Raw genomic sequence first — 115,343 nt, forward strand, 5'->3', positions numbered from 1 at the left:
CGTGGAAGAGTGCCCGATGATGATCGAGCACGTGGACGCCATCGTCGACATGCGCCGCCACCTCACTCTGGAAAAAGGCGCCACACCGAACAAGGGCGCCGAAGTCCTGGAGAACCTGATCGCCACCGACAACCCGGGCGGCTTTGCCCCGGGCGGGCGCCTGAACTGGGCGGCAGACTTGAACTTGCCGCTGTTCAGTGAAAAAGGCAGCGCCGATGTGCTGTTCTGGGTCGGCGACGGTGCCTTCGACATGCGCAACCAACGGACCTTGCGCGCCTTCGTCAAAGTGCTGAAAGCGGCCAAGGTCGACTTCGCCGTGCTTGGCCTCGAGGAGCGCGACAGTGGCGATGTGGCCCGTCGCCTGGGCGATGAAGCGACCTTCCAGCTGTTGGCCACACGCAATATCCAGACCTTGGCCAAGTACAGCTTCAAGCGCATCGTCACGTGCGACCCGCACAGTTTCCACGTGCTGAAAAACGAATACGGCGCCTTCAACGGTGACTATGTGGTGCAGCATCACAGCACTTACATGGCCGAACTGATCGGCGACGGCGCATTAAGTCTGGGCCAGCACAAGGGCAACAGCGTGACCTATCACGACCCTTGTTACCTCGGCCGCTACAACGGCGAATACGAAGCACCGCGCCAAGTGCTACGGGCGCTGGGGATCGAGGTCAAGGAAATGCAACGCTCGGGCTTCCGTTCACGCTGCTGCGGTGGCGGCGGCGGTGCGCCGATTACGGACATTCCCGGCAAGCAACGTATCCCGGATATGCGCATGGACGACATCCGTGAAACCGGCGCCGAGCTGGTGGCCGTGGGGTGCCCACAGTGCACCGCGATGCTCGAAGGCGTGGTCGAACCGCGCCCACTGATCAAGGACATCGCCGAGTTGGTGGCTGACGCCTTGCTCGAAGATGCCACGCCGGCCAAGGCTCCCATCCCGCGTGAACCTGCGGAGGTGCACTGATGAGCGACATTATCCGCCGCGACCCACGGGCCGAATGGATTGCCCGTAACCGTCTGCACCCGCTGCATGCGGCGATGCAGCCGCTGCAACACAGCTGGATGGGGCCCAACGGCGTCATTCGCAAGAACGTGCACGGTGTCGGTTTTATCGGCCCCAACGGCATCAAGCGCATCGACCGCAGCGGCGCCCAGCAGGGTGGTGCGACCAAGCGTACAGCCGCGGTAGAAGTGCAGTTGCCGTTGCACCAGGTGCCCAGCCCGGCGTTCTACATCAACGTCGTGCCGGACATGGTCGGCGGCCGCCTGAGCAGCCATGACCGAGACCTGCTCGGCCTGGCCCGGCAACTGGCCGGCAGCGACGGCGCGGTACTGGCGGTGGTGTTTGGCGAGCATAAGGAAAGCGCGTTTGCCACGGCCGGTGTCGATCGTCTGCTGGTGCTGGAAGGCCACGAGTTCGACGGTTACTCACCGGAGCAGCGCGTCCAGGGCCTGCGGGCCGTGGATCAGCAGTTCAACCCGCGCCACTGGTTGCTGCCCGACAGCCGCAGTGGTGGCGGCGAACTGGGTCGGCGTTTCGCCGCCAGCCTCAAGGAGCGCCCGGCCACGCGGGTGTGGCAGATCAAGGGGGAGGAATGCATCGGCCGCGCCGGTGCCGGCCAGCAAGACTTGGCTCGACCGCTGCCGCGCCTGATCCTGGCCGCCGCCGAGTGTGCCGACCCGGTCAGCGATACCCGTCACGAAGTGCTGCCGGTAGCGTTGTCCACAGCCCTGGCGCGCAGCCTGGCGCGTATCGAGGACCTCGGCGCAGTGGCGGTGGACCCGGCGGCGATTCCCATGGCCGAGGCCGAATTCATCTTCTCCGGCGGCAACGGGGTCAAGGACTGGGCACTCTTCCACCAGACCGCCGCCGCACTGGGCGCGACCGAAGGCGCCTCACGGGTAGCGGTGGATGACGGTTTCATGGCCCGCGACCGCCAGGTGGGCGCCAGCGGCACCTGGGTCACCGCACGGGTCTACGTGGCCGTGGGGATCTCCGGGGCGATCCAGCACCTGCAAGGTATCGGCGCCTGCGACAAAGTGGTGGCGATCAACCTCGACCCAGGCTGCGACATGATCAAGCGCGCCGACCTGTCGGTGATCGGCGAAAGCGCCGCGATACTGCAAGCCTTGATCGACGCGGTCCAGACATACCGCAGCGGCGCCAAGCGCGATGCGGCTTAAGGAAATGGCCATGACGACGAATGTAATCAGCCTGGTGTCCATCGGCGCCCACCCGACCTCCGGCCGGCCGCGCCGCGCCGAACAGGATGCACGCGCTGTGGAACTGGGTTTGCAACTGGCAGGGGATACGTTGCAGGTACTGCATGCCGGCAACATCGCCGAACCCACGTTGCGCAGCTACCTGGGCATGGGGTTGCCGCAACTGCAGGTCCTTGAGCAACCGCTGGGGGCCGACGTGTTGCCGGCGCTCAGCGACTACCTGCGCGACGCGGGGGCACACATCGTGCTGACCGGCAGCCAGGCGGAAACCGGCGAGGGTTCGGGCATGTTGCCGTTCCTGCTCGCCGAGCACCTGGGCTGGCCGTTGATTGTGGGGCTGGCGCAGGTGGAGTCCATCGATGCAGGCGTGGCCCATGTACTGCAAGCCTTGCCCCGTGGCCAACGCCGCCGCTTGAAAGTGCGCCTGCCGTTCCTGGCGACGGTGGATAACGCTGCGCCCAAACCTCGGCAAAGTGCCTACGGCCCTGCGCAACGCGGTGAGCTGGCGGCCCATGAGGTTGAGGTTCAAGAGGATGAGTTATTCGGCAGTGCGCTGCTGCAACCGGCCAAACCTCGGCCCAAGCGGCTCAAGGTGATCAAGGCCAAGAGCGGCGCCGACCGCATGAAGGCCGCCACGGCCAAGGCCAGCGGCGGCGGTGGGCAGGTGCTCAAGGGCGTAAGCGCCGAGGAAGGCGCCCAAGCCATTCTCAAGTTGCTGATCGAAGAAGGCGTGGTGCGTTAACGCATAAACACTGCAAAACAAATGTGGGAGGGGCTTGCCTCCCCTTTTATCTCAAACGACCGCACTTTTGTGGTGAGCGGGCTTGTTGTGGCAAGCCCCAATACCCGTCAGTTAAGCGCCTATCGCCTTCTGTAGGAGCGAGCTTGCTCGCGAAAAACGTCAACGATAACGCGTGTTTCCTGAATGAACACGGCGCCTGTGAGTTTTTCGCGAGCAAGCTCGCTCCTACAAAAAGCCTTAACTGACTGGCATTGGGGCAAGCCCGCTCGCCACAGGGGTTCCAGTTTGCTGCGCGACAGCGCTAAGTCGGGTATTCAGCGGGACCTCATCTCCATCAGACCATGAAATCAAGGCGATGCCTGTGCGGGTGCCGGCGCGGGTTTGGGCACTAGGTCTGGCAAGGCTGACGGCAATGGCGGCGGCGGCAATGCCTGCCAGGTGCCATCCGACGGCTGCATTGGCGCGGGCAACGCCGGGGTAGGGTCGCCCCCAGTGGGCTTGAGGATCATTTTCTCGGTGGTATCGCGCAGGATCATGCCCTCGGTCGAACTGCGTGCCTCCGTGCCGCTGTGGAAGGTGCTGATCTGGGAAATCGGCAGGTCCAGGTTGCGTTCGATCCTCGGCGTCAGCAGCAGGATGATCTCGGTTTTCTGCTGGGTGTTCTGGTTGCTGCCGAACAGTTTCTTGCCAATCCACGGGATCTGGCTCAACCACGGCAGCCCTGAGCCTTCGTCGATATCCGCCGTGCGGATCAGCCCCGAGACGATCTGGGTTTCATTGTTGCGCGCGGTCAACAAGGTCTTGGTCGCGCGGGAGCCCAGCTCGAAGGTGGCCGGCACATTGTCCGAGCCGGGAATGCGCTTGGTGATATGGCTCATTTCCACGTTCAATTCCAGGTTCACCTCGTCGCTCACGCTGATATTGGGCTTGACGTTGATCTGCAGCCCCACGTCCTGGTACGTCACCGACGACGTGGTGACCTGGTTGGCGGTGGTGGTGGTCACCACCGGGATCTTGTCGCCAATATTCACCTGGGCTTCTTCACGGTTGCGCACGCGGACCCTGGGGTTGGCCAGGGTCACCGTATTGCCGCTGCGTTGCAGCATGTTGATGCGCGCCGAGGTGCTGCCCGCGTCGAGCAGGATGTTGTCGCCGTTCACGCCGCGCAGTGCGCTGATCGGTGTGCCCGCCAGCCCACCGGGCAGGTTGCTGAAGTTGCCCAGCGACAGGCCGATACTTTCGGGGTAGACGATGCCCAGGTTCCGTTCGTCATTCAGGCTGACCTCCAGCACCTGGATATCGATGGTCACTTCCGACTGTGCGATATCAATGGCCTCCACCAGTTTTTCCACGGCGCTGAGGGTGTCGAGGCCATCGCGCACGATCACCGCGTTGAGGCGTTCGTCCACCAGTACTTCCTTGGGCTTGAGGACCTGCTTGATTTCGGCGCCGACGACCTTGGGGTCGCCATGGCTGAGGTAGAACGTGCGCACTGCCAGCTCACGGTATTCACGCTCTTTGTCCGCCCGCCGGGGATAGATGAGGATGGTGTTGGCGTTGAGGATTTTCTTGTCCAGGCCCTGGGTGGTCAGCAGCAGGTTAAGCGCGTCTTCGGCGGTAGTTCTGCTGGCGCTCATGCTTGCCGAGGCGCTGGGATTGACGTCCTTGTCGATGACGAAATTGACCCCGGACAGCCGCGCAATCGTTTCGAAAATCGTGCTCAGGCTCTGCGAGCTGAAGTCCAGGCTGAGCGGTTTGCGCATTGCGTCACTGAGGTCGGGGCTGAGGTAGTCGGCGCTGACCAGTTGGCGGGTGAGGGCACTGCGCAAATCGAGGGCGGCGCGGTAATTGGGTTTTTGCGCGATGACCTGGCGCACCAGATTCAATGCCTCCACGGGGCTCGATTGTTGCAGGGCATAGGCCCGCTCCAGCTGTGGCCGCAGTTGCTTCATCGCCTGGATGCTCTGGATTTCCTGGCGTGCGCCGAGGTTGCTGGGGTCGTACTTGAGGATGGTTTCCAGCGCGCGGATGGCGGCTGCATCATCGCCGCGCAGCAAGGCGGCACTTGCTTCCCGGCTGTATTGGGCGACCAGCAACTCCAATTTGCCGAATTGTGCCGTGCGCAACCGCACATCGTCAGGCGCCTCCTTGGCTTCGGCTTGCAGCACCTCGACCGAGCGCACGATGTCGCCCTGTTGGCGCAACGCGTCGCTCTGCTCGATGGCGCGCTGGGTTTCACAGGCCCCCAGCAGCGTCAGCGCCAGGCTCAGGGGAAATAACGTATGTCTCGCCATGATCCTGTCCTTCCCCGGTCAGTGTTTGTCCAGGCGCAAGGTGCTGGCATGCTTGAGCGGCATGAAGGTCAGCACCACGGCGGTGTCGGTGAGCTTATCCAGCCGGTACTGGGCATCGAGCATCTTGCCCGGCTCAATGTGCCCGGGCACCGCGCAGCGGTGGCACAGGGTGTACTGGCGGCCATTGCCGCGCAGCACCACGATCTTCGGCTGGTTTTCGTAGCGCCACTGCGCGCTCACGCTGAACGGCAACGGCGGTGGTTGGGGCGGCGAAGTGTCGACCGGTGTTGGCGGCGGTGGTGGCGTCCAGGTCTGGGCGGGAAACAGGTCGACCCCTTCAACCTCGTCCGGGGGGCCGGGGGCGACGGGGGCCGAGGGCGCTTCGACGGCCCGCGCGATCGCCGGCGTCGAGGCTGTCTCGGGGCTGTCTGCAGTGTCCTCCCAGAACAGCCAGGCGCAGCCGACCAGGGTCAGCAGCAACAGCACGCGCAAGTACAGCGGCAGTTTCATTCCACCACCCCCAGCACACTCAGCTTGAGGCTGATGTCCAGCAGGCCGTTGCTGATTGCCTTGCGCTCCAGGGTCACGCTTTCAATGCGCACGCCTGGCTCTTTAGCGATGTCGACCAAGGTACTGCGCAGCAGCAGGTAGGGGCCGGAGAGGGGGATCTCCAGGTCCAGGCGCTGCAACCCGGTGTCGCCGGGGGCGGAGTAGGCCAGGGTGGTCTGTTCGATGATGAAGCCGCGTTGAGTGACCAGGCCCAGCAGTTTTTCCAGGCGCGGGGCGAAGTCCTCAGCGCTGGGCAAGCGCTCAACCACGGCCGGCTCGGTGACCTGGACCTGCTCGGGGTGTGCGGCGATGCCAGCCTCCAAGGCCTGGCGACGCAGGCTGTCGGCCACGCCGGCCGGGTGAATCAGCGTGACCTCGATCACCAGCGTCGCGGCCATCACCCCCAGCGCCAACAGGCCCCAAAAGCCCAGGCGCTGTTGCGCTTGCATCAAGTGCCAACGCAGGCGCGGCCAGTGGCGGGTGAGCGCGTCCATGGCGGGCTACCTCGCGCCAACGCTGAGTTTGACCTGCACGGGGTGCTGTGGGTCAGTGGTTTTGCGCGCGCTTTGTTGCAGGTTCACCTGGACACCGGGTTGGGCCTTGAGCCGCTCGACAAAGCGAAACGCGTCACCCAGCCCTTTGGCTTCCAGGTCCAGGTGCAGCAACTGGGCCTGGGTGTTGACCTCTACGCGCGTCAAGGCGACCTCGCCGGACCAGGCCCGCGCCACGGCGTTCATCAGCGCAAAGGGTGTGCTGGACTGTTGGGTAAAGGCCGCCACCTGTTGTTTCTGCCGGGGCGACAGGCGAATAGCCGCCTGGATCAATTGCTCCTGGCGGCGGGTCAACTGGGTAAAGCGCTGCTCCAGGGCATCGGTCTGTTGCTGCTGTTGCGCCATGGCGTCCCATTGCTGCCATGCCTGGATGATCAGCAGGGTCGCCACCAGCCACAATGCCGCCACCAGCGGTCGATGGGTGGCGCTGGCCCGTTGGAAGTCGACGTGGGGGGCGTAGCCCTGTTGCCGGGCGCGAGCGAGGCGGGCAGTCAGCCGGGTAATCATGGTAACGGCGCTCCCAGCCACGGGTGCAGGGGGCCCAGCCAATGCTCGGTGGGGCTGTTGGCGACGACCCGGGTAGCGGGCGCCTGTCGCTGGGCCAGCAGGTCGGCGGTGAACAGGTTGTCGCTCAAGGTGCTGCCGGGCTGTGTCGATATCACGCACACTTGATCGGCACGACCCTGGTGCCGATAAAGGCAACTGAGGCTCTCGGCTTCCGGCACGGCCAGTACGCAATCAGCCGGCAATTGCCGCCAGTACTGCTGCGCCACCGCCGTCAGCAGCGGTGCGCAGGTCACCAGGGGCAACCGCTGCAGCTTGAACAGCTCGCGCAGGTCGTGCAGCAGGTCCCGTGGGGCGGCCACGGCCAGGCGCTCATCGCCGAACGCACCAGCGGCGACCTGCACCTGCCAGCGCTCAGGGTCGATGCCGGCCTGTTGGTTGAAGGTGGCCTCGGCGAAACCTTGCCAGTCGCCTGCGCTGTACAGGCCGGTTTGCCACGGCAGCATCAGGTAGTGCACGTGGGGAAACCCCAGCAGCACCTTGGCCCGATCAAGCAAGCGCACGCGGCCGCGAGGGGCCTGTGCCAACAGTTCGGCGCAGGCGCCCAGGGGGGCGCCGGCCTGCTGGGCACCCCACACCTTCGCATTGCGCCCGCGGGCGCGCGCGGCCCAGGCGACACCGGTACTGTGCAGCCACACCACGTGCTCAATAAAGGGAAATGACACGGTGCAGCTCCTTGAGCGTGGTGTCGCCCTGGGCCGCGTGGGCCAGGGCGATATCGCGGATGAACACGTGGCCGGCTTCGCGCGCCAGTTCGCGCAGGGTTGACGCCGAGCTGCGATGGAGCAGGCCCTCCTTGATGCTGTCGGTGACGCTCAGCACCTCCGCCAGGGCGAGCCGGCCGCGATAACCGGTATGGCGACAGGCCTCGCAGCCTTTGCCTTCGCGGTAATGGCCTTGCCTGAGCTGGGTTTCGGGCAGCTGGGCCAGGCGCGCGAGGTCCGCGTCGGGCTCCGCGTCCACGCCGCAGTCCGGGCAAATGCGCCGCACCAGGCGTTGGGCAACCACGCCATTGAGGGCTTCGACGAAACTGGCCGGGTCCACGTCCATATAGGTAAAACGCTCCAGCACGCTGAAGGCGCTGTTGGCATGCACCGACGACAGCACCAGGTGCCCGGTCAACGCCGCCTGCACGGCAATGCCCGCTGTTTCACCGTCGCGGATTTCCCCCACCAGGATGGTGTCCGGGTCATGGCGCAGGATCGAGCGCAGGCCACGGGCGAACGTCAGCCCCTTCTTGTCGTTCACCGGGATTTGCAGTACGCCGGGCAGTTCGTATTCCACCGGGTCTTCGATGGTGATGATTTTTTTCTCGCCGGTATTGGTCTCCGACAAGGCGGCGTAGAGCGTGGTGGATTTGCCGCTGCCGGTGGGCCCGGTCACCAGCAGCATCCCATAAGGCTCGCTGGCCAACACACGGATGCGCGTTATGGTATCGGCGTTCAAACCCAGGGTTTCCAGGCTCAGGGACTCGCCGCGCTGGGATTTGTCGAGGATCCGCAGCACCGCATCTTCACCGTGGATGCTGGGCATGATCGACACGCGAAAATCCACTTCGCGCCCCTGGATTTTCATCTTGAAACGCCCGTCCTGGGGCACCCGCCGCTCGCCGATATCCAGCTCCGACAACACCTTGATCCGCGACAGCGCCTGTTCTGCCATGTCCATCCCGCTGGCCTGGCCCATCTGCTGCAACACGCCGTCGATGCGGTACTTGATCACCAGGCCCTGGGGCGTGCTTTCCACATGGATATCGCTGGCGCGGCTTTGCAGTGCATCGAACAGCATGGAGTTGACCAGGCGCACCACCGGGTTGTCGTCGCGGGCGATGCTGCTCAGGGAAATTTCCTGGGCGGCTTGGCTGACCCGGACGTTTTCGTCGTCCTCGCCAAAGGGTTGCATGACCCGCTGGCTCGCTTCGGCCAGGCTCAATTGGGCCTTGACCGCATCGGGCAGGCTCATGGCCAGGGGCAAGGCACGCAGGCTTTGGGTGGATTGAATCCAGTGGCGATCACGCAGGGTGAAAGGCTCTCCGAGTACCAGGCAGGGCCGGCCCTGATAGTCCACGGGCAGCACGTTGTGGATCAGTGCCTGGGGCAGCGCCAGCAGGTCGAAGCGCCAGTGCTCGGCGAGGTGTGCGGGCTCGATGGGGATCAGGCCCAGGGTGGTGGCGATCATGGGCAACTGGTCGGGCACGGTGTGCAGCACTTCGCGCAGGTAATCGGCCAGGGACAGGCCCCGTTGCGCCGCGAGTGCTTGCCATTGCCGTGTCTGTTCGCTCATCGCGCTACCCCTGGATGGAACCCGCCAACTCGAAAATCGGCATGTACAACATGAACACGATCAAGCCGATCAGCCCGCCCACCACCAGCATCAGCAGGGGCTCGAAGACTTTGCTGAACAGCTCGATGGCGCGTTCCAGCGCTTCATCGTGGAACTGCGCGATACGCTCGCACATGGCCGCCAGCTCGCCGCTCTGCTCACCCACGCGCAACAGGCGCTCGGCGACGGCGGTGGTCAGTTGGTGGCGGGCCAGCGAAGTGGACAGGGGCTGGCCGGCCTGGATATCGGTCAGGGCCTGGTGCAGGTCGGCTTGACGCTCGACGGGCAGCAGCGCGCCGGACAATTGCACGGCCGTGACCACTGGCATCCCACCCATCAGCAGCATGCCGGCGGTGCGATAAAACCGCGCGAGCACGAACAACGTGCGCTGGGCGCCCAGGCTGGGGATTTTCCAGAACAGGCTGGCGGCGCGACGTTTGAAACCGGCACTGCGAAACAGCAACGCCAGCCCGGCAATCGCCAGCACCACGCCAAGCAGCAGCTCCATGCCGCGCGCCTCCACCAACGCGCCCCACCACACCATGAAGCGTGCCGTCGCTGGCAGGTCGGCGACCGCGTCGAACACCGAGGCAAAACGCGGGATCACGAAGAACAGCAGGAACAGCAGGATCAACGCGCCCACGCTGAGCACCACCAAGGGGTACATCAGGGCGCCGCTGACGCGTTTTTTCACGGTTTCCAGGTGCGCCTCGAAATGGTGGTAGCGGCGCAGGGCGACGGCCAACTGGCCGCTGTGTTCCGAGGACGCCACGGTGGCGATCAACAGCGAAGGAAAGGTCTGTGGCTTGAGCTGCATCGCCTTGGACAGCGAGTTGCCTTCGTACATGGACGTGAGCAGATCGCTCATGACCTGCCGGTTGATGCCCTGGGGGGCTTTGTCGCGCAGGGTTTCCACGGCTTCCACCAGCACCAGGCCGGCATCGAGCAGCACCACCAGTTCCTGGATAAACAGGCCCAGGGCGAACCGGGTGCGGCGGCTGGGCAGCTTGAGTGGGCGGCGGGCTTTCAATGAAATGACCTGGGCGCCGTCGGCCTGCAGTTGCTGGCGTGCCTGGGCGATATCGAGGGCTTGCAGGCGCAGGGACTGCAAATGGCCGTTGCGGATGATGCGCGCGTCGATGTCGATCATGGTGATTGCCTGGCCAGTTGCTGGCGTTGCTGCAACAACTCGGAGTAGTAGCGCCATACCGCCAGGGCATAGCGTGAACGCTGCGCTTGTCGATCCGCCTTGGCCCCCGCGTTATAGGCGCCGATTGCCTGCCAGCCGTAACCCTGCTAGCGGATAAAACCGGCAAGGATCCATGCGCCGACCATCACACTGGTGCAGGGCTGGGTGAGCAGGTGCTGTTCGGAGATGCCGAATCGAGCCAGTGCGGGCAAGTGGCGGCTGTTGATTTGCATCAGGCCGATGTCCTGGCTGCCGTCGCTGTTGATATTGCGCGCGCTGGGGTTGAGGCCGGATTCGACCTTGGCGATGGCGTACAGCAAGAGGGGGTCGACGTGGTAGCGGCTGGCTGCCAGCTGCCAGCAGTCGGCCTCGGCGACGCCGGAAAGGCACAGCAACGTCAGGGCGATTCGTAGTGTGTGCATGGTGGGTCACAAGCCGTACACGATGTCGGCGTAGGTGTTCACGCCACCGGCCTTGCCGTCGCGCCCCAAGGAGATGATTTCTGCATCGTTGGGTGGTGTACCGGGATTCTTGTAGAGATAAGGGTTGCCCCAGGGGTCTGGCGGCAACACTTTCAAATAGGGGCCTTGCCAATTGTTCGCGTTGGCGGGGCGTGTAGTGAGCGCATTCAAGCCGAGTGTTTCGTCCGGGTAATTGCCGTTGTCCAGGCGGTACTGGTTCAGGGCATCGGCGAGGGACTTCATTTGGCCTTGGGCGGTCTGGACCTTGGCCAGTTCCAGGCGATCAAACATCTTCGGGCCGACGTAGCCGGCAAGCAGGGCGATGATCAGCAGGACGACCAGCAACTCCAGCAACGTGAAGCCGCGAGCGGGGCTGTGGATAAAGGTGCGAGTGCGCATGGAGAGATACCCTGTTGGGAGTGCCAAGGTACGGCGGTTGTGTGTAACTCTCCCGGCCCGCTGTTTGGCGGGCACCGCCGGTAGGACTTCATATGTTCTATAACGCTGGGTCTTGTGACACTTAGTCTCTTCGCGGTTTTTGCATGGGTTCAATTATAGCGTTGATAAATATAGGGGGACGGGGATTTGGCTATAACCTTTGGCTCTTATATTGGGCCGGTGAATGAATAACGCCTATAAAAACGCCGCATAAGGTATGCGGCGCTGAATGTATCAAGCAGGCGGCTTAATGGTTATAGCTTGTCCCAAGCGTTTACCCAATTGCCATTTGCGTGCCCCGGTTCATACGCTGGAAGTGAGCACCAACCGGTTGCCGGCCAAGGTTTGCATTCATAGTTGCTGCCATTATGGGACACCTTGTCTCCGGCCTTGTAATTGGTCCCCGGCACATACGCAGGGTATTCCCCTCCACCGCTGCCGGGGTTGACCGTAACCGTAGTCGTTGCTCGGTCATTTTTATAGTTGCTGCCGTCATATACCGTCAGGCTGATATTGACGGTGGTGGTTTTATCTACCGTTGGCGCAGTGAACGTGGCTGTCGATTCATGAAAGTTACCGCCGAGGAAGTCGTTGTCCCACTGCCACCGGATTGGACCGTTGTTGTAAAACTTGGAGTTTCTGCCGTTCATGGTGAACGTGTCACCTGATTTAACGGGCGCGTGGGAGTCGATCACGGCTTCAGGTGCGCGTGGATCGATCGGCTTTTCGCCGCCTGGGATAATGGCCATCGCCTTGGAGTAACCCTTGGCCGTTGTGAACACAGAGTTGACGCTCGGATCCGTTGGGTTGAACACGATGTTACTACCCTGTTTTTCCCCAACTTTGGCGATGCTTGGATTGATTTGGTCCGCCAACTGCCGGCCCCATATTTTGGGGTCCAGGTTGCTTGGGGTAATGGGGAGGGTGATGTCTACGACTTCTTTGGCTTGCGGTGTGTTGTCCAGGATACGGAAGTGCACGGAATCACCGGCTTTGAGCTCGTTCATGACAGCATCGATGAATTGACCCAGATCCACCCATGGTGCCGGGACTCCACCCCCTGCAATGTTGATATCGCTGCAGTTATAGAAACCCTCGCCTGCCGGATCGATACGCTGCCACTGAACGAACAGGGTCGCTTTGCCTATTTGCCCCGAGGGGATAGGTACCGGGAACTTGAAATACCCGGAGGAAGGTAGCGCAGGAGGATTGCTGCCCCAGTTGGTTTGGGCCGTGGGCAGTTGTTCGGTGTGAATAAGGACCAAGTCATTCCAGGTCAACGGTGATCGGGTCGGGTCAAAACCAGGTCTTGTCAGGAACACTTTCGCAAAGCTGGGAACGTGCGGCGCTGTACCGATGATGCGAACGTCGATCATGCCATTGGAGGGAACGACGTCGGTCCGATACCAATCATCTGACACAATGTTCAGGCCGTCTTTTTTTATATCTGCCGCCGCGCAAAGCGTGCCGTCTGGCACTTCTCTTTTAACCGTTTCCGGATCGTTATAACCGGGCTCCTTGATCAAATGCGCCACTTCGTTCCACTGCTGGCCTGGATACTGACCACTTTTCTTGGCTAAGGCAGCGCAACCGGCATCGCTGGGGTTGCCCGACCAGAAATCCGGGAGCGTTCTGCAGTAGACCTGGCGTGATATGGGCTGATCCACCGCGCCATGTGCCCAACTCAAGGCCGGCGCCAGACACAGCGCCGCCAATGTCCATGTGCAAAGTCTTTTCGCGTAGTTATTCATGTTCGAATCCACCTTCAATTCAGATAAACAAGTTCCGAACTGCTGGAACGATCAGTTGTGTGAGTGCATTGGCATCATCGGGTCGTCTGATCTCCCATGGGAGTGGTGCGGGTTGCGGGTTTACTCTGTCCAGGACCGTACAGAAACACCCACCCTTGATAACTACCTTGCCCTGTAAAACTCTGATCCTTGACTGAAAAATTACCTTGTTTGAACGGCGTGCCGTTGGCCTTGCTGAACACCCCCATGATGGTTTCGCCCGGCCCCGCCACCACGCCCCATTCGGTGCTGCCGCTCAGCGGGTCGGCATAGACCCGGCGCAGGTAGCGCTTGACGGTCGGTTGGCGGCGGTCGAGCACCAGGTCATCGAGGGATTTCGGAAAGGTGTGGCCGGCGCTGTAATACAGGCCGATCGCGCGGCGGATTTCATTCCCCCGCGCCAGCAGCTCCAGCTCGCGCTCACGCTGCAACACGCTGGCCGTGAGCGTGCCCACTTCCATCAGCATCACGGCCACCACCGCTACCGTCACCAACATGCCCATGAACACCGAACCGTGTTGACGCTGTTTACCAATCCGCATAGGCGCTCCCGTCATTTGCATTGCCGGGGGCGCCACTGCGCACATCGCCCAGGCCTTGTTCGTCGGAAGGTTGCAATTGCCAGGTATCGCGCTTGCCGGTCAGCGGGTCGAGGGGGATTTCGCGCAGGTAGCGGCGGTCCACCAGGGCTTGCAGGGACTCGGGATTGGCACCGTGGTCTTCGCGGTATTGGTCGAGCGCCTGGCGGATGGAAGACAGGTTATGGCGCAGCACGGTTTCCTGGGCCTTGGCGTGCTGGCGAAAGTACTGGGGGGTCACCAGGGTCATAAGGGTGGCGATAATGGCCATGACCACCAGCAGTTCAATCAGGGTAAAACCCCGATTACCACTGGCTGTATAACGTTCCATTCAAACTCTCCCGTGTGCTGCGGGATGAAACGTCAAAGACATCTTTCCCCTCTTGTGGGTTATCGGCGCTGCTCTGGTAGCTGCGCAGTTGCCAGGTTTGGGCAGGCGACAGTTCGGGACACTCGCAGACGGGGTCGCGGGGAATGCGGCGCAGGAAGAAGAGTTTCTTGCCTTTGAGGTCGGTCTGGTCGGTGACCCCCTCGACCAAGGCTTGCAAGGTGGGTGGATAGCCGCTGTCGCCGATACTTTTTTGAATACGGCCGTCGTCGGCGGCCTCTTTGTAGGAATCAATCGCGCGGCGTATTTCCCGCAACGACCGTTGCAAGTCCAGTTCTCGATCGCGTTTACCCATCAACGCCGTCAGCGGATAAGCCACTGTCGACAGCGTGGCCAGCAAGGCCAGCGTCAGTAGCAATTCAATCAGCGTAAAACCTTTAGCGCAGTGATGGCTGGGAGGCCCCTGCCACATCACTGTTCAACCTCCCTCTAACCCGCCAAGGACTTCAGCACTAACCCAGGCCAATGGACGTAACTGCAAGGGTGAGTGTAGATGAAGTTTTAAACAGAGTGTTTTTTGTACAACTGGCGGATAAACGGTGGTTACCCACAATGGCTGTGCACGTGGCTGTGGATAAGGTGTTCGCGGTTGTCCACAGGCCACGTAAAGTCACGCCTGTAGCGCGCTGTATGAAAAGTGATCACCCTAAGTGACGGTTTTTACGGGGATTTTAGTGTGGATAAGGCCGCTGCCTGCGGTCGACTTGCCCCCAAAGTCTGTTGGCGGTTCTGTGGATAAGATGTTCGCTATCGGCTACGGGCCAGGTAATACGTGGCTTTGCCAGTCTTGGTTAAATATTGATCGATTGTGTGTTTTTGCGCCTGTAAAAGGCTGTAAGCCCCTATTTATCGCGTCTTGCAGCAGTTTTCCACAGAAGGCGTGAAGTTGCCCCCAAAGTCTGTTGGCGGTTCTGTGGATAAGGTGTTTGCGTTCAGCTACAGGCCATAGGCGACGGGCCTTTCAGGGTGTTGGTCGAAAAGTGATCAATGGGCGGCGAAACCCGGTGATCTGAATAAGTCACGGATTTTCTTCGGTTTATTTTGCGGGGTGAGCGCAGTTGCCCACAATTGCTGTGGGTGGCTTTGTGGATAAGTTGTTGGGCAAAGGCTGGAGGGCAGGCTGGCAGTGGTCTGCGAGAGATTTGATCAAATATTAAGCAGTGTGAGGTTCAAGTGTGGGAGGGGGGCAATCCCCCTTCCACATTTTTGAGCGGTGGGTATCGGTTATTCGTGTGCAGCCACGCCCTTGAGGTAAGGCGCTGGCGCCGCGCCCAGGTTGCTCAACATGCGCTCGCTGTACCAATCCACAAAGTTCACCACGCCGAACTCATAGGTCTTGGAGTACGGGCCCGGCTGGTAGGCGCTGGAGTTGATGCCGCGCTGGTTCTCCTCGGCCAGGCGACGGTCCTGGTCGTTGGTGGCGTCCCACACCTGGCGCATGCGTTCCACGTCGTAGTCCACGCCTTCCACGGCGTCCTTGTGCACCAGCCACTTGGTGGTGACCATGGTTTCCTGGGCGCTGATCGGCCACACGGTGAACACGATGATGTGATCGCCCATGCAGTGGTTCCACGAGTGCGGCAGGTGCAGGATGCGCATCGAGCCCAGGTCCGGGTTCTTGATGCGGCCCATCAGCTTGGCGCAGCCCTGCTTGCCGTCCATGGTCATGGACACGGTGCCCTTGAGCAGCGGCATGCGCACGATACGGTTGCGCAGGCCGAAGCTGGCGTGGGCGTAAGGGATCTTCTCGGCGTCCCAGGCAGCGGCGGAGGCGGCCACGTGGTCCTTGAAGGCCTGGTCGGCGCGCGGGTCGGTGACGTCGTCCCACTCCAGCAGGGTTTTCAGCAGTTCCGGGTGCGACGCGTTGCAGTGGTAGCATTCGCGGTTGTTTTCCAGCACCAGTTTCCAGTTGGCCTTTTCCATCAAGGTGGTTTGCACCGCCACCTTGGTGTTCTCCATGTCGTAGGGTTCCATGTAGTGGTTCAGGGTCGACAGGAAATCATCGATGGCCGGCGGGTTCTCGGCCAGGCTGATAAAGATATAACCGCCGGCGGTCTTCACGTTCACCGGCTTCAAGCCGTACTGCTTCATGTCGAAGTCGGCGCCCATCTCGGTGCCGGCGAACAGCAGCCGCCCGTCCAGTTCGTAGGTCCATTGGTGGTAGTGGCAGACCAGCTTGGCCACCTTGCCCTTGTCGCTGGTGCACAGGCGCGAACCGCGGTGGCGGCAGACGTTGTGGAACGCGTGCACCACGCCTTCGGCGCCACGGATCACGATGATCGGGTTCTTGCCCACTTGCAGGGTCAGGTAGTTGCCCTTGGTGGGGATCTCGCAGGTCATGCCGGCGATCAACCACTCTTTCTGGAAGATCTCCTGCATGTCGATATCAAACAGCCGGTCATCAGAGTAGAACGGCTGTGGCAGCGAAAACGTGCGCTCGCGCTCTTGCAGCATCTGCGCGGTGGCCTTGCGTGCGGGTTCCAGCGGATCGCCCAAGCTTAAGGTTGCGGTGACGTCCATCGTGTGTGTCCTCATGGCCATTCTGTGTGGCCGGCGAATAGTGGCTGATCAGGTGTGCAGCAAGGCGTAAAGAAAGCGTCGTTGTTGGGAGCGAGTGTGGGGCTGCTGATGCGGCGAACCTTATCCATGAGCGACATGGCCCACTCTGATCCCGACGCGCAAGCCCCGTGGTATGGGGGCTGGTCGCGATAAGTATGTGAATGTCGCAGATAGGTAAGTGGGCGGTTCTCGCGTTACGCAGAATCGCCACCATAAGGCCGACCTCGGCGGTGGAGAACAACATGTCCAATAATTTCCTGAATCCGGTAACCACCCAGACCTGGGCCAATGGTCGGCACATTGTCCGTTGCGTCAAAGTCATCCAGGAAACCTGGGACGTGCGCACCTTCTGCTTCATGGCCGACCAGCCGATCCTGTTCTTTTTCAAGCCGGGGCAGTTCGTCACCCTGGAGTTGGAAATCGACGGCCAGCCGATCATGCGCTCCTACACCATTTCCAGTTCGCCGTCGGTGCCCTACAGCTTCTCGGTGACCATCAAGCGCGTGCCGGGCGGCAAGGTCTCCAATTGGCTGCACGACACCCTGCATGAGGGCCAGGAGCTGGCGGTGCACGGGCCGGTCGGGCTGTTCAATGCCATCGACTTCCCCAGCCCGAAAGTGCTGTACCTCAGTGGCGGCGTGGGGATTACCCCGGTGATGTCCATGGCCCGCTGGTTCTACGACACCAACGCCAACGTCGACATGACGTTTATCCACAGCGCCCGCTCGCCCAAAGACATCATCTACCACCGCGAGTTGGAGCATATGGCGTCGCGGATCGATAACTTCAGCCTGCACCTGATCTGCGAGAAACACGGGTTGGGTGAGCCTTGGGCGGGTTATCGCGGTTATCTGAACCACAAGATGCTGGAACTGATGGTGCCGGACTTCCTGGAGCGCGAAGTGTTCTGCTGCGGGCCTACGCCGTATATGAACGCGGTGAAGCGCCTGCTGGAAGTGGCCGGTTTCGACATGGCGCGGTATCACGAGGAGTCCTTTGGCGCTACGCCGCCGGAAGCGCGGGCGGATGCCGTGGAGCAGGCCGAACAAGCCGCCGATGCGCCGGAAATCGATCTGGCAGACCTGCACCAAGTGGAATTCATTGCCTCGGGCAAGAGCATTCGCGTGGCCCCGGGCGAAACCGTGCATGCGGCGGCCGCCAAGCTGGGCCTGTTGATCCCGAAAGCCTGCGGCATGGGGATCTGCGGCACATGCAAGGTGCTGAAGCTGGGGGGCGAGGTCGAGATGGACCACAACGGCGGGATCACCGAGGAGGACGAAGCCGAAGGCTACATCCTGTCGTGCTGCAGTGTGCCGAAGGGCGATGTGCGCATCGAGTTCTGAGGCTCAGTACAGCCCCGGCCGACGATCCCGATGAACATGGTTGTGGTCGCTGATTGACTTGTTCCTGGCCTGTGCCAGTGGCAGGTCGGCCACCCATTGTTGTTCCATCGGCTGGGAGGCTGCTCCGGCCAGCGGGTAGCCATCGGCGTCGACGATGACCGAACCGCCTACCCAATTGACGCCACGTTCTTCGCCATAACGGTCGCACGCAGCGATGAACATGCGGTTGACCGCCGCATTGGCCTGGACCCGCACGATCTCTGCCGGCCGTTCACCCACGGGGCGCGGGCCGTCCGGCCAGTTCACCGGGGCGCAGAGCAGGTCGGCTTCCGCCAGTGCTGCCAGGCGTACCCACTCCGGCAGTTCCAGGTCGTAGCAGATCATCATGCCGATCCGCCCGACGGCGGTGTCGACCACCGGAGGCGGTGCATCACCGGCGGTGAAGATCAGTTTTTCGCGGTCCCACAGGTGCGCCTTGCGATACACCGTCAACCGCCCGCTGGGTTCGACCAGCGCGGCACTGTTGGCGACGCGTCCCGCGCTCAGGCGCTCGCAGAAGCCTGCGACGATGATGATCCCCAGCGCTTGCGCGAGGCTTTTCCACAGGCTCAGGGTCGGACCGTCGCGTGTCTCGGAGGCCTCGTGGGCTTCCTCCAGGTCCGTGAACATGTAGCCGCTCTGAACCAGCTCAGGCAGGACGATCACCTGCGCATTAAGGCTGGCCGCTGCGCGAATCGAGCGCTCGGTCAGCGTCCGGTTGTAGTGGGTATCGCCGATACGCGGCGCCAGTTGATGACAAACCACGCGTAGCAGGGTCACGACAGGTCTCCTTCCAACGCTCGCTCACTGGCTTGCACGGCCCGCGCTTCGGCGGCGTGGTCGAGGTGGCGGCTCATCATGCAGTAGACCATTGCCGAGACCGCCAGGCCGACGACGAACGCAACATCCGCGCCGCCCAGCATCACGCTGATCGGTCCTTGATAAAAACCCAGCGACATAAACGGAATCATTGCCGCCAGGCCGAGGAAATAGGCAATGAGCCCGGCGCTCGACCAGCGCCCATAGATACCGGCCGGGTTGAAAATGTCGCTGATTGCGTAGTGCCCTTTTCGTATGGCATAGAAATCTGCGAGGTTGACGGCTGTCCAGGGCACCAGGAAATACAGCATCAAGAGGACGAAGGTGTTGAAGCTGTTCAGGTAGCTCTCGGGGATACTCAAGGCAATCACAAAAATCACCGCGGCCACCAGGCTGATCCCAACGATGCGGCTCCTGATCCGCGGCTTGATCGGTACAAAACCGTCAATGGCACTGATCCCGGTGAGCATCGCGCCGTAGCAGTTGACCGCCATGATGCCGACCAGCGCGGGTACTGCGATCAACACGGTAAAGGTGCCAAACCCCGGAAGCAGTTGGTTGCCCACGGCCTGTACGCTGCCGATGGCGTCGGGCGAGGGCAGCGCCGAGGCGAGGAAGGCCCCCAGCGACATCAGCCACAGCGCCGAGCCGGCGGCCCCCAGGTAGGTCCAGAAGATGACGCTGCGCGACGGCGTGTTATGCGGCAGGTAGCGCGAGTAATCCGAGACGTAGACGGCGTAGCTGATCTGGTAACCCGCTGCGGCTGAAAGCTGAATCAGAAAGGCCGACCAGGAAAAATGTGCGTCGACCACCGCGGTGTCGGCCTGCAGGTACATCACGGCGGCGACCGTGAGGACCGCGAACACGCTGATCATCACGTAGGTCAGCCAGCGTTGCACAGTGTGCAGGAGGTCGTGGCCGATCACGGCGATCACCACTGCCAGGATGATCATCAAGGCGTACCACGGTGCACGGTTGCCGGGCAGCACGGTATTGATGGCGTCGGTCGCCAGGATCACGTTGAACACGTTAAAGCCGATGTACACGAACACCACGGCGATAAAGGGCACGATGGCCCCGCGCAGGCCGAACTGTGCCCGCGACTGGATCATCTGCGGCAACCCCATGCGCGGCCCCTGGTTGGCATGGAACGCCATGGCAAACGTGCCCAGGCACACGCCGATGACTATCGCCAGGATCGCGTACACCAGGCTCAGCCCCAAGGCGGCGCCGGTAAACCCGGTGACCAGGGTGGTCAGTACGAAGTTACCGGTGAACCAGAACGGCGCCTGATGCCAGACCTTGCCGTGGCGCTCATTGCGCGGCACGTAGTCAATGGAACGGGTTTCGATTTTCAGCGTGGCGGAGGGCGGGGCAGCCGATCGGTTGGAGGGCGCGTTCATAGGCATCACGGTCTGTTTTTATTAAGTGAGGCTACGAAGAGTCTTGTAACTAAAAAGACAATTGAATCGCTATTCGCAAATAATCACTTCACGAATTTCTGAACTGATTGCCTGAAGCCTGCTGACACAAGGCCTGTATGACGCATCAGTTTTTTATTCCCAAGTGATATAGAGACATTTCCTACAACTAACTACGCTGAGCATCTCAGCCGTCGTATTCGCCCTTCGCATTGAAGCAGTAGGTGGACGTCCTCATTTCATGCCAAGGATGATGACCATGTCTGCTATTCCCTCTCGCAGTAAAGGTGCAGCGCGTTTGCTTGCCAACGATGTCACTGCACTGATTCCAGACTTTCCTTTTCATTACGCCCGGTTTCTTGAGACGGCCGCCAGTCAGGGCACGCCGCTGGCGCGGGTATCCCACCTGGCGTATGGCAGCCAGGTATTGATCGTCGGGGGCGGGGTCGCCGGCCTGGTGACGGCCTATGAAGTCATGCGCATGGGGTTGCACCCGGTGGTGGTAGAGGCCAGTGATCGCATCGGTGGGCGACTGTATTCCCATGTGGCAGGTAATCCGCAAGATCCGGATAACAGCGTCATCTGCGAGCTGGGTGCCATGCGCTTTCCTGTTTCAGGCAAGGCGTTGATGCACTATTTCAACAAAGTTGGCATGACGGCCCGTTCGACCGATTTTCCCAATCCGGGGTCGGCGTTTACCCCCAGTACGGTCGTCGACTATCAGCAGCAACAGGTCTATTACGAACGCGATAACCTGCCGCCTGATTACGCTGAGATCGAGGATAAGTTATTCAACGTGTTTCTTGAGCAGAACCCGATCAAGTTCACTGAGATGGAAACGGCAATGTCCGAGGGCAGCCTGGATCAAGCCAAGATCAAAGCCCTGTGGAACGCGATCCTTGATGCGGGTTGGGACAACCTCAGTTTTTTTGCCGCGATGGTCGAGCAGGCGGGTTGGAGCCGCGAAGATATCGATCTGTTCGGCCAGATCGGCTTCGGCACAGGCGGTTGGAACACCGATTACCCGAACTGCTTCCTGGAGGTGTTACGGGTGCTGTATACCGGGCTGGATACCAACCACAAGCTGATGTACGACGGCTCCAGTGAGCTGCCAAACCGACTTTGGACGCGTGCCCCGGATACTTTTGGCGACGCTATGGTTCATTGGCCTGCGGGTACCACCGTCCGAGGCCTGACCACCCAGGTCATCGCTCAGCCTTTGAAGCAGGAAGTGCGGCAGATCCTGCGGCGGCCGGATGGCAAATTCGACGTGTGGGTGTTTGATCATCATCTGGCAGGCGAGCGCCAATACACCTTTCCTGCCGTGGTCTATACCCCTCAAAAGCGGATCCTCGATAAATTCCGTTATATGGACGGCGCTGCCCGCTTCAATCAGATGAATGACCTGTTGTCCCCCAAGGAATGGGAAGCGGTGATGTACACCCATTACATGCAGTCGGCAAAAATCTTCGCGCAAACCAAACGACCGTTCTGGACCGACGTGGGCGTGGATTTGCAGCACAAGATGAGCGTGACGTTGTCGGACCGAATCACCCGTGGCACCTACCTGCTGGACTACGGCCGCAGCGAAGGGCCTCACAGAGGCAGTGGCATGTTTTTGTCTTACACCTGGAATGACGACAGCCTCAAATTCCTGGGTGATCGCAGTGCGCCGCTGCCGTCTCATGTGCAGTTATGCACAAGCTTGCTGGATAGCGTGTACGCCCCTCATCAGTTGAACCTGGCGGCTGAGTTCGGCATGACCAATCCCTTTGTCGAGATCAACTGGGAAGAGCAGCCGTTTTTCCTGTGCGCGTTCAAAATGAACCTGCCGGGACAATACGAGTACCAGCGCTTGCTGTTTTCCCAGTTCATGAACGGTGTGTCGAGTGGGCAACCCGATGGGTTCATTCTCGCCGGGGACGATGTTTCCTGGACGGGGGGCTGGGCGGAAGGGGCGGTAACGACGGCCTTGAACGCCGTAAATAAACTGGCGGTGCACTTCAACGGTGGGACCTTGCTCACCAACCGCGGCCCCATTGATGAATGGCAAGCGCTTCAGCCCAAAGCCTTGTGAGCATAGGTGTGTGAGTGAGGTGCGGGCGCGATAGGCGCGCAAGTGGCTCCAGCTGCGCGTCGCAGGTCATGAGGCTGCGACGCGGGCTTGCGCGGCCGTCGTTTCAGGCACCCATGACTTCGCGAATATCCGCCGCCAGTTCGCGCACGCGTTCTTCTTCGGTATCCCACGCACACATGAACCGCGCGCCGCCTTTGCCGATAAAGGTGTAGAAGCGCCAGCCCTTGGCCGTCAACGCTGCAATCGCCGGTTCCGACAGTTGCAGGAACACGCCGTTGGCCTGCACCGGGAACATCAACTCCACGCCGGGAATATCCGCCACCAGGCTGCTGAGCAACTGCGCGCAGTGGTTGGCGTGGCGTGCGTGTTTGAGCCAGGCGTCGTTTTCCAGCAGGCCCACCCAGGGGGCGGAGAGGAAGCGCATCTTCGAGGCCAGTTGGCCGGCCTGTTTGCAGCGGTAGTCGAAGTCTTCGGCCAGCTTGTGGTTGAAGAACAGGATGGCTTCACCCACGGCCATGCCGTTCTTGGTGCCGCCGAAGCACAACACGTCCACCCCGGCTTTCCAGGTCAGGTCGGCGGGTGAGCAGCCGAGAAACGCACAGGCGTTGGAAAAGCGCGCGCCGTCCATGTGCAGGTTCAGGCCGAGTTCCTTGCAGGTGGCGCTGATGGCGCGGATTTCTTCCGGGGTGTAGACGCTGCCGACTTCCGTCGCCTGGGTCAGGGTCACTACGCGCGGCTTGGGGTAATGGATGTCCTGGCGCTTGAGGGCGATCTCGCGGATCGATTCCGGGGTCAGCTTGCCGTTTTCAGTGCGGGCAGTGAGCAGTTTCGAGCCGTTGGAGAAAAACTCCGGTGCGCCGCACTCGTCGGTTTCGACGTGGGCGGTTTCTGAGCAAATCACGCTATGGTAGCTCTGGCACAGCGAAGACAGCGCCAGGGAGTTGGCGGCGGTGCCGTTGAAGGCGAAGAACACTTCGCAGTCGGTTTCGAACAGGTTACGGAAACCGTCGGCGGCGCGGTGGGTCCATTCATCGTCGCCATAGGCGCGCTGGTGGCCGTGGTTGGCTTGTTCCATGGCGGCCCAGGCTTCCGGGCAGATGCCGGAATAGTTGTCGCTGGCGAATTGCTGGCTCTTGTCGGTCATGGCCCATTCCTGTGGTCGATGTTGGTGCGCACTTTAACCAAGATTGTCGGGCGTGCGCACGCACTGTAAATGCAAAGTCACTGGGGAATTATGCACGGTACTGAAACGATGGCTGTCGGACGTGTCCGTGATGGCGCTTTGGATTTGCTCAAGTGGCTGGCGCTGCTGTGCATGGTGCTTGATCACCTGCGCTACGTCGGCCTGAGCCTGGATGGCCTGTATGTACCAGGACGCCTGGCGTTCCCGTGGTTTTGCCTGGCGATTGCGGCGAATCTGCATCGGGTCAGGAACGCGCCCGTGACCGGCCAGTGGCGCTACCTGGGTTGGTTGTTGCTGTTCAGTGTGATCAGCGAAGTGCCGTACCGGATGTTTATCGACGATGCCGATACGTTGAATGTGCTGCCGACCCTGGCCTTGGGGTTGCTGGTTGCCCGAGGATGGCAGCAGAAGGCGCTGGTTGATCGAGGATTGGCGCTGATCGCTGTCACGATAGCCGCGGTATTTTCGACGCAGTTAATGTTCGGTTTCTTTGGTGTATTGCTGCCACTGGCGATGCTGTTGGTGTTTCGCAGGCCTTGGTATTTCAGCCTGTTGCCGGGCCTGGTGTGCGTGGCTGCCAACCAATGGCAGATCCTGCTCGATAGCGGCACGCCGGTGGCGCTGATGGGGTTGGCGGCGTGCCTGATTGCGCCGTTGGCGGGATTGGTCCTGTTGCGACATGCCCGCGGCGCCTCGCCGCCAGCCATGCGCCGCTGGGCTTATGCCCTCTATCCCCTGCATTTCCTGCTGCTGCTACTCGTCCGCAAGATCATCGCCTGACCTCCTGTAGGAGCGAGCTTGCTCGCGAAAAACGTCAACGATCATGCGGATTGCCTGAATGAACACCGCGCCCTCAGGTTTTTCGCGAGCAAGCTCGCTCCTACAGGGGCCAGGGTCATTTGCAGGCAATGTCGTAAACGCACCTTTGCGTGGCGTCCGTAGGCATTTGACCTGCCTGCGCCAGCCCTACCATCGCATCAAAGGGCTATGCCACCGTGCACGGGCCTCAACAATACGAAAGGCTGGGAGAGACGCGATGTTCAGCAAGAAAGACCAGATCCAGGGTTATGACGATGCACTGCTGGCGGCGATGAATGCCGAGGAGCAACGTCAGGAAGATCATATCGAGCTGATCGCGTCGGAGAACTACACCAGCAAGCGCGTCATGGAAGCCCAGGGCAGCGGCCTCACCAACAAATACGCCGAAGGCTACCCAGGCAAGCGCTACTACGGTGGTTGCGAGCACGTGGACAAGGTCGAGGCCCTGGCCATCGAGCGCGCCAAGCAGCTGTTCGGCGCCGATTACGCCAACGTACAGCCGCACTCCGGCTCCTCCGCCAACAGTGCGGTTTACCTGGCGCTGCTGAACGCCGGCGACACCATCCTCGGCATGAGCCTGGCCCACGGCGGCCACCTGACCCACGGCGCCAAAGTGTCGTCCTCGGGCAAGCTGTACAACGCCGTGCAGTACGGCATCAACACCGACACCGGCCTGATCGACTACGACGAAGTCGAGCGCCTGGCCGTAGAACACAAACCGAAGATGGTAGTGGCCGGTTTCTCCGCCTACTCCAAGACCCTGGATTTCCCACGTTTTCGCGCGATCGCCGACAAGGTCGGGGCGCTGCTGTTCGTCGACATGGCCCACGTTGCTGGCCTGGTCGCCGCTGGCCTGTACCCGAACCCGCTGCCGTACGCCGATGTGGTCACCACCACCACCCACAAGACCCTGCGCGGTCCCCGTGGCGGTTTGATCCTGGCCAAGGCCAACGAAGAAATCGAGAAGAAACTCAACGCTGCCGTATTCCCCGGCGCCCAGGGCGGCCCGCTGATGCATGTGATCGCCGGCAAGGCGGTGTGCTTCAAGGAAGCCCAGGAGCCAGGCTTCAAGGCCTACCAGCAACAAGTGATCGACAATGCCCAGGCCATGGCCAGCGTGTTTATCAAACGCGGCTACGATGTAGTGTCCGGCGGCACCGATAACCACCTGTTCCTGGTCAGCCTGATCCGTCAGGGCCTCACCGGCAAAGAGGCGGACGCCGCCCTCGGTCGCGCCCACATCACCGTCAACAAGAACGCCGTACCGAACGACCCGCAGTCGCCGTTCGTGACCTCGGGCCTGCGCATCGGCACCCCGGCGGTGACCACGCGTGGTTTCAAGGTGCCGCAGTGCATCGAGCTGGCCGGCTGGATCTGCGACATCCTCGACAACCTCGGCGATGCCGACGTCGAGGCCAACGTGGCCAAGCACGTGTCTGCCCTGTGCGCTGATTTCCCGGTTTATCGCTGAGCGCGGTTTTGGAGTAATGACTATGCAACGCTACTCGGGCTTCGGCCTCTTCAAGCACTCACTCAGCCATCACGAAAACTGGCAGAAGATGTGGCGCACGCCGACCCCTAAAAAGGTCTACGACGTGGTCATCGTCGGCGGCGGCGGGCATGGTCTGGCAACCGCCTACTACCTGGCCAAAGAGCACGGCATCACCAACGTGGCCGTGGTCGAGAAAGGCTGGCTGGGCGGCGGTAACACCGCGCGCAACACCACCATCGTGCGCTCCAACTACCTGTGGGACGAGTCGGCGCACCTGTACGAACACGCGATGAAACTGTGGGAAGGCCTGTCCCAAGACCTGAACTACAACGTGATGTTCTCCCAGCGTGGCGTCTACAACCTGTGCCACACCCTGCAGGACATCCGTGATTCCGAACGTCGCGTCAGCGCCAACCGCCTTAACGGCGTGGATGGCGAGTTGCTGAATGCCAAGCAAGTGGCCGACGAGATTCCGTACCTGGATTGCTCGAAAAACACGCGCTACCCGGTACTCGGCGCCACCGTGCAACGTCGCGGCGGCGTGGCCCGTCACGATGCCGTGGCCTGGGGCTTTGCCCGTGCGGCCGACGCCCTCGGCGTGGACTTGATCCAGCAGACCGAAGTGATCGGCTTCCGCAAGGAAAACGGCGTGTGCATCGGCGTGGAAACCAACAAGGGTTTTATCGGCGCCAAGCGCGTCGGTGTGGTCACCGCGGGTAACTCCGGGCACATGGCGTCCCTCGCCGGCTTCCGTTTGCCGATCGAATCCCACCCGCTGCAAGCGTTGGTGTCGGAGCCGATCAAGCCGATTATCGACAGCGTGATCATGTCCAACGCCGTGCACGGTTACATCAGCCAGTCCGACAAGGGCGACCTGGTGATCGGCGCCGGTATCGACGGTTACAACGGCTATGGCCAGCGCGGCTCGTACCCGGTGATCGAACACACCATCCAGGCCATCGTCGAGATGTTCCCCGTGCTGTCGCGGGTGCGCATGAACCGCCAGTGGGGCGGTATCGTCGACACCACCCCGGATGCCTGCCCGATCATCTCCAAGACCCCGGTGCCGAACATGTTCTTCAACTGCGGTTGGGGTACCGGTGGCTTCAAGGCCACCCCAGGCTCAGGCAACGTGTTTGCCGCCAGCCTGGCCAAAGGTGAGATGCACCCATTGGCTGCACCTTTCTCCATCGACCGTTTCCACAACGGTGCGTTGATCGACGAACACGGCGCTGCGGCCGTCGCCCACTAACAGGAGAAATTCCCTATGTTGCATATCTTCTGTCCTCACTGTGGCGAACTGCGCTCCGAAGAGGAATTCCACGCGTCCGGCCAAGCGCACATCCCGCGCCCGCTGGACCCGAACGCCTGCACCGATGAAGAGTGGGGCGACTACATGTTCTTCCGCGATAACCCGCGTGGGTTGCACCACGAACTGTGGATTCACGCCGCCGGTTGCCGCCAGTATTTCAACGCGACCCGCGACACCGTGACCTACGAAATTCTTGAAACCTACAAGATTGGCAGCAAGCCGCAATTCACCGCCAAGGCTTCTGGAGAGAAGGTATGAGCCAGATCAATCGCCTGTCCAACGGTGGCCGGATCGACCGTAACAAAGTCCTGACCTTCAGCTTCAACGGCCAGAGCTACAAAGGCTTCGAAGGTGACACCCTGGCCGCTGCATTGCTGGCCAACGGCGTCGACATCATCGGCCGCAGCTTCAAGTATTCGCGCCCACGCGGCATCTTTGCCGCCGGCGCCGAAGAGCCGAACGCGGTGCTGCAGATCGGTGCCACCGAAGCCACCCAGATTCCCAACGTGCGTGCTACGCAACAGGCGCTGTACCAGGGGTTGGTTGCCACCAGCACCAACGGCTGGCCGAGCGTGAACAACGACATGATGGGCATTCTTGGCAAGGTCGGCGGCAAGCTGATGCCGCCGGGTTTCTACTACAAAACCTTCATGTACCCGCAATCGTTCTGGATGACCTACGAGAAGTACATCCGCAAGGCTGCCGGCCTTGGCCGCTCGCCGACCGAGAACGATCCGGACACCTACGACAACTTCAACCGTCATTGCGACGTGCTGGTGGTCGGCGCCGGCCCTGCTGGCCTGGCGGCTGCACTGGCCGCCGCGCGCAGCGGTGCCCGCGTGATCATCGCCGATGAGCAGGAAGAGTTCGGCGGTTCCTTGCTCGACTCCCGCGAAAGCCTCGACGGCAAGCCCGCCACGGAATGGGTCGCCAGCGTTATCGCCGAACTGAAAGCCCTGCCGGACGTGGTGCTGCTGCCCCGAGCCACCGTCAACGGTTACCACGACCATAACTTCCTGACCATTCACGAGCGCCTGACCGACCATCTCGGTGACCGTGCACCGATTGGCCAGGTGCGCCAGCGCATCCACCGTGTGCGTGCCAAGCGTGTGGTCCTGGCGACCGGTGCGTGTGAGCGTCCGCTGGTGTACGGCAACAACGATGTACCGGGCAATATGCTCGCCGGCGCGGTCTCCACCTACGTGCGCCGCTATGGCGTGGCACCGGGCAAGAAACTGGTGCTGTCGACCAACAACGATCACGCCTACCGCGTTGCCCTGGACTGGTTTGACGCTGGCCTGCAGGTGGTCGCCGTGGCCGATGCCCGTCACAACCCACGTGGCGCGCTGGTGGAAGAAGCGCGCGCCAAAGGCATTCGTATCCTCACTGGCAGCGCCGTGATCGAAGCCCGTGGCAGTAAGCACGTCACCGCCGCTCGCGTGGCTGCCATCGATGTGAAAGCCCACAAAGTCACCAGCCCCGGCGAGTGGCTGGACTGCGACCTGGTGGCCAGCTCCGGCGGCTACAGCCCGGTGGTCCACTTGGCCTCGCACCTGGGCGGCAAACCGACCTGGCGTGAAGACATCCTCGGTTTTGTACCGGGCGAAGCCCCGCAGAAACGCGTGTGCGTCGGTGGCATCAATGGCGTCTACGGCCTTGGCGATTCCCTGGCGGACGGTTTTGAAGGCGGCGTGCGCGCGGCCAGCGAAGCCGGCTTTACCCCGGTGGAAGGCACGTTGCCCAAAGCCTTGAGCCGTCTTGAAGAGCCGACCCTGGCGCTGTTCCAAGTGCCTCACGAGAAAGCTACCGCACGGGCGCCGAAGCAATTTGTCGACCTGCAGAACGACGTCACCGCCGCCGCCATCGAGCTTGCTACCCGCGAGGGTTTCGAGTCGGTCGAGCACGTCAAGCGCTACACCGCGCTGGGTTTCGGCACCGACCAGGGCAAGCTGGGTAACGTCAACGGCCTGGCGATTGCCGCGCGCTCGCTGAACGTGACCATCCCGCAGATGGGCACCACCATGTTCCGTCCCAACTACACGCCGGTGACCTTCGGCGCGGTAGCGGGCCGTCACTGTGGGCATATCTTCGAGCCGGTGCGCTACACCGCGCTGCACGCCTGGCACGTTAAAAACGGCGCCGAATTTGAAGATGTCGGCCAGTGGAAACGCCCATGGTACTTCCCACGCAATGGCGAAGACCTGCACGCCGCCGTGAAACGTGAATGCCTGGCCGTGCGCGACAGCGTCGGCCTGCTGGATGCCTCCACCCTCGGCAAGATCGACATCCAGGGCCCGGATGCGCGTGAGTTCCTCAACCGCATCTATAGCAACGCCTGGACCAAGCTCGACGTGGGCAAGGCGCGCTACGGCCTGATGTGCAAGGAAGACGGCATGGTCTTCGACGACGGCGTCACCGCCTGCCTTGCCGACAACCACTTCCTGATGACCACCACCACCGGCGGCGCGGCTCGCGTACTCCAGTGGCTGGAAATCTACCAGCAGACCGAATGGCCGGACCTGAAGGTGTACTTCACCTCGGTCACCGACCACTGGGCGACCATGACCCTGTCCGGCCCCAACAGCCGCAAGCTGTTGGCGGAAGTCACCGACATCGACCTGGACAAGGACGGCTTCCCGTTCATGACCTGGAAGGAAGGCTTGGTTGGCGGTGTGCCGGCGCGGGTGTTCCGTATCTCGTTTACCGGTGAGTTGTCGTACGAAGTCAACGTGCAGGCCGACTACGCCATGGGCGTGCTGGAGCAAATCGTCGAGGCGGGCAAAAAGTACAACCTGACCCCGTACGGCACCGAAACCATGCACGTACTGCGTGCCGAGAAAGGTTTCATCATCGTTGGCCAGGACACTGACGGCTCGATGACCCCGGACGACCTGAACATGGGCTGGTGCGTAGGCCGCACCAAACCGTTCTCGTGGATCGGCTGGCGCGGCATGAACCGTGAAGACTGCGTGCGCGAAGAGCGTAAGCAACTGGTGGGCTTGAAGCCGGTCGATCCAAAAGTGTGGCTGCCGGAAGGCGCGCAGTTGGTGTTCGATCCGAAGCAGGCGATTCCGATGAAGATGGTTGGCCACGTCACCTCCAGCTATGCGCATAACTCCCTGGGTTATTCGTTTGCGATGGCGGTGGTCAAGGGCGGCTTGAAGCGTATCGGTGAGCGGGTGTTCTCGCCGCAAGCGGATGGCAGTGTGATCGAGGCGGAGATCGTGTCTTCGGTGTTCTTTGACCCGAAAGGCGAGCGGCAGAACATCTGATAGACCGGGTCGCCTGCATCGCAGGCGAGCCCCCTCCCACAGGGAATGCATTCCAAATGTGGGAGGGGGCTTGCCCCCGATGAGGCCAGAACAGTCACCACAGAATTCAAAACAGGTGCTTTATGACAGCAGCCAATGTTTACCAACAACGCCCCACCACCGGCGCCAAGGCCGAGTCGTCGCTGCACCATGCCGACCTCGCCAGCCTGGTCGGCAAGGGCCGCAAGAACGCCGGCGTGACCGTGCGTGAAAAGAAACTGCTCGGCCACCTGACCATCCGTGGCGACGGCCATGACGCCGCCTTCGCCGCTGGCGTACACAAAGCCCTGGGCATCGAGTTGCCTGGCGCCCTGCAGGTCATCGTCAAAGGCGAAACCAGCTTGCAATGGCTCGGCCCGGATGAGTGGCTGCTGGTCGTGCCCAGCGGTGAAGAATTCGCCGCCGAACAAAACCTGCGTGCTGCGCTGGGCGACCTGCATATCCAGGTCGTCAACGTCAGCGGCGGCCAGCAGATCCTCGAACTGAGCGGCCCGAACGTGCGTGATGTGCTGATGAAGTCCACCAGCTACGACGTGCACCCCAATAACTTCCCGGTGGGCAAGGCGGTGGGCACGGTGTTCGCCAAGTCGCAACTGGTGATCCGCCATACCGCTGAAGACACCTGGGAGCTGGTGATCCGTCGCAGCTTCTCGGATTACTGGTGGCTGTGGTTGCAGGACGCCTCGGCTGAATTCGGCCTGAGCGTTCAAGCCTGATATGACCCTGTAGGAGCGAGCTTGCTCGCGAAAAACGTCAACGATAACGCGCGCATCCTGAATGAACGCGGCGCCCTTGGATTTTTCGCCAGCAAGCTCGCTCCTACAGTCAGCAGCATCGCTGTATGAGGAGTTAACTGTAATGAGCCGCGCACCCGATACATGGATTTTGACTGCCGACTGCCCCAGCGTGCTCGGCACGGTGGACGCGGTCACCCGCTACCTGTTCGAGCAGGGCTGTTATGTGACCGAGCACCACTCGTTCGATGACCGCCTCTCGGGCCGATTTTTTATTCGCGTGGAGTTCCGTCAGCCCGACGGTTTCGACGAGCAGGCGTTTCGCGCCGGCCTGGCCACGCGCGGCGAAGCCTTTGGCATGATCTTCGAGCTGACGGCGCCGAACTACCGGCCAAAAGTGGTGATCATGGTCTCCAAGGCCGATCACTGCCTGAACGATCTGCTGTACCGCCAGCGGATCGGCCAACTGTCGATGGACGTGGTCGCGGTGGTGTCCAACCACCCTGATTTGAAACCGTTGGCCGACTGGCACCAGATTCCCTACTACCATTTCCCTCTCGACCCGAACGACAAACCGTCCCAGGAGCGTCAGGTGTGGCAAGTGATCGAAGAGACCGGCGCCGAACTGGTGATCCTTGCGCGCTACATGCAAGTGCTGTCGCCGGAGCTGTGCCGCAAGCTGGATGGCAAGGCGATCAATATCCATCACTCCTTGTTGCCGGGGTTCAAGGGCGCCAAGCCGTATCACCAGGCGTACAACAAGGGGGTGAAATTGGTCGGCGCCACGGCGCATTACATCAACAACGATCTGGACGAAGGGCCGATCATCGCCCAGGGCGTGGAGGTGGTGGATCACAGCCACTATCCCGAGGATTTGATTGCCAAGGGGCGCGATATCGAAGGGCTTACCTTGGCCCGGGCGGTGGGGTATCACATTGAGCGGCGGGTGTTTCTGAACGCCAATAGGACGGTGGTGCTCTGACTGACGCCAATCGGGGGCAAGCCCTCTCCCACATTTGGAATGCGGTCGAATGTGGGAGAGGGCTTGCCCCCGATGAGGCCCTCACAAACAACACAAGAAACAGCATCTGTACCCGAGCACTCAACGCGCTGCCCACCCTACGGGCAACGCAGTTCCATAAAAACAACAGCGAGGTGAAAGCATGTCTGGTAATCGTGGTGTCGTGTATCTCGGCAACGGCAAGGTCGAAGTACAGAAAATCGACTATCCCAAAATGCAGGACCCCCGTGGCAGGAAGATTGAGCACGGCGTCATCCTGCGCGTGGTCTCCACCAACATCTGCGGCTCCGACCAACACATGGTGCGTGGCCGCACGACTGCCCAGACCGGCCTGGTGCTTGGTCACGAGATCACTGGTGAAGTGATCGAGAAGGGCAGTGACGTCGAAAACCTGAAGATCGGCGACCTGGTTTCCGTTCCCTTCAACGTCGCCTGCGGCCGCTGCCGCTCCTGCAAAGAACAACACACCGGTGTGTGCCTCACCGTCAACCCGGCCCGTGCCGGCGGCGCCTATGGCTACGTCGACATGGGCGACTGGACCGGTGGCCAGGCTGAATACGTACTGGTGCCCTACGCCGACTTCAACCTGCTGAAACTGCCGGACCGCGACAAGGCCATGGAGAAAATCCGCGACCTGACCTGCCTCTCCGACATCCTCCCGACCGGCTACCACGGCGCCGTCACGGCCGGCGTGGGTCCGGGCAGCACGGTGTACATCGCCGGTGCCGGTCCTGTCGGCCTGGCTGCCGCCGCCTCCGCGCGCCTGCTGGGTGCGGCGGTGGTGATCATCGGCGACGTCAACTCTATCCGCCTGGCCCACGCCAAGGCGCAAGGGTTTGAAGTGGTCGACCTGTCCACCGACACCCCGCTGCACGAACAGATCGCCGCCCTGCTGGGCGAGCCTGAAGTGGACTGTGCCGTTGACTGCGTGGGCTTCGAAGCCCGCGGCCACGGGCACGACGGCGTCAAGCACGAAGCCCCTGCCACGGTGCTCAACTCACTGATGGGCGTGGTGCGCGTGGCGGGCAAGATCGGCATTCCCGGCCTGTATGTCACCGAAGACCCAGGTGCTGTCGACGCTGCCGCAAAAATGGGCAGCCTGAGCATCCGCTTCGGTTTGGGCTGGGCCAAATCCCACAGCTTCCATACCGGCCAGACCCCGGTGATGAAGTACAACCGCCAGCTGATGCAGGCGATCATGTGGGACCGCATTCACATCGCCGACATCGTGGGGGTTGAAGTCATCAGCCTGGATGACGCCCCACGTGGGTATGGCGAGTTCGATGCGGGCGTGCCGAAGAAGTTTGTGATTGATCCGCATAAGTTGTTCAGCGCGGCATAAATCCCAGGCATACGAAAACCCAAATGTGGGAGAGGGCTTGCTCCCTCCCACATTTGGGTTGTGGTGTTTGGGGTCTCAACGGTTGGCCAAGGCACCTTGGTAGACGGTCGGGCCCGTCGGTTGCTTGCTCACCGAGCCCCCTTTGCTCTCCGCACTCACCATCAATTCCACGGGCTTGCTGATCGAGGCCTGCTGCCTTGGGTTCAAGCCGATGATGCCTTCGCCATCTTCCGGTAACAGCCCAAGTGACACGGGCTTGCCGCCATTGGGAATCGCCCACAGTTCCAGGCTCTGGTCCGGCGCGGGTGTGGTGATGGCGATGGGTTGCACTTCCAGGTAATCCTTGTGCGCCATGATCTGCGCCGCCGGCTGTTGGGTGGTGGTGATCAGGGTGGCGGTGGACTTGACGTTGTCCTGAGTGTAGAACGCGACGCCGAGGCCGGCGATCACGGCCACGCAGACGCCGATAAACAGGCGTGGACGGCTCCAGAAGGGTGGTTTTGGCTCAATCATGGGGGGGCGGGTCGCGCTCATGGAATTGTTCCTGACAGGTTTTGGAGTCATTTCATTGACTCTGCCCCAGCCATTGGGTTCCTGGGACGCCTCGGAACAATGTGCCGGATACCCAGTCAAACGCCTGCTTTTACCCCTACATCCAGAGGTTGTTTCGATGAAGATTTCACGCGGTTTCGCCCTTTCCTGCCTGATGAGCCTGGCCGCCGCCCCGGTGTTTGCCGCAGGGTTCAGCCTTGGCGACGCGGCCAATGCCATCTCCGGCATGCAAGGGGGTAACAACAAGGCCGCAGCCGCCGCACCGTCGTCCGAGACGGCGGACCTGCTGACCACGCTGACCTCGCAACTGAACATCACCCCCGAACAAGCCGTGGGCGGTACGGGCGCCATGCTGGGCCTGGCCAAGAACAAACTGAGCGGCAACGACTATTCGCAACTGGGTAACAGCGTGCCGGGCCTTGACCAGCTGTCGGGCAACAATGCATTGGGCAGCCTCGGGGCCTTGAGCGGGATGCTCGGCCAGAACGGTGGCAGCAAGACCAGCGGCCTGGACGGCCTGCTGGGTAACGTGAAGAACACCAACGACCTGAATACCGCGTTCAGTGCCCTGGGCATGGACAGTGGCATGGTCGGCCAGTTTGCCCCGCTGATCCTGCAATACCTGGGCGGGCAGGGTGCCAACAGCTCGCTGCTGGGTAAACTGGCCCAGGCCTGGGGCACCGGTAGCTAAATACGCTCTGCGCGCAGTTGAGCGATGCGCGCATCCTTCTCCTTCCAGAGCTGGTTCACCCAGTTCTGGACGCTCTGGCGAAACGCCGGATCGTTCTCATAATCCCCTTGCCACAACGCCGGGTCCAGCTCACGGGTGTGGATATCAATGATCACCTTCGGTACCGCGCCGCTGATCAAATCCCAGAACCCCGGAATCTTTTGCTGCGGGTAGACCACGGTTACGTCAAGCACCGCGTCCAATTGTTCACCCATGGCCGCCAGCACAAACGCTACGCCGCCCGCCTTGGGCTTGAGCAAGTGAGTGAATGGCGAATCCTGCTGCTTGCGCTTGGCCTCGCTGAACCGCGTGCCTTCCAGGTAATTGACCACCGTCACCGGCTGGCGCTTGAACAGCTCGCAGGCTTGCTGGGTGATCTTGAGGTCCTGGCCGGCCAGTTCCGGGTGCCTGGCCAGGAACGCCTTGGTGTAGCGCTTCATGAACGGGTAATCCAGCGCCCACCAGGCCAGGCCGAGGAAGGGTACCCAGATCAGCTCTTTTTTCAGGAAGAATTTGAAGAACGGCGTGCGGCGGTTGAGGGCCTGGATCAGCGCCGGGATGTCCACCCAGGATTGGTGGTTGCTGATCACCAGGTAGCTGGTGTCGCCGCGCAGTTCGTCGCCGCCGCGAATGTCCCACCGGGTGGGGATGCACAAGGAGAAAATAAGCTTGTCGATCTCGGCCCAGGTCTCGGCGATCCACATCACCGCCCATGAGGCATAGTCGCGAAACCGCCCTGGGGCCACCAGCTTGAGCAGGGCAAAGACCATCAGTGGGCCAAACAGCACCAAGGTGTTGAGCAATAGCAGCAGTGTGACCAAACAGCCGGTGAGCAGGCGGCGCATAAGTAACTCTTGGAATCTTGTGGGCGGGCCATCATAAGCAAGCTGAGTCTATAGGCCAAATCGCAAATGGCCGTACGAATGTTTCACAATGTGCCGGTTATGGTGGGGGTGACTAACTAAGTGCTGTCTTTGCGGTCTAGAATCCGCCTACTTCTTTCCGAGGAAATCACTTCGTGAAACTGCTTCTTGCCTCCCTCGCCCTGGCTGCCCTGCCTGTCATGGCCGCCGAGCCGACCCTTTACGGTCGCTACGAATACATCCAGTTGCCGGAGATCGGCGAAACCTTCAAGGCCAAGATGGACACCGGCGCGCTGACCGCCTCACTGTCGGCCCGGGATATTGAGACGTTTACCCGTGATGGCGACGACTGGGTGCGCTTCCGCCTCGGTGGTAAAGACGCCGGCAACAAAGTCTACGAGCACAAGGTGTCGCGCATCAGCAAGATCAAGAGCCGCGCCGACGAAGACGACGAAAAAGACGAAGCCACCGTGGCCAAGCGCCCGGTGATCGACCTGGAAATGTGCCTGGGTAACGTCAAGCGTACCGTCGAGGTCAACCTCACCGACCGCAGCAGCTTCAACTACCCGTTGCTGATCGGCGCCAAGGCCCTGCGTGAGTTCGGCGCAGCGGTCAACCCGGCCCGTCGTTACACGGCCGACAAACCGGACTGCTGATTTGAACCCATGCCCCATATCCTGATTGTCGAAGACGAAGCGGCGATAGCCGACACATTGATTTTCGCCCTGCAAGGCGAGGGTTTCACCACCACCTGGCTGAGCCTTGGCCAGGAGGCGTTGGCCCATCAACGCCAGACCCCGGCCGACCTGATCATTCTCGACATCGGACTGCCGGACATCACCGGCTTTGAAACCTGCAAGCAATTGCGCCGTTTCAGTGAGGTGCCGGTGATGTTCCTCAGTGCACGGGATGGCGAGATCGATCGGGTGGTGGGGCTGGAGATCGGTGCCGACGATTATGTGGTCAAGCCGTTCAGCCCGCGGGAAGTGGCGGCGCGCGTACGGGCGATCCTCAAGCGTGTCGGCCCCGGCGTGGCGCCCGCTGTGTTCCAGGTCGACCTGGAGCGCATGCAGATCAGCTTTCGCGGCCATCCCTTGAGCCTGACGCGCCATGAGTTTCGCCTGCTGCAAAGCCTGCTGGAGCAACCTGAGCGCGTGTTCAGCCGCGAGCAACTGCTGGACGCGGTGGGCGTGCCCGCCGATGCCGGCTATGAGCGCAATATCGACAGCCATATCAAGAGCCTGCGCAGCAAATTACGCAGCGTGGCCGCCGATGCCGAGCCGATCCAGACCCATCGCGGCCTCGGCTACAGTTACAGCCCGAGCCACAGCTGATGCGCCTGGGGCTGCGGATTTTCCTGGTGTATGCGCTGTTCATCGGCCTGACCGGCTACTTCGTGCTCAATACGGTGATGAAGGAAATACGCCCCGGCGTGCGCCAGTCGACCGAAGAAACCCTGGTGGATACGGCCAACCTGCTGGCTGAAGTCCTGCGCGATGACGTCAGGAATGGCACCCTCGGCCAAAGCCACTGGCCGGAGCTGCTCAAGGCCTACGGCAACCGCCAGCCCGGCGCGACCATCTGGGGCCTGCCGAAAAACCAAGTCAATCATCGCATCTACGTGACGGACGCCCAGGGCAAGGTGTTGCTTGACTCCAGTGGCGAAGCGGTGGGCCAGGACTACTCCAAATGGAACGATGTGTACCTCACCCTGCGCGGTGAATACGGCGCGCGCTCCACCCGCAGCGAAGCCGACGACCCCACCTCCTCGGTGATGCACGTGGGGGCGCCGATTCGCGACAATGGCCAGATCATCGGCGTGGTCACCGTGGCCAAGCCCAACAGCTCATTGCAGCCGTATATCGACCGCACCGAGCGGCGCCTGCTCTGGTACGGCGCCGGGCTGGTCATCCTCGGCTTGCTGCTGGGCGCAGTGTTGTCGTGGTGGTTGAGCGTTGCCCTGCGGCGCCTGACCGCCTACGCCGAAGCCGTCAGCGAAGGCCGGCGTGCCGAGTTGCCGCATTACCGCGGCGGCGAGCTGAAGCAGTTATCCACTGCCGTGGAGCATATGCGTACGCAGTTGGAGGGCAAGGCGTACGTCGAGCATTACGTGCACACCCTGACCCACGAATTGAAAAGCCCATTGGCCGCAATTCGCGGCGCGGCGGAGCTGTTGCAGGGTGATATGACCCGTGAGCAGCAGCAGCGCTTCGTCGGCAATATCGACAGCGAAAGCGCGCGTTTGCAGCAGTTGATCGAGCGTCTGCTGAGCCTGGCGCAGGTGGAGCAGCGCCAGGGCCTGGAAGAACAGGTGAGCATCCCGCTGGCGGCCTTGGTCGATGCTGTACTCAACGCCCAATGTGCGCGAATTGAAGGCGCTGGGCTGCAAGTCGAACAGACGATTGCCGCCGATGTGCAGGTGTTCGGCGAGCCCTTCCTGCTGCGCCAGGCCCTGGGCAACCTGCTGGACAATGCCCTGGACTTCACCCCGCCTGGTGGCGTCTTGAGATTCAGCGCAAACACCCGGCACAACGATGTACAGATCAGCCTGTTTAACCAGGCCGCGGCGATTCCCGACTACGCCTTGCCGCGCCTGAGCGAGCGTTTCTACTCGTTGCCGCGACCGGCCAGCGGGCGCAAGAGCACCGGCCTGGGTCTCAATTTTGTCGAGGAAGTGATGAAGCTGCACGGCGGCGCCTTGCAGATCGGCAATGTACCTGGCGGCGTGCAGGTGGTGCTGCATCTCCACACAGTCTCCACATTGCCCACATAAATCGCCCACATGGGCTGCGCAGACTTTCCCCATCAAAACAGGGAGAGACCCCATGAACCGCAGCCTGCTTTTCAAACTTGGCGCGATTGCGCTGCTGATCCTGCTGTTGCTGATTCCGTTGCTGATGATCAACGGCATCATCAGCGACCGCCAGCAACTGCGCGACGGTGTCCTGATGGACATCGCCCGCAGCTCCAGCTATGCCCAGCGCCTCACCGGCCCGGTGATGGTGGTGCCGTATCGCAAGACCGTGCGCGAGTGGAAGTTCAATGAAAAACTCAACAAGCGCTACGAGGTCACCCGTGAAGAGCGGGGTCGTCTGTATTTCCTGCCGGACCGTTTTGAGCTCGACGGCAAAGTGCAGACCGAACTGCGCGCACGGGGTATTTACCAGGCGCGGCTGTTCCATGCCGACAACCGTATCAGTGGGCGTTTCGAGCTGCCTGCACAGTTGGGTATCACCGAAGACTTCGCCGATTACCGTTTTGAAGCGGCGTTTCTGGCAGTGGGCATCAGCGACATTCGCGGCATCGAAAATGCGCTGAAGTTGGAGCTGGGCGGCCAGCGCCTGGAATTCGAACCAGGCTCCCTAGTGGACTGGCTGGGGGAGGGCGTGCATGTGACGTTGCCGGAGCAGGACAGTAAAAAGCCAGGTGTGATCGACTTTGCTTTCGACCTGCGCCTGCAAGGCACCGAGCAACTGCAAGTGGTGCCGGTGGGCAAGACCAGTCAGGTGTCCCTGGCCTCCAACTGGCCGCACCCCAGCTTTATCGGCAACTTCCTGCCGGCCCAGCGCGAAGTGACTGACAACGGCTTCACGGCCAACTGGCAGACCTCCTTCTTTTCCACCAACCTCGAACAAGCCCTGCAAACCTGCCTGGACGGGCAGGGCTGCAACGACTTCAACAACCGCAGCTTTGGCGTGAACTTCATCGACCCGGTGGACCAGTACCTCAAGAGCGACCGCGCGATCAAATACGCGCTGCTGTTTATCGCCCTGACCTTTGCCGGTTTCTTCCTCTTCGAAGTGCTCAAGAGCCTGGCGGTGCACCCGATTCAATATGCATTGGTGGGTGTTGCCTTGGCATTTTTCTACTTGCTGCTGTTGTCATTGTCCGAGCACCTGGGCTTTGCCCTGGCGTACCTGATATCGGCAAGTGCCTGCGTGCTGTTGATCGGTTTCTACGTGTGCCATGTGCTGCGCAGCGTTGCCCATGGCATGGGGTTTTCGGCGGGGTTGGCGGCGTTGTATGGCTTGCTGTACGGGTTGTTGAGTGCCGAGGATTACGCGCTGCTGATGGGCTCGCTGCTGCTGTTCGGGCTGCTGGGTACGGTGATGGTGCTGACGCGCAAACTGGACTGGTATGGCGTGGGCAAGCGCAAGCCGGCCGAGCCGTTGACGTTCGACCTGGAGGCGGTGCAATGATCGGGTTGCGGGAGGATCAGCAAGTAGGGGCGCAGTTAGCCGCAAGGATCGCCACATTCCTCAAAACCACCACCGTCCAATGTGGGAGTGGGCTTGCCCGCGATAGCGGTGGTTCAGAAACAGATGTGCTGAATGACATACCGCGATCGCGGGCAAGCCCGCTCCCACATTGGGTCGGTGTGAACATCAGGTCGGCGGCTGGGTCTCCAGCATCGAAGGCCGTTGGCTGACTTCGGCGTACCAGGCGGCCAGCTTGGGGTTATCCGAGCGCCATTGCAGGTCCGGGTGGCGGAAGTCGAGGTAGCCCAGGGCGCAGGCCACGCTGATGGACGCAATGTCGAAGTGGCTGGCCAGTTCGGCGATGGCATCCTGCTCCAGTTCGGCGACGGCGCGGCGGATCTTGTTGCGCTGCTCGTCGAGCCACGGTGCCCAGTGTTTTTCCACTGGACGCAGGGCGGTCTCGTAACGCACCAGCACGGCGGCATCCATGATCCCGTCGGCCAGCGACGCCAGGGTCAGGCGGCGCCAGCGGGCCGAGCCGTCACGAGGGATCAGCGGGTTGCCGACATGCTGGTGGTCGAGGTAATCGAGGATCACCCGGCTGTCGTGCAGCACACTGCCGTCGGCCAGGCGCAGGGCCGGGATCTTGCCCACGGGGTTGCCTTGTACCACCTGCGCGTCAGGGGTGACCGGTGTCGGCATGCAGGCCTGCAACGCTACACGGTCCTGCTGGCCGGTCTCGATCAGCAACACGCGCACTTTGCGTACGAACGGGGAAGCGGGGTTATGGAACAAGGTCATGCTGGGAGCGGACATGGGCATTCCTCTGAATGGGCTGTGGCTAGCCTAGAGGGTTGCGCGGTGGCTGGCGAGGGGGAGTGTGACGATTCGACTTGCCCCTGATAGCGCACTCAGCCACGCCCCTTGAACAACGCCCAACTACCAATGGCAGCCGGTATGCCCAACCCCACCCAACTCAACGAATCCCATCCCCCATCCCCCAGCAACGCTGCAAATAACCCGGCGGCGCTGAGCAGGCCGATCCCCAGCGGAATGCCAAACACCTTCCAGAAACTCGACTGCCTTGGCTTCATGCCTTGCCTGCCTTGCGCCGCACGACCCACAGGTAAATGCCACTGCCCAGCACGATGAGGGTCAGCACATCCAACACCGCCCACAGGACCTTCATCGGCATGCCGCCATAGTCACCAAAGTGCAGGGGCTGGGACATGCCCATGGCGTCCATGTACCACGGCCGTGCGGCGATGGCGGTGACGGCCAGGGTGCTGGCGTCGATCAGTACCGGCGTGAGCAGGTGCGAGGTCAGGTGCGTGCTGCCCTTCATGAACACCGCGTAATGGTGCTCGCTGGAAAAGCGCGTGCCGGGGAAGGCGATAAAGTCCGGCTGCATGCCCGGTGCTGCCTCGGCGGCAATCTTCAGCAGCTCGGTGGCCGGTGCGCGTTGGGTCAGCGGCGGGGCGTTCTTGTAGGGTTCGATCATTGCGCTGAGGCTGTCGGTACGCCAGGCGGCGATGATCAAATCGGCACAGGCGCTGATCACCCCGGTCACGCCGACCACCAGCGCCCAGGTCAGGGTGACCACACCGATCAGGTTGTGCAGGTCAAGCCAACGCAGGCGCGTGGACTTGTCCTGGCGCACGGTGGCGAACTTCAAGCGGCGCATGAACGGCAGGTACAGCACCGTACCCGAGACGATGGCCACCACAAACAGCAGGCCCATGAACGCCAGCAGCCACTTGCCCGGCAGACCGGCGAACATATCCACATGCAAGCGCAGCAGGAACAGCGTCAGCCCGCCGTTCGCGGACGGCATCTCCACGGCTTCGCCGGTGCGCGCGTCGAGCATGAAGGTGTGGGATGAGTTGGGCTCGGTGCCGGCGGTGGCGGCCATGATCGCGATCACGCCGTTCTTGTCGTCTTCGTCCCAGGCCAGGTATTGCAGGGCTTCACCGGGGCGATGGGCCTGGGCCTTGGCCACCAGTTGTTCCAGGTTCAACTGCGGGGTGTCGACGGGCATCGCTTGCAGTTGCGGCTCATTGCCCAGCAGATGATCGATCTCATGGTGAAAGATCAGCGGCAGGCCGGTGAGGGCGAGCAGCAGCAGGAACACCGTACAGATCAGGCTGCTCCAGGTGTGGACGAAGGACCAGCGGCGGATGGTTTTGCTTTTCATGTGTATAGCCTTCAGACACACCCAGGCCGCCCACAGGGGCGGCCTGGGTGCTGACTCAGCTGATTACCACTGGTAGGTGGCACTGGCGACGACGCTGCGTTGGTCGCCGAAGTAGCAGTAGTTGCCGTCACAGGTCGACAGGTAGTCCTTGTTGAACAGGTTGGTGGCATTCAATTTCACCGACGCGCCCTTCAGGCTGTTGTCGAGGCGGCCGAGGTCGTAATGCACCGCGCCGTCGAACACGGTGTAGGCGTTAGCCTTGCCCAGTCAGGTGTTGGCCTGGTCGCCATAGGTATTGCCGGTGTAGCGGGCGCCCAAGCCGATGCCGAAACCGTCCAGTACGCCGCTGTGCCAGGTGTAGTCAGTCCAGAGCGAGGCTTGTTGATTAGGCATCAATGTCAGGCGGTTGCCTTTGTAGATACCTTTTTGCACCTCCGACTTTGCCAAGGTGTAGGCGGCAATGACCTTGAGGTTTTCGCTTACGTCAGACACCGCTTCCAGCTCCAGGCCCTTGACCTTCACTTCACCGGTCTGGTCGTTGATTTGCTGGCCCCCCGCACCGAGGGTGGTCACCTGCACATTCTTTTGGGTCAGGTCGTAGACCGCCGCACTCAACAGCGTATTGGAGCCGGGCGGCTGGTACTTGACCCCCATTTCCCATTGCTTGCCTTCCGTTGGTTTGAATGTCTTGAGCGCGTTTGTATCTGCGTTGCTCGCCGGTTGGAATGACTCGGCGTACGACACGTAGGGGACGAACCCCGAGTCGAACACATAGCTGAGCGCCGCGTTGCCACTGAAGTGTTTGATGCGGTCGGTGTTGGTCGCATCGCTATCGTTGAAGTAGGTGGTGCCCTGATGCACCCAATCCTCACGCCCGCCCAAGGTCAGGCGCCACTTATCCAGGGCCATCTGGTCTTGCACGTAGAGGCCGGTTTGCACGGTTTTCTGGTTGTAGTCGTAAAACGGCCTGACATCTGTCGGGCGCAGGGTTGGCTGGGTGTTGACCGGGTTGAAAATGTTGATACCCGAGGCTGTGCCGTATATCGCGCGATAGGAGGTATCGGTGCGCTGGTGATCCAGGCCCAGCAGCAGGGTATGGGTGATGTCGCCGGTGGCAAAGTCGGCCTGGAAATTGTTATCCACTGCGAACTGGCCAATGTTTTCGTCAACGTTGGTGGTCGAGCGGCTGATATTGCCCGCGGCATCAGCCGGGGAGAACGCGTAGGAACCGACGGTCAGTTGCTGGAACGACAACTCCGACTTGGTGTAGCGCAGGTTCTGCTTGAACTGCCAGGTATCGTTGAAACGATGCTCGAAGGCATAGCCCAGCGCGTAGTAGGTGCGGTCGTAGAACTCGTAGTCCGGGTCGCCCAGGTTTTTGTGGTGGGAGACCTCGCCCAGCGGCGATTTGATCTTGGTGCCCTGGATCGGCATGAACTGGCTGGTGGTGCCGGTATCGTCGCGAGTGAACTGCGACAACAGGGTCAGCTTGGTATCGGTGTCGATGTTCCAGGTCAGGCTGGGCGCGATGTTGTAGCGCTTGTTGTCGATGTGATCGACCTGGGTGCCGGCATCGCGCACCACGCCGCTGAGGCCATAGAGGAACTGGCCTTCATCATCGATCTTGCCGGTGCTGGCGAAGTTGATCTGGCGGTAGTTGTCACTGCCGTATTGCAGTTGGATGGCATGGCTTGATTCTGCGCTGGGACGGCGGCTGACCATGTCCAGCAGGCCGCCCGGTGGGGTTTGGCCGTATACCGACGAGGCCGGGCCACGCAGCAATGCGAGGCGGTCGAGGTTCCAGGTTTCGGCTTTCGGGTTGGCGTACACGCCGCGCGGCAAGGGCAGCCCGTCGAGGAATTGCGTAGGTTCGAAGCCGCGTACGCGCATCCAGTCGTAGCGGGTGTCGCTGCCGTAGCTGGCGGACACAATACCGGGCATGTACTTGACCGCGTCATCCAGGTTCTGGACGTTGCGGTCCTGCATTTGATCGCGGGTGGCAATGGAGATCGAGCGCGGTGCTTCGACCAGTGCGGTGTCGGTCTTGGTCCCGGCGGCGGTGCGAGTCGCGACGTAGCCGTCTACGGGGCCCCAGGCACTTTCCGCATCACCCTGGCCGGTGATGTTGGTCATCGGCAATGCCACCACACCCTCAGGAATCGCCACCAGGGTGTACGTGCCGGCACTGCTCTGCTCCAACTGCAACCCGGTCCCACGCAATGCTTCGCGCAACGCGCCCTGTGCATCGAACTGGCCTTTAACCGGCGCCGAGGTCTTGCCCGAGGCCAGCGTCGGGTTGAGGGTCAGCGCCAGGCCGGCCTGGCTGGCGATCTGGTTCAAGGTGCTGGCCAAGGGCGCGGCGGGCAGGTTGTAGGCACGCAGGCTGGAGGTTTGTTCGGCGGCGATCAGCGCAGGGCTGGCCAGCGGTGTGCTGAGGGCAATGGCCACGGCTAACAGGCTGGGGCGCAACAAAGTGTCTAGCATGCGGGACATACGGCGGCTCCTGAATGGAAATATTTCTCAATTGCCTAGGTGCCGAACGAGAATCGAAAAGTGATAGGGCCGGGTGAAACTATTTTTTGCGGCGTGCTTGCGGGCCTCATCGGGAGCAAGCGCCTTCCCACATTTGAAGGCAATTCCCACATCAAAATGTGGGAGGGGGCTTGCCCCCGATAGCGATAGCCCAGCTACACAGAACCTAAGGCTTACCCGTGACCGTCACCCACCACGGCGTGTGTTGCTCGATCTGCACCGGCAAGGTCGGCAACAACGCGTTGAGCGCCAAGGTGGTGTCATGCAACGGGAAGCTGCCGGTGATGCGCAGGTCGGCCACGGATTTATCCACACCCAGGTGGCCGCGGCGATAACGGCTCAGTTCCGCCACCACATCTTCCAGGCGCGCGTTGTCGACCACCAGCATGCCGCGCGTCCAGGCGTCGGTGGCGGGGGGGACGGCCAGCAGCGGGCCGAGGCCGTCGCTGCGCATCAGTACTTGCTGGCCTTGCTTGAAAATCTGTTCCTGAGGCAATGCCTCGGGCTGGGCAGCGACCGCCGATTGCAGCACGCTCAGGCGTGTGGCGTGGTCTTCGCGCTTGACGATAAACCGCGTACCCAGCGCTCGCAGGTTGCCGTCGCGGGTTTGCACATAAAACGGACGCGCATCGTGGTGGCCGGTTTCGACGAGGATCTCGCCTTCCTGCAGCACGATCAGCCGGCGCTGTTCATCGAAACGCACGTCAATGGCGCTGTGGGTATTGAGGTTGATCAGCGTGCCGTCCGCCAGTTTCAGCGTGCGCTGTTCACCGGTGGCGGTGCGTTGGTCGGCCAGCCAATAGTGAATCGGCACGTAGCGTTCACCGGCAAACAAGGCCAGGCCGCACACCAGCGCAATACTCGCCAGGCCGCTGCCAAGCTTGCGGACGCGCTGGCGAATGCCCTCGCGCGATTGCAGCAACGCCGCCCGCGCCGGGCCCGAGGCCATGCTGAAACGCTGGTCAAGCATGCCCAGTTGGCGCCAGGCGCGCGCATGTTCTTCATCACTGGCCAGCCATTTGGCGAACTCTTCCTGCTCCACGGGGCTGCCGTCACCGGAGTCGAGGGACAGTTGCCAGGCAATCGCGGCATCCAGCACACGGGCCGAAACCGGTTTTGAACTGATCGCGCTCACAACGGCTCGCCATACAGGGCGATATAACACTGGCGAATGCCCTGGGCCAGGTACTGGCGCACCCGCGGTACCGACACACCAAGGCGCTGGGCGATTTCGGCGTGGCCGAGGCCGTCGAGGCGGTTATAGAGAAAGGCGGCGCGGGCTTTGCTCGACAGCTTGCCGAGCAGGCGGTCGATGGCCTTGAGGTCTTCGAGGATCAACTGCTGTGCTTCCGGCGAGGGGTGTTCGCTTTCCGGGATCAGCATCAGTTCGGTGAGGTAGGCCTGCTCCAGGGCGGCGCGCCGGAAGTAGTCGAACAGCAGGCCTTTGGCGATCGCCACCAGGAACGCCCGGGGCTCGCGGGGTTCACGCAACTCGGCACGGCACAGCAGGCGCATGAAGGTGTCCTGGCTCAGGTCTTCTGCGCGGCTCGGGCAGGCCACGTTACGGCGCAGCCAGGCCAGCAGCCAGCTGCGATGGTCGCGATACAACGCGCCAACAAGCTCACTGTGTGGGGACTGGACCGACGACAAGGCATCACCGAATAAACAAGTTTAAACTAACGAGAATTATTCGCGATTGTGTCAGAGGCGTGGGGCGGGCGCAATTGGTGTCTGTCGGGCGGTTGCTATTAAAACGATGGCGCTTGTTTACGCCGTTTCCATTGGCTCAAACGCTCTTGCAATGCTTGGGGGGTGTCGATCTGCTGCTGGCGCGCGCGGCTGAACAGGATCAGCATCAGTTCCGCCGTGGCCAGGGCATCGGCGCTGGCGTGGTGGCGTTCACCGACTTGCAGGTTGAAGTGCTCGAGCCAGTGGTCCAACCCGGCTTCGCGTATGTTCGCCTCGGGGCACAGCAGTGGCGCGATGTCGGCCACGTCGAGAAACGGATGGGCCAGGCGGTAACCCAGGCTGTCCTTGAGCGCGCGGCCGAGCATGTGTTGGTCGAACGGTGCATGGAAGGCCAGCAGCGGGCTGTCACCGACGAACTCCATGAAATCCAGCAGCGCCTCCACCGGGTCGCTACCGGCGGCGATAGCGCTGGGGCCAAGGCCGTGGATCAGTACGCTGGGGCTGAGCTTGGTCTCGGTGCGTTGCAGGGTGCGCTCGAACAGCTGGGAAAAATCCACCGCGCCGTCCTCGATCACCACGGCGCCGATCGACAGCACCAGGTCGCGGTTGAGGTTCAGGCCGCTGGTTTCCAGGTCGACCACCACCCAGCGCTGCTGACGCAGCGACACGTCGCCCAGCGGCGCCGGTTTGGGTAACTGTTCCAGGCGCCGCTGTTGCGCCGCGTCCAGTCCGGGTTTTGCCGCACGCAGCCAACCGAACAGGCTCACAGTTGATACCGCAAGGTCAGGCTGCTTTGCAGGCGCTGGGCCTGGCGCAGGGATTCGCGCAGGATACGTCGGTCCAGATGGTTGAGGCTGTCGGGGTCGACACGGTTGGAGTACGCCTGGTTTTCCCGGGTCTGCAACTGGTGCTGCTGCATGCGGGTTTGCTGGATAAAGTGGTACGCCTCTTCATAGGCGGCACCATCCAGTGGTTCAATCACGCCCTTGGCCACCAGCTGGCGCAGACGCTCCAGGGTGTTGATGGCGTGGACATCGTTGGCCAGGGCCAGTAGGCGCGCACCGTCGACAAACGGCGTGAGGCCCTGCACCTTGAGGTCCAGCGTGGCTTTCTCACCACCTTTGCGCGTCAGCACGAACTCGCGAAAACGTCCCACCGGCGGGCGTTGGCGCAAGGCGTTTTCGGCGAGCATGCGCTGGAACAGCCGGTTGTCCGCGACCTGGTCGAGAATGCCTTGGCGCAGTTGCTCACAGCCTTGCTCGTCGCCCCACACCACCCGCAGGTCGAAATAGATGCTCGAGCGCAACAGGTTCTCCGGCGTCGCCTCGCGGATAAACGCGGCAAACCGGCGTGCCCATTCGGCTCGCGATAGGCACAGCTCCGGGTTGCCGGCCATGATATTGCCCTTGCACAGGCTGAAGCCACACAGCGCCAGGCTCTGGTTGATCTGCTGCGCCAGCGGCAACAAGCGGCCACGAATCTCGGCGGCTTCGGCGGCGTCCTTGGCGTCGAACAGAATGCCGTTGTCCTGGTCGGTGTACAGCGTCTGCTCGCGACGGCCTTCACTGCCGAAACACAGCCAACTGAATGGCACGCCGGGGTCGCCTTTTTCGGCGAGGGTCAGCTCGATTACCCGGCACACGGTGTGATCGTTAAGCAGGGTAATGATGTGGGTGATCTGGGTGGATGATGCCCCATGGGCCAGCATGCGTTCCACCAACTGGCCGATCTCGCCGCGTATCGCCACCAGGTTCTCCACCCGGGGCGCGTTACGAATGGTGCGGGCCAGGTGGACCAGGTCGACACGTTGCAGGGAAAACAGATCGCGCTCGGACACCACCCCACACAGGCGCTGGTCTTTCACCAGGCACACATGGGCGATATGCCGCTCGGTCATGGCGATGGCGGCGTCGAAGGCGCTATGGTCCGGGGTCAAGAAGAACGGCGCCTGGGTCATAGACCCTTTGATGCCCTGGGTGAAATCGCTGGTGCCGTCGGCCACCACCTGGCGCAGGTCACGCAGGGTGAAAATCCCCAAGGGCGCCTTGTGCTCGTCGACGATCACGATGCTGCCGACCTGTTGCTCATGCATCAGCGTCACCGCTTCGCGTAGCGGTGTATCGGGGCTGCACGTGACCGGATGGCGCATGGCCAATTCGCCCAGGCGGGTGTTCAGGGAATATTGGGTGCCGAGGGTTTCCACGGCTTTTTGCTGCACTTGCTGGTTGACCTGGTCCAGCAGGCTGCTGACGCCGCGCAGGGCAAAGTCGCGAAACGGGCTGGACAGCGCGAACAGTTTGATAAAAGCCGGTTTGTTCAGTTGCAGGCAGAAGGTGTCTTCGGCCGCCTTGTGCTCGGTGCGGGTCGCTCGTTCGCCAAGCAGTGCGGCGAGGGGGAAGCACTCGCCGGTGGTGATTTCGAAGGTGGTTTCGGCCGAGTCGGGCCTTTCGCCGACCACCCGGCCCTGTTTGACAATATAGAAGTGCTCGACCGGCCCACCCGACGGTTTGAGGATGCTCTCGCCGGGGGCGTAGAAGCGCAATTGGCACTGTTCCACCAGAAATGCCAGGTGGGCGTTTTCCATCTGGTTGAACGGCGGGAAGCGTTGCAGGAACTGCAGGGTGCCGTGGATATTCTGCAATACCGCTGTTTTTCCTGCCTGGGCGAAAGCATCAGCTTTACTCATAACCATGACCGCAATTTTTTTGTCGTTATCGTCCTGCATGGTCGACTCCTGCGCGGCGGGTGCCCATTGGACGTAAGTCTAGGTCGACCAACGAGGTGTAAATCTAGGGAAAAACCTTACATGGCTATCGTCCAAACCCCGTAGAACACCCACTAGGCAAACTTTCCGACGAAGTGCACATTGATCGCCCTTCCGCAGATGTCTGACGAGTGTGCTGGGAGTTGAATAGAACTGCTGAGAAACGTATGTCCGACCACGATATTTTGAGCGATGCCGAGCGCGAGGCGCTGAGCGCCGTGATGCTGGAGCCTGATTTACCGCCACAACGCGTGTTGATTGTTGACGACGACAAGGACGCGCGGGAATTGTTGGCGGAGATCCTGAGGCTGGATGATATTGGCTGCATGACCGCTGACAGCGGTGAGGCGGCGTGGGACTTGTTGAGCTCCAGCAGCTCCATCGGCTTGTTGATCACTGACCTGCGCATGGAGCCCAGCAGTGGCTTGGAACTGATCCGCAAGGTACGTGGATCCACTCGCGCGGCATTGCCGATCATCATCATGTCGGGGGACGCGGACGCCAAGGACGTGATTGATGCTATGCATGATGGTGTATTGGACTTCCTGCTCAAACCGATCGATAGCGTGAAGTTGGCGAAGATGGTCAAGCGCGAGCTGGGGATGACGCAGTAAAGCCCGTTGAAACAAAAAAAGCCCTGATCGCGAGATCAGGGCTTTCTTTTACCTGTAGGAGCGAGCTTGCTCGCGAAAACCGTGAACGAAAACGCAGTGTTATCAGATAGCCCGCGTTGCCTGTTGGTTCTTCGCGAGCAAGCTCGCTCCTATAGGGGGCGCGTTGGTTACAGGCCGTTTTTGGCCTTGAACTCCCGACGCTTGCGGTGCAATACCGGCTCGGTATAACCATTCGGTTGCTTGGTCCCTTCAATCACCAATTCCACCGCCGCCTGGAACGCGATATTGCTATCGAAATCCGGCGCCAGCGGACGGTACAACGCATCCCCGGCATTCTGACGGTCCACCACCGGCGCCATGCGCTTGAGGCTTTCCATCACCTGGTCCTGAGTCACAACGCCGTGGCGCAGCCAGTTGGCGATGTGCTGGCTGGAGATGCGCAGGGTGGCGCGGTCTTCCATCAGGCCGACGTCGTTGATGTCCGGCACTTTGGAGCAGCCAACGCCTTGGTCGATCCAGCGGACGACGTAGCCGAGGATGCCCTGGGCGTTGTTATCCAGTTCGTTGCGGATCTCTTCCTCGGACCAATCAGTGTTCTTGGCCAGGGGAATGGTCAGGATATCGTCCACCGACGCGCGTTCGCGCTTGGCCAGTTCGGCCTGGCGCGCGAACACGTCGACCTTGTGGTAGTGCAGTGCGTGCAGCGCCGCAGCGGTAGGCGATGGAACCCAGGCGGTATTGGCGCCGGCCAACGGGTGGGCGATTTTCTGTTCGAGCATCGCCGCCATCAGGTCGGGCATTGCCCACATGCCTTTACCGATCTGTGCACGACCTTGCAGGCCGGTGCTCAAGCCGATATCGACGTTCCAGTTTTCATAGGCGCCGATCCACTTTTCGGTTTTCATGGCGGCCTTGCGCACCATCGCACCGGCCTCCATGGAGGTGTGGATTTCGTCGCCGGTACGGTCGAGGAAGCCGGTGTTGATAAACACCACGCGCTCGCTGGCGGCCTTGATACAGGCCTTGAGGTTGACCGTGGTGCGGCGCTCCTCGTCCATGATTCCGACTTTGAGGGTATTGCGCGGCAGGTTCAGCACGTCTTCGATGCGACCGAACAGCTCGTTGGTGAACGCGGCTTCTTCCGGGCCGTGCATCTTCGGCTTCACGATGTATACCGAACCGGTACGGCTGTTCTTGCGGCTGCTGTTGCCGTTGAGGCTATGGATCGCCGCCAGGCTGGTCAGCAGGCCGTCGAGGATACCTTCCGGTACTTCGTTGCCCGCTTTGTCGAGGATCGCGTCGATGGTCATCAGGTGACCCACGTTGCGCACGAACAGCAGCGAACGGCCGTGCAGCGTCACGTCCTGGCCATCCACGCCGGTGTAGACGCGGTCGGGGTTCATGGTGCGGGTGAAGGTCTTGCCACCCTTGGCCACTTCCTCGGCCAGGTCACCCTTCATCAGGCCGAGCCAGTTGCGGTAGATCACCACTTTGTCGTCGGCATCGACGGCGGCGACGGAGTCTTCGCAGTCCATGATGGTGGTCAGCGCGGCTTCCATCAGGACGTCTTTGACGCCGGCAGCGTCGGTCTGGCCGACTGGGGTGCTGGCGTCGATCTGGATTTCGAAGTGCAGGCCGTTGTGTTTCAGCAGGATCGCAATCGGCTGGGCCGCGGGGCCCTGGAAGCCGATCAACTGCGCGTCGTCGCGCAGGCCGCTGTTACTGCCGCCCTTGAGGCTGACAATCAGCTTGCCATCAGCGATTTTATAGCCGGTGGAGTCGACGTGGCTGCCGGCGCTGAGCGGCGCAGCCTCGTCGAGGAAGGCGCGGGCGAAGGCGATGACCTTGTCGCCGCGCACCTTGTTGTAGCCCTTGCCCTTTTCGGCGCCGTCGGCTTCGCTGATGGCATCGGTGCCATACAGCGCGTCATACAGCGAGCCCCAGCGTGCATTCGAGGCGTTGAGGGCGAAACGGGCGTTCATCACCGGCACCACCAGCTGCGGGCCGGCCATGCGGGCGATTTCGTCGTCGACGTTTTGGGTCGAGGCCTGGAAGTCTGCGGCTTCTGGCAGCAGGTATCCGATATCTTGCAGGAAGGCCTTGTAGGCCACCGGGTCATGGGCCTGGCCGGCGTGGGTCTGGTGCCAGGTGTCGATCCGCGCTTGGAAATCGTCGCGTTTGGCGAGTAGGGCTTTGTTCTTCGGTGCCAGGTCGTGGATGACCTTGTCGGCGCCGGCCCAGAACTGGTCGGCAGTGATGCCGGTACCGGGAATGGCTTCGTTGTTCACGAAGTCGAACAGGACTTTGGCGACCTGCAGGCCACCGACTTGAACGTGTTCAGTCATTGCTTGCCTCACTCTGCGGAGCTTATGCGCTTTTCAGCTTTTCAATTTACCAATGAAGCCTCTGGCCATTTAAACCACGAACCCGATCCCCCAGTACATGCCGTCGAGGCGGCTGGGCTGGCGGGTTATCGTGATACGTTGGCGCCTTGGCAGACATCGACCTAACGTTATGTAGTGCGCGACTGGGCATACTACATGATGATTTGCGGTTGTGAAAATTAGACTAAATACGTCGTTTAGCGACCCACTTTGGTCGTACGGTCACAGTGGGGTATGGGATGTTCTCAAAAAACCATGAGATTGTTCCATATAAATATAAAAATGGTACACGATTTGTTTTCATGGGCTGCGGCGTCCACCTTGTAGGAGCGAGCTCGCTCGCGAACAACCTGAGGGTGCCGTTGGGTGTCAGTATTCCCGCGCTATCGTTAACGACCTTCGCGAGCAAGCTCGCTCCTACCGGTATCAGCACCAGAGGGCTTTGCCATGGACCATCTTGTACTCACTATTATCGCCGCCGACAAACCCGGCCTGGTCGAACGCGTCGCGCAGAACATCGCGGTCCACGGTGGCAACTGGCTCGAGAGTCGCATGGCTCACATGGCTGGCCAGTTTGCCGGGATTCTGCGAGTCAGCGTGCCGGCGGAGAACCGTCAGGCGTTGGTCGATGCGCTGGAGGATTTATCCACACACGGCATTCGCGTGCTGGTGGGGGAGGGCAGCACTGGCCAGGCTGTGGCGTCCAAATCGATTCTGATGACGCTGGTGGGCAATGACCGTTCGGGCATCGTGCGCGAGATCACGGCGCTGTTGAGCAAGCAGGGCGTGAACCTGGGGAGCCTGAGCACCGATGTGCGCCCAGCGCCCATGAGTGGCGACCCACTGTTTACCGCCGAGGCGCTGTTGCAGGTGCCGGCGACATTATCCCTGGATGACTTGCAGCAATCCCTGGAAACCTTGGCAGACGACCTGATGGTGGAACTGCACAACGAGGAATAATCTGCCCACCAGGTTATGCATGGAAATCTTGCATGGGCCTGTGGATAACCTGTAGAGACTCGGCCCCAGGCCACGCCGGCCGGCCGTCTTCCTTATCTGAGCAAAAAACGAGCAGTTTCAACGGCTTGTGCACAAATGACGGGGACCAGGCTGTGGATAACCTTGGGGTGAATGCCTGCAAGCCACGCGGGCCGTGGCTTACATAGGTTTGTACGTTATTTGATCAGCGTTTGCGCACGGTCAGCCAGGCGTCCACGCTATAGACCACCAGGCCGGCCCAGATAAAGGCGAAAGCGAGCAGGGTGCTGGGCGCCAGGTGTTCACCGAACAGCAGGACGGCTTCCAGCAGCACCAGGGTCGGCGCCACATACTGCAAAAAGCCCAGGGCGGTGTAGGGCAAATGCCGTGCGGCGGCGTTGAAGCACACCAGCGGGATCAGCGTCACCGGGCCCGCCGCTACCAGCCACCAGGCTTCGGACGTGCTCCAGAATGCCAGTTGCGCACTGTGGGCCGACGGATTGAACAGCAACCATGCCACGGCGATCGGCACCAGCATCCAGGTTTCCACCACCAGCCCCGGCAGCGCCTTGACCGGCGCCTGCTTGCGGATCAGGCCGTAGAAACCAAAGGTCAGCGCCAGCACTAAAGATACCCACGGCAAGCTCCCCACCTGCCATACCTGTTGCGCCACACCCACCGCGGCCAGCCCCACGGCCACCCATTGCAGGCGACGCAGCCGCTCGCCGAGCAGCAGCATGCCCAGCAGCACATTCACCAGTGGGTTGATGTAGTAGCCCAGGCTGGCTTCGAGCATGCGCCCGCTGTTCACCGACCAGACATAGGTCAGCCAGTTACCGGCGATCAACGAACCGCTGAGGGCCAGGATCGCCAGGCGCTTGGGGTTGTCGCGCAGTTCGCGGAACCAGCCGGGATGTTTCCAGGCCATCAACAGCAAGCTGCCAAACAGCGCCGACCACAGCACGCGGTGCACGATGATTTCGGCGGCGGGAACACTGGCGATGGCTTTGAAGTAGAGCGGGAACAGACCCCAGATGACGTAGGCACTCAGGCCCAGGATGTACCCCTTGCGGGGGTTGGCGGCGTGCATTGCAGAATCCTTGCTTAGGCAGCTAACAAAGCGCGATTGTAAGGATATTTGTCAACCAATGGGACTGGATTGGTAATGGGGTCTGCTTTGTGTGGGAGGGGGCAAGCCCCCTGCCACATTAAAAACAATCAGAAGAGTTTAAGCGGCTCTTCGTTGAGGGCTGAGAGCTGCTCACGCAATGCCAGCACCTGGTCACCCCAATACCGCTCGCTGCCAAACCACGGGAAGCTGTGGGGGAACGCCGGGTCGTCCCAGCGTCGTGCCAGCCAGGCGCTGTAGTGCATCAGGCGCAAGGCGCGCAACGGTTCGATCAGGGCCAGTTCGCGCGGGTCGAAGTCGTGGAACTCCTGATAGCCGTCCATCAACTCGGACAACTGGCCGAGGCATTCCTGGCGGTCGCCGGCGAGCATCATCCAAAGGTCCTGCACCGCCGGGCCCATGCGGCAGTCATCCAGGTCGACGATGTGGAACATTTCGTCGCGACACATCATGTTGCCGGGGTGGCAATCGCCGTGCATGCGGATGTTCTTGTGCGGCGTGGCCTTGTACACCTCTTCCACACGCTTGAGCAGGTCGCGGGCGACGGACTCGTAGGCCGGCAGCAGGCTTTTGGGAATGAAATTGCCTTCGAGCAGGGTCGTGAGGGAGTCGTGACCGAAGTTCTTCACCCCGAGGGCTTCGCGGTGTTCGAAGGGGCGGGTGGCGCCGACGGCGTGCAAGCGCCCGAGCAACTGCCCGAGGCGGTACAACTGGTCGAGGTTGCCCGGCTCCGGCGCGCGGCCGCCACGGCGAGGAAACAGGGTGAAGCGGAAACCGGCGTGTTCGAACAGGCTCTTGCCGTTATGGATCATCGGCGCGACCACCGGCACATCGCACTCGGCGAGCTCGAAGGTAAAGCTGTGTTCTTCGAGGATGGCTTCGTTGGTCCAGCGCTGCGGACGATAGAACTTGGCGATCAGCGGCTCGGAGTCTTCGATGCCCACCTGATAGACGCGGTTTTCGTAGCTGTTGAGCGCCAATACGCGAGCGTCGCTGAGAAAACCGATGCTTTCGACGGCGTCGAGAACCAGGTCGGGAGTGAGTGTTTCAAACGGATGGGCCATACGAACTCCTGCGCGCAGCAGGTCGCCGCGTCCGGCCGGGTATGGTAACGCACCGGGCTTGAGATAGGGGGTGACTGTGCGATTGCTATCGGGGGCAAGCCCCCTCCCACAGTTGACCGCGTTTAACCTGTAGGAACGCGGACCAATGTGGGGGGGGCTTGCCCCCGATAGCGGCCCGTCAGGCGCCGACAATCCCGCCGTCTTCCCGCCGAATCGCCATCACCGACGATCGCGGCTTGCCATTGGGCAGGTGCTCCGGCCAAGTCGAACCGCCGGTTTCACCTGGATGTTGAATCCCCACAAACAGGGTCTTCTGATCCGGCGAAAAGCTGATCCCCGTCACTTCACAGGCCACCGGCCCCACCATGAAGCGGCGAATTTCTCCGGTGCTCGGGTCGGCGCAGAGCATCTGGTTGTTGCCCATGCCGGCGAAGTCGCCGCTGTTGCTGTAGTCGCCGTCGGTGAGAATCCACAGGCGCCCGGCCTTGTCGAAACCCAGGCCATCGGGACTGTTGAACATGTTTTGCGGGTTGATATTGGACGAGCCGCCCTTGGGTGTGCCGGCGTGTACGCCTGGGTTGCCGGCGACCACAAACAGGTCCCAGGTAAAGTCCGGGGCACCGTGGTCATCGGCGTTGGCCTTCCAACGCAGGATCTGGCCGTAGACGTTTTTCTCGCGCGGGTTAGGGCCGCCCACTGGCTGGCCGTCTTCGCCCCGCTTGGCGTTGTTGGTCAGGGTGCAATAAACCTGGCCGTCAGTGGGGCTGACCACGATCCATTCCGGGCGGTCCATGCGCGTGGCTTTCACCACGCTGGCGGCCAGGCGTGCGTGGATCAGTACTTCGGCCTGGCTGGCAAAACCGGTGCTGGCGTCGATACCGTTTTTGCCATGGGTCAGCTCGACCCATTGCCCTTTGCCCTTGGGATGATCGGCGTTGCCATCGCCCGCATCGAAGATGGCCACGTACAAGGTGCCGTGGTCGAGCAGGTCTTTGTTGGCCTTGGGGTTCTTGTGGTTGATCTTGTCGCGGCTGACGAACTTGTAGATAAATTCGCCGCGTTCGTCGTCGCCCATGTACACCACGGCGCGGCCGTCGCGGGTTTGCGCCAAGGCGGCGTTCTCGTGTTTGAAACGGCCCAGGGCGGTGCGTTTGGCCGGGGTGGATTGCGGGTCGAACGGGTCGATTTCCACGACCCAGCCGTGGCGGTTGAGTTCATTGGGGTTCTTGGCCATGTCGAAGCGCGGGTCGTGCAAGTGCCAGTTGATCTCTTTGCTGGCGGCCACCACGCCATAGCGTTTCTGCCCGGCATCGAACGCTTGCTGGGGGTTGCTGCTACCAAAGCAGTCGGTGAAGTTCTCTTCGCACGTCAGGTAAGTGCCCCATGGGGTCTTGCCGTTGGCGCAGTTCTGGAAGGTACCGAGGACTTTTTTGCCGGACTTGTCGGCGCTGGTTTTCAACCATTCGTGGCCAGCGGCGGGGCCGCTCAGGCGGATCGGCGAATTGCCGTGGATACGCCGGTTGTAACGCGAGTCCTGGACGAACTGCCAGGTGTCGCCCTGGCGCCGCACTTCGATCACTGACACACCTTCGCTGGCCTGGGCCTTGTGCACGTCTTCGGCCGATTGCGGCGCGCCGCCGTGGGCGAAGAGGTAGCGGTAGTTGGTGTATTCATTGTTGATCGCCAACAGCGCGCGGTTGTCATCGCCGGGGAAGGCGAACAGGCTCATGCCGTCGTTGTTGTCACCGAACTGCTGCTCCTGGGCCTTGGCCGTGCCGTTGCCGGACGGGTCGAAGGCCGGCGCGTTCTTGTGCAGCGGCTGGCCCCAGCTGATCAGCACCGAGGCGGTATAGCCGGGTGGCAGGCTGATGGCGTCGCTGGTGGCGGCGGCGATACTGGCAAAGCCCAACAACGGGCTGGCGGAGGCGGCGTTGACGGCGAGTGCGCTGCGGGTCAGCAGGTTGCCGCCGAGGAACATCGCGGCACCGCACAGGGCTCCGGCGCCGATAAAGCGACGGCGGGTCAGGCCAACCATCTGTTCGAGGTCGGTGGCTTGGTTTTCTTCTAATAGGCTCATGTCAGGCTCCCTGCGGTTTTTGCAGACACCATAAGGAGCGGGCGTGACGAAATTGTTGCAGTTTGAAGGTGGGCGCAGCAGGACGCGCGCCTAGACCGGCGTCCCCAGCAGTACATTGCTCGGTGCGAATTGCACTTGGACGGTTTTGCCTACGGCAGTGCCCAGCGCCTTAAGGGCGTCAGGCTGCGCCAGGGCGCATAAAACCTGGCCACTGGGCAGGGCGATGCGCACTTCGCTGGGGCCGTCCTCGGCGGCGAGAATCGCGTCGACGGTACCGCTCATATAATTGTGTCCGGGTGTTGCTGGCGCCCCGGCGGCGAGCAATTCGAGCCAGCCGGCCTTGATCAGCGCGACCACTTCCACGCCGTTCTCCAGCTCCAGTCGTTGCGTGCTGTCGTGAGTGATCTGCGCATGCAAACTCAGGCCGCCGGCCAGTTGCAGGTGGACCAGGTCATTACGGCCATGGCTGTCGATGCCGATGACCTGGCCGTGCAATTGGTTGCGGGCGCTGGTGCGCAGCATCAAGCGGCCCAGCAGGTTGAAATCGCTGGCGGCTTCGACCGACCCCAAGACCTCGGCCTGCAACACTTGCAGGCGTTGGTAGAGGCGCAGTACACGCTCACCTTCGGCTGTCAGCTTGGCGCCACCGCCGCCCTTGCCGCCGACACTGCGTTCCACCAGCGGCTTTTGCGCCAGGTTGTTTAGTTCATCGATCGCGTCCCAGGCGGCCTTGTAACTCAGGCCGGCGCTTTTGGCGGCGCGGGTGATGGAGCCCTGCTCGGCAATGTGGCCCAGCAAGGCGATGCGCTGGGGGCGGCGGATGATGTGTTGGCTGAGGGAAGTGGGCAGGGACATGGGAATACGCTTCGATGAGATGCAGGGGACGTTGCCGCCCTGGCGCCCGGGAGTCAAGTCAGGCGCCTGGTTTGGGCGTGCGGGCCAGGCAGTACACATCGACCTGCCGCGCGCCGGCCTCCATCAACAGTTGCGCCAGGCTGTGGGCGGTGGCGCCGGTGGTGAGCACATCGTCCACCAGCGCCAGGTGACGGCCCTGCACCTGGGCGCCGGGTGCCAGGGCAAAGGCGCTGAGCAGGTTGCGGCTGCGAGCCTTGGCGTCGAGGGTTTGTTGCGCCACGGTTTCATGGGGACGTAACAACAGGTGCTCATCGTATTCGAGGTCCAGCTCGGCGCTGAGCCAGCGAGCCAGCATCAGTGCCTGGTTATAGCCACGTTCGCGCAGGCGCTTGCGGGCCAGGGGCACGGGCAGCAGGCAGTCCGGGCGGCTGAGGTCGGCCTGCTCGAAGCGATGTTGCAGGTAGCGCGCGAGCAAGCGCCCCAGCAGATGCCCGAGCGGCCAGCGAGCCTGGTGCTTGAAGCGGCTGATGAGGGTGTCGACCGGGAAACTGTAGGACCAGGGGGCGACCACCTGTTTAAAGGCCGGCGGGTATTTTTGGCATTGGCCGCAGACCAGACCCTCCATCGGCAAGGGCAGGGCGCACACTTCGCACTGTTCCATCAGCCACGGCAGCTCGGTTTCGCAGACGTTGCACACGCAATCGGCGCTTTCGGTCGCCTCATCGCAGATTAAACAGGTTTGTGTGTTTTTTAACCAGATGTAAACCTGGTGTTTGTATCTCGGTTGACAGTGCATGATTCTTCCTTAAATATGCCGAGCATCCGTGTCGTGCCTGTGGGTATTGCCCTTCCCACAGCGAAAGCCCAAGCATAATCAAGGAATCGCCCATGAGCGCCAGCACCACTGCAACCCTGCGTCACGATTGGTCCTTAGCCGAAGTCAAAGCCCTGTTCGTGCAGCCGTTCAATGACCTGTTGTTCCAGGCGCAGACCGTGCACCGCGCGCATTTCGATGCCAACCGTGTGCAGGTGTCGACGTTGCTGTCGATCAAGACCGGTGCCTGCCCGGAAGATTGCAAATATTGTCCGCAGTCGGGCCACTACAACACGGGCCTCGAAAAAGAAAAGCTGCTGGAAGTGCAGAAGGTCCTCGAAGAGGCTGCCCGCGCCAAAGCCATCGGCTCGACGCGCTTCTGCATGGGCGCTGCATGGAAACACCCGTCGGCCAAAGACATGCCCTACGTGCTGGAGATGGTCAAGGGCGTGAAGGCCATGGGCCTGGAAACCTGCATGACCCTCGGCCGCCTCGACCAGGACCAGACCCAAGCGCTGGCCCAGGCCGGCCTGGACTACTACAACCACAACCTCGACACCTCGCCGGAGTTCTACGGTTCGATCATCACCACCCGCACCTACGCCGAGCGCCTGCAAACCCTGGCCTACGTGCGGGACTCGGGAATGAAGATCTGCTCCGGCGGCATCCTCGGCATGGGCGAGTCCCTCGACGACCGCGCCAACCTGCTGATCCAGCTGGCCAACCTGCCCGAGCACCCGGAGTCGGTGCCGATCAACATGCTGGTAAAAGTCGCCGGCACGCCGCTGGAAAACGCCGAGGACATCGACCCGTTCGATTTCATCCGCATGCTGGCGGTAGCGCGCATCCTGATGCCGCAGTCCCATGTGCGCCTTTCGGCCGGCCGTGAAGCGATGAATGAGCAGATGCAGGCCCTGGCCTTCTTTGCCGGCGCCAACTCGATTTTCTACGGCGACAAGCTGCTGACTACCGCTAACCCGCAGGCTGACAAGGACATGCAACTGTTCGCGCGCCTGGGCATCCAGCCTGAAGCCCGCGAAGAGCATGCCGATGAAGTGCATCAGGCTGCGATTGAACAGGCGCTGGTGGAGCACAAGAGCAGCGAGCAGTTCTATAACGCCGTTGTTTGATTGAAATACAGAACAACGGTGGGAGGGGGCTTGCCCCCGATTGCGGCGTGTCAGTCGACCTAGGTTTCAACTGACGAATGGCTATCGGGGGCATGCTCCCTCCCACCTGTTCTGATCGAGTTGAACCTGCCAGTCCGAGGCCTGCATGTCTTTTGATCTCTCCGCGCGCCTCGCTGCCCGCCGTGCCGAACACCTTTACCGGCAACGCCCGCTGCTCCAGAGCCCTCAAGGCCCGGAAGTGGTGGTCGACGGCCAACCCCTCCTGGCGTTCTGCAATAACGATTACCTGGGCCTTGCCAATCACCCGCAAGTGATCGAGGCCTGGCGCGCCGGCGCGTCCCGTTGGGGCGTGGGCGGCGGCGCTTCGCACTTGGTGGTGGGCCATGCCACGCCGCACCATGAGCTGGAAGAAGCCCTGGCCGACCTCACCGGTCGCCCGCGGGCATTGCTGTTTACCACCGGCTACATGGCCAACCTCGGTGCAGTCACCGCACTGGTGGGGCAGGGCGATACCGTGCTGGAAGACCGCCTCAACCACGCTTCGTTGCTGGACGCCGGCCTGCTGTCCGGCGCGCGCTTCAATCGCTACCTGCACAACGACGCCGCCAGCCTGGCCAAGCGCCTGGAGAAAGCCAGCGGCAACACCCTGGTGGTCACCGACGGCGTGTTCAGCATGGATGGCGACCTGGCCGACCTGCCAGCGCTGGCCCGTGAAGCGAGAGCCAAGGGCGCCTGGTTGATGGTGGATGACGCCCATGGCTTTGGCCCGCTGGGTGCCAACGGTGGCGGGATCGTCGAGCATTTCGGCTTGAGCCAGGACGACGTGCCGGTGCTGGTCGGTACCCTGGGCAAAGCGTTCGGCACCGCCGGGGCGTTTGTGGCGGGCAGCGAGGAGCTGATCGAAAGCCTGATCCAGTTTGCGCGGCCGTATATCTACACCACCAGCCAGCCACCGGCGCTGGCTTGCGCCACCCTCAAAAGCCTGGAATTGCTGCGCACCGAGCATTGGCGACGCGAGCACCTTAATCGCCTGATCCGCCAGTTCCGTCAGGGCGCCGAGCAGCTCGGGCTGGACTTGATGGACAGCTTTACACCGATCCAGCCGATCCTGATCGGCGACAGTGCCAAGGCCGTGCGCCTGTCGCAGATGCTGCGCGAGCGTGGCCTGATGGTCACCGCGATCCGCCCACCCACCGTGCCTGCCGGCAGCGCGCGGTTGCGTGTGACATTGACGGCCGCCCACAGCGAGGCGCAGGTGCAGCTATTGTTAAATGCGTTGGAGGCGTGCTTCCGCTTGCTGGGTGCCACGGAGCCCGACCATGCGTGATCGACTGATTCTGTTGCCCGGCTGGGGCCTCGGCGTGTCACCGCTGGAGCCGTTGGCCGCCGCCCTGCGTGGGCTGGACGAACACTTGCAGGTGCAGATCGAGCCGTTGCCGGCGTTGGATTCCTGCGACCTGGAGGAGTGGCTCGACGAACTCGACGCCACGCTGCCGGACAACGCCTGGCTGGGCGGTTGGTCGCTGGGCGGTATGCTCGCTTCCGAGCTGGCTGCAAGGCGTGGCGAGCGCTGTTGCGGCCTGCTGACCCTGGCGAGCAACCCGTGTTTCGTCGCCCACGATGGCTGGCCGAATGCGATGCCCGGCGAGACCTTCGATGCTTTTTTGGCGGGCTGCCACGCCGATTCCCAAGTCACGCTCAAGCGTTTTGGCCTGTTGTGCGCCAAGGGTGCCGAGGACCCACGCGGGCTTTCGCGATTACTGGTCAGCGGTGCGCCGAATTCACCCGCCAGCGTGTTGATGCCAGGCCTTGAGTTGCTGGCCCAACTCGATACCCGCGCCGCCCTGCAAGCGTTTCGCGGCCCCCAGTTGCACCTGTTTGCCGGCCTGGACGGGCTGGTGCCGGCCGAAGCCGCCAGTGATCTGCTGGCGTTGCTCCCCGATGTGGAAATCGGCCTGATTGAACAGGCCGGTCACGCTTTTCTTCTGGAAGACCCCCACGGCGTGGCGGGGGCTATCCAGGCTTTTTTGCATGAGTGCGTTGATGACTGATTTATCCCATCCTCCCCTGCCAGGCGCCTTGCCGGACAAGCGTCAGGTAGCGGCCTCGTTTTCCCGTGCGGCGGCCAGTTACGACAGTGTCGCCGAGTTGCAGCGGGCGGTGGGGCATGAACTGCTGGCCCGCTTACCGTCTGCCGGGGCGCCGCAACGCTGGCTGGATATGGGCTGTGGCACGGGGTATTTCAGCCGGGTGCTGGGCGGCATGTGGCCCGCCAGCCACGGCGTGGCGCTGGATATTGCCGAAGGCATGCTCAACCATGCACGGCCTCTGGGGGGCGCCGAGCATTTCATCGCCGGCGATGCCGAGCGCCTGCCATTGCGGGATGGCGGTTGCGGGCTGATCTTCTCCAGCCTGGCGGTGCAATGGTGTGCGGACTTCGCGGCGGTGCTCAACGAGGCGTATCGAGTGCTGCAGCCCGGTGGCGTGCTGGCGTTCGCAAGCTTGTGCGTGGGCACCCTGGATGAGTTGCGCGAAAGCTGGCGGGCAGCGGATGGCCTGGTGCACGTCAATCGCTTCCGGACCTTCGAGGCTTACCAGCAGTTGTGCGTGGCCAGTGGCTTGCGTGTGATCAGCCTGGAGCGTCAACCCCATGTGCTGCACTACCCGGATGTGCGCAGCCTGACCCATGAATTGAAGGCGCTGGGGGCGCACAATCTCAACCCTGGGCGACCGGGAGGGTTGACGGGGCGTGCGCGGATTGTTGCACTGGTGAACGCTTATGAGCGGTTCCGTCGGGCCCAGGGCCTGCCGGCGACTTACCAAGTGGTGTACGCCGTACTGGAGAAACCTTTATGAGCGCCGCTTATTTCATCACCGGTACCGACACCGATGTCGGCAAGACCACCGTCGCTGCCGGCCTGCTGCGCGCGGCGCGCCAGGCTGGCAAAAGCACCGCCGCCGGCAAACCGGTTGCTTCCGGTTGCCAGGTCACGCCCAAGGGCTTGCGCAACGCCGACGCCCTGGCGCTGCTCGCTGAGTGTTCATTACCGCTGACGTATGCCGAGGTCAACCCGGTGGCGTTCGAACCGGCCATTGCCCCCCATTTGGCCGCGCGAGAGGCGGGTGTGGCGCTGACGGTGCAGTCGCTGCTCAAACCCATGCAGCAGGTCCTGGCACGGCAAGCAGATTTCACCTTGATCGAAGGCGCGGGCGGCTGGCGCGTGCCATTGGCTGATCAGGACAACCTGTCGGACCTGGCCATGGCGCTCAAGTTACCGGTGATCCTGGTGGTGGGCGTGCGCCTGGGGTGCATCAGCCATGCGTTACTGACTGCCGAAGCTATCGCAAGGGACGGTTTGCCCCTGGCGGGCTGGGTGGCGAATATCATCGACCCCAAGACCTCTCGTCTGGAAGAAAACCTCGCCACCCTGGCCGAGCGCTTGCCCGCTCCTTGCCTGGGCCGGGTGCCGAAACTCAAGCACGCCAGTGCTGAGGCGGTGGCCGAGCACCTGCAACTGGACCTGCTTGACTGATTTTGGCTATCGATAAGGCATTATGCCATTAGCGTTTTTGACGGGCCTTTTGACAGGATCTCTGCTTCAATTCAACTTCACGATTCTCTTAGCAGGGCCACGCCATGGAAATCTCTGGCAGCAGTGCGTTTTATTCGGGCTTGAGCACCATTCAGGCCGGGCAAAGCCGTGTCGACCAGGCCGCCGGCAAGATTGCCAGCGCCGCGACAACCCAGCCCTCGGATGCGCAGGTAGACCTTCTACGTGCCAACGCCCGCGCCCAGCCGTCCAATTCGGCGAGCAACATGGTGGAAATGGCGCAAGGCAAGTTTCAAGTGGAGCTCGGCGCGAAAGTCGCCAAGGCTTCGGACGAAATGCTCGGCACGTTGATCGATACCTTCGCTTAATCCCTGACCCCCTCTACGCGCGGGCCCTCGTGGCGAGCGGGCCCCCTGTGGTGAGCGGGCTTGTTGTGGCGAGCAGGCTTGCCCCGCGTTGGGCTGCGAAGCGGCCCCAAAACCAACCACCCTGGTAATACCTGATACACCGCATTCAGATTTATTGGGGCTGCTGCGCAGCCCAACGCGGGGCAAGCCCGCTCGCCACAACCAGCCCGCTCGCCACAATAAGCCCCGCATTGCCACATGCCTTCCCTCTGAATTTTCTGCATATCCTTCTGATGTGGCATCCCGCCGCAGGCGTGGCCGTGTCTGCCCATAACCTGCATCAGGACAAACGGTGTCGGGTGGACGCTTGACAACCCCAGGTCGTAAACGTATGTTTCAAACACCTGTTTGACCGCCATAACAAATCCACGCGGTTGTTCATTCCAGATACATCAGCAGAGGTTTATCGCTATGCCTGACTACAAGGCCCCCTTGCGTGATATTCGCTTCGTTCGTGACGAACTGCTTGGTTATGAAGCGCACTATCAGAGCCTGCCGGCTTGCCAGGACGCTACCCCGGACATGGTTGACGCCATTCTCGAAGAAGGCGCCAAGTTCTGTGAGCAAGTGCTGGCACCGTTGAACCGCGTGGGTGACATCGAAGGGTGCACCTGGAGCGAGTCAGGCGTTAAGACCCCTGCTGGTTTCAAAGAAGCCTACAAACAGTTCGTCGAAGGCGGCTGGCCAAGCCTGGCCCACGACGTGGCGCATGGTGGCCAAGGCCTGCCGGAATCCCTGGGCCTGGCTGTCAGCGAAATGGTCGGTGAAGCCAACTGGTCGTGGGGCATGTACCCCGGCCTGTCCCATGGTGCGATGAACACCATTTCCGAGCACGGCACCCCCGAGCAACAGGACGCCTACCTGACCAAACTGGTATCGGGCGAATGGACCGGCACCATGTGCCTGACCGAGCCTCACTGTGGTACCGACCTGGGCATGCTGCGTACCAAGGCCGAACCTCAGGCCGACGGTTCCTACAAAGTCTCCGGCACCAAGATCTTCATCTCGGCCGGTGAGCACGACATGGCCGATAACATCGTCCACATCGTACTGGCCCGCCTGCCGGATGCACCGGCGGGCACCAAAGGCATCTCGCTGTTTATTGTGCCCAAGTTCCTGCCCAACGCCGATGGCTCGATCGGTGCACGCAACGCCGTGACCTGTGGTTCCCTGGAACACAAGATGGGCATCCACGGTAACGCCACCTGCGTGATGAACTTCGACGCGGCCACCGGTTTCCTGATCGGCCCGGCGAACAAAGGCCTGAACTGCATGTTCACCTTTATGAACACCGCTCGCCTGGGCACCGCGCTGCAAGGCCTGGCCCACGCCGAGATCGGTTTCCAGGGCGGCCTGAAATACGCTCGTGATCGCCTGCAAATGCGTTCCCTGACAGGCCCGAAAGCGCCGGACAAGGCGGCCGACCCCATCATCGTGCACCCTGACGTGCGCCGCATGCTGCTGACCATGAAAGCCTTCGCTGAAGGCAACCGTGCGATGGTGTACTTCACCGCCAAGCAAGTGGACATCGTCAAGTACGGCACCGACGACGAAGCCAAGAAACAGGCCGATGGCCTGCTGGCGTTCATGACCCCGATCGCCAAGGCGTTCATGACCGAAGTCGGTTTTGAATCGGCTAACCACGGTGTGCAAATCTACGGCGGCCACGGCTTTATCGCCGAGTGGGGCATGGAGCAGAACGTTCGCGACAGCCGCATTTCGATGCTGTACGAAGGCACCACCGGTATCCAGGCGCTGGACCTGCTCGGCCGTAAAGTGCTGATGACCCAGGGCGAAGCACTGAAAGGCTTCACCAAGATCGTCCACAAGTTCTGCCAGGCCAACGAAGGCAACGAAGCCGTCAAGGAATTCGTAACGCCACTGGCTGCGCTGAACAAAGAGTGGGGCGAGTTGACCATGAAGGTCGGCATGGCGGCGATGAAAGACCGTGAAGAGGTCGGTGCTGCTTCGGTGGACTACCTGATGTACTCCGGTTACGCGTGCCTGGCGTACTTCTGGGCCGACATGGCCCGCCTGGCCGCCGAGAAACTGGCTGCCGGCACCAGCGAGGCAGCGTTCTACACCGCCAAGCTGCAGACCGCGCGCTTCTACTTCCAACGCATCCTGCCGCGTACCCGCACCCACGTAGCCACCATGCTGTCGGGCGCCAACAACCTGATGGACATGAAAGAAGAGGACTTCGGCCTGGCTTACTAAGCCTTACCGGGTTCACTTCAGGGCCGCCGCTTCCTTCGGGAGCGGCGGTTTTTTTTCGACGATAAAAAACGCAGCGTTGCGCTCAGGGATTGCGTCGAGCTGCCGTTACAGTGATGGCAATGTGATACATCTCAGGCAGGTTGTGCTTAACTGTCCGAATGAAGGCACTGTGCCATCTTTTTTGCGGGTCGGAGTTTTACCCTTGTCGCGCGTGTCCGCAGTACGTTTCAGTCATTTCTTTCCTTCGTTGCTGCTATTGCTGGCCGGGCTCTCGGCTGCGTACGTCAAGGACCTCAACGTCTTCTTCACTTCGCTGTTCAACGTGTTGCCGACCCTGGTGCTGTTGCTCGGCGGATCGTATTGCGCGGTCTATCGGCGCCAGCGTGAACTGTTCCTGATGATCACGGTGTACATCGTCTACTTCCTGCTCGACACCCAGACCGATTTCTACCGAGACAATGGCCGGGTTCGCGAAGACGCGGCGGTGGTGTTCCACCTGTGTTGCCTGCTGTTGCCCGTGTTGTTCAGCGTCTATGCCCTGTGGCAAGAAAAGACCCACCTGTTCCGCGACTTTGTCGCACGTGGTGCTGTGTTGCTGGCGGTAGGCAGCGTGGCCCTGGCTCTTGAGCAAAGTTATCCCCAGGCGCTGCTCAACTGGTTGGCCGAAATTCGCTGGCCGGCGTTGCATGGCACCTGGATGAGCCTGATCCAGCTGTCGTACCCGATGTTCCTGATTGGTTTCCTGACCCTGGCGGCGCAGTACTGGTACCAGCCGCGGCCGCTGCATGCGGCGCAGATGGTCGGGCTGCTGGGGATGTTCTGGATGCTGCCGCAGACATTTATCCTGCCGTTTACCCTGAACATCATGTGCAGCCAAGTGATGCTGATGATCGCTGCCGGTGTCGCCCACGAGGCCTATCAAATGGCCTTCCGTGACGAGCTGACCGGCCTGCCGGGGCGTCGTGCCCTCAACGAGCGCATGCAGCGGCTGGGGCGCAACTATGTGCTGGCCATGAGCGACGTCGACCACTTCAAGCGTTTCAACGACACCCATGGCCACGATGTGGGGGACCAAGTGCTGCGCCTGGTGGCGAGCAAACTGTCCAAGGTCAATGGGGGTGGGCGTGCCTACCGTTACGGCGGTGAAGAGTTCGCCGTGGTATTTGCCGGCAAGACCCTGGACGAGTGCATGCCGCACCTGGAGGAAATTCGCGAGATCATCGCCGACTACGACATCAAGTTGCGCCACTCAGACCGGCCCCAGGACGATCAGCAGGGCCGTCAACGCCGGGCGGGGAGTGGCGCCTCAAGTGTCTCGGTGACCGTCAGCATCGGCGTGGCCGAGCGCCAGGCTGAGCAGCGCACGCCCGAAGAGGTGCTCAAGTCCGCCGACCAGGCGCTCTACGCCGCCAAGGGCGCCGGGCGTAATTGCGTGGTCGCGGCCGGGCAAACCCGCCGCGGCGCTGTGCGCATGGAGAGCGCTGCCGGTTGAGTGATGGTGGTGTATTCAGCGGCTCTACAGTGATTGTCCGGGGCGCTGGCCGGCAGTAGGTTGAAATCATCTGCTGCCGGAGACATTGCCATGCCTGAGTACAAAGCTCCCCTGCGCGACATGCGCTTTCTGATCGACCACGTGTTCGACTTCCATGGCCATTACGCCGCGCTGGGCGCGACGGACGCCAGCCCGGACATGGTCAGTGCGATCCTCGAAGAAGGTGCGAAATTTTGCGAGAACGTGCTGGCACCGCTCAATCGCAGTGGCGATGAAGAAGGCTGCCATTTCGATAATGGCGTGGTGACCACGCCCAAAGGTTTCAAGGAAGCCTTCGCCCAGTACGTGGAAGGTGGCTGGCACGGCGTGGCGGCAGACCCCGCCTACGGAGGCCAAGGCTTGCCGCAATCCCTGGGCCTGGTGCTGAGCGAAATGATCGGCTCCAGTAACACCTCCTGGGGTATGTACCCGGGGCTGACCCACGGCGCGATGTCGGCGATCCACGCCCATGGCACCGAGGAACAGAAAGCCACCTACCTGAGCAAACTCACCGCCGGCCAATGGACCGGCACCATGTGCCTGACCGAAGCCCACTGCGGTACCGACCTGGGCCTGATCAAGACCCGTGCCGTGCCCCAGGCGGATGGCAGCTACGCCGTCACCGGCAGCAAGATTTTCATCTCGGCCGGTGAACACGACATGAGCGCCAATATCATCCACCTGGTGCTGGCCAAGCTGCCGGATGCGCCAGCGGGCACCAAGGGCATCTCCCTCTTTATCGTGCCCAAGTTTCATGCCGATTCCGGTGAACGCAACGCCGTGCATTGCGGCTCCATCGAGCACAAGATGGGCATCAAGGGCTCGGCCACCTGCGTGCTGAACTTTGACGGCGCCCGGGGCTTTTTGATTGGCGAGGCGAACAAGGGCCTCAACTGCATGTTCACCATGATGAACCATGCACGCCTGGGGACCGGCATGCAGGGCCTGTGTAACGGCGAGGCGAGCTTCCAGGGCGCGATCAAGTACGCCAACGACCGCCTGCAAATGCGCTCGCTTACCGGCGCCAAGGCGCCGGAAAAAGCCGCCGACCCGATCATCGTGCACCCCGATGTACGCCGTATGTTGCTGACCATGAAAGCGTTCAACGAGGGCAACCGGGCGCTGACCTATTTCACCGCGCAACTGCTCGACACCGCGCACCTGAGCCGCGACGCCGGCCAGCGCCAGGAGGCTGAAGACCTGCTGGCGTTCCTGACGCCGATCTGCAAAGCCTTTATGACCGATACCGGGCTGGAGGTGACCAACCACGGCATGCAGGTATTCGGCGGCCATGGCTACATTCGTGAGTGGGGCATGGAGCAACTGGCACGCGATGCGCGGATTGCGCCGATCTATGAAGGCACCAACGGCATCCAGGCCCTCGACCTGCTGGGGCGCAAGGTGTTGGGCAGCCAGGGCAAGCTGCTGCGCGGCTTTACCAGGATTGTGCATAAGTTTTGCGCGGCGAATGCCGAGCATGCGCAGCTCAAAGGCTATGTGCTGCAGCTCAATCAACTGAACCAGGAATGGGGCGAGCTGACCACCCAGGTCGGGATGGCCGCGATGAAAAACCCTGACGAAGTGGGCGCCGCTGCGGTGGATTACCTGATGTACAGCGGTTACGTCATCCTTGCCTACCTGTGGCTGCGTATGGCGATTGCAGCGCTGGAACAGGGCGACAGCGACTTCGCCACAGCCAAGCTGGCCACCTGCGACTTCTATTTCAAGCGCTTGCTGCCACGTACTGCGACCCATCGGGCGTCCGTGGAAGCCGGCAGTGACTGCCTGATGAGTCTGTCTGCGGAGGCATTTGCGTTGTGATGACTTAAAAATACCAATCAGTCACAAGTGGACCCTATGTGTCTGAAAAGTTGTTCGGGTACACTCGGAGCCTGTAAAACCGATCCTATCGAATCACTTTTCACGTTCTCACGAGGTTTGCCATGGCTGATTACAAAGCGCCGCTGCGTGATATGCGCTTCGTCCTCAACGAAGTTTTTGAGGTCGCCAAAACTTGGGCCCAATTGCCGGCATTGGCAGACACCGTAGATGCCGAAACCGTTGAGGCGATCCTTGAAGAGGCCGGCAAAGTCACCGCCAAATCCATCGCCCCGCTCAGCCGTGGTGGCGATGAACAGGGTTGCCACTGGGCGGACACGGTCGTCACCACGCCGGAGGGTTTCCCCCAGGCGTACAAAACCTACGCGGAAGGTGGCTGGGTCGGTGTCGGCGGTGACCCGATCTTCGGTGGCATGGGCATGCCCAAGGCCGTGTCGGCCCAGGTCGAAGAGATGATCAACTCGTCGAGCCTGGCGTTCGGCCTGTACCCGATGTTGACCTCGGGCGCCTGTGTATCGATCAACACCCATGCCAGCGAGGCGCTCAAGGCCACCTACCTGCCGAATATGTACTCCGGCAAGTGGGCCGGTTCCATGTGCCTGACCGAGGCCCATGCCGGCACCGACCTGGGCATTATCCGGACCAAGGCCGAGCCTCAATCGGATGGGTCCTACAAAGTCAGCGGCACCAAGATCTTTATCACCGGTGGTGAACACGACCTGACGGAAAACATCATCCACCTGGTGCTGGCCAAGTTGCCGGATGCGCCGGCCGGTCCCAAGGGCATTTCGTTGTTCCTGGTGCCGAAGTTCATGGTGAACGCCGACGGCAGCCTGGGCGCGCGTAACCCGGTGAGCTGCGGTTCCATTGAACACAAGATGGGTATCCAGGCGTCGGCGACCTGCGTGATGAACTTCGACGAAGCGGTCGGCTACCTGGTGGGCGAGCCTAACCGTGGGTTGGCAGCGATGTTCACCATGATGAACTACGAGCGCCTGGGGGTGGGTATCCAGGGCCTGGCGTCCGGCGAGCGCTCGTACCAGAACGCGATCGAATATGCGCGTGACCGCTTGCAGAGCCGTTCGCCCCTGGGGGCGCAGGCCAAGGACAAGGTGGCTGATCCGATCATCGTGCACCCCGACGTGCGCCGTATGCTGCTGACCATGAAAGCCTCGAACGAAGGCGGCCGTGCGTTCTCCACTTACGTGGCGACGCAGTTGGACATCGCCAAGTTCAGTGAAGACGCTGCCACCCGCGAGCGTGCCGACAACCTGGTGGCGCTGTTGACCCCCGTCGCCAAAGCGTTCCTCACCGACCTGGGCCTGGAAACCGCCGTGCTCGGCCAGCAAGTGTTTGGCGGCCACGGCTACATTCGTGAATGGGGCCAGGAGCAACTGGTGCGCGATGTGCGTATCACCCAGATCTACGAAGGCACCAATGGCATCCAGGCGTTGGACTTGATGGGGCGCAAGATCGTCGGCAGCGGCGGTGCGTTCTACACCTTGTTCGCCGATGAGATTCGCCAGTTCACCGCCACTGCGGGCCCTGAGCTGGCCGAGTTCACCAAGCCGCTGAACGCGGCGGTGGATAACCTGGACGACCTGACCGCCTGGGTGCTGGACCGCGCCAAGACCAACCCGAATGAAATCGGCGCGGCCTCGGTGGAATACCTGCATGCATTTGGATACATGGCCTATGCCTATATGTGGGCATTGATGGCTAAGGCCGCGTTGGGCAAAGAGGCGCAGGAAGATTTCTACGCCAGCAAGCTGGGCACTGCACGGTTCTACTTTGCCCGCCTGTTGCCGCGGATTCACTCACTGAGTGCGTCTGTAAAAGCCGGTAGCGAATCGCTGTTTTTGCTGGATGAAGCGCAGTTCTAAGGGGGTGGAGGGCGTGTAAGCATTCTCTTACATGACGTGCCGCTATTCGTCCTCTATCGCCAAATTGGATCCACGGATAATCTACTTCACATGGACGTCGCGCAGGAAGCGCAAAGCAACAACACGGACACGTAGGATTCTGCCAGGATGGCGGAGTGAAATGGATGTCAGGGAAACAGTCTGCAAAGCCCCGCTTCGGCGGGGTTTTCTTTTGCCCGCGAAAAAGTCAGGGGCGCTGAGTTCAGGGCTGGGCCAGCGGGGCATTCATCACGTCTTCAAGCAAGGTGCGCAGCAACGCCATCGTGGCCTGCTGACGCTGCACATCGCGGCACACCAGGCCCACTTTCAGCGGCACCCTGGGTTCACTCAAGGGCTTCCACAGCAGCGACTGGCTGTTGTGTTCATCCTGGGAACGGCCCGGCAAGACGGTCGCCAGTTTGGTATGGGGCAGGCTGTCGAGAATCCCCACCATGGTATTGAGCTCCGCTTGCACTTGCGGGCGCCGCCCGAGGTTAGCCAACTGGCCCTGCCAGATCTGTCGAACCTGAAACTCTTCTCCCAGCAGCAACATCGGCAATTCGGCCGCCTGTTTCAGCGAGACCTTCTTGAACTCGCGCAGGGGGTGATCCTCGGGGATCACCACTTTCAGTTCATCTTCATACAACAGCACACCGTGCAGGCCCGGCTGGCGTGGCGGCAGGTAACTGATGCCGATGTCCAGCGAACCGTTGAGCAGCCGCCGTTCAATCTCAATCCCGGTCAATTCGTAGATCTGCACCACCAGGTGGGGTTGGGCCTTGCGCACCCGCTCCAGCATCTGCGGCACCAGGCTGGTGTGCACGGTTTGCAGGACGCCGATGGCCAAGGTGCGCAGTGCCTGGCCCTTGAAGTTGCGCAAGGCTTCGACGGCTTGCTGCATACCGTCGATCAACGGCAGGGCGTGGTTGTACAAGGTATGGGCGGCGAGTGTCGGTAACAGGCGCTTGCTGCTGCGCTCGAACAGGCTGACATCCAGGTTCTGCTCCAGTTGGCGAATCTGCTGTGACAGCGCCGGTTGGGAGATCGACAGGCGTTCAGCGGCACGGCCCACGTGGCCTTCTTCATATACCGCGACGAAATAACGCAGTTGCTTGAAATCCATAAGTCTTTCTTATCGAAAAAGCTGGAAAATCGAAATGGCCGTTAGCCGCCGAGACGCCTAGTCTAGCGCCTATCCACAAGGCTTACAGGGCCAGATCGGGCAATGAATAGCGTTTATGTTGATGGTATTTGCATAGGCAAGGCAAAAAACCTCTCGTGGGGTTTTGCCGGTGGGACCGACCAAGGCGTGGTTGCCATGGGAGGTAAAGTGTGAACCTGTTCAATTTGCGTCGCCCCGCGGCGAGCCTGGATGACCTGATCCTGGACGCGCCCCATGAAGATCTCCCCGGCGAATGCCTGATGCCAACCGTGGCACGCCCCCCACAAGTCTTTGTACGTGGCCAGGCATCCTGGCTGTGGGACAGCGATGACCGTGCCTACCTGGATTTCAGCCAGGGCAGTGCCGCCAATAGCCTCGGCCACAGCCCACAGGTCCTGATCAAAGCCCTGGCTGATCAGACCCAATCCCTGATCAATCCCGGCAATGCCCTGCACAATCGCGCCCAACTCACTCTGGTCGAGCGCTTGTGTCATCGCACCGGCAGCGACCAGGCGTATCTGCTCAACAGTGGCGCGGAAGCCTGCGAAGCGGCGATCAAGCTGGCGCGCAAATGGGGGCAGTTGTATCGCGGTGGCGCGTATCGAATCATCAGTGCCAGCAACGGTTGTCATGGTCGCAGCTTTGCGGCGATGTCGGCCTCGGCGAGCACCCAGGAAAACCGCTTTGAGCCGCAGTTGCCGGGTTTCAGCCATGTGCCGTTCAACGACCTGCCGGCCTTGCACGCCGCGGTCGATGCACACACCGTCGCCATCATGCTGGAGCCGATCCAGAGTGAAGCCGGGGTCATCCCGGCGACCGATCACTACCTTAAAGGCGTTGAGCGCCTGTGTCGTGAGCTGGGGATTCTGCTGATCCTCGACGAAGTGCAAACCGGCATCGGCCGTTGCGGCACCTTGCTCGCGCAAGAGCAGTACGGCGTGCGGGCCGACATCGTTACCCTCGGCAAAGGCCTGGGCGGCGGCGTACCGTTGGCGGCGCTGTTGGCGCGGGGCAAAGCCTGTTGCTTTGAAGTGGGGGAGCTGGAAGGCACCCATCATGGCAACGCGCTGATGGCGTCGGCCGGTGTCGCGGTCCTCGATACTGTGTTGGAGAACGGCTTCTTTGAACATGTGCGCGAGTCGGGTGCTTACCTGGGTGAAGGCCTGGCCCGCCTGGCTTATCGCTACGATCACGGCGAACTGCGCGGTCACGGCCTGATGTGGGGGCTGACGCTGTCGGATGACTCTGCGGACGCCGTAGTAAAAGCTGCACTTCATGAAGGCTTGATCCTGACCGCCCCGCAGCCCGACTGCCTGCGCTTCACGCCGGCGCTGACCGTGAGCAAGAGCAATATCGACGAAATGCTCCTGCGCCTGGCCCGCGCTTTCTCCCGCGTGCGCACCGCGCAGTTGCAATGCCGCAAGGGCATCGCCGTTTAACCCCTTATTCCTGAACCGTCTCGCGGTCTACGCGTCGCCTCCAGCCTGATTTTTTCGGCTGGGGGCGTTTTTTTGACTGTGCACTTCGGTATGGCCCGGTGCCAGATCCCACTGAACCCTCACGAACCCCCAAGGTCGATTAGCTACACGGCTCACACGAGCCGACTTTTTGGAGCTGACCCATGGATTTCATTCGTATCATCATCGCCATTCTGCTGCCGCCACTGGGTGTGTTCCTGCAAGTGGGGTTTGCCGGCGCGTTCTGGCTGAACATCCTGCTGACCTTATGCGGTTACTTCCCGGGCATCATCCACGCCGTGTACATCATCGCCAAGCGCTGAGGTCGTCAGCCTTTTGCGATGAGCCGTGAGTTGCGCTCATTGCGAAAGGCCAGTTGCTCGATGGTCTGGGTGGCATGTTCGGCTTCTTCCCGTGCTTGAAGGATGATGCCGTGTTGCTCGGACTTGCTGCACACCGGGTCGGCATTGCTCGCATCCCCCGTGAGCATGAAAGCCTGGCAGCGGCAGCCGCCGAAGTCCTTTTCCTTTTCATCGCATGAACGGCACGGCTCGGGCATCCAGTCATAGCCGCGAAAGCGGTTGAAGCCGAAGGAGTCGTACCAGATGTGCTGCATGCTGTGGTCGCGCACATTGGGAAACTGCACCGGCATCTGTCGAGCGCCATGGCAAGGCAGGGCGGTGCCGTCGGGTGTTACCGTCAGAAAGATACTGCCCCAGCCGTTCATGCAGGCTTTCGGGCGTTCCTCGTAGTAATCCGGGGTGACGAAGATCAGCTTGCACGGGTGGCCTTCGGCTTCGAGCTTGGCGCGGTATTCGTTGGTGATGCGTTCGGCGCGCACCAGTTGCTCCTGGGTCGGCAACAGGCCCACACGATTGAGCTGCGCCCAGCCGTAGAACTGGCAGGTGGCGAGTTCGACAAAGTCCGCCTCCAGCGCGATGCACAGCTCGATGATGCGGTCGATCTTGTCGATATTGTGCCGGTGGGTGACGAAGTTCAGCACCATCGGGTAGCCGTGCGCCTTCACTGCACGGGCCATTTCCAGCTTTTGCGCGAAGGCTTTTTTCGAACCGGCCAGCAGGTTGTTTACCTGTTCGTCGCTGGCCTGGAAGCTGATCTGGATATGGTCCAGGCCGGCTTTCTTGAAGTCGCTGATCTTCTGCTCGGTCAGGCCGATGCCCGAGGTGATCAGGTTGGTGTAGAAGCCCAGCTTGCGCGCCTCAGCGATCAACTCGGCCAGGTCCTGGCGCACCAGCGGCTCACCGCCGGAAAACCCCAATTGTGCGGCGCCCATCTCACGAGCCTCGCGAAACACCTTGATCCATTGCTCGGTGCTCAGCTCCTTGCCTTGCTCGGCAAAGTCCAGCGGGTTGGAGCAATACGGGCATTGCAACGGGCAGCGGTAGGTCAGCTCGGCGAGCAGCCACAGCGGCAGGCCGATCGCCGGTTTTTCAGGCAAGGGTGATCCAGTGCTCGGCACGGGCGACCTCCATGAATTGCTCGATGTCATCACCCAGCTCAGGCACACCGGGGAATTGTTTATCCAGCTCAGTGATGATCGCCGCCACGTCGCGCTCACCGTCGATCAACCCACCAATCAGCGCGGCGCTGTCGTTGAGCTTGATCATGCCTTCGGGGTAGAGCAACACATGGCCTTTTTGCGCGGGTTCGTACTGGTAGCGGTAGCCCTGGCGCCAGGTCGGTTTTTTGCTGCGATCAAAGCTCATAGGGCGATCCCTTTATGCCAGACCCGCTGCTCGGTCACGCTGTGATACGGCGGGCGATTCAGTTCGTAGGCCATGCTCATGGCATCCAGCATGCTCCACAGGATGTCCAGTTTGAACTGGAGAATTTCCAGCATGCGCTCCTGGCCTTCACGGGTGGTGTAGTGCTGCAGGGTGATCGCCAGCCCGTGTTCCACATCGCGTCGGGCCTGGCCCAGGCGGGTGCGGAAATACTCGTAGCCGGTGGGGTCGATCCACGGGTAATGCTGTGGCCAGCTGTCGAGGCGTGATTGGTGGATCTGCGGCGCGAACAGCTCGGTCAGCGAGCTGCTGGCGGCTTCCTGCCAGCTGGCGCGGCGCGCAAAGTTGACGTAGGCGTCCACCGCAAAGCGCACGCCGGGCAGCACCAGTTCCTGGGAGCGCAGTTGGTCCGGGTCGAGGCCGACAGCCTGGCCCAAACGCAGCCAGGCTTCGATACCGCCATCTTCACCGGGGGCGCCATCGTGGTCGAGCAGGCGCTGGATCCATTCGCGGCGGATCTCGCGGTCCGGGCAGTTGGCCAGGATCGCGGCGTCTTTCAGTGGGATATTCACCTGGTAGTAGAAACGGTTGGCGACCCAGCCCTGGATCTGCTCGCGGGTGGCGCGGCCTTCATACATCGCCACGTGGTATGGGTGATGGATATGGTAGAAGGCGCCCTTGGCCCGCAGGGCGTGCTCGAATTCGACGGGTGTCAACGGTGTGTCAGTCATGTCGTCAGCTCCTACAATTCAATGCTCATGCCGTCGTAAGCCACTTCGACATTGCGCCGCACCAGTTCCGCTCGTTCGGGGGAGTCTTCATCGAGGATCGGGTTGGTATTGTTGATATGGATAAGCACTTTGCGCTGCTTCGGCAATTGTTCCAGCACTTCGAGCATGCCACCGGGGCCGTTCTGTGCCAGGTGGCCCATCTCGCGACCGGTGCGGGTGCCGACGCCACGGCGCTGCATCTCATCGTCGTCCCACATCGTGCCATCCACCAGCAGGCAATCACTGCCGGCCATGATCTCCAGCAGCGGCGCATCGACTTTACCCAGGCCTGGGGCGTAGAACAGTTTGCCGCCAGTGCGCAGGTCTTCGACGATCAGGCCGATGTTGTCGCCGGGGTGCGGGTCGAAGCGGTGCGGCGAATAGGGTGGCGCGGCGCTGCGCAACGGCAGCGGGGTGAAGCGCAGGTTGGGGCAGGCGGGGATGGTGAAGCTGGCGTCCAGCTCGATACGGTTCCAGGCCAGGCCGCCGTTCCAGTGGGTGAGCATAGTGAACAGAGGGAAGCCGCTGCTCAGGTCTTCATGGACCATGTCGGTGCACCACACCTGGTGCGGGCAGCCTTCGCGCAGGCTCAACAGGCCGGTGGTGTGGTCGATCTGGCTGTCCATCAGGATGATTGCGCTGATGCCGGTATCGCGCAGTGCGCGACCGGGCTGCATGGGCGCGAAGCCCTGGAGTTGCGCGCGAATATCCGGCGAAGCATTGCACAGCACCCAATTGACGCCATCGTCGGAAATCGCGATGGACGACTGGGTGCGCGCCTGCGCCCGCAGGCTGCCGTCACGAAAGCCTGCGCAGTTCACGCAGTTGCAGTTCCACTGCGGGAAGCCGCCGCCGGCGGCGGAACCTAGAATCTGGACAAACATGGCCGCTCCATCAAGCAAAGCTGAAAACAAAAACGCCCCGGACGAGCCGAGGCGTAATCTTACCCAGCCAATCAGCGGCTGGCGAAGTACATGGTCACTTCGAAACCGATGCGCAGATCAGTGTAAGCAGGTTTGGACCAGGTCATATTCTTACTCCTACGAAGGGATGGGACGTTTACTACCAAGTAATACATATAGTCCACCTCCAGTCGGAGATGTTCAGATGTGTGCGTGGGAATGTTACCGAATTCTTTTCAAGTTAGCGCTGTCTTGGTGGAAAAAGCCTATTGCAGGGGCGGCAATGATCACTGCACCGTCTGCCAGGCAGCATTGATGCGCGGACCATTGGCGACGCAGCGCCAGCCGCCCGCGGCGAGCTGCAATTGTTGGGCGGCGTACTGCAGGTCTTCGCGGGTGCGGGTCAGGATTGCTTGTTGCAACTGTGAGAGGTAATCCGACGGATGGCCTGCCAGGCGCGCGTGCCACAACAGTTCGGCGGCTTGGGCGATGGGCAGCGCCTGTGCTGTGAATTGTTGCGCCAAGGGTTGCTGGCCCAGGTCGTCGTTGCTGTCGATCAATGCCGGCAGTTGGGCAAGAAACGCCTGGAAGTGATCAACGATCGCTTCAAGGGAAACACTGGGGGACTGCACCCCCAACAACAGGCCGGTTTGCCCGTTGATTTGTCGGACACTGCTGAATACGGCGTAGCCCAGCTGCAATTCAACGCGCAGACGTTGATAGAACGGGCCCTGGAGCAAATGCCCGAGCAGTCGCCATGACGCTTCATCCGCCAGGGAATATGTGGGTGTCGGGCAAAACAGCAGCAAGGCGGCGTCGTTGGAATCGGTCTTTACTTCATGCCACAGCTGTTGACCGCTGAGGCTTGGGGGGACGTGCTCGCTGTTAACGGGCTGCCCGGGCAAGCGAGCGGCAGCGGTTTTGATCGCCGCTTCATACGCGGCGGGCAAACCGCAGCCCAGCCCGTGCCAACGCGCGTTGGCCCACGACGCCGATGGCTCACCGGCCTTGGGCGGGCTGCCGGCGCAGCACGCCGGCAGGGCGCTGAGCAATGTTCGAATCGCGATCATAGTGGGCGGTGCGCAGGGCGCCTCCAACGGCTGGTGCAGGCGATGTGCCAACGCTTCCAGCACGGCCGGCATGGGCTCATGCAGGCCGACCATTTTCAGCAGCCAATCGTTGCCGGTCGTTTCGAAAGACAATTCGACCCCGGCCTGGCGGGCATTCGTGCGCAAGGGCTGCAACGTGCTTTCCAGCCCTGCTGGCACGGGAGAATCAAAGCGCCAGCGCAGGTATAAAGCGCCTTCGCCGCTGTCATTCGCCAGGGCCTGGCTGAAGGTCAGAGCCGACACTTCCCTGCGTCCCCGTGAGCGGTCCTGGGCGAAGGTGCGCAAGCCGCGATGGGCGCTGGTCTGGCCACGGATCAAACCGGCGCGTTCGTCCCTGGCAGGCGGGCGCAGGAACGGGTTGTTCGGCGGGAGCTGCCAGGTGTGCCGGGAGGGCGCCAGTTGCAGGGCGTCGAGCATGGCCTTGAGGGCGGTGGCGCTGTGTTCCGACAGTTGTGGCTCCAGGCCGTCGCTGTCATGTCGCGCCAAGGCGAGTGCGCTCAGGGTCTGTTGTTGGCGCGCGTTCAGCAAGGCGAACTCTTCGCGCAAGGGTGTCCAGTCGCTGTGGGCGAAAAAGCTCAGCCAGTCGTGCAGCAGTGTCTCGATCTGTGGTGCTGAGCCGCGTTGGGTGCCCAGGGTAAAGTCGACATCCAGCAGCGCTTGCCCGCTGAAGTGATAAACCACGCTGGCATGCAGCGCGGTGGCCAGTTGTCGCGTTTTCACTTCGGCAAGCAGACCGCCCGGCGCCGAGGTATTAAGCCAGAGGCACAGGAAATCCAGCGCTTCGCGGGGTGCTGCGCAGGTGATGACCTGATGCAGGTGATTGCCAGCAGTGTGTTGATAACCGCGCGCCAGGCCGGCCATCAAGGCGGGTGGGGCGTCCTGCGGATGCAGGGGCCCCGATGTCAGTGCGTCACTGAACCGCTGCGCCAAGGCTTCCAGTTGCGCCAATGATTGTGGGCCGGCAAGGCTCAACGTCATCTGCCCGCTTCGATAGAAGTGCGCGTGAAATGCCCGCAACGCTTGCTGGAATGCCTCGCTTTCCAGCGGCAGGCTATCGCGATTGCCGGCATGAAAACCCCGCAGTGGATGATTGGCGGCGACGCCTTGCAGCAGTGCCACTTGTTGCTGTGCGTTGGCATCCTCGGACCAGGCGACGAACTCCGCGTGCAGCACCTCGCGCTCGCGCCGTTGGTCTTCCAGCATCAGGCGCGGGTGAGTCAGCATGTCCGCCAGCCGCTCCAGCCCATCGTCGAAGGTCGATACCGGCAGCTCAAAGAAAAAGTCCGTGGTGCGCTCGCGCGTGCTGGCGTTGACCTGGCCGCCGTGGCGCTGCACGTAGCTCATCAGGCCTTCGTCACCCGTGAACCGCACCGTGCCCAGAAACAGCAAGTGTTCCAGGAAATGCGCCAGGCCTGGCCACGCCAACGGGACGTCATGGCTGCCGGCAGCCACTCTTAAGGCCGCGGCGCAGCGCTTCAGGCGCGGGGCATGACGCAGGGAAACCCGCAAACCATTGGCCAGGGTCAGATGAGAGTGGTGAGGATGGACCGGCGCAGGCATGGGCACTTCCGAAACGTAGGAAGCGCCTATGCTAGCAAACCCATCAGGTCAGGGCTTGTACAGCGTGCCATAGAGCTCGGGGCGACGGTCTTGCAGGTAGTGATTGGCGGCGCGGGCGTCGAGGATCGATTGGTGTTCCAGCGTGCCGACAATCAAGGCTTCATCCAGGCCGGCCTGGGCGATGCGCTGGCCATTGGGCGCGGCGATGCTGCTTTGTCCGCAGTAATGGATCTCGCCTTCGTGCCCGCAATAGTTGGCGTAGGCCACGTAGCACTGGTTCTCAAAGGCCCGTGCCCGCACGGTGACGTCGGCAACAAAGTCGAACGGCACCATATTGGCCGTGGGCACCAGGATCAGTTCGGCGCCGGCCAGGGCCAGGCGCCGGGTGTTTTCCGGGAACTCCAGGTCGTAGCAGATGAGAAATCCGAGCGTCCAGCCGTTGAGTTCCACCAGCGGGAAATCATCTTCGCCGGCGCTGAACATCGAATGATCCAGGTCGCCAAACAGGTGCGTCTTGCGGTAGTTGCACAGGCGCTGCCCGTTGGCGTCGATCAATTGCACGGCGTTGTAGATTTGCCCATCCTCGGCTCGCTCCGGGTAGCCGTACAGAATCGCCAGCTTCGCGCTGCGTGCCAGTTCGGCAATCGCATGGGCTGATGGGCCATTCTGCGCTTCGGCCAGTGCGCCCACGGCCTCGGCGCCGATGTTGTAGCCGGTCAGGAACATCTCCGGCAGCACCAGCACATCAGCGCCGGACGCCTCATGCGCCAGTTTGTGCAGGCGCTTGAGGTTGCCCGCCACATCCAGGGGCAAGGGCGGGCATTGGTACAGGGCGACACGCATGGTCAACTCCTTACTCGGGCAGGGCGATCGGCCCGATGTCATCGAACACATCACCCGGCCCTGGGTTTTCTGGATGGGTGCTGCCACCGAAGTGGGTCATGATGCCCCACACCGCGTTCAGCGAGGTTTGCACGGCGCCTTCCACCCAGGCGGGGGTCCAGGATACGTCGTCGCCGGCAATGAAAATCCCTCGTTGTTCGGCGGGCATGTCCTTCTGCATGAAGTGCGCGTACATCCGCTGGTTGTAGCGATAGTGGCCGGGCAGCGCGCCCTTGAAGGCCCCGAGGAAATGCGGGTCGGCTTCCCAGGACACGGTGATCGGGTCGCCGATGATGCGCGCCTTGATGTCGACTTTCGGGTAGATCTTGTTCAGCGCGTCGAGGGCCAGCTTCACCCGCTTGTCGATGGGCTGCGGGAGCATTTTCAGGGCGTCGCTCATCCACGAGTACGACAGGCAGATCACGCCCGGCTTGTCGTCGCCGTTGTCGAAGAGGTAAGTGCCACGGGTCAGGCGATCGGTGAGGGTCATGCTCATCAGGTCGCGGCCGGTTTCCGGGTCTTTGTCTTTCCAGAACGGGCGGTCGACCATCACGAAGGTTTTCGACGACTGCATGTAGCGCGTACGGTCGAGGGCCATCCACATCTTTTGCGAGAACAGGGTTTCATCGCATTCGATCTGGGTGGTCAACAACCAGCTCTGGCAGGTGGTCAGTACCGCCGCGTATTCACGGGTGTCACCGTAGTTGTCGGTGACTGCGAACCGGCCATCGGGCGCGTGGGCAATGCGCTTGACCCCGGCCCGTGGCGCGCCGCTGTGCAATGAACTGAGGCTGGTACCGGCTGGCCAATGGGCGCAACGTTCCGGCACATGGCGCCAGATGCCCATGGGCACTTGCGCCACGCCGCCGACCACCAGGTGCTGGTGGTCGTCGCAGTTAGTCATCACCACGCGGAAGATTTCCAGCATGGAATTGGGGAAATCCGAGTCCCAGCCGCCCGTGCCGAAACCCACCTGGCCGAACACTTCGCGGTGATGGAACGACAACTTGGCGAACGCCTTGGAGGTGGCGACAAAATCATAGAAGGTGCGGTCGTCCCACAAGGGCACCAGTTTATTCCACAGTTCTTTGAGGCGTGGCACGTCACGGTCGCGGATGGCTTGCTGGATATCGCCGAACTGCGAACCGGCTTCCAGGGCATCGGCCCAGGCGTCAGCCACTTCCTGGAACAGTGCCGGCAAGTCAGAGAGCTTTTGTGCGTAGTGGGTCTGGCCTTCCAGGTCGATCACCGTACTGCCGGAGGCCGGGGTCAGTGGGTTGGGAAAGGGTTTGGTGTCCAGGCCCAGTTTGTCCACGTAGTGATAGAACGCCGTGGACGATACCGGGAAACGCATGCCACCCAGCTCGGCGATGATGCCTTCGGCGCCTTCAAAGGCTTGGGAGCGCAGGCGGCCACCCATCTTCGAGGCTTCGTATACCACGGGCTTCAAACCCAGCTTCATCAGTTCATAAGCGGCCACCAGCCCGGCAATCCCGGCGCCGACGATCGCCACTTCCGCGCCATGGTTGGCTGCGGGAATGCTGCCCAGGCCTGCTGGGTGTTCGATCCAGTCATCAAAGGCAAACGGAAAGTCCGGGCCGAAGATGGTGATGGGCTTCTTGCCGTCGACCGGGTGGCGGTTGGTTTTGCTGATGGTGCTGGAAGGAATGCTCATGGCTGACCTTACTGACGACTCGGCGGGAAGCGACCCGCTGAGTATAGGAAAAGATGGCAGCCAGTTTAGGCAGCGTAGCGCTCGTTAATAAGACGCAAACTGTCGTCGGTTTGGATTGTTTTTGGTCAATCTGACGAGGTGGCTGGTCAGATTGGCTGGCCACGGTCTAATTTGTTGCTGAGGATGATCGAGGTGGTGGTTTTCTCCACGCCGTCGACGCTGCCGATCTGGTCCAGCAGTTGATCCAACTGCTCCGGCGAATCGGTGCGCAGCCAGGCCACGTAATCGAACTCGCCGCTCACGGCGCAGAGCTGCTGGACCTGAGCCATGGCGCTGAGCCTGCGCAGCACGTCCTTGCCCGAGCGTGCCTGCACGGTGATGCCGACATAAGCCTGCAAACCGCCATCCACGACCCGCTGGCCAAGGCGCACGCCATAACCGGTAATCACCTGGGTTTTTTCCAGGCGCGCCAGGCGTGACGTCACGGTGGTGCGCGCGATACCCAACTGCCGGGCAAGCATGGCGACACTTTCGCGAGCGTTGATCTGCAAAGCGGCGATCAATTGGCGATCGATTTCATCTAGGGCGTGCAAGGGAGGCTCCGATCCGGGCGGCAATGGGATGGCATGTTACAGGCTTGCGTCGGCGAGCAGGCAGCGGGCGAACAGCTGTGGTACCGGTAGGTGGCGTTGGCTGTAGCGGCTCAACAGGATGATCTCGCGGTAAAAGGTCAGATGACCCAGCGGGATAATCCGCACCTGTGGCGAGCGCTCCAGCCACAGGCCCGCCTGGGGAATCAACGACACGCCCAGGCCGTACTCGACCATCTTCACGATGGCTTCCAGCTCATCCAGCTCGAGCGCTACCTGTACCTCTATCTTTTGTTCACGCAGAAATCGGCTGACCAATCGCCCCCCAAACGAAGCGCGGTCATAACGTACGTGTGGCTGTGTGCCGAGCAATTGCAAAGGGTCATCGCCGTCGACGGTCTGAGGCGCGATCAGTACGAACGGCTCTTTGCGCAGCACGCGTACATGCAACTCCTTGGGCAAGTCAAAGGGCGGGCGAATGATGATCGCCGAGTCCAGCTCGCCGGCGTCGACCTGGCTCAGCAACTCAAGGGAGACCCCGGGCACCAATTTGCATTCCACTGTCGGCGCGGCTTGGCGTAAGCGCACCAGCGCCTGAGGCAACAGGCCGGTCTGCGCCGTGGTGATCGCGCCGACTTTCAACTCGCCCCGGTATTCGTTGGCATCCACCGGCACCGCCATGCGGTTGAAGGTCTCCAGGATTTCCTTGGCCAGCGGCAAAGCGCGAATGCCGGCGGCATTCAGGGTGGCCTGGCGTCCCGTGCGGTCGAACAATTGCATCCCCAGCACCTGCTCCAGCTGGCGAATCTGTGCACTCACCGCCGACTGCGTCAGCCCGATATGCATGCCCGCCGCCGCAAACGTGCCATGGCGGGTTACCGCAATAAAGGTCTTCAATTCACGCAGCATGGACGTCTCGATTCATCGAAATAATTTGAGCTCGGCGCAAAAATTATCGTCTTTTCATCATCTGGAGCAAGGCTAAACTCGACGCATCTAATACCCACAGAGGTTTGACCTGATGGCATTGGCTCCTTTTCACCTGGCAATCCCAGTATTCGACCTGGCCGCCGCGCGGCACTTCTACGCTGAAGTCTTTGGCCTGGAGGAGGGGCGGTCGAGCGAGCACTGGGTTGACTTCAATTTCTTCGGCCACCAATTGGTCATCCACGAACACCCGAAAACCGCCTCTCAAGCAGCGGCGCATACCAATGCAGTGGACGGCCACGACGTGCCGGTCCCGCATTTTGGCGTGGTGCTGGGCTGGGAAGACTGGCATGCCCTGGCCGAGCGTTTGCAGGCGCGGGAGACGAAGTTTGTGTTGGAACCGCACATTCGGTTCAAGGGGCAGGTGGGGGAGCAGGCGACGTTGTTCCTGTTTGATCCGTGCGGGAATGCGCTGGAGTTCAAGGCGTTTCGGGATATGGGGCAGTTGTTTGCGAAGTGATGACTGTATTTCGCACGGTCTTTCTTCCAGTAGAGACGCAGCGTCGAGCCGACGCTGGCGCATCAATCCAGCAGGTGCTTTAACGCAGCGACGCCAACAGGCGGCTCCGCCGTCCAGGGAACCACAATGACAGCATGGCTGGTTTGGTCGGCTACTCGCGTCATCTGTTTTTGCTCGCTATCCAGGCGCGCGCGCAGCAGCGGGTCGGTGGTGGCTGTAGCCAATAGTGACTTATTGACCACCCATGCATACGGTTCGATGTTGGCCCTGCGCAAGTCATCTTGCAGCGCTGCCGCCTGAGACACAGGTGTGGCTTCGGGCAGTGTCACAAGGAGAATTTTGGTGTAGTTGGCATCTTGCAGGCGCATCAATGGCGTAACGATATGGTCCGAGGCTCGGCCTTTGAATTCCCGAAGCATCTGGCGGTGATAGGCGCCTGTGGCATCCATCAGTAGCAAAGAATGCCCCGTGGGGGCGGTGTCCAGTACCACGAACGAGGTCCTGGCTTGAGAAACCACGCGGGAGAACGCGTGGAAGACGGCGACCTCTTCGGTACAGGGGGAGCGAAGGTCCTCGATGAGCAAGGCTATTTCAGCTTCCGTCAGGGTCGGCGCGCGGGACGCCACGATCTTGTCTACGTATTTTTGGGTCTCGACCTTAGGGTCAATGCGGCCAACGCTAAGCCCTTTCACATCGGCATTGAGGGTCACGGCCAGATGCGCCGCAGGGTCAGTGGTGCTCAGGTGCACGGACTTGCCGTGCTGCACCAGGCCCAGGGCGACGGCGGCGGCAATAGTGGTTTTGCCAACCCCACCTTTGCCCATGACCATGATCAACCCGCGTTCATCATTCGCAAGCTCGGCGATCAGCTCCGAGAGCGTGTGATGTTCCAGGCGTGAGGGCGCTTGAGTTGCAGTACTTGTTGGCCTGGCAGGCTCCGGGGCAAGCAGTCCGCGAAGCGCGGGCAAACCAACGGAGTCTACGGCCTTGAGCGAAATATAGTCGGCTGAAAGCTGGCGCAGTGAAGCTGGCATCTGGTCGAGCGCCCGTTGGCCAATAGCCTCGATCGCTGCTGCGATCGGGTCATTCAAATCGCTGCGTTTGAACACCGCGTTTACCACTAAACGCTGGTTGACCAGACCCAACTCACGGAGCTCGTCGGAGGAGTGCGCAGCCTCGTCGAGCGCGCCTTTGTCAGGGCGAGTGACTAGCACAACGGTGGTCAGGGCTGAATTGTTGAGCGCCGCCAACGCCTGCTTGAAAAGCTGCTCCTGCATTTTCAAACCCGAGTGCGGCCCCAGGCATGACGCGCCACGGTCATTGCCTTCCAAAAAACCGCTCCACGCTTTTGGCAGGCTCAACAGTCTAAGCGTGTGCCCCGTGGGCGCGGTATCGAACACGACATAATCGTAGGCTGCTGCGCCTTCTGACAGGAGGTGGGCAAACTCATCGAAGGTTGCGATTTCGGTCGTGCATGCCCCCGAAAGTTGCTCGCGTACCAGAGCAATATCCTGATCGCTGGCCTGGGAGCCCATTTGCTCGACTACCCGGGCTCGGTAGTCGATGGCGGCGGCCTCGGGGTCGATGTTCAGCACGAACATCCCAGGCACCTCCGACACTGCTACAGGCTGATTGCTCAGCTCGACACCGAGCATCTCATCAAGGTTCGAGGCGGCGTCTGTACTAACCAACAACACCCGCTTGCCTGCATCAGCCAAGGCGATTGATACCGCAGTGGAGACCGACGTTTTGCCCACTCCGCCCTTGCCAGTGAAGAACATATATTTGGTGGGTTGATCGAGCAGTTTGATGGTGGGTTGCATGGCGTGCTGGCCTCCCCGCGGAGCACAACTGAGGCTCAGAGTTTAGACCGGTGTTCTGCACCTCCAGTTTATTTTATGAATCAAGCGGACAGGTTTAGCCCAGCGATGCAAACAGTCCAGCCCAGCATAGGGTTGCTATGTCTATTCACGGCGGCGAGCAGAAGGTGTTCTTCCTCCGGCGATAACCTTCGGTCACGATCACTTGGACCGTTGGACTGTATATGAGGTCGATACGCCAGAAACGCAAAAGCCGCGCAATGCGCGGCTTTGGAGTTGGTGGGCCCACACGGACTTGAACCGTGGACCAAAGGATTATGAGTCCTCTGCTCTGACCAACTGAGCTATAGGCCCTTAGTAGGTCGCGGATTATAGCGATGGTTTCTCCGCTGTGCTATCCGAAAAATCCTCAACGCTCATACGAAGAAAGGTCGCGGCGAACAGCTCTGGGGGGAGAGGCAGGCTGACGATGTAGCCTTGCATCTGTTCGCAGCCCTCTGCGGCAAGGAAGGCTTGCTGCGCCGAATTTTCCACGCCCTCGGCGATGATGGTGAATTGCATGCTGTGGCCGAGGGCGATGATGGCGCGCACGATGGCGGCGTCGTGAGGGTCGTCGGGCAGGCCGCGGACGAAGGATTGGTCGATCTTCAGGAAGTCCAGGGGCAGGCGCTTGAGGTAGCTGAGGGACGAATAGCCGGTACCGAAGTCATCAATCGCCAGTTGTACGCCCAGGCGCTTGAGCTGATGCAGCACATCGAGGGCTTCTTCGGCCTGGCTCATGATGAAGTTCTCGGTGATCTCCAGTTGCAGGCAGCCAGGTTCCAGGTGGTACTCGCGCAGCAATTGTTCGATACGTGACAGCAGGTTGGGGTGACGCAGTTGGGCGCCGGCGAGGTTGACCGACAGGGGGCCGAAGCCATCGAAGGCGGTTTGCCAGGCGTGCATTTGTCGACACGCCTGTTCCAGCACCCAGTCACCAATCTGCAGGATCATGCCGTTTTCTTCGGCCAGGGCGATAAAGTGTTCCGGCGCTACATCGCCGAATGTCGGGTGGTGCCAGCGGATCAGTGCCTCGGCCCCGATCAGTTCCTGCGTGAGCAGGCTCAGTTTTGGTTGGTAATACAGGCTCAATTCATCGCGTTCGATGGCGCGCCGCAGTTCGTGCTCCAGCGCTACGCGTTCATTGGCCTGGGCCGTTAGGTCGCGGGTGTAGCTTTCGACCCGGTTACGGCCCTTGGCCTTGGAGCGGTACATCGCGGCGTCGGCGTTTTTGACCAAGGTGGCCACGTCGGTGCCGTCCTGGGGGTAGAGGCTGGTGCCAATACTGGCGCTGATAAAGAACTCGTGTTCACCGGCCTGGAACGGCGGGGTGAAGCAGTCCAGCAGTTTGTTGGCCAAGTGTTGTGCATCGCTGGCTTGTTGCAGGCCGGGCAGCAGGATGATGAATTCGTCACCCCCCAGGCGTGCGACGGTGTCGATGTCGCGCAACTGCTCCTTGAGACGTACGGCGATGTCCTTGAGCAGCAGGTCGCCGATGGGGTGACCGAGGCTGTCGTTGATATGTTTGAAGCGGTCCAGGTCGAGGAACAGCACCGCGCCCTGGCTGCCGGTTTCCTGCTGGCAGTTGATGGCGGCCTGTAACCGACTTTCAAACAACGTGCGGTTGGGCAGGCCGGTCAGGGGGTCGTGGTGTGCCTGATAGTCGAGGCGGGCCTGGGCGTGCTTGAGGCTGGAGATGTCGGCGAACACGGCGACAAAATGCGTGATCAACTGGTCGCGGTTGCGCACGGCGCTGATGGTCAGCCAACTGGGATACACCTCACCGTTCTTGCGACGGTTGGAAATTTCGCCTTGCCAGTGCCCATGGGCAGTCAACTGGTGCCACATGGCGGCATAAAAGGCGCTGTCGTGCAGGCCCGAGGCGAGCAGGCGCGGCGTGTGGCCGAGGGCCTCGGCTTCGCTGTAGCCGGTGATTTCGCTGAAGGCGCGGTTGACGGCGCTGATGTTCTGCCGGGTGTCGGTGATCAATACGCCTTCGGCGGTGCTCTCGAAAACCGTTGCGGCCTGTTGCAGTTTTTCCTGCATCTGTTGGCGTTCGGTGATGTCCCGAGCGATGGTCAACATGCAGTCATCACCGCCAATGGGCAGCGGGCGGCTGGACACTTCACAAAGCCGAGTCTGCCCGTCGTTGCGGCGGATGTGACAGATGAAGTCGCGGACAAACCCGTCGCGCTGCATCAGCTCGATCATGTGTTTGCGTTCGTTGAGGTCGACCCAGATGCCCAGGTCCAGGGTCGACTGGTCCAGGGACGTCGCGCTGGTAAAGCCGGTAATGCGGCTGAACCCCTCGTTGACCTCGATCAGCAGGCCATCGCTTTGACGGCTCAGCAGTAAACCATCGGGGGAGGCATGGAAGGCCTTGGCGAATTTTTCTTCGGAGGTTTGCAGCTGTTGCTGGGTTTCCTTGAGTTGGGTGATATCACGCACCACGACCACCAGCGCTTCGATAGTGTCGAGTTGGAAGGGTTCGGCCGAAATCAGGCCGGTAAACGCTTGGCCATTGCTGCGCAGAAAAGGCATTTCCAGGTTGCGGATGCTGGTGGTCTGCACCTGTTGCAACAGATCCGGGCCGGTACCGGGGATGCCCCAGATATTCAGCTCGGTGGCGGTTTTACCAATCACGTCCTTGGCCTTCAGGCCAACCTGGTCCTCGAATGCTTTATTGACCTCCAGCAGGCAGCCATCGGACATCCGTGCGATCACCAGAATATCCGGGCACTGCTGGAACACCGAGGCAAACTTTTGCTCTGACAACTGCAGCGCCTCTTCGGTGCGCTTGGCGTCGCTGATGTCGATCATCAAGCCACGCAGCACCGGTTCATGGCCATGTTCGATCAGGCTGACAATATCGCGGACCCACAAGCAGCGGCCATCGGCCGTGATCACTCGGTAATCAACACTGTGATCACGGTTGGCGCGGGTTTCGCGCAAGCAATACGCTTCGGTACGTGTCAGGTCGGCAGGATGAATGATGTTGCGCCAGAAGCCGGGAATCAGCCAATGGGCGCGAGGATAGCCGAGTAACTCTTCGGCATGCGGCGACACGTAGCTGTAGGTGAAATCGCTGACGCTGGCTTCCCAGGCTATGGCGGACAGGCTTTCGACCAGGCCGCGATAGTGGTATTCGCTGCTGCGCAGCTCCTGCTCGAGGGCGACACGGCGAGAGATCTCTGAGCTGAGGCGGCGGTTGATGCGAATCACGATGGCCAGCACCGTGCTCAATAGCAGTACCGCCGGCAGGCCGTAGGTCAGCAGGTCTGACCAGAAGGTGCGGTGATCGGTGAGGCTGCCGACCCAGTGTTGCTGAATCGCTTGAGTTTCATCTGGGCTGAGGTCGGCGAGAACCTTGTCCAAGATGCTCACCAGCATTTTGTCATCCCGAGGTACGCCCATCGCCAGTTGGTAGCGGTAGGGTGTCTCGCCGCTGACGTACAAACCGTCGAGCTTGAGCTGGCGCAGGCTCCAGACGCTGGAAGCCAGATCGCCGACCACGGCGTCTACTTCATCAGTGGCCAACGCCTGCAGCGTCGAACTCACGTTGGGCAGAGCCACCAGATTGAGGTCAGGGTGGTGGGTACGCAGTAGCTCATGGGGGGCGTAGTTTTCCACCACGGCGATCTTCAGGCCATAGAGCTCCTTCAGGTTGCGTGGGTGTGCACCGCCTTCATGGGCGAGGATGACAATGGGAAAGTCCAGGTAAGGACGTGTGAACGCCATAAAACTCTGGCGTTCCGGGGTGGACATGATGCCGGGCAGCAGATCGAGCTTGTTTTGCCTGGCTAGCTCCAGCACGGCGCTCCAGTTCTCCGGCTCGATCAGTTTGATCCTGACGCCGAGGCGGTCCTGGATCAACCGCACATAGTCTGCCGCCAAGCCTTGGTAGCGGCCGTTTTCATCACGGTACTCAAAGGGCGGCCACGACGCGTCCACCCCCAGGCGCAGCTCCTGATGGTCCGCCAACCAGCCACGCTCATCATCAGTGAGAGTCAACGCGCCAGCCGTTGCGGTCCAGGTCAGCAGCGACAGCAGTATCACGGTCGGCAATCTGGGCATAACGGTCTCGTTATGGCACGGGGAATGTTTCGAGTGTAGACGGGCATTGCGGGGGGAGAGGGGTGCGCGGGGAATTTTATCGGCACACAGCAAAACCCCCGGCCTGGGCCGGGGGTTCTGGGATCACTCGTCGAGGAAGGAGCGTAGATGCTCGCTTCGCGTCGGGTGGCGCAACTTGCGCAGCGCCTTGGCTTCGATCTGACGGATCCGCTCACGGGTCACGTCAAATTGCTTACCGACTTCCTCAAGGGTGTGGTCGGTATTCATGTCGATGCCGAAACGCATGCGCAGTACCTTGGCTTCACGGGCAGTGAGGCCGGAGAGTACGTCGCGAGTCGCTTCTTTAAGGCTCTCAACGGTGGCGACATCGATTGGCGACTGCATGGTCGAGTCTTCGATGAAGTCACCCAAGTGGGAGTCTTCGTCATCACCGATCGGGGTTTCCATGGAGATCGGCTCTTTAGCGATCTTCAATACCTTGCGGATTTTATCCTCAGGCATTTCCATGCGTTCGCCCAGCTCTTCCGGAGTCGGTTCGCGACCCATTTCCTGCAACATCTGCCGGGAAATACGGTTGAGCTTGTTGATCGTCTCGATCATGTGCACCGGAATACGGATGGTGCGGGCCTGGTCGGCGATCGAGCGAGTGATCGCCTGACGGATCCACCAGGTGGCATAAGTCGAGAACTTGTAGCCGCGACGGTATTCGAACTTGTCCACAGCCTTCATCAAGCCGATGTTGCCTTCCTGGATCAGATCGAGGAATTGCAGGCCACGGTTGGTGTACTTCTTGGCGATGGAGATCACCAGACGCAAGTTCGCTTCGACCATCTCTTTCTTCGCGCGGCGGGCCTTGGCCTCACCGATCGACATGCGACGGTTGATGTCCTTGATCTCGGCAATCGTCAGACCGGTTTCGGTCTCAAGCGCGGTCAGCTTCTGCTGGCAACGGATGATGTCTGGCTGCAGGCGACCAATGGCTTCGGCGTATTTCGCCTTGCCCTTGGCCAGTGCATCGGTCCAGCTTTCGTCAACTTCGTTGCCCGGGAACTGGCGCAGGAAGTCGGCACGCGGCATGCGCGCATCACGAACACAGAGCTGCATGATCGCACGCTCTTGTGCCCGCAGACGCTCAAGGGCACTGCGAACACGCTCAACCAAGCCTTCGAATTGCTTCGGTACCAGCTTGATCGGCATGAACAGCTCGGCCAGCGCTACCAGCTCGGCAATCGCCAGCTTGTTGGCGCGACCGTGCTTTTTCAGGGCCTTGCGGGTGATTTCCATTTGATCGGAAACCGCACCGAAACGCTGGGCAGCGATAATCGGGTCTGGACCGCTTTCGACTTCATCTTCGTCATCGCTGCTGGCTTCAGCATCGTCGTCTTCGGCATCGTCGTCCGCTTTCACGGCTTTCGGGTCGACAGGCGGCGGCACTTCGGCAGCAGGCGGCGCAATACCGTCGTCCGGGTCGATATAACCGCTCAGGACGTCGGACAGGCGGCCACCTTCGGTGGTGACGCGAGTGTACTCGGAGAGAATGTGGTCAACCGTGCCAGGGAAGTGCGCGATTGCGCCCATCACTTCACGGATACCCTCTTCAATACGCTTGGCGATTTCGATTTCGCCTTCGCGTGTCAGCAACTCGACGGTACCCATTTCACGCATATACATGCGCACAGGGTCAGTCGTGCGACCGATGTCGGTCTCCACCGCGGCCAACGCGGCAGCGGCTTCTTCAGCGGCTGCCTCGTCGGTATCGGCGTCGGCCAACATAAGGGCGTCCGCATCCGGAGCACTCTCGTGTACGGGGATCCCCATGTCATTAATCATGCGGATGATGTCTTCCACCTGCTCTGGATCTGAAATATCCTCAGGCAGGTGATCGTTGACCTCTGCGTAAGTCAGATACTTCTGCTCACGACCAAGGGTGATCAACTCTTTGATACGAGACTGCTGTTGCGCTTTTCCGGACATAACACCCTATCCACTGAAGGTCTTGGCGGGCAAAAAACAAGCCGAGGATTATACCCGAGCTATGACCTCACACGCCAGCTGAGGTCGGGTTTGATGCGGAAACATTCTGTTTTAAGAGGTCGCGCATCTGTTTTGCTATCTGAATTTGCTCTTCAGCCGACAATCCCGGCTGCCTTGCTCTCTTGATGAGTTCATCGAGGGTCTGCGTGTGCTGGCCCTCGGATAACCTAGTAATGGTGTCTAAAAACTGTTGTTCAAGGTTGTCGCCGTCAATTAGCCACTCCTTTTCCGCGAGTGCCTTGAGCAAGCGACCTTGTTCGGTGCCATGCCAACGAGCCATCAGCTGAATAGAGTTTAGCTTAGGATTTTTCTGCACTGCCTCGATCAGGGCAATCAGCACCTGGGCGTAGGTATTGCTTTCGTTGGCAAAATGCTCGGCGCTTTCGACCTTGCCCGCCAATTGCGGGTGATGAATCAACGTGCGCAATGCAATGAGCGTCGGGGCTTCCACGGCTACCGGTGTACGCGGGGCATAGGGCTCGTCGCGATCACCGCGCTTGCCGTTCTTGCTCCACGGTTTCTTGTCCCATTTCTTGCCGCCGGCGCCGGGTTTCTTCGGCGTCCACTCCTGCTGGGGCGCATACGCCTCCTGCGGTTGGTGGAAGTCGGAATAGTCCGGCATGGCGTCGTAGTCCATGCCAGGGTCGTAGGCGGGCGGTGCGTCCTGTGGTGCGCTGTGCACCAGCTGGCTGACCGCTTCGCCGCTCAAGCCGGTGATTTCCAGCAGGCGTTGACGCATCAGGGTGCGCAGGTTGGCGCCTGGAACCTTGTCGATCAGTGGCGCCGCAAGGGTGGCCATGTGGGCCTTGCCTTCGAGAGAGCGCGGGTCGGCTTCTTCAGTCAGTTGCTGGAAGAAATAATCCGCCAGCGGCTGCGCGTGTTGATTGATGCGTGCGCGAAAGGCGTCGGTGCCTTCGGAGCGGACCAGGGTGTCCGGGTCTTCGCCTTCGGGCAGGAACAGAAAGCGTGCGCGGCGACCATCCTGCAGGCTCGACAGCGTGGCTTCGAGGGCGCGCCAGGCGGCATTGCGGCCAGCCTGGTCGCCGTCGAAGCAGAACAAAACGCTGGGCACTACGCGAAACAGGCGTTTCATATGCTCTTCGCTGGTGGCTGTGCCGAGGGTGGCCACGGCGTTGCGCAAACCTTGCTGGGCCAGGGCGATCACATCCATATAGCCTTCAACCACGATGATTTCATCGAGGTTGCGATTGTTCTTGCGCGCCTCGAACAGGCCGTAGAGTTCCTGTCCCTTGTGGAACACCGGGGTTTCCGGGGAGTTCAGGTACTTGGGCTTGTCGTCGCCGAGCACGCGACCACCGAAGGCGATGATCCGGCCGCGGCTATCGCGGATCGGAAACATCACGCGGTCGCGGAAACGGTCGTAGCGCTTGCCGGTCTCGGCGTTTTCCACCAGCAGGCCGGCGTCGATCATGGCTTTTTGCTGCAGGGTGTCGCTGCTCAAATGTTTGTACAGGTTGTCCCAGCCCGGCGGGGCGAAGCCGAGACCGAAGTCGCGGGCGATTTCACCGGTAAGGCCACGGCCCTTGAGGTAATCGACGGCGGCCTTGCGCTGCGGATGGCTCTTGAGCGCCTGGCGATAAAAGTCCGCAGCGGCGGTCAGTAGTGGGTATAGCGGCGAGTCAGTGGGTTGCCGCGGTTTGTGCGGTCGGCCACTTTCTTCGCGAGGGATTTCCATGCCGGCGGCTTTGGCCAGTTCCTCGACGGCCTGGGGGAAGTCCAGGTTGTCGTGGTCCATGATAAAGCCGAGGGCATTGCCGCCCGCGCCGCAACCGAAGCAGTAATAGAACTGCTTGTCGGGGCTGACGCTGAACGAAGGGGTCTTTTCCTTGTGGAACGGGCAGCAGGCGGTGTAGTTCTTGCCTGCCTTCTTCATTTGCAGGCGCGAGCTGACAACATCGACGATGTCGGTGCGGTTCAGAAGGTCGTCAATAAAGCTCTGGGGAATCAGCCCGGCCATGGCGTTCTCGTCATCACTGCGTGTAATTGAGGGCCCGTGAAGTGCTCAGGCGTACGTATCGAGTGGCTCGACCATCAATCGTCTGCTTGGGCTGTATGGAAGTGTATCTGCCGAACGTTCACTGACGTTAATTTCAATCAGTGTCCGGCGTGTAAAGGCTGCCCTGGCATCCGGTCTTGGCCAATAGAGGGCCTCGGAAGCTCATCGCTGGGCACAGTCGACCTGTTGATCGCCTGCCTGAAAATAAGTGTGCTCGTCAGTAGCCTTGTTAGGCTCGTCAGAAGAGACGTGCACCGCTGGCAGAAAAGCCAGTCCTGACGTGTGAAGCGGTGTCTCTGTCGCATGGGCGGCGTCGACGATGAAGCATCAAGCGATATCCGCAAATGCCAACAGCCCGGCTGAGGGCCGGGCTTGGCAGAAGCTTGCTACGAACGTCTGTGTATTAGTACAGACGAACGGCGCGGCGCTGTTCGCGCTGAACTTTCTTGGCGTGACGCTTAACAGCGGCTGCTGCTTTGCGCTTACGCTCAGAAGTTGGCTTCTCATAAAATTCGCGGCTACGAACTTCAGCCAGAACACCGGCTTTTTCGCAGGAGCGCTTGAAACGACGCAGAGCTACGTCGAAGGGTTCGTTCTCTTTTACTTTGACGGCTGGCATCCAGAGCTACCTTCTTTCATTACCGGGAATCAACGTTCTCGTCGCAAAAAATTCGCGGCTGAGGTCGTCGGTTTTTAAGGGTTGCGGATGTTAACCCCTCATTGCCCGGAATGCAAAGCCTCTGATCGAAAACCGCTAGTCGGGAGGGGGAGTGGCGACTATTATGCGCGCCTTCGAATTCAGCCTCTACAAGGCGCAAACCCATGCTAGTACTGGGACTTGAAACCTCCTGCGACGAAACCGGTGTCGCACTTTACGACAGTGAACGCGGGCTTTTGGCCGATGCGCTGTTCAGTCAGATCGACCTGCACCGCGCCTATGGCGGCGTGGTGCCCGAGCTTGCCAGCCGTGATCACGTCAAGCGCATGCTGCCGTTGATTCGCCAGGTGCTGGATGAAGCCGGTTGCGTGCCCACCGAGATCGATGCCATTGCCTATACCGCCGGCCCTGGATTGGTTGGAGCCCTTCTGGTTGGGGCTTCTTGCGCCCAGGCGCTGGCTTTTGCCTGGGGTATTCCTGCCCTGGGTGTGCATCATATGGAAGGCCATTTATTGGCGCCGATGCTGGAAAAAACACCGCCGCAGTTCCCGTTCGTCGCTTTGTTGGTTTCGGGCGGCCATACGCAGCTGGTTCAGGTCGATGGCATCGGTCAATACACGCTGTTGGGCGAGTCCCTGGACGACGCCGCCGGCGAAGCCTTCGACAAGACCGCGAAGATGATGGGGCTCAATTATCCCGGTGGTCCGGAAATCGCCCGTCTTGCAGAAAAAGGCATCCAGGGTCGTTATACCTTCCCGCGCCCAATGTGCGATCGGCCGGGCCTGATGTTCAGCTTCAGCGGCTTGAAAACCTCCGCGCTCAATACCTGGCAGCAAAGCGTCAGCGCCGGGGACGACAGTGAGCAAGCCCGTTGCGACATCGCGCTGGCATTCCAGCAGGCCGTGGTGGAGACTTTGACCATCAAGTGCAAGCGCGCCCTGAAACAGGCCGGCATGAAGCGCCTGGTGATTGCAGGGGGCGTCAGCGCCAACAAGGCCTTGCGCACCTCGCTGGAAAAAATGCTTGGAGACATGAAGGGTGATGTGTTCTACGCGCGCCCTGAGTTCTGCACCGACAATGGCGCGATGATCGCCTATGCCGGTTGCCAGCGCCTGCAGGCCGGGCAGCATGAAAGCCTGGCGATCAGCGTGCAGGCGCGCTGGCCGATGGAGCAGTTGTCGCCGTTGTAATGGCGCGATGTGAGCCGGGCTTATCGGGCGATTTTAAAAATGCCGTTCGCGCCCGGCAAACAGGTCGCGTAAATTGCCGCGGTGACGCCAGACAATCAACAGTGTCAACACACTCATCGGCAGCAATGCAGCCGGTTCCTGCCAGGCCAGCAAGGGCAGGGTGAGCGGGGTGGCGATCAGTGCGGCCAACGAGCTGGTGCGGGTCAAGTAGAACGTCAGCAGCCAGGCGAGCACGGCCAGCAGCGCCGCCGGTGGGTAAATCCCCAGCAGCATGCCGGCCGCCGTGGCGACACCTTTGCCACCGCGAAAGCGGAAGTACAACGGGAACAGGTGGCCGAGGACGGCGCACACGCCGATCCAGGCCTGCTGTTGCAGGGTAAGGCCGGCCAGGCTGGCGATCAGTACGGGTAACAGGCCTTTGCAGACGTCGCCCAGCAGGGTGAGTACGGCGAGTTTCTTGCCGGCCAGGCGCAACATGTTGGTAGCGCCGGCATTGCCTGAACCACTCATTCGCGGGTCGGGATTGCCCGTCAGGCGGCTGAGCAAAATGGCGAAGGACAGCGAGCCAAGCAGGTAGGCGAAAATCGCCAGTGACCAAAACATGCTAACTATTCCGGGCGAGGACGCCCTGATTCTAACGGGGCATTGCGCCCTTGTCGTGCTGCGGAGAAGAGCTTGGACAGAGTGTTTATCGAAGGCCTGGAAGTCGACACCGTGATTGGGGCCTACGACTGGGAGCGCGGGATCCGTCAATGCTTGCGCCTGGACCTGAGCTTCGCGTGGGACAATCGCCCAGCCGCTGCCGGTGACGACCTGACCCTGGCTTTGGATTACGCCAGCGTATCTGCCCGCATCCAGGCCTTTGCCGAACAGTCTCAGTACCAGTTGGTGGAGACGTTCGCCGAGCGGCTGGCCGAAGTGCTGATGAGTGAATTCCAGATTCCCTGGCTGCACCTCAAGTTGACCAAACCGGGTGCCGTACCGGCCGCAAAGGGCGTGGGCGTGGAGATCGAGCGCGGATGTCGCTAACTCAGGTTTATCTCGGCCTTGGCAGCAATATTGAGCGCGAAGCCCACCTGCGCGCGGGTCTTGACGCGCTGGCGAGCTTCTTGACGGATGTGCGCTGTTCGGCTGTGTTCGAAAGCCAGCCCGTGGGCATCAAGAGCGGACCGTTCTTCAATCTCGTGGTGTCGGCCTATACCGACCTGCCGTTGATGGAGTTGGATCGCCGGCTTAAATTCATCGAGGCCGACAACGGTCGTTATGCACCAGACCGCAAAGGGCTACCGCTGGATATCGACGTGCTGCTGTACGGCGACTTGGTGGGCAACTTTGATGGCTTGATCCTGCCACGGGCAGAAATCCTGAAAAACGCCTTCGTGCTGTGGCCGCTGTCGTTGATGGCGCCCGATCGTGTGCATCCTGAAGCGGGCAAGACGATGGCTGCACTCTGGCGTGATGCTCAGATCGACCAGGTGCTGGCGCCTGTCGGGTTTGAATGGCAGGGCCAGCAACTCACCCCGGACGCGCTCTTGTAGGCGCGAGCGTGCTCGCGAAAAAACCGAGAGCGTTGCGTTATCGTTGACGTTCTTCGCGAGCAAGGCTCCTACAAGGGTTTGTGTTGTTCCTTGTAGGCTTTGAGTGTCTTGAGCCGTTCGCGCTTGAGTGCCTCGCCCAACTCCGGGCCTTTGAAACCTTTCTCAAGCAGTGGCGCAACGGCAACTTCGCGCGCTGCCTTCGCCGCACCGCGCAAGTAATCCGCTTGTGGATAACTTCTTTGCTCCAGCCCCTTGCGGCCCCGGGCATCCATTTCGCAGGCGACTACAAACTCTTCAAAACGCTGTGGCCTGCGGTAGACGTCAAAACTCTGCAGTAACTCCAGCAGCGTTGACGCTTTCAGCTCCAGCGCGCGGTGGCCATGGGTGTGATATTGGCCCACCAGCAACGCCAATTCCTGGCAATCCCTCGGTACTTTGAAGCGCTCATTGACGGCCTTGATCAGTTCCAGGCCTCGATGCTCATGAGCGATATGCTGCGGTAACTTATCCACAGGCGTCAGGCCCTTGCCCAGGTCGTGCAGCAAGCAGGCCCAGCGCACGGTCAGCGGCTGCTGATGCAGGGCGGCCTGCTCCAACACGCTCAAGGTGTGCACGCCGGTGTCGATTTCGGGGTGATGGGCTTCGGGCTGTGGTACGCCGAACAGTGCGTCGACTTCCGGCATCAAGGTTTTCAGCGCATCGCAGTCACGCAGTACCTGGATAAACACTTGGGGCTGATCTTCCATCAGTGCCCTGGAGATTTCTTTCCAGCTGCGCTCCGGGGTCAGGGCCTCCAGTTCACCGGATTCGCTGAGTTGGCGCATCAGCTCCAGGGTCTCGGGAGCGACCGTGAAACCCAGGTGGGCGTAACGTGCGGCAAACCGCGCAACGCGAAGTACACGCAAAGGATCTTCGGCGAACGCCGGGGAAACGTGACGCAAAATGCGCGCTTCAAGATCGCGTTGGCCGTGATATGGATCGGTCAGGGTGCCGTCGTCGTCTTCGGCCATCGCGTTGATGGTCAGGTCGCGACGGATCAGGTCTTCTTCCAGGGTGACTTCAGGGCTGGCGTGAAACACAAACCCGCCATACCCACGACCACTTTTGCGTTCCGTGCGGGCGAGGGCGTATTCGTCGCCGTTTTTTGGGTCCAGGAATACCGGGAAGTCCGCGCCCACCGGTTTGTAGCCTTTGGCAAGCATCTCGTCGGTGGTCGCGCCGACGACGACGCGATCGATATCGGTGACCTTGATGCCCAGCAGGCGGTCGCGCACGGCGCCACCGACTTTGTAGATTTTCATGAAAAAGCCTCCATTAGCGCCACAGGATACCGCCTGTGCCTGGCCAATGGAGGCTTTGCTGTTTCAGAGATGGACGACGGCGAGGTCCAGGCGGCCGTAGTCGTTGTCGTTGTGATCGCTGCGTGGGGGGACATGGTGGGTTTTCATCACCTGATCACCCTGCAAGGTTTCCAGGTGGATATCGAACCCCCATAGCCGGTGCAGATGCTTGAGCACCTCCTCGGTGGATTCCCCCAAGGGTTTGCGGTCGTGCTGCTGATGACGCAGGGTCAGCGAGCGATCGCCGCGTACGTCGATGCTGTAGATCTGGATGTTCGGCTCGCGGTTGCCCAGGTTGTACTGCGCCGCCAGGGTTTCCCGGATGATGCGGTAGCCTGGTTCGTCGTGAATGGCCGGCACCACCAGGTCATCCTTGAGGTCGTCATCCAGAATGCTGAACAGCTTGAGGTCGCGAATGACCTTGGGTGACAGGTACTGCAGGATGAAACTTTCATCCTTGAAGCTGCTCATGGCGAACTTGATGGTCGACAGCCAATCGCTGCCGGCGATTTCCGGGAACCAGCGACGGTCTTCCTCGGTGGGGTGCTCGCACATGCGCCGGATGTCGCGGTACATGGCAAAGCCCAGGGCATAGGGGTTGATGCCGCTGTAATACGGGCTGTCGAAGCCGGGTTGGAATACCACGCTGGTATGGGAAGTGAGGAACTCCATCATGAAGCCGTCGGTGACCAGGCCTTCGTCGTACAGGTCGTTCATCAACGTGTAGTGCCAGAATGTCGCCCAGCCTTCGTTCATCACCTGGGTCTGGCGTTGTGGATAAAAGTACTGGGCGATCTTGCGCACGATGCGCACGATTTCCCGTTGCCAAGGCTCCAGTAGCGGTGCGTGTTTTTCTAGGAAGTACAGGATGTTTTCCTGGGGTTCGACGGGGAAGCGTGCATTATCCTTGTCACTGTTCTTGCCCGCGCGTTTGGGAATAGTGCGCCACAGGTCATTGATCTGCTTCTGCAGGTGCTCCTCGCGCTCCTTCTGGCGCAGGCGCTCTTCCTCGGCCGAAATCGGATAGGGTCGTTTGTAGCGGTCGACCCCATAGTTCATCAGGGCATGGCAGGAGTCGAGCAGGTCTTCCACCGCGTCGATGCCATGGCGTTCCTCGCATTGCATGATGTACTGCTTGGCGAACACCAGGTAATCGATGATCGAGCTGGCATCGGTCCAGGTGCGGAACAGGTAGTTACCCTTGAAAAAGCTGTTATGTCCATAGCAGGCGTGAGCCACCACCAGTGCCTGCATGCAGATGGTGTTTTCTTCCATCAGGTAGGCGATGCACGGGTCGGAGTTGATGACGATTTCGTAGGCCAGGCCCATCTGCCCGCGGCTATAGGACTTTTCAGTGCTGAGGAAGTGCTTGCCATAGGACCAGTGGTGATAACCCAGCGGCATGCCCACCGAGGCATAGGCGTCCATCATCTGTTCAGCGGTGATCACTTCGATCTGGTTGGGGTAGGTGTCCAGGGCATAACCGGCCGCGATACGGCTGATTTCCCGGTCATAGGCCTGGATCAGTTCAAAGGTCCACTCAGACCCCGTGGAGATAGGTTGGCGTTTTTGCTCTTTTTTGGCGGTCATGTCACTAACCTGCGCTGGAAGAGTTCACGGAAGACCGGGTAGATATCGCCGGCCGAGACCAGTTGCTGCTGGGCGAATGTGTCGGCAAAGGCTTCGCCGATGCGCTCGTATTCGAACCACAGCGCCTGATGCTCACGGGGGGTGATCTCAACATAAGTGTAGTACTGCACGAACGGCATGATCTGGTTGATCAGGATGTCGCGGCAGATGGGCGAGTCATCGTTCCAGTTGTCACCGTCCGAGGCTTGCGCGGCATAGATGTTCCACTCGTTGGCGGGGTAGCGCTCGGCCATGATCTCCTGCATCAGTTTCAAGGCGCTGGAAACGATAGTGCCGCCGGTTTCCCGCGAGTAGAAGAACTCCTCTTCGTCCACTTCTCGGGCGCTGGTGTGATGGCGGATAAACACCACGTCGATCTTGTCGTAGTTCCGCTTGAGGAACAGGTACAGCAGGATGAAAAAGCGCTTGGCAATGTCCTTGGTGGCCTGGGTCATCGAGCCGGACACGTCCATCAGGCAGAACATCACGGCTTTGGAGCTGGGGTTGGGCTGCTTGACCAACAGGTTGTATTTCAAGTCGAAGGTGTCCAGGAACGGCACCCGGTGGATCCGCGCGCTGAGTTTCTCGATTTCAACTTCAATTTCCTGGATATCGCCGAAGTTATCCGGTTCTTCGCGCTTCAAGCGTGCCAACTCTTCCTTGGCCTCTCTCAGCTTGGCGCGGCTGCTTCCCGATAGGGCGATACGCCTTGCATGGGCTGAGCGAAGGGTGCGGATGATGTTGATACGGGACGGATTGCCTTCGTTGCTGATCCCCGCGCGCACCGTTTTGTAGGTGTCGGTACCGGTCAGGTTGCGCTTGACCAGGTTGGGTAGCTCCAGGTCCTCGAACATGAATTCGAGGAATTCTTCCTGGGTGATCTGGAACACGAACTCGTCCATGCCCTCGCCGGAGTTACCCGCCTTGCCTGGGCCTTTGCCCCCGCCGCCGCCCTGGGGTCGTTGGATATGTTCGCCAGTGGTGAATTCCTTGTTGCCGGGGTGCACCACGGTTTGTTTGCCGCCCCGGCCATGGTGCAGCACCGGTTCGTCGATGTCCCGTCCGGGAATGCTGATTTGCTCGCCGTGCTCCATGTCGGTGATGGAGCGGCGGCTGACGGCCTCTTCAACGGCCTTTTTGATGTGGTCACGGTAACGCCGCAGGAAACGTTGGCGGTTTACCGTGCTTTTGTTCTTGCCATTGAGGCGTCGGTCGATCACATAGCTCATGGGGAGCCCTCCGGGCAGCTTCACGTTACAAGCTTCAAGCCGCGAGCTGGAAGCTTAGAGACAAGCGGTCAGCTGCCAGGCCAAATGCCTGGCAGCGCACGCTTGCCGCTGCCTTACTGCGATTTGCGAACTCGCAAATACCACTCGGAGAGTAGCCGTACTTGTTTGTCGGTGTAGCCACGCTCGACCATGCGTGTGACGAAGTCGTTGTGTTTTTGCTGGTCCTCCTTGCTGGCCTTGGCGTTGAAGCTGATGACCGGCAGCAGATCCTCGGTGTTGGAGAACATTTTCTTCTCGATGACCACCCGCAACTTCTCGTAGCTGAGCCAGGTGGGGTTCTTGCCGTTGTTGTTCGCTCGTGCGCGCAATACGAAGTTGACGATTTCGTTGCGGAAATCCTTCGGATTGCTGATGCCCGCCGGTTTCTCGATTTTTTCCAGTTCCTCGTTGAGGGCGACACGGTTGAGGATTTCGCCGGTTTCCGGGTCGCGGTATTCCTGGTCCTGGATCCAGAAGTCTGCGTACAACACGTAGCGGTCGAAGATGTTCTGGCCGTACTCGCTGTAGGACTCCAGGTAAGCGGTCTGGATTTCCTTGCCGATAAACTCGATGTAGCGTGGTGCGAGGTATTCCTTGAGGAAGCGCAGGTAGCGTTCGCGGGTTTCTGCCTGGAATTGCTCCTGTTCGATCTGCTGCTCCAGCACATAGAGCAGGTGCACCGGGTTGGCGGCGATTTCATGCGGGTCGAAGTTGAAGACTTTGGACAGGATCTTGAACGCAAAGCGCGTCGACAGGCCGTTCATGCCCTCATCCACTCCCGCCGTGTCGCGATATTCCTGGATCGACTTGGCCTTGGGGTCGGTGTCCTTGAGGTTTTCGCCGTCGTACACCCGCATCTTCGAGTAGATATTCGAGTTTTCCGGCTCCTTGAGGCGCGACAGCACGGTGAACTGGGCAAGCATCTTCAAGGTGTCAGGTGCGCAATGCGCCTTGGCCAGGGAGCTGTTGAACAGCAACTTGTCGTAGATCTTGATTTCGTCACTGACGCGCAGGCAGTACGGCACCTTGACGATGTAGATCCGGTCGATGAAGGCTTCGTTGTTCTTGTTGTTGCGGAAGGTGTGCCATTCCGATTCGTTGGAGTGGGCCAGCAGGATCCCGGTAAACGGAATCGCACCCAGGCCTTCAGTACTGTTGTAGTTGCCTTCCTGGGTCGCTGTGAGCAGTGGGTGCAGCACCTTGATCGGCGCCTTGAACATCTCCACGAATTCCATCAGGCCCTGGTTGGCCCGGCACAGCGCGCCGGAGTAGCTGTAGGCGTCGGCATCGTTCTGCGGGAATTCCTCCAGTTTGCGGATATCGACCTTACCCACCAGTGCTGAAATGTCCTGGTTGTTCTCATCGCCCGGTTCAGTCTTGGCCACGCCGATCTGGTTGAGGATCGACGGGTAGAGTTTCACTACGCGGAACTGGCTGATATCACCGCCAAACTCGGCCAGCCGCTTGGTGGCCCAGGGCGACATGATGGTGTTGAGGTAGCGCCGGGGAATGCCGAAATCCTCTTCGAGGATCGCGCCATCTTCCGTGGCGTTGAACAGGCCCAGGGGCGATTCGAAGACCGGCGAGCCGTTGATCGCATAGAAGGGCACTTTCTCAATCAGTTGTTTGAGCTTTTCAGCCAGGGACGATTTACCGCCGCCAACCGGGCCGAGCAGGTAGAGGATCTGTTTCTTCTCCTCCAGGCCTTGGGCGGCATGGCGGAAGTAGGAGACGATCTGGTCAATGCATTCTTCCATTCCATGGAAGTCCTCAAAGGCCGGGTAGCGACGGATCACCTTGTTGGAGAATATTCGCGACAGGCGCGAATTGTTGGAGGTGTCTACCAGCTCCGGCTCGCCAATCGCCAGCAGCAGGCGTTCGGCGGCAGACGCGTAGGTGCTGCGATCCTGTTTGCACAGCTCGAGATACTCTTGAAGCGTGAGTTCTTCCTGCTGTGTGGATGCGAAGCGTTGTTGGAAGTGGCTAAAAATACTCATGACGTCGTCACCTCGCTCGATACGTGGAGCCGACGCCGGATCAATCAGTCGATGCTGGCAGACATTGACGGACGCCAATGGCTGTTTTCCCCCCAGAACACCCTGAAACGCTACCGATGACCCGCACGCCGGTGTACCGGCTCTCCCCTGATTCGGATGGCCTGCGCTTAAGGATAGTTCGGAATCCGGGAGGTCAAGGTGCGATGCACAATTAGTTTGGCTGCGCCGTTCGTCAGAAACGGCGCTAGCCCAAGCATCACGGGGGGTAGCGGGGTGTGAAAAAAATTATTGCGAATCGGATGAAGAAATTTCTGCAGGATACGTCGTACGCCACAGCTCAAAGCCGCCGTCCAGGCTATAGACGTCGGAGAAACCCTGGCTGATCAGGTAGGCGGCCGCGCTCTGGCTGGAGTTGCCGTGGTAGCAGGCCACGATCACCGGCGCGTCGAGGTCGGCGGCGCGGATGAAATCGGCAATGTTGTGGTTGTCCAGATGACGGGCGTCTTTGATGTGGTTCAGGGCGTAAGTCTGCGGATCACGAATATCCACCACCACCGCGCCTTGTTCGCGCAGGACCTGGGCTTGTTCGGGAGAGATACGTTTGAATTCGCTCATGGCGGGCTCCTTGGGCATGGCTGCTGCGTCTAGCGCTTGGCGGCAGCCGGCAGTGTAGCGGGAAGGGGGGAGGGGCACTGGCAGCTCAGGCGCTCGCCGGTGTCGATGTTCATAATGGTCATGGCGCCACCCCACACACAGCCGGTGTCGAGGGCGAATACACCAGGTTCGTCGCACTTGCCTTCGAGGACCGCCCAGTGACCAAAGATAATCTTCGTGTCGCGGGTCTTGCGGTCCTTATGGGCGAACCAGGGTTTGTAGCCGGGCAGCGCGGTGTCGGCGCCTTCCTTGCTCTTGAGGTCCAACTTGCCTTCGGCGGTGCAGAAGCGCATGCGCGTGAAGTAGTTGGTGATCACTCGCAGGCGGGCCACGCCGGTGAGGTCGTTGTCCCATTTGACCGGTTCGTTGCCGTACATGCCGTCGAGGTAGGCGGTGTACAGGCTGTCATCGGCCAGGGCGCTTTCGACCTCGGCGGCGCACTTGAGGGCCTTTTTCAGTGTCCACTGGGGCGGGATACCGGCGTGGACCAGGGCCATGTCACGGCTTTCGTCGTAATGCATGATTTTCTGCTGGCGAAGCCAATCCAGCAGTTCGCCCCGGTCCGGCGCTTCGAGGATCTCGCGCAGCGTATCGCCCTTTTTCAGGCGCTCGATATTATTGCCGACCGCCAGCAGGTGCAGGTCGTGATTGCCCAATACGCACACCAGCGAGTCACGCAGGCGATAGAGGTAGCGTAGGGTGTCGAGGGACTGCGGGCCACGGTTGACGAGGTCGCCAACGAGCCAAAGGCGATCTTTTGCTGGGTCGAAGGCCACGCGTTCGAGCAGGCATTGGAGGGGCTCCAGGCAGCCTTGCAGATCGCCGACCGCGTACGTCGCCATCAGTGCAAGGCTCCGGGCACCGCCAGGCGAAAAGGCTTGATGATTGCGTCGAACAGTTGGCCATCAGTGGCCTTCATCTGATACGAGCCTTGCATGGTGCCCACCTTGGAGGTCATCACCGTGCCGCTGCTGTAGGTATGACTGGCGCCGATATCGATCAATGGCTGCTGGCCGACGACGCCGGCGCCGCGCACTTCTTCGACTTGGCCGTCACCGTCAGTGATCACCCAATGGCGAGACAGCAGTTTGGCCGGCACCAGCCCATTGTTTTTCACCGTGATGGTGTAGGCAAAGGCGAAGCGGTTCTGTTCAGGTTGCGATTGGTCCGCCAGGAAGCGGGTGACGACGCTGACGTCGATCTGGTAGCGAGGATCGGACATGCAAGAGGCCTTAAAAGCAAAAGCGGAGGACAGCAGATGCGGATCAGTCTAGGCCATGAGGTGGGCACTAGGCCAGACATGCTGTCTGGCCCGGCAGGAGCCGGCTTGCCGGCGATAGCAATGACGAGCACGCCATCGCTGGCAAACTGGCTCCTGGTGTTTATTCCACCGCGGGGGCAGGCTGGATGGCCAGTTGGTCTGCGAGGCGCACGAAGGCAGCCAGGTCCAGTTGCTCGGGGCGCAGGCTGCCGTCGACGCCGGCGGCTTCGATTTCAGCGTTGCTCAGCAGGGCCTTCAGCGTGTTGCGCAAGGTCTTGCGACGCTGGTTGAACGCTTCACGCACCACGCGCTCCAGCAATTTGTGATCCTTTGCCGGGTGCGGCAGTACGGCGTGAGGCACCAGGCGCACGATGGCCGAGTCGACCTTCGGTGGCGGGTTGAATGCGCCAGGGCCGACGTTGAACAGGTGTTCGACGCGGCAGTGGTACTGCACCATGATCGACAGGCGACCCCAATCACCACCGCCAGGGCCGGCAGCCAGGCGTTCCACCACTTCCTTTTGCAGCATGAAGTGCATGTCGCGGATGATCCCGGCGTTGTTGAGCAGGTGAAAAATCAGCGGTGTGGAGATGTTGTACGGCAGGTTACCCACTACCCGCAGGCTGTTGGGCGCCGCGTTCAGGGTGTTGAAGTCGAACTTCAGCGCATCGCCCTGATGCAGGTTGAAGTTGGGTTTGTCGGCAAACTGCTGGTTGAGGATCGGGATCAGGTCCTTGTCCAGTTCGACCACGTCCAGTTGACCTCCGCTGGCCAACAGGCCTTGGGTCAGGGCGCCCTGGCCCGGGCCGATTTCCAGCAGACGGTCTTCAGGCTTGGCATGGATGGAGCGCAGGATACGGTCGATCACGCCAGCGTCGTGCAGGAAGTTTTGCCCGAAGCGCTTGCGCGCCCGGTGTTGGTAATGCTCGGTCATATACGGGTCTCGGCCATCTGATAGGCTGTTTCCAGGGCCACATGCAGGCTGCCGGTGTCGATCTTGCCGCTGCCCGCCAGGTCCAGGGCGGTGCCATGGTCGACGGAGGTACGGATGATCGGCAGGCCCAGTGTCACGTTGACGGCGGCGCCGAAGCCTTTGTATTTGAGCACCGGCAGCCCCTGGTCGTGGTACATCGCCAGCACTGCGTCGCAGTGCTCCAGATATTTGGGGGTAAATAGAGTATCTGCAGGCAGTGGGCCGCGCAGGTCCATGCCTTCTTGGCGCAGACGCTCCAGGGTGGGTTCGATGATGTCGATTTCTTCATGGCCCAGGTGGCCGCCTTCGCCCGCGTGGGGGTTGAGCCCGCAGACAAGGATGCGCGGTTGGGCAATGCCGAATTTCTGTTGCAGGTCGGCGTGCAGGATGCGCGTCACGCGCTCCAGGCGCTCGACGGTGATGGCGTCGGCAACATCGCGCAGTGGCAGGTGCGTGGTTACCAGGGCGACGCGCAGGCCGCGTGTGGCCAGCATCATCACGACTTGGGCGGTGTGGGTCAGTTCGGCAAGGAATTCGGTATGCCCGGAAAAGGCGATACCCGATTCATTGATCACGCCCTTGTGCACCGGTGCGGTGATCATGCCGGCGAAGTCGCCGTCGATGCAGCCTTGCCCGGCGCGGGTCAGGGTTTCCAGCACAAAGGCCGCGTTGGCCTTGTCCAGTTGCCCGGCAACCACCTTGGCGTGCAGTGGGGTATCCCAAACATAAAGGCTGCCCGCCGGCGCTGGCAGGTCTGGCCAATGATTCGGCGCAACGTCCAGCAGATTGACAGCCACACCCAGCTGCGTGGCTCGCTCAAGGAGCAGGTCACGGCTGGTAATGGCAATCAGGGGGTGTGGCTGGGCTTGTGAGGCGAGCAGCAGGCACAGGTCTGGACCAATGCCGGCCGGCTCGCCGGGTGTCACCGCGAAACGCTGGGGTTTCACTGGGTTGCCTGGTTGGTGCCTGTTTGCTCGGCGCCTGGCAGCTTGTTTTCTACGTAGGCTTCGTCACGGATCTGACGCAACCAGGTTTGCAGCTCTTCGTCGTACTTGCGGTTACGCAGTACGGTCAACGCTTGTTGCTCGCGGGCCTGGCTGGTGTTGTCGGTGGCGCGGCGGCCAAGGACTTCCAGTACATGCCAGCCGTATTGAGTCTTGAATGGCTTGGACAGAACGCCTTGCGGGGTCTTGGCCATGACGTCCTGGAACTCAGGCACCAGTGCCTTCGGGTCGATCCAGTTCAGGTCGCCGCCGTTGAGGGCCGAACCCGGGTCTTCCGAGAAGCTTTTGGCCAGGGTGGCGAAGTCTTCACCGCTTTCGATGCGGTCATAGATCTTCTGGGCCAGTTCCTTGGTTTGCGCTTCGGTGCGGATTTCGCTCGGTTTGACCAGGATATGACGAACATGGACTTCGTCTTTCAGCGAGGTCTCGCCGCCACGACGTTCCAGCAACTTGAGGATGATGAAACCACCAGGGGTACGGGCTGGCTGGGTAATGCCACCCACTTCCATGGCGCTCAGTTCCCGGTCGAATGGTGGTGGCAGTTGAGCGGCTTTACGCCAGCCCATGTCACCGCCTTCGAGGGCGTTGTCGCTGCCGGACTGGGCAATAGCCATTTGAGCGAAGTCAGCACCGGCTTTCAGGCGATCGTAGATCGCCTGGGTTTTTGCCGCTGCTGCATTGAGCTGCTCGGCGTTGGCGCTGTCCGGGGTCGGGATCAGGATGTTGGCCAGGTGCAGTTCTTCGGAAAGCTGCATCTTGCCCAGGTCCGAAGCCAGGAAGTTTTTCACCTCCTGCTCGGAGACCTGGACCCGCTCGGCCACACGGCGCTGACGCACGCGGCTGATGATCATCTCGCGGCGGATCTGGTCACGGGCGTCCTCGTAGGACAGGCCGTCGTGGGCCAGGGCGGCACGGAACTGGTCAATGCTCATGTTGTTGCGCTGAGCGATGGTGCCAACGGCCTGGTTCAGCTCTTCATCCGAAATACGGATGCCGGAACGATCGCCGATCTGCAATTGCAGGTTTTCAACGATCAGGCGTTCCAGCACCTGTTGGTCCAGGACGCTGGTAGGTGGCACACCACCGCCACGCTTGGCGATGGTCTGCTGAACTTCCTTGACCCGTTGGTCCAGTTGGCTCTGCATGATCACGTCGTTATCGACGATGGCCACTACTTTATCCAGCTGTTGAACCGCAGCGTGGGCCGATGCGGTACCGAGGAACAGCGCGCCCAGCACTAGCGGGCGCAGACAATCAGAAAGCTTGGTCTTCACGTTCACGATAACCTTCAATGCCTTTGTCGAGGAAGCTCTCTACCTTGGCGCCGGTCAGGCCGCCGAGTCCTTTGAGGACGATCTGGAGGAAGAGCCCGTGGTCACCCTTTTCGTTAAGCGGGGCGATCTGGCTGTATTCGTCGTTGGAAACCCAGTAACGGTTGATGACGCGAAGTTTCCAGCAGCAGTTGTCGTACTCGAAACCACCGAAGGCTTCCAGGGTACGGTTGCGGGCATAGTCATACTGCCAGCGGGTAATCAGGTTCCACTGCGGAACGATCGGCCACATCATCGAGAAGTCGTGTTGTTGGATTTTGTAGTAATCCTTCACGAAGTTCTCTTGGCCCGGAGTGCCGTAGTCACCACCGAACTGCCATTTGCCGGTCAGCTGGTTGTAGACGACCTGGTCGTTACGATAGCGATAACCAACGTTGATGATCTTGTTCGGGTTGTCTTCCGGCTGGTAGTGAAGCATCGCGCTGCCGGAACGAGGACTGTGTTCCTCGGTGTCCCAGTTGTAGTCGGCAGTGGCGCGCCAGTCGCGGTTGAAGCGGAACTCGTAGTCCAGGGCGATTGGCGAGACATCCGATTGAGCATCGGCGCGGTCGGCCGCCAGGATACCTGGCAACTGGACTTCACGATCCTTGAAGTACACCGCCTGGCCTACGGATACGCGCTGGCGTTCGAAACCGTTATCTTCGATCCAGCGGCTGGTCAGTCCCAGGGACAGCTTGTTCTCGTCACCGATCCGGTCAGAGCCGCTGAAGCGGTTGTCGCGGAACAGCGAGGCGTAGCTGAACGAGTACTCGCTGGTATCAAAGACCGGGATGTCACTCTGGTCCTTGTTCGGTACGTACAGGTAGAACGCACGCGGCTCCAGGGTCTGGCGATAATCCTTGCCGAACCAGTTGGTGTTGCGGTCGAAGTACAGGCCGCTGTCGACGCTGGCGACGGGGATTGCGCGATCCTGGGAGCTCTTGAAGTTACCCCCTGCGTATGGGTTGGCCGCCGTTGCTGCATTTTGATCGGCAATGATCTGGTTCTTGCCGATGCTGTCCAGGTCCAGGTCGTATTTGGTGTAGACGTACTTGAGCTTCGGCGTCACAAAGCCGTAGGTCCAGTTCATCGGGTATTCGACGGCGGGAGCAACGTTCAGGCGCGTACCGTTTGCACGGGTCAGCCCCCTGACGTAGGTGTCCAGGCGCGGCGATACCAGGCCGTTCTCGTCGGTAAAGGTGCCGTTCTCCAGGTTCCGCTCAAAGCGCACGGCTTCGGTTTCGTAGCTGAAGTTCAGGCCACCCGGATGGTATGGCAGCTGGCCATTGAAGGTGATCTGCGGCAGCCGGTCATACGGGGTGATCTGGGAGATCGTCGCCAGTTGGTAGGCCTGGAGGTTCAGGCGTGCCTGGTAGGAGTCGCCGCGATAGGTCACGGAGCCCTGCTGGTTGACGTAATCGCGGCTCTCTACACCTTCCTGGTAAGCCTTCAGGTCCTGGAAGTAGTAAGGGTCGCTGATTTGGGTGTAGTCGACCTGGGTCAGTACACGCGAATCCAGCCCGCCCTTATGCTGCCAGTTGAGCATGTAGCGGGTTTTTTCGTAGTCGGTCTGCTTTTTGCGCTCGTCGTTGTCGTCGTTCAGGTACGCGCCGCCGAACTGGCCTTCGCTGGATTTGGTGAGGTAGCGGAATTCGCCTTCCATCAACATGCCGCGCTTGGTCATGTATTGCGGGTACAACGTGGCGTCGTAGTTCGGTGCCAGGTTGAAGTAGTACGGCGTAACCAGGGTGAAGCCGGTTTCACTGCCCGTGCTGAAGCTCGGCGGCAGGAAGCCGGATTGACGACGGTTGTCGATCGGGAAGTAGATATAAGGGGTGTAGAGGATCGGGATGTTCTTGATCCGCAACGTCGCGTTGGTCGCCGTACCGAAACCGGTGGCCGGGTTCAACGTGATGTTGTTGCCCTTGAGCTGCCAGGCATTGCTGTCTGGTTCGCATGTGGTGTACGTACCGTCCTTGAGACGGATGATCGCGTTTTCGGCACGCTTGGCGTACAGCGCGTTACCGCGGATGCGCGACTTGTGCAGTACGTACTCGGCGTTATCGATTTGTGCGGCACCGGTGTCCAGCTGCACTTGCGCGTGGTCACCGACGATCAGCGCGCCATTGTCGCGCAAACGGACGTTACCGTTCAGCTCGCCACGGTTCTCGGCCTGATACAGGCTGGCTTCCTGGGACTCGAGCTGCATGCTGCCCTGGCGCATGACGACGTCACCGGCCAGGGTCGCGACCTGCGACTCCTGCTCGTAACGAGAGGCCTTGGCGCCGATGAAGGTCGGCGCATCGCTCTTGTTCGTCTTGTCGTTCATGCCGGGGCGAGTCGGCTCGATGTACGCGCCGGCGCAATAAGGCCCGGTTTCGGCCAACTGGGCTGCGGTCAGCTTCTCGCGAGGTACCCAGTCCAGGTGGCTGTAGTCGGCGCTGCGCGAGCGCAGGCCACGGCCCTTGGATTCGGTAACCAGAGCGGTTTTCGGTTCGGCCTCGGCGTTGCCACCCGCATCGGCTTGCGCCGTGCTGTTGGCCGAGCTGACGGCTGCACCGTCATGCACCGGGCGCGGTGGTAATGGGGTGGCGGCGGTTTTCGGCGCGCAATCCCAGGCACCCGAAGCAGAGACTGAGCAGTCATACTGTTCCGCGGCGACCACGAATGAGGTGGCGAAAGGTTGCATGGCCAGCAGACTGCCGGTTACCAGCAACGGAAATTTTCTACGAAACGCGGGGGATTTCAATGCCATCTTATTAGTCCGGGCTTCCTGCGTGCCATCTGCCCGCGGTTTGGGCCGCACGCCTCTCGATGGTCTGAAAAAGATGCGTGATAATAAAGCATGCCCCGCTTGACGGCTAGCGCCGTCGGAGACCCTTGTAATGCCCGAGCAAGATCTACGTTTACAACAGCTGGAAGTCTGGCTGGATGAGCAGTTGCCGATCCTTTTCAATGCCCAGGACTGGGGCCCGGTACCCCCGGCCACATTGACCGCGGCCAGCAGCGACGCAAGTTTCAGGCGCTACTTCCGCTGGGAAGGCGGTGGCCGGACGTTCGTGGTAATGGACGCGCCACCCCCCCAGGAAAACTGCAAACCTTTCGTCGATATCGCTCATTTACTCGCGAAATCGGGAATTAATGTTCCGAAAATTTACGCAGAAGATTTGCCGCGAGGCTTTCTTTTGCTCAATGACCTGGGCAGAAACACCTACCTGGACGTGATTGACGAGCAAAATGCCGATCAATTGTTCGCCGACGCCATCGACGCCTTGCTGGCTTTCCAGCAGTTGCCGATGGACACGCCGCTGCCCAGCTATGACGTCGCCCTGCTGCGTCGCGAGCTGGAATTGTTTCCTGAGTGGTACGTGCGCCGGCACTTGGGTATCGAGTTCGATACCCGGCAACAGGCCCTCTGGCAACGTGTCAGCGAACATCTGATCGACAGCGCCCTGGCCCAGCCCAAGGTGCTGGTGCACCGCGACTATATGCCGCGCAACCTGATGATCAGCCAGCCCAACCCCGGCGTACTGGACTTCCAGGACGCGGTCTACGGCCCGGTGACCTACGACATCACCTGCCTGTTCAAGGACGCGTTCCTCAGTTGGCCCCAGGCCCGCGTGCGTGAATGGCAACGCGGCTACTGGGAACGTGCTGGAAAACTGGGCATCCCGGTACAGGCGGATTTCGACGACTTCCTGCGCGCCAGCGACCTGATGGGTGTGCAGCGCCATCTCAAGGTCATCGGCATTTTTGCGCGTATCTGCCATCGTGATGGCAAGCCACGCTACCTGGCCGATGTGCCACGCTTCTTCGCCTATATAGAAGCGGTGCTGGCGGACCGAGCGGAGCTGAGCGAACTGGGTGACCTGCTCGCCAGCCTGCGTCAACCCGCCGAGGCGCGGGTATGAAAGCAATGATCCTGGCGGCAGGCAAAGGCGAACGGATGCGTCCGCTCACGTTGCACACGCCCAAGCCGTTGGTGCAGGCGGGCGACAAGCGCTTGATCGAATATCACCTGGAAGCGCTGGCCAAGGCCGGCTTCACCGATATCGTGATCAACCACGCGTGGCTCGGCGAGCAGATCGAACGTTACCTGGGCGACGGCGCGCAGTTTGGCGTGCGCATTCGTTATTCCGCTGAAGGCGAGCCGCTGGAAACGGGGGGCGGGATCTTCCAGGCATTGCCGTTGCTAGGCGATGAACCCTTTCTGGTGGTCAATGGCGATATCTGGACCGACTACGACTTTACCCGCCTGCGGCAACCGCTGCGGGGCCTGGCCCATTTGGTGATGGTCGACAACCCGGCGCATCACCCATCGGGTGGGGATTTCTATCTGCATCAGGGCGTGCTTCATGATGCGGCGCCCGGTGCCGATAACCTGACCTTCAGTGGCATTTCAGTGCTCGACCCCCAGTTGTTCGCGGGTTGCAGTGCGGGTGCCTTCAAGCTGGCGCCGCTGTTGCGGGAGGCCATGGCGAAAGGTCTGGTAACGGGGGAAAAGATGACGGGACGCTGGATTGATGTCGGTACGCTGGAGCGTCTGGCGCAGGTCGAAACCCTGCTGAAAGCGGGGCAATAGGATGTTGTGGCCAGGGACGCTGATCGGCGCCGGGGCTGGCTTTGCCATTGCCAGTATTCCGGGGGCCTTGTTGGGCGCATTACTGGGGCAGGCGCTGGACCGCCGCCTGCAACTGCAAAGCTGGGCACAATTGCGCGAGCGCCTGGGCGGTCGCCCGGCGTTGCGCAATGACGAACTGCTGTTTGTGCTGTTGGGGCGCCTGGCCAAGAGCAATGGTCGGGTGGTAGATGGGCATATCCAGCAGGCACGGCAGGAAATGCGTTCACTGGACATGAGCGAGCCGGCCCAACGCCGAGCGATCATGGCCTTCAATCGTGGCAAGTCGGGTTCTGATCGGGTGCGCACCTACTTGCGCCTCCTCAAGGCGCAGCCCCATGCGGCGGAGGGTGTGTTACGGGCTTGCTGGCGCATGGCCTGGGCGGACGGCAAGGCGGATGATGCCGAGCGCGACCTGATCGAGCAGTGGGGCAAGTGGCTGGGGTGGACGCCGCAACAGCTCCAGGCGCTGGCGTCTGACTACGCGCCGGAACGTAAACCGCTGGCTAGCCGCAGTGGCGCCTATCAGGAGGCGTTGCGGATTCTGGGGGTGACTTCCACTACCGAGCCATCGGTGATCAAGCGTGCCTACCGTCGCCTGCTCAGTCGTCACCACCCGGACAAGATCGCCGGCAGCGGTGCCAGCCCCGCGCAAGTGCGTGAGGCCACCGAGCGCACCCGTGAATTGCATAACGCGTATGCGTTGATTCGCGAGCGCCGGGATTTTCGTTAGCTGCCGGTATTTGCGGGGGATAACCACAACCCGATGTGGGAGGGGGCTTGCCCCCGATGAGGGCGTGTCAGTAGATGCATCGATGGCTGACCCACCGCAATCGGGGGCAAGCCCCCTCCCACATTGCTGTTGTGCTGATCCTCAGTCAGTGCTGGCCTGCGGGCTCAACCAGCCGCGAATCCGGCGATACAACTGTTCCTGCTCGGCGGCGCTGTTGCCAGGCAGCGTCTTGAGCGACACCTGCTTATAGCTGTCATTCTTCGAACGCTTGGCCGTCTGGCTACGCTCCTGCGCGTTTTTGCGTTC

Annotated in this window: 99 protein-coding genes, 1 tRNA gene and 2 pseudogenes (2 of these 102 running past the window's edge); 39 read left to right on the forward strand and 63 right to left on the reverse strand. The window is 61.2% G+C overall.

Annotated features, from left to right (window positions below; genetic code table 11):
- The 3 genes in view from dgcB to etfB are tightly spaced (at most 10 nt apart) and all read left to right on the forward strand, a layout consistent with a single transcriptional unit that may run on beyond the window.
- Positions 1-970 carry the final stretch of a dimethylglycine demethylation protein DgcB gene (dgcB, locus tag AC1Q6I_RS00800; protein WP_024077807.1) on the forward strand. It extends 974 nt beyond the left edge of the window, so 970 of the gene's 1,944 nt are visible here — the last part of the coding sequence; its start codon lies off the left edge, out of view; its stop codon occupies positions 968-970.
- Positions 970-2,190, forward strand: a complete 1,221-nt coding sequence (gene etfA, locus AC1Q6I_RS00805) for an electron transfer flavoprotein subunit alpha (RefSeq protein ID WP_102625683.1) — start codon at positions 970-972, stop codon at positions 2,188-2,190. Before dgcB ends, etfA begins: the two co-directional genes overlap by 1 nt.
- A 10-nt stretch (positions 2,191-2,200) precedes the next feature.
- Positions 2,201-2,971, forward strand: coding sequence for an electron transfer flavoprotein subunit beta (gene etfB, locus AC1Q6I_RS00810; RefSeq protein WP_024077805.1), 771 nt, complete (start codon positions 2,201-2,203; stop codon positions 2,969-2,971).
- 347 nt (positions 2,972-3,318) lie between these two features.
- Here the strand turns inward: etfB and AC1Q6I_RS00815 are convergent, their stop codons facing one another.
- The 14 genes and pseudogenes from AC1Q6I_RS00815 to gbca form a co-directional block, all read right to left on the reverse strand.
- The gene (locus AC1Q6I_RS00815) at positions 3,319-5,265 is read right to left on the reverse strand and encodes a secretin GspD/PilQ domain-containing protein (protein ID WP_102625785.1); all 1,947 of its coding nucleotides are present in this window, start codon (positions 5,263-5,265) and stop codon (positions 3,319-3,321) included.
- Positions 5,266-5,283: 18 nt separating this feature from the next.
- Positions 5,284-5,775 carry a hypothetical protein gene (locus tag AC1Q6I_RS00820; RefSeq protein ID WP_069077115.1) on the reverse strand — a complete coding sequence of 164 codons (492 nt, stop codon included), beginning with the start codon at positions 5,773-5,775 and terminating at the stop codon, positions 5,284-5,286.
- A complete protein-coding gene (locus AC1Q6I_RS00825) occupies positions 5,772-6,308 on the reverse strand; it encodes a hypothetical protein (RefSeq protein ID WP_069077116.1) in 537 nt (178 codons plus the stop codon). Before AC1Q6I_RS00825 ends, AC1Q6I_RS00820 begins: the two co-directional genes overlap by 4 nt.
- A 6-nt stretch (positions 6,309-6,314) precedes the next feature.
- Complete coding sequence (locus AC1Q6I_RS00830; protein WP_069077117.1) at positions 6,315-6,872, reverse strand: hypothetical protein; 558 nt, start codon at positions 6,870-6,872, stop codon at positions 6,315-6,317.
- Complete coding sequence (locus AC1Q6I_RS00835; protein ID WP_024077799.1) at positions 6,869-7,594, reverse strand: hypothetical protein; 726 nt, start codon at positions 7,592-7,594, stop codon at positions 6,869-6,871. Before AC1Q6I_RS00835 ends, AC1Q6I_RS00830 begins: the two co-directional genes overlap by 4 nt.
- A complete protein-coding gene (locus tag AC1Q6I_RS00840; RefSeq protein ID WP_024077798.1) occupies positions 7,575-9,212 on the reverse strand; it encodes a GspE/PulE family protein in 1,638 nt (545 codons plus the stop codon). Before AC1Q6I_RS00840 ends, AC1Q6I_RS00835 begins: the two co-directional genes overlap by 20 nt.
- A gap of 4 nt (positions 9,213-9,216) precedes the next feature.
- Positions 9,217-10,401: a type II secretion system F family protein gene (locus AC1Q6I_RS00845; RefSeq protein WP_102625028.1), complete on the reverse strand. Its 1,185-nt coding sequence runs from the start codon at positions 10,399-10,401 to the stop codon at positions 9,217-9,219.
- Positions 10,398-10,862 (reverse strand): annotated as a pseudogene (locus tag AC1Q6I_RS00850) (transglycosylase SLT domain-containing protein). Before AC1Q6I_RS00850 ends, AC1Q6I_RS00845 begins: the two are co-directional and overlap by 4 nt.
- Before the next feature lie 6 nt (positions 10,863-10,868).
- Complete coding sequence (gene gspG / locus AC1Q6I_RS00855; protein WP_069077120.1) at positions 10,869-11,300, reverse strand: type II secretion system major pseudopilin GspG; 432 nt, start codon at positions 11,298-11,300, stop codon at positions 10,869-10,871.
- A gap of 293 nt (positions 11,301-11,593) precedes the next feature.
- A complete protein-coding gene (locus tag AC1Q6I_RS00860; RefSeq protein WP_024077794.1) occupies positions 11,594-13,090 on the reverse strand; it encodes a lytic polysaccharide monooxygenase in 1,497 nt (498 codons plus the stop codon).
- Positions 13,091-13,164: 74 nt separating this feature from the next.
- The gene (locus AC1Q6I_RS00865) at positions 13,165-13,671 is read right to left on the reverse strand and encodes a type II secretion system protein (RefSeq protein ID WP_173903798.1); all 507 of its coding nucleotides are present in this window, start codon (positions 13,669-13,671) and stop codon (positions 13,165-13,167) included.
- Positions 13,658-14,038, reverse strand: a complete 381-nt coding sequence (locus tag AC1Q6I_RS00870) for a type II secretion system protein (RefSeq protein WP_024077792.1) — start codon at positions 14,036-14,038, stop codon at positions 13,658-13,660. Before AC1Q6I_RS00870 ends, AC1Q6I_RS00865 begins: the two co-directional genes overlap by 14 nt.
- Positions 14,013-14,507, reverse strand: coding sequence for a type II secretion system protein (locus AC1Q6I_RS00875; protein WP_069077121.1), 495 nt, complete (start codon positions 14,505-14,507; stop codon positions 14,013-14,015). Before AC1Q6I_RS00875 ends, AC1Q6I_RS00870 begins: the two co-directional genes overlap by 26 nt.
- An 812-nt stretch (positions 14,508-15,319) precedes the next feature.
- A complete protein-coding gene (gene gbca, locus AC1Q6I_RS00880) occupies positions 15,320-16,615 on the reverse strand; it encodes a glycine betaine monooxygenase oxygenase subunit (RefSeq protein WP_024077790.1) in 1,296 nt (431 codons plus the stop codon).
- A gap of 281 nt (positions 16,616-16,896) precedes the next feature.
- Between gbca and gbcB the strand changes: the two genes are divergently transcribed.
- On the forward strand, positions 16,897-17,997 hold the full coding sequence (gbcB, locus tag AC1Q6I_RS00885; RefSeq protein WP_024077789.1) for a glycine betaine monooxygenase reductase subunit: 1,101 nt from the start codon (positions 16,897-16,899) through the stop codon (positions 17,995-17,997).
- A gap of 3 nt (positions 17,998-18,000) precedes the next feature.
- Here gbcB and AC1Q6I_RS00890 read toward each other — a convergent pair whose 3' ends face one another.
- Positions 18,001-18,816 (reverse strand): nitrilase-related carbon-nitrogen hydrolase, encoded by an 816-nt coding sequence (locus AC1Q6I_RS00890; protein ID WP_024077788.1) that lies wholly within the window; start codon positions 18,814-18,816, stop codon positions 18,001-18,003.
- On the reverse strand, positions 18,813-20,258 hold the full coding sequence (locus tag AC1Q6I_RS00895) for a purine-cytosine permease family protein (RefSeq protein ID WP_102625029.1): 1,446 nt from the start codon (positions 20,256-20,258) through the stop codon (positions 18,813-18,815). Before AC1Q6I_RS00895 ends, AC1Q6I_RS00890 begins: the two co-directional genes overlap by 4 nt.
- A 277-nt stretch (positions 20,259-20,535) precedes the next feature.
- Between AC1Q6I_RS00895 and AC1Q6I_RS00900 the strand changes: the two genes are divergently transcribed.
- Positions 20,536-22,353 carry a flavin monoamine oxidase family protein gene (locus AC1Q6I_RS00900; RefSeq protein ID WP_102625030.1) on the forward strand — a complete coding sequence of 606 codons (1,818 nt, stop codon included), beginning with the start codon at positions 20,536-20,538 and terminating at the stop codon, positions 22,351-22,353.
- 103 nt (positions 22,354-22,456) lie between these two features.
- Here AC1Q6I_RS00900 and AC1Q6I_RS00905 read toward each other — a convergent pair whose 3' ends face one another.
- A complete protein-coding gene (locus AC1Q6I_RS00905; protein WP_003176549.1) occupies positions 22,457-23,497 on the reverse strand; it encodes a threonine aldolase family protein in 1,041 nt (346 codons plus the stop codon).
- 90 nt (positions 23,498-23,587) lie between these two features.
- Here AC1Q6I_RS00905 and AC1Q6I_RS00910 point away from each other — a divergent pair, with 90 nt between their 5' ends.
- The 8 genes from AC1Q6I_RS00910 (at position 23,588) to fdhA (ending at position 33,567) form a co-directional block, all read left to right on the forward strand.
- Positions 23,588-24,316: a TraX family protein gene (locus AC1Q6I_RS00910; RefSeq protein ID WP_102625031.1), complete on the forward strand. Its 729-nt coding sequence runs from the start codon at positions 23,588-23,590 to the stop codon at positions 24,314-24,316.
- 256 nt (positions 24,317-24,572) lie between these two features.
- Complete coding sequence (gene glyA, locus AC1Q6I_RS00915; RefSeq protein WP_024077784.1) at positions 24,573-25,826, forward strand: serine hydroxymethyltransferase; 1,254 nt, start codon at positions 24,573-24,575, stop codon at positions 25,824-25,826.
- A 22-nt stretch (positions 25,827-25,848) separates the two neighbouring features.
- Positions 25,849-27,099: a sarcosine oxidase subunit beta gene (locus tag AC1Q6I_RS00920; protein ID WP_010207084.1), complete on the forward strand. Its 1,251-nt coding sequence runs from the start codon at positions 25,849-25,851 to the stop codon at positions 27,097-27,099.
- Positions 27,100-27,114: 15 nt separating this feature from the next.
- Positions 27,115-27,417, forward strand: a complete 303-nt coding sequence (locus AC1Q6I_RS00925; RefSeq protein WP_024077783.1) for a sarcosine oxidase subunit delta — start codon at positions 27,115-27,117, stop codon at positions 27,415-27,417.
- Entirely contained in the window at positions 27,414-30,431 is a 3,018-nt protein-coding gene (locus AC1Q6I_RS00930; RefSeq protein ID WP_024077782.1) for a sarcosine oxidase subunit alpha, read from the forward strand. The genes AC1Q6I_RS00925 and AC1Q6I_RS00930 overlap by 4 nt, the downstream gene beginning before the upstream one ends.
- 122 nt (positions 30,432-30,553) lie before the next feature.
- Entirely contained in the window at positions 30,554-31,186 is a 633-nt protein-coding gene (locus AC1Q6I_RS00935; RefSeq protein ID WP_024077781.1) for a sarcosine oxidase subunit gamma, read from the forward strand.
- Between the two features lie 142 nt (positions 31,187-31,328).
- Positions 31,329-32,186: a formyltetrahydrofolate deformylase gene (gene purU / locus AC1Q6I_RS00940; protein ID WP_024077780.1), complete on the forward strand. Its 858-nt coding sequence runs from the start codon at positions 31,329-31,331 to the stop codon at positions 32,184-32,186.
- A 181-nt stretch (positions 32,187-32,367) separates the two neighbouring features.
- Positions 32,368-33,567 carry a formaldehyde dehydrogenase, glutathione-independent gene (fdhA, locus tag AC1Q6I_RS00945; protein ID WP_017847873.1) on the forward strand — a complete coding sequence of 400 codons (1,200 nt, stop codon included), beginning with the start codon at positions 32,368-32,370 and terminating at the stop codon, positions 33,565-33,567.
- Positions 33,568-33,642: 75 nt separating this feature from the next.
- Here the strand turns inward: fdhA and AC1Q6I_RS00950 are convergent, their stop codons facing one another.
- Complete coding sequence (locus AC1Q6I_RS00950) at positions 33,643-34,101, reverse strand: anti-sigma factor (RefSeq protein WP_024077779.1); 459 nt, start codon at positions 34,099-34,101, stop codon at positions 33,643-33,645.
- Between the two features lie 136 nt (positions 34,102-34,237).
- Here AC1Q6I_RS00950 and AC1Q6I_RS00955 point away from each other — a divergent pair, with 136 nt between their 5' ends.
- Entirely contained in the window at positions 34,238-34,810 is a 573-nt protein-coding gene (locus AC1Q6I_RS00955; RefSeq protein WP_024077778.1) for a DUF2780 domain-containing protein, read from the forward strand.
- Here AC1Q6I_RS00955 and yihG read toward each other — a convergent pair.
- Entirely contained in the window at positions 34,807-35,694 is an 888-nt protein-coding gene (gene yihG / locus AC1Q6I_RS00960; RefSeq protein ID WP_069077124.1) for a 1-acylglycerol-3-phosphate O-acyltransferase, YihG family, read from the reverse strand. The genes AC1Q6I_RS00955 and yihG overlap by 4 nt on opposite strands.
- A gap of 173 nt (positions 35,695-35,867) precedes the next feature.
- Here yihG and rloA2 point away from each other — a divergent pair, with 173 nt between their 5' ends.
- Genes rloA2 through creD form a run of 4 tightly spaced genes read left to right on the forward strand, consistent with a single transcriptional unit; the run spans position 35,868 to position 39,911 of the window.
- Entirely contained in the window at positions 35,868-36,368 is a 501-nt protein-coding gene (gene rloA2, locus AC1Q6I_RS00965) for a retropepsin-like aspartic peptidase RloA2 (RefSeq protein WP_024077776.1), read from the forward strand.
- A 9-nt stretch (positions 36,369-36,377) separates the two neighbouring features.
- The gene (gene creB / locus AC1Q6I_RS00970) at positions 36,378-37,046 is read left to right on the forward strand and encodes a two-component system response regulator CreB (RefSeq protein WP_024077775.1); all 669 of its coding nucleotides are present in this window, start codon (positions 36,378-36,380) and stop codon (positions 37,044-37,046) included.
- On the forward strand, positions 37,046-38,485 hold the full coding sequence (gene creC / locus AC1Q6I_RS00975; protein ID WP_102625032.1) for a two-component system sensor histidine kinase CreC: 1,440 nt from the start codon (positions 37,046-37,048) through the stop codon (positions 38,483-38,485). The genes creB and creC overlap by 1 nt, the downstream gene beginning before the upstream one ends.
- A 52-nt stretch (positions 38,486-38,537) precedes the next feature.
- Entirely contained in the window at positions 38,538-39,911 is a 1,374-nt protein-coding gene (gene creD / locus AC1Q6I_RS00980; protein WP_024077773.1) for a cell envelope integrity protein CreD, read from the forward strand.
- 186 nt (positions 39,912-40,097) lie between these two features.
- Here the strand turns inward: creD and AC1Q6I_RS00985 are convergent, their stop codons facing one another.
- The 8 genes and pseudogenes from AC1Q6I_RS00985 to AC1Q6I_RS01020 all read right to left on the reverse strand — a co-directional run bounded on the left by AC1Q6I_RS00985 (position 40,098) and on the right by AC1Q6I_RS01020 (position 49,012).
- Positions 40,098-40,727 (reverse strand): glutathione S-transferase, encoded by a 630-nt coding sequence (locus AC1Q6I_RS00985; protein ID WP_069077127.1) that lies wholly within the window; start codon positions 40,725-40,727, stop codon positions 40,098-40,100.
- A 95-nt stretch (positions 40,728-40,822) separates the two neighbouring features.
- Entirely contained in the window at positions 40,823-41,005 is a 183-nt protein-coding gene (locus AC1Q6I_RS00990) for a hypothetical protein (protein WP_024077770.1), read from the reverse strand.
- Positions 41,002-42,105 carry a PepSY-associated TM helix domain-containing protein gene (locus AC1Q6I_RS00995; protein ID WP_069077129.1) on the reverse strand — a complete coding sequence of 368 codons (1,104 nt, stop codon included), beginning with the start codon at positions 42,103-42,105 and terminating at the stop codon, positions 41,002-41,004. The genes AC1Q6I_RS00990 and AC1Q6I_RS00995 overlap by 4 nt, the downstream gene beginning before the upstream one ends.
- 63 nt (positions 42,106-42,168) lie before the next feature.
- Positions 42,169-44,598, reverse strand: a pseudogene (locus tag AC1Q6I_RS01000) (TonB-dependent siderophore receptor).
- Positions 44,599-44,803: 205 nt separating this feature from the next.
- Positions 44,804-45,772 (reverse strand): FecR domain-containing protein, encoded by a 969-nt coding sequence (locus AC1Q6I_RS01005; RefSeq protein ID WP_024077767.1) that lies wholly within the window; start codon positions 45,770-45,772, stop codon positions 44,804-44,806.
- Positions 45,769-46,287, reverse strand: a complete 519-nt coding sequence (locus tag AC1Q6I_RS01010; RefSeq protein ID WP_041161036.1) for an RNA polymerase sigma factor — start codon at positions 46,285-46,287, stop codon at positions 45,769-45,771. Before AC1Q6I_RS01010 ends, AC1Q6I_RS01005 begins: the two co-directional genes overlap by 4 nt.
- A 98-nt stretch (positions 46,288-46,385) precedes the next feature.
- Positions 46,386-47,093: a 3'-5' exonuclease gene (locus AC1Q6I_RS01015; protein WP_069077131.1), complete on the reverse strand. Its 708-nt coding sequence runs from the start codon at positions 47,091-47,093 to the stop codon at positions 46,386-46,388.
- Positions 47,090-49,012 (reverse strand): putative nucleotidyltransferase substrate binding domain-containing protein, encoded by a 1,923-nt coding sequence (locus AC1Q6I_RS01020; RefSeq protein WP_041161311.1) that lies wholly within the window; start codon positions 49,010-49,012, stop codon positions 47,090-47,092. The genes AC1Q6I_RS01015 and AC1Q6I_RS01020 overlap by 4 nt, the downstream gene beginning before the upstream one ends.
- A 245-nt stretch (positions 49,013-49,257) precedes the next feature.
- Between AC1Q6I_RS01020 and AC1Q6I_RS01025 the strand changes: the two genes are divergently transcribed.
- Positions 49,258-49,704, forward strand: a complete 447-nt coding sequence (locus AC1Q6I_RS01025; protein ID WP_024077763.1) for a response regulator — start codon at positions 49,258-49,260, stop codon at positions 49,702-49,704.
- Between the two features lie 167 nt (positions 49,705-49,871).
- Here the strand turns inward: AC1Q6I_RS01025 and AC1Q6I_RS01030 are convergent, their stop codons facing one another.
- A complete protein-coding gene (locus AC1Q6I_RS01030; protein WP_069077133.1) occupies positions 49,872-52,049 on the reverse strand; it encodes a malate synthase G in 2,178 nt (725 codons plus the stop codon).
- A gap of 486 nt (positions 52,050-52,535) precedes the next feature.
- On the opposite strand from AC1Q6I_RS01030, the gene AC1Q6I_RS01035 reads away from it, so the two are divergent.
- Positions 52,536-53,048 (forward strand): glycine cleavage system transcriptional repressor, encoded by a 513-nt coding sequence (locus tag AC1Q6I_RS01035; protein WP_024077761.1) that lies wholly within the window; start codon positions 52,536-52,538, stop codon positions 53,046-53,048.
- 223 nt (positions 53,049-53,271) lie between these two features.
- Here AC1Q6I_RS01035 and rarD read toward each other — a convergent pair whose 3' ends face one another.
- The 5 genes from rarD to AC1Q6I_RS01060 form a co-directional block, all read right to left on the reverse strand.
- On the reverse strand, positions 53,272-54,156 hold the full coding sequence (rarD, locus tag AC1Q6I_RS01040) for an EamA family transporter RarD (RefSeq protein WP_102623888.1): 885 nt from the start codon (positions 54,154-54,156) through the stop codon (positions 53,272-53,274).
- A gap of 128 nt (positions 54,157-54,284) precedes the next feature.
- Positions 54,285-55,259 carry a serine/threonine protein kinase gene (locus tag AC1Q6I_RS01045; protein ID WP_024077759.1) on the reverse strand — a complete coding sequence of 325 codons (975 nt, stop codon included), beginning with the start codon at positions 55,257-55,259 and terminating at the stop codon, positions 54,285-54,287.
- 178 nt (positions 55,260-55,437) lie between these two features.
- Positions 55,438-57,336 carry a PhoX family protein gene (locus tag AC1Q6I_RS01050; RefSeq protein WP_102623887.1) on the reverse strand — a complete coding sequence of 633 codons (1,899 nt, stop codon included), beginning with the start codon at positions 57,334-57,336 and terminating at the stop codon, positions 55,438-55,440.
- 90 nt (positions 57,337-57,426) lie between these two features.
- On the reverse strand, positions 57,427-58,191 hold the full coding sequence (locus AC1Q6I_RS01055) for a TOBE domain-containing protein (protein WP_102623886.1): 765 nt from the start codon (positions 58,189-58,191) through the stop codon (positions 57,427-57,429).
- A gap of 58 nt (positions 58,192-58,249) precedes the next feature.
- A complete protein-coding gene (locus tag AC1Q6I_RS01060) occupies positions 58,250-58,987 on the reverse strand; it encodes a ComFC family protein (RefSeq protein WP_102623885.1) in 738 nt (245 codons plus the stop codon).
- 92 nt (positions 58,988-59,079) lie between these two features.
- Here AC1Q6I_RS01060 and bioB point away from each other — a divergent pair, with 92 nt between their 5' ends.
- The 10 genes from bioB to AC1Q6I_RS01110 all read left to right on the forward strand — a co-directional run bounded on the left by bioB (position 59,080) and on the right by AC1Q6I_RS01110 (position 71,563).
- Positions 59,080-60,135: a biotin synthase BioB gene (gene bioB / locus AC1Q6I_RS01065; protein WP_069077138.1), complete on the forward strand. Its 1,056-nt coding sequence runs from the start codon at positions 59,080-59,082 to the stop codon at positions 60,133-60,135.
- 145 nt (positions 60,136-60,280) lie between these two features.
- Positions 60,281-61,462: an 8-amino-7-oxononanoate synthase gene (bioF, locus tag AC1Q6I_RS01070; protein ID WP_024077754.1), complete on the forward strand. Its 1,182-nt coding sequence runs from the start codon at positions 60,281-60,283 to the stop codon at positions 61,460-61,462.
- Positions 61,455-62,186, forward strand: coding sequence for an alpha/beta fold hydrolase (locus tag AC1Q6I_RS01075; protein ID WP_024077753.1), 732 nt, complete (start codon positions 61,455-61,457; stop codon positions 62,184-62,186). The genes bioF and AC1Q6I_RS01075 overlap by 8 nt, the downstream gene beginning before the upstream one ends.
- Positions 62,179-62,991, forward strand: a complete 813-nt coding sequence (bioC, locus tag AC1Q6I_RS01080; RefSeq protein WP_102623884.1) for a malonyl-ACP O-methyltransferase BioC — start codon at positions 62,179-62,181, stop codon at positions 62,989-62,991. Before AC1Q6I_RS01075 ends, bioC begins: the two co-directional genes overlap by 8 nt.
- On the forward strand, positions 62,988-63,668 hold the full coding sequence (gene bioD, locus AC1Q6I_RS01085) for a dethiobiotin synthase (RefSeq protein ID WP_024077751.1): 681 nt from the start codon (positions 62,988-62,990) through the stop codon (positions 63,666-63,668). The genes bioC and bioD overlap by 4 nt, the downstream gene beginning before the upstream one ends.
- Before the next feature lie 104 nt (positions 63,669-63,772).
- A complete protein-coding gene (locus AC1Q6I_RS01090; RefSeq protein WP_024077750.1) occupies positions 63,773-64,054 on the forward strand; it encodes a hypothetical protein in 282 nt (93 codons plus the stop codon).
- A gap of 450 nt (positions 64,055-64,504) precedes the next feature.
- Entirely contained in the window at positions 64,505-66,310 is a 1,806-nt protein-coding gene (locus AC1Q6I_RS01095) for a phenylacyl-CoA dehydrogenase (protein WP_024077749.1), read from the forward strand.
- 202 nt (positions 66,311-66,512) lie between these two features.
- Positions 66,513-67,802: a GGDEF domain-containing protein gene (locus AC1Q6I_RS01100; protein ID WP_041161035.1), complete on the forward strand. Its 1,290-nt coding sequence runs from the start codon at positions 66,513-66,515 to the stop codon at positions 67,800-67,802.
- A gap of 90 nt (positions 67,803-67,892) precedes the next feature.
- Positions 67,893-69,662: an acyl-CoA dehydrogenase C-terminal domain-containing protein gene (locus tag AC1Q6I_RS01105; RefSeq protein ID WP_102623882.1), complete on the forward strand. Its 1,770-nt coding sequence runs from the start codon at positions 67,893-67,895 to the stop codon at positions 69,660-69,662.
- A 122-nt stretch (positions 69,663-69,784) separates the two neighbouring features.
- Complete coding sequence (locus tag AC1Q6I_RS01110) at positions 69,785-71,563, forward strand: acyl-CoA dehydrogenase C-terminal domain-containing protein (RefSeq protein WP_102623881.1); 1,779 nt, start codon at positions 69,785-69,787, stop codon at positions 71,561-71,563.
- Between the two features lie 241 nt (positions 71,564-71,804).
- Here the strand turns inward: AC1Q6I_RS01110 and AC1Q6I_RS01115 are convergent, their stop codons facing one another.
- Positions 71,805-72,704: a LysR family transcriptional regulator gene (locus tag AC1Q6I_RS01115; RefSeq protein WP_024077745.1), complete on the reverse strand. Its 900-nt coding sequence runs from the start codon at positions 72,702-72,704 to the stop codon at positions 71,805-71,807.
- Positions 72,705-72,913: 209 nt separating this feature from the next.
- Between AC1Q6I_RS01115 and AC1Q6I_RS01120 the strand changes: the two genes are divergently transcribed.
- On the forward strand, positions 72,914-74,182 hold the full coding sequence (locus tag AC1Q6I_RS01120) for an aspartate aminotransferase family protein (RefSeq protein WP_069077144.1): 1,269 nt from the start codon (positions 72,914-72,916) through the stop codon (positions 74,180-74,182).
- Between the two features lie 182 nt (positions 74,183-74,364).
- Positions 74,365-74,523, forward strand: coding sequence for a YqaE/Pmp3 family membrane protein (locus AC1Q6I_RS01125; protein ID WP_024077743.1), 159 nt, complete (start codon positions 74,365-74,367; stop codon positions 74,521-74,523).
- A 5-nt stretch (positions 74,524-74,528) separates the two neighbouring features.
- Here the strand turns inward: AC1Q6I_RS01125 and pqqE are convergent, their stop codons facing one another.
- From pqqE to AC1Q6I_RS01175, 10 genes are all read right to left on the reverse strand, one after another.
- Positions 74,529-75,659, reverse strand: coding sequence for a pyrroloquinoline quinone biosynthesis protein PqqE (gene pqqE / locus AC1Q6I_RS01130; RefSeq protein WP_258538722.1), 1,131 nt, complete (start codon positions 75,657-75,659; stop codon positions 74,529-74,531).
- On the reverse strand, positions 75,652-75,927 hold the full coding sequence (gene pqqD / locus AC1Q6I_RS01135; protein ID WP_024077741.1) for a pyrroloquinoline quinone biosynthesis peptide chaperone PqqD: 276 nt from the start codon (positions 75,925-75,927) through the stop codon (positions 75,652-75,654). Before pqqD ends, pqqE begins: the two co-directional genes overlap by 8 nt.
- Positions 75,924-76,676 (reverse strand): pyrroloquinoline-quinone synthase PqqC, encoded by a 753-nt coding sequence (gene pqqC, locus AC1Q6I_RS01140; protein WP_024077740.1) that lies wholly within the window; start codon positions 76,674-76,676, stop codon positions 75,924-75,926. Before pqqC ends, pqqD begins: the two co-directional genes overlap by 4 nt.
- An 11-nt stretch (positions 76,677-76,687) precedes the next feature.
- Positions 76,688-77,599, reverse strand: coding sequence for a pyrroloquinoline quinone biosynthesis protein PqqB (gene pqqB, locus AC1Q6I_RS01145; RefSeq protein ID WP_024077739.1), 912 nt, complete (start codon positions 77,597-77,599; stop codon positions 76,688-76,690).
- A gap of 71 nt (positions 77,600-77,670) precedes the next feature.
- Positions 77,671-77,745: a pyrroloquinoline quinone precursor peptide PqqA gene (pqqA, locus tag AC1Q6I_RS01150; RefSeq protein ID WP_003194766.1), complete on the reverse strand. Its 75-nt coding sequence runs from the start codon at positions 77,743-77,745 to the stop codon at positions 77,671-77,673.
- A 159-nt stretch (positions 77,746-77,904) separates the two neighbouring features.
- Positions 77,905-80,286, reverse strand: coding sequence for a pyrroloquinoline quinone biosynthesis protein PqqF (gene pqqF, locus AC1Q6I_RS01155; RefSeq protein ID WP_102623880.1), 2,382 nt, complete (start codon positions 80,284-80,286; stop codon positions 77,905-77,907).
- Between the two features lie 48 nt (positions 80,287-80,334).
- On the reverse strand, positions 80,335-81,129 hold the full coding sequence (locus AC1Q6I_RS01160) for a carbon-nitrogen hydrolase family protein (protein WP_024077737.1): 795 nt from the start codon (positions 81,127-81,129) through the stop codon (positions 80,335-80,337).
- Between the two features lie 10 nt (positions 81,130-81,139).
- Positions 81,140-82,822 carry a flavin monoamine oxidase family protein gene (locus AC1Q6I_RS01165; protein WP_102623890.1) on the reverse strand — a complete coding sequence of 561 codons (1,683 nt, stop codon included), beginning with the start codon at positions 82,820-82,822 and terminating at the stop codon, positions 81,140-81,142.
- A gap of 167 nt (positions 82,823-82,989) precedes the next feature.
- On the reverse strand, positions 82,990-83,436 hold the full coding sequence (locus AC1Q6I_RS01170; RefSeq protein WP_024077735.1) for an Lrp/AsnC family transcriptional regulator: 447 nt from the start codon (positions 83,434-83,436) through the stop codon (positions 82,990-82,992).
- A gap of 36 nt (positions 83,437-83,472) precedes the next feature.
- Positions 83,473-84,342 (reverse strand): LysR family transcriptional regulator, encoded by an 870-nt coding sequence (locus AC1Q6I_RS01175; protein WP_102623879.1) that lies wholly within the window; start codon positions 84,340-84,342, stop codon positions 83,473-83,475.
- A gap of 112 nt (positions 84,343-84,454) precedes the next feature.
- On the opposite strand from AC1Q6I_RS01175, the gene AC1Q6I_RS01180 reads away from it, so the two are divergent.
- Entirely contained in the window at positions 84,455-84,880 is a 426-nt protein-coding gene (locus AC1Q6I_RS01180; protein ID WP_024077733.1) for a VOC family protein, read from the forward strand.
- Positions 84,881-84,942: 62 nt separating this feature from the next.
- On the opposite strand, the gene arsA is transcribed toward AC1Q6I_RS01180, so the two are convergent.
- The 6 genes from arsA to rpsU form a co-directional block, all read right to left on the reverse strand.
- Positions 84,943-86,703, reverse strand: a complete 1,761-nt coding sequence (gene arsA, locus AC1Q6I_RS01185; protein WP_102623878.1) for an arsenical pump-driving ATPase — start codon at positions 86,701-86,703, stop codon at positions 84,943-84,945.
- A gap of 274 nt (positions 86,704-86,977) precedes the next feature.
- Positions 86,978-87,054, reverse strand: a tRNA-Ile gene (locus AC1Q6I_RS01190).
- 15 nt (positions 87,055-87,069) lie between these two features.
- Positions 87,070-90,813, reverse strand: a complete 3,744-nt coding sequence (locus AC1Q6I_RS01195) for an EAL domain-containing protein (protein ID WP_024077731.1) — start codon at positions 90,811-90,813, stop codon at positions 87,070-87,072.
- A 123-nt stretch (positions 90,814-90,936) separates the two neighbouring features.
- Positions 90,937-92,787, reverse strand: a complete 1,851-nt coding sequence (gene rpoD / locus AC1Q6I_RS01200) for an RNA polymerase sigma factor RpoD (RefSeq protein ID WP_024077730.1) — start codon at positions 92,785-92,787, stop codon at positions 90,937-90,939.
- 67 nt (positions 92,788-92,854) lie between these two features.
- Entirely contained in the window at positions 92,855-94,825 is a 1,971-nt protein-coding gene (dnaG, locus tag AC1Q6I_RS01205) for a DNA primase (protein WP_069077159.1), read from the reverse strand.
- Positions 94,826-95,267: 442 nt separating this feature from the next.
- Positions 95,268-95,483, reverse strand: a complete 216-nt coding sequence (gene rpsU, locus AC1Q6I_RS01210) for a 30S ribosomal protein S21 (protein ID WP_002551877.1) — start codon at positions 95,481-95,483, stop codon at positions 95,268-95,270.
- A gap of 203 nt (positions 95,484-95,686) precedes the next feature.
- On the opposite strand from rpsU, the gene tsaD reads away from it, so the two are divergent.
- Positions 95,687-96,712: a tRNA (adenosine(37)-N6)-threonylcarbamoyltransferase complex transferase subunit TsaD gene (gene tsaD, locus AC1Q6I_RS01215; protein WP_024077728.1), complete on the forward strand. Its 1,026-nt coding sequence runs from the start codon at positions 95,687-95,689 to the stop codon at positions 96,710-96,712.
- Between the two features lie 33 nt (positions 96,713-96,745).
- Here tsaD and plsY read toward each other — a convergent pair whose 3' ends face one another.
- Positions 96,746-97,315, reverse strand: coding sequence for a glycerol-3-phosphate 1-O-acyltransferase PlsY (plsY, locus tag AC1Q6I_RS01220; protein WP_024077727.1), 570 nt, complete (start codon positions 97,313-97,315; stop codon positions 96,746-96,748).
- 72 nt (positions 97,316-97,387) lie between these two features.
- On the opposite strand from plsY, the gene folB reads away from it, so the two are divergent.
- Complete coding sequence (gene folB / locus AC1Q6I_RS01225) at positions 97,388-97,741, forward strand: dihydroneopterin aldolase (protein WP_015886183.1); 354 nt, start codon at positions 97,388-97,390, stop codon at positions 97,739-97,741.
- Positions 97,732-98,250, forward strand: a complete 519-nt coding sequence (gene folK, locus AC1Q6I_RS01230; RefSeq protein ID WP_069077161.1) for a 2-amino-4-hydroxy-6-hydroxymethyldihydropteridine diphosphokinase — start codon at positions 97,732-97,734, stop codon at positions 98,248-98,250. The genes folB and folK overlap by 10 nt, the downstream gene beginning before the upstream one ends.
- A gap of 68 nt (positions 98,251-98,318) precedes the next feature.
- On the opposite strand, the gene AC1Q6I_RS01235 is transcribed toward folK, so the two are convergent.
- The 11 genes from AC1Q6I_RS01235 to AC1Q6I_RS01285 all read right to left on the reverse strand — a co-directional run bounded on the left by AC1Q6I_RS01235 (position 98,319) and on the right by AC1Q6I_RS01285 (position 112,441).
- Positions 98,319-99,551, reverse strand: coding sequence for a multifunctional CCA addition/repair protein (locus AC1Q6I_RS01235; RefSeq protein WP_069077162.1), 1,233 nt, complete (start codon positions 99,549-99,551; stop codon positions 98,319-98,321).
- A gap of 63 nt (positions 99,552-99,614) precedes the next feature.
- Complete coding sequence (locus tag AC1Q6I_RS01240) at positions 99,615-101,180, reverse strand: SpoVR family protein (RefSeq protein ID WP_024077724.1); 1,566 nt, start codon at positions 101,178-101,180, stop codon at positions 99,615-99,617.
- On the reverse strand, positions 101,177-102,448 hold the full coding sequence (locus AC1Q6I_RS01245; RefSeq protein ID WP_024077723.1) for a YeaH/YhbH family protein: 1,272 nt from the start codon (positions 102,446-102,448) through the stop codon (positions 101,177-101,179). Before AC1Q6I_RS01245 ends, AC1Q6I_RS01240 begins: the two co-directional genes overlap by 4 nt.
- A 113-nt stretch (positions 102,449-102,561) precedes the next feature.
- Positions 102,562-104,484 (reverse strand): PrkA family serine protein kinase, encoded by a 1,923-nt coding sequence (locus tag AC1Q6I_RS01250; protein ID WP_102623877.1) that lies wholly within the window; start codon positions 104,482-104,484, stop codon positions 102,562-102,564.
- A 285-nt stretch (positions 104,485-104,769) separates the two neighbouring features.
- Positions 104,770-105,099, reverse strand: coding sequence for a thiosulfate sulfurtransferase GlpE (glpE, locus tag AC1Q6I_RS01255; RefSeq protein WP_024077721.1), 330 nt, complete (start codon positions 105,097-105,099; stop codon positions 104,770-104,772).
- A 29-nt stretch (positions 105,100-105,128) separates the two neighbouring features.
- Positions 105,129-105,980, reverse strand: a complete 852-nt coding sequence (locus AC1Q6I_RS01260) for a symmetrical bis(5'-nucleosyl)-tetraphosphatase (RefSeq protein ID WP_102623876.1) — start codon at positions 105,978-105,980, stop codon at positions 105,129-105,131.
- Entirely contained in the window at positions 105,980-106,360 is a 381-nt protein-coding gene (apaG, locus tag AC1Q6I_RS01265; RefSeq protein ID WP_024077719.1) for a Co2+/Mg2+ efflux protein ApaG, read from the reverse strand. The genes AC1Q6I_RS01260 and apaG overlap by 1 nt, the downstream gene beginning before the upstream one ends.
- 160 nt (positions 106,361-106,520) lie before the next feature.
- Complete coding sequence (gene rsmA / locus AC1Q6I_RS01270; protein WP_024077718.1) at positions 106,521-107,333, reverse strand: 16S rRNA (adenine(1518)-N(6)/adenine(1519)-N(6))-dimethyltransferase RsmA; 813 nt, start codon at positions 107,331-107,333, stop codon at positions 106,521-106,523.
- Positions 107,330-108,319, reverse strand: coding sequence for a 4-hydroxythreonine-4-phosphate dehydrogenase PdxA (pdxA, locus tag AC1Q6I_RS01275; RefSeq protein WP_069077165.1), 990 nt, complete (start codon positions 108,317-108,319; stop codon positions 107,330-107,332). Before pdxA ends, rsmA begins: the two co-directional genes overlap by 4 nt.
- Entirely contained in the window at positions 108,316-109,656 is a 1,341-nt protein-coding gene (locus tag AC1Q6I_RS01280) for a peptidylprolyl isomerase (protein ID WP_024077716.1), read from the reverse strand. Before AC1Q6I_RS01280 ends, pdxA begins: the two co-directional genes overlap by 4 nt.
- Positions 109,631-112,441 carry an LPS-assembly protein LptD gene (locus AC1Q6I_RS01285; RefSeq protein WP_102623874.1) on the reverse strand — a complete coding sequence of 937 codons (2,811 nt, stop codon included), beginning with the start codon at positions 112,439-112,441 and terminating at the stop codon, positions 109,631-109,633. The genes AC1Q6I_RS01280 and AC1Q6I_RS01285 overlap by 26 nt, the downstream gene beginning before the upstream one ends.
- Before the next feature lie 130 nt (positions 112,442-112,571).
- Here AC1Q6I_RS01285 and AC1Q6I_RS01290 point away from each other — a divergent pair, with 130 nt between their 5' ends.
- From AC1Q6I_RS01290 to AC1Q6I_RS01300, 3 genes are read left to right on the forward strand one after another with little or no spacing between them, the layout of a single operon-like run.
- A complete protein-coding gene (locus tag AC1Q6I_RS01290) occupies positions 112,572-113,597 on the forward strand; it encodes an aminoglycoside phosphotransferase family protein (RefSeq protein WP_102623873.1) in 1,026 nt (341 codons plus the stop codon).
- Entirely contained in the window at positions 113,594-114,268 is a 675-nt protein-coding gene (gene murU, locus AC1Q6I_RS01295) for an N-acetylmuramate alpha-1-phosphate uridylyltransferase MurU (RefSeq protein ID WP_024077713.1), read from the forward strand. The genes AC1Q6I_RS01290 and murU overlap by 4 nt, the downstream gene beginning before the upstream one ends.
- A 1-nt stretch (position 114,269) precedes the next feature.
- Positions 114,270-115,037 (forward strand): TerB family tellurite resistance protein, encoded by a 768-nt coding sequence (locus AC1Q6I_RS01300; RefSeq protein WP_024077712.1) that lies wholly within the window; start codon positions 114,270-114,272, stop codon positions 115,035-115,037.
- A 141-nt stretch (positions 115,038-115,178) separates the two neighbouring features.
- Here AC1Q6I_RS01300 and AC1Q6I_RS01305 read toward each other — a convergent pair whose 3' ends face one another.
- Positions 115,179-115,343 carry the 3' end of an alpha/beta hydrolase family protein gene (locus AC1Q6I_RS01305; protein WP_102623872.1) on the reverse strand. 810 nt of this gene lie beyond the right edge of the window, so the window shows 165 of its 975 coding nt (coding positions 811-975); the start codon falls outside the window, past its right edge; the stop codon is at positions 115,179-115,181.

It is taken from the genome of Pseudomonas sp. MPR-R2A5 (assembly GCF_058793055.1).

Bases quoted from the DNA above. Each gene is read 5' to 3' on its own strand.
- purU (WP_024077780.1), top strand. From the start codon at position 31,329: ATGAGCCGCGCACCCGATACATGGATTTTGACTGCCGACTGCCCCAGC.
- plsY (WP_024077727.1), bottom strand. From the start codon at position 97,315: ATGTTTTGGTCACTGGCGATTTTCGCCTACCTGCTTGGCTCGCTGTCC.
- AC1Q6I_RS00845 (WP_102625028.1), bottom strand. From the start codon at position 10,401: ATGATCGACATCGACGCGCGCATCATCCGCAACGGCCATTTGCAGTCC.
- AC1Q6I_RS00995 (WP_069077129.1), bottom strand. From the start codon at position 42,105: ATGAAAAGCAAAACCATCCGCCGCTGGTCCTTCGTCCACACCTGGAGC.
- AC1Q6I_RS00920 (WP_010207084.1), top strand. From the start codon at position 25,849: ATGCAACGCTACTCGGGCTTCGGCCTCTTCAAGCACTCACTCAGCCAT.
- AC1Q6I_RS01090 (WP_024077750.1), top strand. From the start codon at position 63,773: ATGGAAATCTCTGGCAGCAGTGCGTTTTATTCGGGCTTGAGCACCATT.
- AC1Q6I_RS01285 (WP_102623874.1), bottom strand. From the start codon at position 112,441: ATGGCATTGAAATCCCCCGCGTTTCGTAGAAAATTTCCGTTGCTGGTA.
- AC1Q6I_RS01095 (WP_024077749.1), top strand. From the start codon at position 64,505: ATGCCTGACTACAAGGCCCCCTTGCGTGATATTCGCTTCGTTCGTGAC.
- murU (WP_024077713.1), top strand. From the start codon at position 113,594: ATGAAAGCAATGATCCTGGCGGCAGGCAAAGGCGAACGGATGCGTCCG.
- AC1Q6I_RS00815 (WP_102625785.1), bottom strand. From the start codon at position 5,265: ATGGCGAGACATACGTTATTTCCCCTGAGCCTGGCGCTGACGCTGCTG.
- AC1Q6I_RS01075 (WP_024077753.1), top strand. From the start codon at position 61,455: ATGCGTGATCGACTGATTCTGTTGCCCGGCTGGGGCCTCGGCGTGTCA.
- bioC (WP_102623884.1), top strand. From the start codon at position 62,179: ATGACTGATTTATCCCATCCTCCCCTGCCAGGCGCCTTGCCGGACAAG.
- AC1Q6I_RS01125 (WP_024077743.1), top strand. From the start codon at position 74,365: ATGGATTTCATTCGTATCATCATCGCCATTCTGCTGCCGCCACTGGGT.
- AC1Q6I_RS01300 (WP_024077712.1), top strand. From the start codon at position 114,270: ATGTTGTGGCCAGGGACGCTGATCGGCGCCGGGGCTGGCTTTGCCATT.
- AC1Q6I_RS00935 (WP_024077781.1), top strand. From the start codon at position 30,554: ATGACAGCAGCCAATGTTTACCAACAACGCCCCACCACCGGCGCCAAG.
- AC1Q6I_RS01035 (WP_024077761.1), top strand. From the start codon at position 52,536: ATGGACCATCTTGTACTCACTATTATCGCCGCCGACAAACCCGGCCTG.
- AC1Q6I_RS01110 (WP_102623881.1), top strand. From the start codon at position 69,785: ATGGCTGATTACAAAGCGCCGCTGCGTGATATGCGCTTCGTCCTCAAC.
- rsmA (WP_024077718.1), bottom strand. From the start codon at position 107,333: ATGACCGAGCATTACCAACACCGGGCGCGCAAGCGCTTCGGGCAAAAC.
- AC1Q6I_RS01115 (WP_024077745.1), bottom strand. From the start codon at position 72,704: ATGGATTTCAAGCAACTGCGTTATTTCGTCGCGGTATATGAAGAAGGC.
- tsaD (WP_024077728.1), top strand. From the start codon at position 95,687: ATGCTAGTACTGGGACTTGAAACCTCCTGCGACGAAACCGGTGTCGCA.
- glyA (WP_024077784.1), top strand. From the start codon at position 24,573: ATGTTCAGCAAGAAAGACCAGATCCAGGGTTATGACGATGCACTGCTG.
- pqqD (WP_024077741.1), bottom strand. From the start codon at position 75,927: ATGAGCTTTGATCGCAGCAAAAAACCGACCTGGCGCCAGGGCTACCGC.
- AC1Q6I_RS01235 (WP_069077162.1), bottom strand. From the start codon at position 99,551: ATGAAAATCTACAAAGTCGGTGGCGCCGTGCGCGACCGCCTGCTGGGC.
- AC1Q6I_RS01260 (WP_102623876.1), bottom strand. From the start codon at position 105,980: ATGGCGACGTACGCGGTCGGCGATCTGCAAGGCTGCCTGGAGCCCCTC.
- AC1Q6I_RS01290 (WP_102623873.1), top strand. From the start codon at position 112,572: ATGCCCGAGCAAGATCTACGTTTACAACAGCTGGAAGTCTGGCTGGAT.
- AC1Q6I_RS00895 (WP_102625029.1), bottom strand. From the start codon at position 20,258: ATGAACGCGCCCTCCAACCGATCGGCTGCCCCGCCCTCCGCCACGCTG.
- gbca (WP_024077790.1), bottom strand. From the start codon at position 16,615: ATGGACGTCACCGCAACCTTAAGCTTGGGCGATCCGCTGGAACCCGCA.
- AC1Q6I_RS01045 (WP_024077759.1), bottom strand. From the start codon at position 55,259: ATGGCCCATCCGTTTGAAACACTCACTCCCGACCTGGTTCTCGACGCC.
- bioB (WP_069077138.1), top strand. From the start codon at position 59,080: ATGAGCGCCAGCACCACTGCAACCCTGCGTCACGATTGGTCCTTAGCC.
- AC1Q6I_RS00900 (WP_102625030.1), top strand. From the start codon at position 20,536: ATGTCTGCTATTCCCTCTCGCAGTAAAGGTGCAGCGCGTTTGCTTGCC.
- fdhA (WP_017847873.1), top strand. From the start codon at position 32,368: ATGTCTGGTAATCGTGGTGTCGTGTATCTCGGCAACGGCAAGGTCGAA.
- rpoD (WP_024077730.1), bottom strand. From the start codon at position 92,787: ATGTCCGGAAAAGCGCAACAGCAGTCTCGTATCAAAGAGTTGATCACC.
- AC1Q6I_RS00870 (WP_024077792.1), bottom strand. From the start codon at position 14,038: ATGGAACGTTATACAGCCAGTGGTAATCGGGGTTTTACCCTGATTGAA.
- AC1Q6I_RS01250 (WP_102623877.1), bottom strand. From the start codon at position 104,484: ATGAGTATTTTTAGCCACTTCCAACAACGCTTCGCATCCACACAGCAG.
- AC1Q6I_RS00950 (WP_024077779.1), bottom strand. From the start codon at position 34,101: ATGAGCGCGACCCGCCCCCCCATGATTGAGCCAAAACCACCCTTCTGG.
- pqqF (WP_102623880.1), bottom strand. From the start codon at position 80,286: ATGCCTGCGCCGGTCCATCCTCACCACTCTCATCTGACCCTGGCCAAT.
- AC1Q6I_RS01240 (WP_024077724.1), bottom strand. From the start codon at position 101,180: ATGACCGCCAAAAAAGAGCAAAAACGCCAACCTATCTCCACGGGGTCT.
- AC1Q6I_RS01060 (WP_102623885.1), bottom strand. From the start codon at position 58,987: ATGCACTGTCAACCGAGATACAAACACCAGGTTTACATCTGGTTAAAA.
- AC1Q6I_RS01025 (WP_024077763.1), top strand. From the start codon at position 49,258: ATGTCCGACCACGATATTTTGAGCGATGCCGAGCGCGAGGCGCTGAGC.
- etfA (WP_102625683.1), top strand. From the start codon at position 970: ATGAGCGACATTATCCGCCGCGACCCACGGGCCGAATGGATTGCCCGT.
- AC1Q6I_RS01030 (WP_069077133.1), bottom strand. From the start codon at position 52,049: ATGACTGAACACGTTCAAGTCGGTGGCCTGCAGGTCGCCAAAGTCCTG.
- dnaG (WP_069077159.1), bottom strand. From the start codon at position 94,825: ATGGCCGGGCTGATTCCCCAGAGCTTTATTGACGACCTTCTGAACCGC.
- AC1Q6I_RS01160 (WP_024077737.1), bottom strand. From the start codon at position 81,129: ATGCGTGTCGCCCTGTACCAATGCCCGCCCTTGCCCCTGGATGTGGCG.
- AC1Q6I_RS00925 (WP_024077783.1), top strand. From the start codon at position 27,115: ATGTTGCATATCTTCTGTCCTCACTGTGGCGAACTGCGCTCCGAAGAG.
- AC1Q6I_RS01245 (WP_024077723.1), bottom strand. From the start codon at position 102,448: ATGAGCTATGTGATCGACCGACGCCTCAATGGCAAGAACAAAAGCACG.
- glpE (WP_024077721.1), bottom strand. From the start codon at position 105,099: ATGAGCGAATTCAAACGTATCTCTCCCGAACAAGCCCAGGTCCTGCGC.
- AC1Q6I_RS01055 (WP_102623886.1), bottom strand. From the start codon at position 58,191: ATGTCCCTGCCCACTTCCCTCAGCCAACACATCATCCGCCGCCCCCAG.
- gbcB (WP_024077789.1), top strand. From the start codon at position 16,897: ATGTCCAATAATTTCCTGAATCCGGTAACCACCCAGACCTGGGCCAAT.
- creB (WP_024077775.1), top strand. From the start codon at position 36,378: ATGCCCCATATCCTGATTGTCGAAGACGAAGCGGCGATAGCCGACACA.
- AC1Q6I_RS00860 (WP_024077794.1), bottom strand. From the start codon at position 13,090: ATGAATAACTACGCGAAAAGACTTTGCACATGGACATTGGCGGCGCTG.
- pqqB (WP_024077739.1), bottom strand. From the start codon at position 77,599: ATGTTTGTCCAGATTCTAGGTTCCGCCGCCGGCGGCGGCTTCCCGCAG.
- bioD (WP_024077751.1), top strand. From the start codon at position 62,988: ATGAGCGCCGCTTATTTCATCACCGGTACCGACACCGATGTCGGCAAG.
- AC1Q6I_RS00910 (WP_102625031.1), top strand. From the start codon at position 23,588: ATGCACGGTACTGAAACGATGGCTGTCGGACGTGTCCGTGATGGCGCT.
- AC1Q6I_RS00830 (WP_069077117.1), bottom strand. From the start codon at position 6,872: ATGATTACCCGGCTGACTGCCCGCCTCGCTCGCGCCCGGCAACAGGGC.
- bioF (WP_024077754.1), top strand. From the start codon at position 60,281: ATGTCTTTTGATCTCTCCGCGCGCCTCGCTGCCCGCCGTGCCGAACAC.
- AC1Q6I_RS01105 (WP_102623882.1), top strand. From the start codon at position 67,893: ATGCCTGAGTACAAAGCTCCCCTGCGCGACATGCGCTTTCTGATCGAC.
- etfB (WP_024077805.1), top strand. From the start codon at position 2,201: ATGACGACGAATGTAATCAGCCTGGTGTCCATCGGCGCCCACCCGACC.
- AC1Q6I_RS00985 (WP_069077127.1), bottom strand. From the start codon at position 40,727: ATGTCCGCTCCCAGCATGACCTTGTTCCATAACCCCGCTTCCCCGTTC.
- folK (WP_069077161.1), top strand. From the start codon at position 97,732: ATGTCGCTAACTCAGGTTTATCTCGGCCTTGGCAGCAATATTGAGCGC.
- arsA (WP_102623878.1), bottom strand. From the start codon at position 86,703: ATGCAACCCACCATCAAACTGCTCGATCAACCCACCAAATATATGTTC.
- rarD (WP_102623888.1), bottom strand. From the start codon at position 54,156: ATGCACGCCGCCAACCCCCGCAAGGGGTACATCCTGGGCCTGAGTGCC.
- apaG (WP_024077719.1), bottom strand. From the start codon at position 106,360: ATGTCCGATCCTCGCTACCAGATCGACGTCAGCGTCGTCACCCGCTTC.
- AC1Q6I_RS00840 (WP_024077798.1), bottom strand. From the start codon at position 9,212: ATGAGCGAACAGACACGGCAATGGCAAGCACTCGCGGCGCAACGGGGC.
- AC1Q6I_RS00825 (WP_069077116.1), bottom strand. From the start codon at position 6,308: ATGGACGCGCTCACCCGCCACTGGCCGCGCCTGCGTTGGCACTTGATG.
- AC1Q6I_RS00820 (WP_069077115.1), bottom strand. From the start codon at position 5,775: ATGAAACTGCCGCTGTACTTGCGCGTGCTGTTGCTGCTGACCCTGGTC.
- AC1Q6I_RS00875 (WP_069077121.1), bottom strand. From the start codon at position 14,507: ATGTGGCAGGGGCCTCCCAGCCATCACTGCGCTAAAGGTTTTACGCTG.
- creC (WP_102625032.1), top strand. From the start codon at position 37,046: ATGCGCCTGGGGCTGCGGATTTTCCTGGTGTATGCGCTGTTCATCGGC.
- AC1Q6I_RS01020 (WP_041161311.1), bottom strand. From the start codon at position 49,012: ATGAGTAAAGCTGATGCTTTCGCCCAGGCAGGAAAAACAGCGGTATTG.
- AC1Q6I_RS00865 (WP_173903798.1), bottom strand. From the start codon at position 13,671: ATGCGGATTGGTAAACAGCGTCAACACGGTTCGGTGTTCATGGGCATG.
- gspG (WP_069077120.1), bottom strand. From the start codon at position 11,300: ATGCGCACTCGCACCTTTATCCACAGCCCCGCTCGCGGCTTCACGTTG.
- AC1Q6I_RS01050 (WP_102623887.1), bottom strand. From the start codon at position 57,336: ATGAGCCTATTAGAAGAAAACCAAGCCACCGACCTCGAACAGATGGTT.
- AC1Q6I_RS01180 (WP_024077733.1), top strand. From the start codon at position 84,455: ATGGCATTGGCTCCTTTTCACCTGGCAATCCCAGTATTCGACCTGGCC.
- yihG (WP_069077124.1), bottom strand. From the start codon at position 35,694: ATGCGCCGCCTGCTCACCGGCTGTTTGGTCACACTGCTGCTATTGCTC.
- pqqC (WP_024077740.1), bottom strand. From the start codon at position 76,676: ATGACTGACACACCGTTGACACCCGTCGAATTCGAGCACGCCCTGCGG.
- rpsU (WP_002551877.1), bottom strand. From the start codon at position 95,483: ATGCCAGCCGTCAAAGTAAAAGAGAACGAACCCTTCGACGTAGCTCTG.
- AC1Q6I_RS00905 (WP_003176549.1), bottom strand. From the start codon at position 23,497: ATGACCGACAAGAGCCAGCAATTCGCCAGCGACAACTATTCCGGCATC.
- AC1Q6I_RS01195 (WP_024077731.1), bottom strand. From the start codon at position 90,813: ATGCCCAGATTGCCGACCGTGATACTGCTGTCGCTGCTGACCTGGACC.
- AC1Q6I_RS00990 (WP_024077770.1), bottom strand. From the start codon at position 41,005: ATGAAGCCAAGGCAGTCGAGTTTCTGGAAGGTGTTTGGCATTCCGCTG.
- AC1Q6I_RS00930 (WP_024077782.1), top strand. From the start codon at position 27,414: ATGAGCCAGATCAATCGCCTGTCCAACGGTGGCCGGATCGACCGTAAC.
- creD (WP_024077773.1), top strand. From the start codon at position 38,538: ATGAACCGCAGCCTGCTTTTCAAACTTGGCGCGATTGCGCTGCTGATC.
- AC1Q6I_RS01175 (WP_102623879.1), bottom strand. From the start codon at position 84,342: ATGCTGCGTGAATTGAAGACCTTTATTGCGGTAACCCGCCATGGCACG.
- AC1Q6I_RS00955 (WP_024077778.1), top strand. From the start codon at position 34,238: ATGAAGATTTCACGCGGTTTCGCCCTTTCCTGCCTGATGAGCCTGGCC.